The sequence below is a fragment of the Streptomyces sp. NPDC050759 genome (assembly GCF_044456945.1).
Classification (GTDB): domain Bacteria; phylum Actinomycetota; class Actinomycetes; order Streptomycetales; family Streptomycetaceae; genus Streptomyces.
Genome location: NZ_JBITGI010000004.1, coordinates 112,929 through 226,554, shown reverse-complemented (window position 1 = coordinate 226,554; position 113,626 = coordinate 112,929). Strand labels below are relative to the sequence as shown.

At 71.0% G+C, this 113,626-nt stretch carries 106 protein-coding genes and 1 riboswitch (2 of these 107 only partly in view); of the genes, 68 read left to right on the top strand and 38 right to left on the bottom strand.

Annotation, left to right across the window (positions count from 1 at the left end):
* The 7 genes in view from ACIBJB_RS14545 to ACIBJB_RS14515 are tightly spaced (at most 25 nt apart) and all read left to right on the top strand, a layout consistent with a single transcriptional unit that may run on beyond the window.
* A protein-coding gene (locus ACIBJB_RS14545) for an NAD-dependent epimerase/dehydratase family protein (RefSeq protein ID WP_398930248.1) crosses the window boundary here: on the top strand, positions 1-825 show its 3' portion. The gene continues 201 nt to the left of window position 1, outside the view; 825 of the gene's 1,026 nt are visible here — the last part of the coding sequence; the start codon falls outside the window, past its left edge; the stop codon is at positions 823-825.
* Entirely contained in the window at positions 813-2,096 is a 1,284-nt protein-coding gene (locus ACIBJB_RS14540) for a DUF4910 domain-containing protein (protein ID WP_398930246.1), read from the top strand. The genes ACIBJB_RS14545 and ACIBJB_RS14540 overlap by 13 nt, the downstream gene beginning before the upstream one ends.
* A gap of 5 nt (positions 2,097-2,101) precedes the next feature.
* Entirely contained in the window at positions 2,102-3,412 is a 1,311-nt protein-coding gene (locus tag ACIBJB_RS14535; RefSeq protein ID WP_398930244.1) for a hypothetical protein, read from the top strand.
* Positions 3,409-4,356 (top strand): glycosyltransferase family 2 protein, encoded by a 948-nt coding sequence (locus tag ACIBJB_RS14530; protein WP_398930242.1) that lies wholly within the window; start codon positions 3,409-3,411, stop codon positions 4,354-4,356. Before ACIBJB_RS14535 ends, ACIBJB_RS14530 begins: the two co-directional genes overlap by 4 nt.
* On the top strand, positions 4,353-5,585 hold the full coding sequence (locus ACIBJB_RS14525; protein ID WP_398930240.1) for a polysaccharide pyruvyl transferase family protein: 1,233 nt from the start codon (positions 4,353-4,355) through the stop codon (positions 5,583-5,585). Before ACIBJB_RS14530 ends, ACIBJB_RS14525 begins: the two co-directional genes overlap by 4 nt.
* Positions 5,582-6,133 (top strand): dTDP-4-dehydrorhamnose 3,5-epimerase, encoded by a 552-nt coding sequence (rfbC, locus tag ACIBJB_RS14520; RefSeq protein WP_398930238.1) that lies wholly within the window; start codon positions 5,582-5,584, stop codon positions 6,131-6,133. The genes ACIBJB_RS14525 and rfbC overlap by 4 nt, the downstream gene beginning before the upstream one ends.
* 25 nt (positions 6,134-6,158) lie before the next feature.
* Positions 6,159-7,484 (top strand): glutamate-1-semialdehyde 2,1-aminomutase, encoded by a 1,326-nt coding sequence (locus ACIBJB_RS14515; protein ID WP_398930994.1) that lies wholly within the window; start codon positions 6,159-6,161, stop codon positions 7,482-7,484.
* A 19-nt stretch (positions 7,485-7,503) separates the two neighbouring features.
* On the opposite strand, the gene ACIBJB_RS14510 is transcribed toward ACIBJB_RS14515, so the two are convergent.
* The gene (locus ACIBJB_RS14510; protein ID WP_398930236.1) at positions 7,504-8,178 is read right to left on the bottom strand and encodes a phosphatase PAP2 family protein; all 675 of its coding nucleotides are present in this window, start codon (positions 8,176-8,178) and stop codon (positions 7,504-7,506) included.
* Between the two features lie 169 nt (positions 8,179-8,347).
* Entirely contained in the window at positions 8,348-8,947 is a 600-nt protein-coding gene (locus ACIBJB_RS14505) for an acyltransferase (protein ID WP_398930234.1), read from the bottom strand.
* A gap of 3 nt (positions 8,948-8,950) precedes the next feature.
* On the opposite strand from ACIBJB_RS14505, the gene ACIBJB_RS14500 reads away from it, so the two are divergent.
* The 10 genes from ACIBJB_RS14500 to ACIBJB_RS14455 all read left to right on the top strand — a co-directional run bounded on the left by ACIBJB_RS14500 (position 8,951) and on the right by ACIBJB_RS14455 (position 17,363).
* Complete coding sequence (locus ACIBJB_RS14500) at positions 8,951-9,157, top strand: hypothetical protein (RefSeq protein WP_398930232.1); 207 nt, start codon at positions 8,951-8,953, stop codon at positions 9,155-9,157.
* Positions 9,158-9,267: 110 nt separating this feature from the next.
* The gene (locus ACIBJB_RS14495) at positions 9,268-9,381 is read left to right on the top strand and encodes a putative leader peptide (RefSeq protein ID WP_398930229.1); all 114 of its coding nucleotides are present in this window, start codon (positions 9,268-9,270) and stop codon (positions 9,379-9,381) included.
* A 161-nt stretch (positions 9,382-9,542) separates the two neighbouring features.
* Positions 9,543-10,406, top strand: coding sequence for a glutathione S-transferase family protein (locus ACIBJB_RS14490; RefSeq protein WP_398930227.1), 864 nt, complete (start codon positions 9,543-9,545; stop codon positions 10,404-10,406).
* A gap of 65 nt (positions 10,407-10,471) precedes the next feature.
* Positions 10,472-10,581: riboswitch (SAM riboswitch) on the top strand.
* Between the two features lie 336 nt (positions 10,582-10,917).
* Positions 10,918-11,901, top strand: a complete 984-nt coding sequence (locus tag ACIBJB_RS14485; protein WP_398930225.1) for an amino acid ABC transporter permease — start codon at positions 10,918-10,920, stop codon at positions 11,899-11,901.
* Positions 11,898-12,665, top strand: coding sequence for an amino acid ABC transporter ATP-binding protein (locus tag ACIBJB_RS14480; protein WP_398930223.1), 768 nt, complete (start codon positions 11,898-11,900; stop codon positions 12,663-12,665). The genes ACIBJB_RS14485 and ACIBJB_RS14480 overlap by 4 nt, the downstream gene beginning before the upstream one ends.
* Positions 12,666-12,712: 47 nt before the next feature.
* Entirely contained in the window at positions 12,713-13,735 is a 1,023-nt protein-coding gene (locus ACIBJB_RS14475) for a transporter substrate-binding domain-containing protein (RefSeq protein WP_398930221.1), read from the top strand.
* Positions 13,736-13,775: 40 nt separating this feature from the next.
* Positions 13,776-14,582 carry a GNAT family N-acetyltransferase gene (locus ACIBJB_RS14470; RefSeq protein ID WP_398930219.1) on the top strand — a complete coding sequence of 269 codons (807 nt, stop codon included), beginning with the start codon at positions 13,776-13,778 and terminating at the stop codon, positions 14,580-14,582.
* Positions 14,528-14,674, top strand: a complete 147-nt coding sequence (locus tag ACIBJB_RS14465) for a putative leader peptide (RefSeq protein WP_398930217.1) — start codon at positions 14,528-14,530, stop codon at positions 14,672-14,674. The genes ACIBJB_RS14470 and ACIBJB_RS14465 overlap by 55 nt, the downstream gene beginning before the upstream one ends.
* Before the next feature lie 80 nt (positions 14,675-14,754).
* On the top strand, positions 14,755-15,951 hold the full coding sequence (locus ACIBJB_RS14460) for an LLM class flavin-dependent oxidoreductase (protein ID WP_398930215.1): 1,197 nt from the start codon (positions 14,755-14,757) through the stop codon (positions 15,949-15,951).
* A 35-nt stretch (positions 15,952-15,986) separates the two neighbouring features.
* Positions 15,987-17,363, top strand: a complete 1,377-nt coding sequence (locus ACIBJB_RS14455) for an NtaA/DmoA family FMN-dependent monooxygenase (RefSeq protein WP_398930213.1) — start codon at positions 15,987-15,989, stop codon at positions 17,361-17,363.
* A gap of 7 nt (positions 17,364-17,370) precedes the next feature.
* On the opposite strand, the gene ACIBJB_RS14450 is transcribed toward ACIBJB_RS14455, so the two are convergent.
* Positions 17,371-17,739, bottom strand: a complete 369-nt coding sequence (locus tag ACIBJB_RS14450; protein ID WP_398930211.1) for a hypothetical protein — start codon at positions 17,737-17,739, stop codon at positions 17,371-17,373.
* Between the two features lie 126 nt (positions 17,740-17,865).
* On the opposite strand from ACIBJB_RS14450, the gene ACIBJB_RS14445 reads away from it, so the two are divergent.
* Both ACIBJB_RS14445 and ACIBJB_RS14440 read left to right on the top strand, forming a co-directional pair.
* Entirely contained in the window at positions 17,866-18,843 is a 978-nt protein-coding gene (locus ACIBJB_RS14445) for a helix-turn-helix transcriptional regulator (RefSeq protein ID WP_398930209.1), read from the top strand.
* 8 nt (positions 18,844-18,851) lie between these two features.
* A complete protein-coding gene (locus ACIBJB_RS14440) occupies positions 18,852-19,295 on the top strand; it encodes a GNAT family N-acetyltransferase (protein WP_398930207.1) in 444 nt (147 codons plus the stop codon).
* Here ACIBJB_RS14440 and ACIBJB_RS14435 read toward each other — a convergent pair.
* Together ACIBJB_RS14435 and ACIBJB_RS14430 are read right to left on the bottom strand one after the other, a co-directional pair.
* Complete coding sequence (locus tag ACIBJB_RS14435) at positions 19,276-19,788, bottom strand: AAA family ATPase (RefSeq protein WP_398930205.1); 513 nt, start codon at positions 19,786-19,788, stop codon at positions 19,276-19,278. The two genes, ACIBJB_RS14440 and ACIBJB_RS14435, sit on opposite strands and share 20 nt — an antisense overlap.
* Before the next feature lie 139 nt (positions 19,789-19,927).
* Complete coding sequence (locus tag ACIBJB_RS14430; protein ID WP_398930203.1) at positions 19,928-21,013, bottom strand: M12 family metallopeptidase; 1,086 nt, start codon at positions 21,011-21,013, stop codon at positions 19,928-19,930.
* 98 nt (positions 21,014-21,111) lie between these two features.
* Between ACIBJB_RS14430 and ACIBJB_RS14425 the strand changes: the two genes are divergently transcribed.
* On the top strand, positions 21,112-23,394 hold the full coding sequence (locus tag ACIBJB_RS14425) for a LuxR C-terminal-related transcriptional regulator (RefSeq protein ID WP_398930201.1): 2,283 nt from the start codon (positions 21,112-21,114) through the stop codon (positions 23,392-23,394).
* A gap of 84 nt (positions 23,395-23,478) precedes the next feature.
* On the opposite strand, the gene ACIBJB_RS14420 is transcribed toward ACIBJB_RS14425, so the two are convergent.
* Positions 23,479-26,046, bottom strand: a complete 2,568-nt coding sequence (locus ACIBJB_RS14420; protein ID WP_398930992.1) for a CHAT domain-containing protein — start codon at positions 26,044-26,046, stop codon at positions 23,479-23,481.
* A gap of 148 nt (positions 26,047-26,194) precedes the next feature.
* Between ACIBJB_RS14420 and ACIBJB_RS14415 the strand changes: the two genes are divergently transcribed.
* Genes ACIBJB_RS14415 through ACIBJB_RS14405 form a run of 3 tightly spaced genes read left to right on the top strand, consistent with a single transcriptional unit; the run spans position 26,195 to position 28,766 of the window.
* A complete protein-coding gene (locus tag ACIBJB_RS14415) occupies positions 26,195-27,622 on the top strand; it encodes a S8/S53 family peptidase (RefSeq protein WP_398930199.1) in 1,428 nt (475 codons plus the stop codon).
* 59 nt (positions 27,623-27,681) lie between these two features.
* Complete coding sequence (locus ACIBJB_RS14410; RefSeq protein WP_057617915.1) at positions 27,682-28,257, top strand: RNA polymerase sigma factor; 576 nt, start codon at positions 27,682-27,684, stop codon at positions 28,255-28,257.
* A complete protein-coding gene (locus ACIBJB_RS14405) occupies positions 28,254-28,766 on the top strand; it encodes a hypothetical protein (protein ID WP_398930196.1) in 513 nt (170 codons plus the stop codon). Before ACIBJB_RS14410 ends, ACIBJB_RS14405 begins: the two co-directional genes overlap by 4 nt.
* Here ACIBJB_RS14405 and ACIBJB_RS14400 read toward each other — a convergent pair.
* Both ACIBJB_RS14400 and ACIBJB_RS14395 read right to left on the bottom strand, forming a co-directional pair.
* Complete coding sequence (locus tag ACIBJB_RS14400) at positions 28,756-29,553, bottom strand: N-formylglutamate amidohydrolase (RefSeq protein WP_398930194.1); 798 nt, start codon at positions 29,551-29,553, stop codon at positions 28,756-28,758. The two genes, ACIBJB_RS14405 and ACIBJB_RS14400, sit on opposite strands and share 11 nt — an antisense overlap.
* A gap of 281 nt (positions 29,554-29,834) precedes the next feature.
* Positions 29,835-32,054, bottom strand: coding sequence for an NADP-dependent isocitrate dehydrogenase (locus ACIBJB_RS14395; RefSeq protein ID WP_398930192.1), 2,220 nt, complete (start codon positions 32,052-32,054; stop codon positions 29,835-29,837).
* Positions 32,055-32,260: 206 nt separating this feature from the next.
* Between ACIBJB_RS14395 and ACIBJB_RS14390 the strand changes: the two genes are divergently transcribed.
* Positions 32,261-33,796, top strand: a complete 1,536-nt coding sequence (locus ACIBJB_RS14390; protein WP_398930190.1) for a M1 family metallopeptidase — start codon at positions 32,261-32,263, stop codon at positions 33,794-33,796.
* A 5-nt stretch (positions 33,797-33,801) separates the two neighbouring features.
* Here the strand turns inward: ACIBJB_RS14390 and ACIBJB_RS14385 are convergent, their stop codons facing one another.
* Entirely contained in the window at positions 33,802-34,887 is a 1,086-nt protein-coding gene (locus tag ACIBJB_RS14385; protein WP_398930989.1) for a mechanosensitive ion channel family protein, read from the bottom strand.
* Positions 34,888-35,070: 183 nt separating this feature from the next.
* Positions 35,071-36,045, bottom strand: coding sequence for a YbhN family protein (locus tag ACIBJB_RS14380; protein ID WP_398930188.1), 975 nt, complete (start codon positions 36,043-36,045; stop codon positions 35,071-35,073).
* A 150-nt stretch (positions 36,046-36,195) separates the two neighbouring features.
* Between ACIBJB_RS14380 and ACIBJB_RS14375 the strand changes: the two genes are divergently transcribed.
* Positions 36,196-38,082, top strand: coding sequence for an ABC transporter ATP-binding protein (locus ACIBJB_RS14375; RefSeq protein ID WP_398930987.1), 1,887 nt, complete (start codon positions 36,196-36,198; stop codon positions 38,080-38,082).
* A 21-nt stretch (positions 38,083-38,103) separates the two neighbouring features.
* On the opposite strand, the gene ACIBJB_RS14370 is transcribed toward ACIBJB_RS14375, so the two are convergent.
* From ACIBJB_RS14370 to ACIBJB_RS14315, 12 genes are all read right to left on the bottom strand, one after another.
* Positions 38,104-38,301: a hypothetical protein gene (locus tag ACIBJB_RS14370; protein ID WP_398930186.1), complete on the bottom strand. Its 198-nt coding sequence runs from the start codon at positions 38,299-38,301 to the stop codon at positions 38,104-38,106.
* A gap of 14 nt (positions 38,302-38,315) precedes the next feature.
* Positions 38,316-38,885, bottom strand: coding sequence for a hemerythrin domain-containing protein (locus ACIBJB_RS14365; RefSeq protein WP_398930184.1), 570 nt, complete (start codon positions 38,883-38,885; stop codon positions 38,316-38,318).
* A 1-nt stretch (position 38,886) separates the two neighbouring features.
* Entirely contained in the window at positions 38,887-40,089 is a 1,203-nt protein-coding gene (locus ACIBJB_RS14360) for a hypothetical protein (protein WP_398930182.1), read from the bottom strand.
* Between the two features lie 116 nt (positions 40,090-40,205).
* Complete coding sequence (locus ACIBJB_RS14355) at positions 40,206-40,523, bottom strand: hypothetical protein (protein ID WP_398930180.1); 318 nt, start codon at positions 40,521-40,523, stop codon at positions 40,206-40,208.
* Between the two features lie 196 nt (positions 40,524-40,719).
* On the bottom strand, positions 40,720-41,622 hold the full coding sequence (locus tag ACIBJB_RS14350; RefSeq protein WP_398930179.1) for a cytochrome c oxidase assembly protein: 903 nt from the start codon (positions 41,620-41,622) through the stop codon (positions 40,720-40,722).
* Positions 41,619-42,113 carry a DUF2243 domain-containing protein gene (locus ACIBJB_RS14345; RefSeq protein ID WP_398930177.1) on the bottom strand — a complete coding sequence of 165 codons (495 nt, stop codon included), beginning with the start codon at positions 42,111-42,113 and terminating at the stop codon, positions 41,619-41,621. The genes ACIBJB_RS14350 and ACIBJB_RS14345 overlap by 4 nt, the downstream gene beginning before the upstream one ends.
* Positions 42,114-42,123: 10 nt before the next feature.
* Entirely contained in the window at positions 42,124-43,773 is a 1,650-nt protein-coding gene (gene ctaD / locus ACIBJB_RS14340; RefSeq protein ID WP_398930175.1) for a cytochrome c oxidase subunit I, read from the bottom strand.
* Positions 43,774-43,954: 181 nt separating this feature from the next.
* Positions 43,955-44,143 (bottom strand): hypothetical protein, encoded by a 189-nt coding sequence (locus tag ACIBJB_RS14335; RefSeq protein ID WP_398930173.1) that lies wholly within the window; start codon positions 44,141-44,143, stop codon positions 43,955-43,957.
* A complete protein-coding gene (locus ACIBJB_RS14330) occupies positions 44,140-44,523 on the bottom strand; it encodes a hypothetical protein (RefSeq protein WP_398930171.1) in 384 nt (127 codons plus the stop codon). Before ACIBJB_RS14330 ends, ACIBJB_RS14335 begins: the two co-directional genes overlap by 4 nt.
* Before the next feature lie 47 nt (positions 44,524-44,570).
* On the bottom strand, positions 44,571-45,209 hold the full coding sequence (locus ACIBJB_RS14325; protein WP_398930169.1) for a hypothetical protein: 639 nt from the start codon (positions 45,207-45,209) through the stop codon (positions 44,571-44,573).
* Positions 45,206-45,916 (bottom strand): YqjF family protein, encoded by a 711-nt coding sequence (locus ACIBJB_RS14320; RefSeq protein WP_398930167.1) that lies wholly within the window; start codon positions 45,914-45,916, stop codon positions 45,206-45,208. Before ACIBJB_RS14320 ends, ACIBJB_RS14325 begins: the two co-directional genes overlap by 4 nt.
* Positions 45,917-46,041: 125 nt before the next feature.
* The gene (locus ACIBJB_RS14315) at positions 46,042-46,245 is read right to left on the bottom strand and encodes a cold-shock protein (protein WP_007379522.1); all 204 of its coding nucleotides are present in this window, start codon (positions 46,243-46,245) and stop codon (positions 46,042-46,044) included.
* A gap of 310 nt (positions 46,246-46,555) precedes the next feature.
* Between ACIBJB_RS14315 and ACIBJB_RS14310 the strand changes: the two genes are divergently transcribed.
* The 3 genes from ACIBJB_RS14310 to ACIBJB_RS14300 all read left to right on the top strand — a co-directional run bounded on the left by ACIBJB_RS14310 (position 46,556) and on the right by ACIBJB_RS14300 (position 49,087).
* Positions 46,556-47,785: a PP2C family protein-serine/threonine phosphatase gene (locus ACIBJB_RS14310; protein ID WP_398930165.1), complete on the top strand. Its 1,230-nt coding sequence runs from the start codon at positions 46,556-46,558 to the stop codon at positions 47,783-47,785.
* A gap of 70 nt (positions 47,786-47,855) precedes the next feature.
* Positions 47,856-48,161, top strand: coding sequence for an STAS domain-containing protein (locus ACIBJB_RS14305; RefSeq protein WP_398930163.1), 306 nt, complete (start codon positions 47,856-47,858; stop codon positions 48,159-48,161).
* Positions 48,158-49,087: an anti-sigma factor RsbA family regulatory protein gene (locus ACIBJB_RS14300; protein WP_398930161.1), complete on the top strand. Its 930-nt coding sequence runs from the start codon at positions 48,158-48,160 to the stop codon at positions 49,085-49,087. The genes ACIBJB_RS14305 and ACIBJB_RS14300 overlap by 4 nt, the downstream gene beginning before the upstream one ends.
* Before the next feature lie 204 nt (positions 49,088-49,291).
* Here the strand turns inward: ACIBJB_RS14300 and ACIBJB_RS14295 are convergent, their stop codons facing one another.
* Genes ACIBJB_RS14295 through ACIBJB_RS14275 form a run of 5 tightly spaced genes read right to left on the bottom strand, consistent with a single transcriptional unit; the run spans position 49,292 to position 54,534 of the window.
* Positions 49,292-50,131 carry an alpha/beta fold hydrolase gene (locus ACIBJB_RS14295; RefSeq protein WP_398930159.1) on the bottom strand — a complete coding sequence of 280 codons (840 nt, stop codon included), beginning with the start codon at positions 50,129-50,131 and terminating at the stop codon, positions 49,292-49,294.
* The gene (locus ACIBJB_RS14290; protein ID WP_398930157.1) at positions 50,128-50,451 is read right to left on the bottom strand and encodes a DUF4387 domain-containing protein; all 324 of its coding nucleotides are present in this window, start codon (positions 50,449-50,451) and stop codon (positions 50,128-50,130) included. The genes ACIBJB_RS14295 and ACIBJB_RS14290 overlap by 4 nt, the downstream gene beginning before the upstream one ends.
* Positions 50,452-50,454: 3 nt before the next feature.
* Positions 50,455-51,816, bottom strand: coding sequence for an acyclic terpene utilization AtuA family protein (locus ACIBJB_RS14285; protein WP_398930155.1), 1,362 nt, complete (start codon positions 51,814-51,816; stop codon positions 50,455-50,457).
* A 56-nt stretch (positions 51,817-51,872) separates the two neighbouring features.
* The gene (locus tag ACIBJB_RS14280) at positions 51,873-53,102 is read right to left on the bottom strand and encodes an MFS transporter (RefSeq protein ID WP_398930153.1); all 1,230 of its coding nucleotides are present in this window, start codon (positions 53,100-53,102) and stop codon (positions 51,873-51,875) included.
* A gap of 55 nt (positions 53,103-53,157) precedes the next feature.
* Complete coding sequence (locus ACIBJB_RS14275) at positions 53,158-54,534, bottom strand: MmgE/PrpD family protein (RefSeq protein WP_398930151.1); 1,377 nt, start codon at positions 54,532-54,534, stop codon at positions 53,158-53,160.
* 256 nt (positions 54,535-54,790) lie between these two features.
* On the opposite strand from ACIBJB_RS14275, the gene ACIBJB_RS14270 reads away from it, so the two are divergent.
* The 3 genes from ACIBJB_RS14270 to ACIBJB_RS14260 are packed head-to-tail and all read left to right on the top strand — an operon-like array spanning position 54,791 to position 59,181.
* Positions 54,791-56,986 carry an MMPL family transporter gene (locus tag ACIBJB_RS14270; protein ID WP_398930149.1) on the top strand — a complete coding sequence of 732 codons (2,196 nt, stop codon included), beginning with the start codon at positions 54,791-54,793 and terminating at the stop codon, positions 56,984-56,986.
* Positions 56,987-57,031: 45 nt separating this feature from the next.
* Positions 57,032-57,754: a response regulator transcription factor gene (locus ACIBJB_RS14265; protein ID WP_398930147.1), complete on the top strand. Its 723-nt coding sequence runs from the start codon at positions 57,032-57,034 to the stop codon at positions 57,752-57,754.
* On the top strand, positions 57,751-59,181 hold the full coding sequence (locus ACIBJB_RS14260; RefSeq protein WP_398930145.1) for a sensor histidine kinase: 1,431 nt from the start codon (positions 57,751-57,753) through the stop codon (positions 59,179-59,181). Before ACIBJB_RS14265 ends, ACIBJB_RS14260 begins: the two co-directional genes overlap by 4 nt.
* Before the next feature lie 36 nt (positions 59,182-59,217).
* Here the strand turns inward: ACIBJB_RS14260 and ACIBJB_RS14255 are convergent, their stop codons facing one another.
* The gene (locus ACIBJB_RS14255) at positions 59,218-59,937 is read right to left on the bottom strand and encodes a GntR family transcriptional regulator (protein ID WP_398930143.1); all 720 of its coding nucleotides are present in this window, start codon (positions 59,935-59,937) and stop codon (positions 59,218-59,220) included.
* Between the two features lie 74 nt (positions 59,938-60,011).
* Between ACIBJB_RS14255 and ACIBJB_RS14250 the strand changes: the two genes are divergently transcribed.
* The 12 genes from ACIBJB_RS14250 (at position 60,012) to ACIBJB_RS14195 (ending at position 72,846) form a co-directional block, all read left to right on the top strand.
* Positions 60,012-60,920 carry a LysR substrate-binding domain-containing protein gene (locus ACIBJB_RS14250; RefSeq protein ID WP_398930141.1) on the top strand — a complete coding sequence of 303 codons (909 nt, stop codon included), beginning with the start codon at positions 60,012-60,014 and terminating at the stop codon, positions 60,918-60,920.
* 227 nt (positions 60,921-61,147) lie between these two features.
* Positions 61,148-62,299, top strand: a complete 1,152-nt coding sequence (locus ACIBJB_RS14245; protein ID WP_398930139.1) for a tartrate dehydrogenase — start codon at positions 61,148-61,150, stop codon at positions 62,297-62,299.
* Positions 62,296-63,963, top strand: coding sequence for a hydantoinase B/oxoprolinase family protein (locus ACIBJB_RS14240; RefSeq protein ID WP_398930137.1), 1,668 nt, complete (start codon positions 62,296-62,298; stop codon positions 63,961-63,963). Before ACIBJB_RS14245 ends, ACIBJB_RS14240 begins: the two co-directional genes overlap by 4 nt.
* Positions 63,960-66,041 (top strand): hydantoinase/oxoprolinase family protein, encoded by a 2,082-nt coding sequence (locus tag ACIBJB_RS14235; protein WP_398930135.1) that lies wholly within the window; start codon positions 63,960-63,962, stop codon positions 66,039-66,041. The genes ACIBJB_RS14240 and ACIBJB_RS14235 overlap by 4 nt, the downstream gene beginning before the upstream one ends.
* Entirely contained in the window at positions 66,038-67,312 is a 1,275-nt protein-coding gene (locus ACIBJB_RS14230; RefSeq protein ID WP_398930133.1) for an MFS transporter, read from the top strand. The genes ACIBJB_RS14235 and ACIBJB_RS14230 overlap by 4 nt, the downstream gene beginning before the upstream one ends.
* A gap of 49 nt (positions 67,313-67,361) precedes the next feature.
* Positions 67,362-68,348: a phosphoglycerate dehydrogenase gene (locus ACIBJB_RS14225; RefSeq protein WP_398930131.1), complete on the top strand. Its 987-nt coding sequence runs from the start codon at positions 67,362-67,364 to the stop codon at positions 68,346-68,348.
* 44 nt (positions 68,349-68,392) lie between these two features.
* Complete coding sequence (locus tag ACIBJB_RS14220) at positions 68,393-69,778, top strand: acyclic terpene utilization AtuA family protein (protein WP_398930129.1); 1,386 nt, start codon at positions 68,393-68,395, stop codon at positions 69,776-69,778.
* Entirely contained in the window at positions 69,771-70,103 is a 333-nt protein-coding gene (locus ACIBJB_RS14215; protein ID WP_398930127.1) for a DUF4387 domain-containing protein, read from the top strand. Before ACIBJB_RS14220 ends, ACIBJB_RS14215 begins: the two co-directional genes overlap by 8 nt.
* Before the next feature lie 6 nt (positions 70,104-70,109).
* Positions 70,110-71,135, top strand: coding sequence for an alpha/beta hydrolase (locus ACIBJB_RS14210; RefSeq protein WP_398930125.1), 1,026 nt, complete (start codon positions 70,110-70,112; stop codon positions 71,133-71,135).
* A gap of 63 nt (positions 71,136-71,198) precedes the next feature.
* On the top strand, positions 71,199-71,852 hold the full coding sequence (locus ACIBJB_RS14205; protein ID WP_398930123.1) for an NAD(P)-binding oxidoreductase: 654 nt from the start codon (positions 71,199-71,201) through the stop codon (positions 71,850-71,852).
* 188 nt (positions 71,853-72,040) lie between these two features.
* A complete protein-coding gene (panD, locus tag ACIBJB_RS14200) occupies positions 72,041-72,460 on the top strand; it encodes an aspartate 1-decarboxylase (RefSeq protein ID WP_326661438.1) in 420 nt (139 codons plus the stop codon).
* 35 nt (positions 72,461-72,495) lie between these two features.
* The gene (locus tag ACIBJB_RS14195) at positions 72,496-72,846 is read left to right on the top strand and encodes a GNAT family N-acetyltransferase (protein ID WP_398930121.1); all 351 of its coding nucleotides are present in this window, start codon (positions 72,496-72,498) and stop codon (positions 72,844-72,846) included.
* A 536-nt stretch (positions 72,847-73,382) separates the two neighbouring features.
* Here ACIBJB_RS14195 and gndA read toward each other — a convergent pair.
* Positions 73,383-74,822, bottom strand: coding sequence for an NADP-dependent phosphogluconate dehydrogenase (gndA, locus tag ACIBJB_RS14190; RefSeq protein WP_398930119.1), 1,440 nt, complete (start codon positions 74,820-74,822; stop codon positions 73,383-73,385).
* A 263-nt stretch (positions 74,823-75,085) separates the two neighbouring features.
* Here gndA and ACIBJB_RS14185 point away from each other — a divergent pair, with 263 nt between their 5' ends.
* Positions 75,086-76,207: a transglycosylase family protein gene (locus ACIBJB_RS14185; RefSeq protein WP_398930117.1), complete on the top strand. Its 1,122-nt coding sequence runs from the start codon at positions 75,086-75,088 to the stop codon at positions 76,205-76,207.
* On the opposite strand, the gene ACIBJB_RS14180 is transcribed toward ACIBJB_RS14185, so the two are convergent.
* Positions 76,197-77,330, bottom strand: coding sequence for a DMT family transporter (locus ACIBJB_RS14180; RefSeq protein ID WP_398930115.1), 1,134 nt, complete (start codon positions 77,328-77,330; stop codon positions 76,197-76,199). The genes ACIBJB_RS14185 and ACIBJB_RS14180 overlap by 11 nt on opposite strands.
* Positions 77,331-77,540: 210 nt before the next feature.
* Between ACIBJB_RS14180 and ACIBJB_RS14175 the strand changes: the two genes are divergently transcribed.
* The 3 genes from ACIBJB_RS14175 to glgC are packed head-to-tail and all read left to right on the top strand — an operon-like array spanning position 77,541 to position 80,760.
* Positions 77,541-78,284, top strand: a complete 744-nt coding sequence (locus ACIBJB_RS14175; RefSeq protein WP_398930985.1) for an IucA/IucC family C-terminal-domain containing protein — start codon at positions 77,541-77,543, stop codon at positions 78,282-78,284.
* Positions 78,285-78,323: 39 nt separating this feature from the next.
* Positions 78,324-79,487, top strand: coding sequence for a glycogen synthase (gene glgA, locus ACIBJB_RS14170; RefSeq protein WP_398930113.1), 1,164 nt, complete (start codon positions 78,324-78,326; stop codon positions 79,485-79,487).
* A 52-nt stretch (positions 79,488-79,539) separates the two neighbouring features.
* On the top strand, positions 79,540-80,760 hold the full coding sequence (gene glgC, locus ACIBJB_RS14165) for a glucose-1-phosphate adenylyltransferase (protein ID WP_398930111.1): 1,221 nt from the start codon (positions 79,540-79,542) through the stop codon (positions 80,758-80,760).
* A gap of 20 nt (positions 80,761-80,780) precedes the next feature.
* On the opposite strand, the gene ACIBJB_RS14160 is transcribed toward glgC, so the two are convergent.
* Positions 80,781-81,284 carry a hypothetical protein gene (locus tag ACIBJB_RS14160; RefSeq protein WP_398930109.1) on the bottom strand — a complete coding sequence of 168 codons (504 nt, stop codon included), beginning with the start codon at positions 81,282-81,284 and terminating at the stop codon, positions 80,781-80,783.
* Between the two features lie 40 nt (positions 81,285-81,324).
* Here ACIBJB_RS14160 and ACIBJB_RS14155 point away from each other — a divergent pair, with 40 nt between their 5' ends.
* The 4 genes from ACIBJB_RS14155 (at position 81,325) to ACIBJB_RS14140 (ending at position 87,345) form a co-directional block, all read left to right on the top strand.
* Positions 81,325-83,943: a PA14 domain-containing protein gene (locus tag ACIBJB_RS14155; RefSeq protein WP_398930107.1), complete on the top strand. Its 2,619-nt coding sequence runs from the start codon at positions 81,325-81,327 to the stop codon at positions 83,941-83,943.
* Positions 83,944-84,089: 146 nt separating this feature from the next.
* Positions 84,090-85,418, top strand: a complete 1,329-nt coding sequence (locus tag ACIBJB_RS14150) for a wax ester/triacylglycerol synthase family O-acyltransferase (RefSeq protein ID WP_398930105.1) — start codon at positions 84,090-84,092, stop codon at positions 85,416-85,418.
* A gap of 104 nt (positions 85,419-85,522) precedes the next feature.
* Complete coding sequence (locus tag ACIBJB_RS14145) at positions 85,523-87,040, top strand: SDR family NAD(P)-dependent oxidoreductase (RefSeq protein ID WP_398930103.1); 1,518 nt, start codon at positions 85,523-85,525, stop codon at positions 87,038-87,040.
* A gap of 74 nt (positions 87,041-87,114) precedes the next feature.
* Positions 87,115-87,345, top strand: coding sequence for a hypothetical protein (locus ACIBJB_RS14140; RefSeq protein WP_398930101.1), 231 nt, complete (start codon positions 87,115-87,117; stop codon positions 87,343-87,345).
* A gap of 5 nt (positions 87,346-87,350) precedes the next feature.
* On the opposite strand, the gene ACIBJB_RS14135 is transcribed toward ACIBJB_RS14140, so the two are convergent.
* Both ACIBJB_RS14135 and ACIBJB_RS14130 read right to left on the bottom strand, forming a co-directional pair.
* Positions 87,351-88,136, bottom strand: coding sequence for an SDR family oxidoreductase (locus ACIBJB_RS14135; RefSeq protein ID WP_398930099.1), 786 nt, complete (start codon positions 88,134-88,136; stop codon positions 87,351-87,353).
* A 25-nt stretch (positions 88,137-88,161) separates the two neighbouring features.
* Positions 88,162-88,557, bottom strand: coding sequence for a hypothetical protein (locus ACIBJB_RS14130; RefSeq protein ID WP_398930097.1), 396 nt, complete (start codon positions 88,555-88,557; stop codon positions 88,162-88,164).
* A gap of 479 nt (positions 88,558-89,036) precedes the next feature.
* Between ACIBJB_RS14130 and ACIBJB_RS14125 the strand changes: the two genes are divergently transcribed.
* On the top strand, positions 89,037-89,210 hold the full coding sequence (locus ACIBJB_RS14125; protein ID WP_356266732.1) for a hypothetical protein: 174 nt from the start codon (positions 89,037-89,039) through the stop codon (positions 89,208-89,210).
* A 51-nt stretch (positions 89,211-89,261) separates the two neighbouring features.
* Positions 89,262-89,744: a GNAT family N-acetyltransferase gene (locus tag ACIBJB_RS14120; protein WP_398930095.1), complete on the top strand. Its 483-nt coding sequence runs from the start codon at positions 89,262-89,264 to the stop codon at positions 89,742-89,744.
* 9 nt (positions 89,745-89,753) lie between these two features.
* Here the strand turns inward: ACIBJB_RS14120 and ACIBJB_RS14115 are convergent, their stop codons facing one another.
* Positions 89,754-91,097: an amidase gene (locus ACIBJB_RS14115; protein ID WP_398930093.1), complete on the bottom strand. Its 1,344-nt coding sequence runs from the start codon at positions 91,095-91,097 to the stop codon at positions 89,754-89,756.
* A gap of 249 nt (positions 91,098-91,346) precedes the next feature.
* Here ACIBJB_RS14115 and ACIBJB_RS14110 point away from each other — a divergent pair, with 249 nt between their 5' ends.
* From ACIBJB_RS14110 to ACIBJB_RS14095, 4 genes are read left to right on the top strand one after another with little or no spacing between them, the layout of a single operon-like run.
* A complete protein-coding gene (locus tag ACIBJB_RS14110) occupies positions 91,347-93,167 on the top strand; it encodes a family 20 glycosylhydrolase (RefSeq protein ID WP_398930091.1) in 1,821 nt (606 codons plus the stop codon).
* A gap of 12 nt (positions 93,168-93,179) precedes the next feature.
* Positions 93,180-94,712: an alpha-L-fucosidase gene (locus ACIBJB_RS14105; RefSeq protein WP_398930089.1), complete on the top strand. Its 1,533-nt coding sequence runs from the start codon at positions 93,180-93,182 to the stop codon at positions 94,710-94,712.
* Positions 94,713-94,719: 7 nt separating this feature from the next.
* Complete coding sequence (locus tag ACIBJB_RS14100) at positions 94,720-94,902, top strand: hypothetical protein (RefSeq protein WP_398931034.1); 183 nt, start codon at positions 94,720-94,722, stop codon at positions 94,900-94,902.
* A 24-nt stretch (positions 94,903-94,926) separates the two neighbouring features.
* Positions 94,927-97,941, top strand: coding sequence for an alpha-mannosidase (locus ACIBJB_RS14095; RefSeq protein WP_398930087.1), 3,015 nt, complete (start codon positions 94,927-94,929; stop codon positions 97,939-97,941).
* A gap of 58 nt (positions 97,942-97,999) precedes the next feature.
* Here the strand turns inward: ACIBJB_RS14095 and ACIBJB_RS14090 are convergent, their stop codons facing one another.
* Complete coding sequence (locus ACIBJB_RS14090; RefSeq protein ID WP_398930085.1) at positions 98,000-98,701, bottom strand: FadR/GntR family transcriptional regulator; 702 nt, start codon at positions 98,699-98,701, stop codon at positions 98,000-98,002.
* A 190-nt stretch (positions 98,702-98,891) separates the two neighbouring features.
* On the opposite strand from ACIBJB_RS14090, the gene ACIBJB_RS14085 reads away from it, so the two are divergent.
* The 8 genes from ACIBJB_RS14085 to ACIBJB_RS14050 are packed head-to-tail and all read left to right on the top strand — an operon-like array spanning position 98,892 to position 106,737.
* Positions 98,892-99,965, top strand: coding sequence for a sugar ABC transporter substrate-binding protein (locus ACIBJB_RS14085; RefSeq protein ID WP_398930083.1), 1,074 nt, complete (start codon positions 98,892-98,894; stop codon positions 99,963-99,965).
* On the top strand, positions 99,962-101,455 hold the full coding sequence (locus ACIBJB_RS14080) for a sugar ABC transporter ATP-binding protein (RefSeq protein WP_398930081.1): 1,494 nt from the start codon (positions 99,962-99,964) through the stop codon (positions 101,453-101,455). Before ACIBJB_RS14085 ends, ACIBJB_RS14080 begins: the two co-directional genes overlap by 4 nt.
* The gene (locus ACIBJB_RS14075; RefSeq protein ID WP_057617970.1) at positions 101,448-102,473 is read left to right on the top strand and encodes an ABC transporter permease; all 1,026 of its coding nucleotides are present in this window, start codon (positions 101,448-101,450) and stop codon (positions 102,471-102,473) included. The genes ACIBJB_RS14080 and ACIBJB_RS14075 overlap by 8 nt, the downstream gene beginning before the upstream one ends.
* A gap of 35 nt (positions 102,474-102,508) precedes the next feature.
* Positions 102,509-103,858: an L-fuconate dehydratase gene (locus ACIBJB_RS14070; RefSeq protein ID WP_398930078.1), complete on the top strand. Its 1,350-nt coding sequence runs from the start codon at positions 102,509-102,511 to the stop codon at positions 103,856-103,858.
* Positions 103,855-104,610 carry an SDR family NAD(P)-dependent oxidoreductase gene (locus ACIBJB_RS14065; RefSeq protein ID WP_398930076.1) on the top strand — a complete coding sequence of 252 codons (756 nt, stop codon included), beginning with the start codon at positions 103,855-103,857 and terminating at the stop codon, positions 104,608-104,610. The genes ACIBJB_RS14070 and ACIBJB_RS14065 overlap by 4 nt, the downstream gene beginning before the upstream one ends.
* Positions 104,607-105,593 carry an aldo/keto reductase gene (locus ACIBJB_RS14060; protein ID WP_398930074.1) on the top strand — a complete coding sequence of 329 codons (987 nt, stop codon included), beginning with the start codon at positions 104,607-104,609 and terminating at the stop codon, positions 105,591-105,593. The genes ACIBJB_RS14065 and ACIBJB_RS14060 overlap by 4 nt, the downstream gene beginning before the upstream one ends.
* On the top strand, positions 105,590-105,904 hold the full coding sequence (locus tag ACIBJB_RS14055; RefSeq protein WP_398930073.1) for an L-rhamnose mutarotase: 315 nt from the start codon (positions 105,590-105,592) through the stop codon (positions 105,902-105,904). Before ACIBJB_RS14060 ends, ACIBJB_RS14055 begins: the two co-directional genes overlap by 4 nt.
* Entirely contained in the window at positions 105,901-106,737 is an 837-nt protein-coding gene (locus tag ACIBJB_RS14050) for an amidohydrolase family protein (RefSeq protein WP_398930071.1), read from the top strand. Before ACIBJB_RS14055 ends, ACIBJB_RS14050 begins: the two co-directional genes overlap by 4 nt.
* Here ACIBJB_RS14050 and ACIBJB_RS14045 read toward each other — a convergent pair.
* Positions 106,725-108,155, bottom strand: a complete 1,431-nt coding sequence (locus ACIBJB_RS14045; protein WP_398930069.1) for a lipase maturation factor family protein — start codon at positions 108,153-108,155, stop codon at positions 106,725-106,727. The genes ACIBJB_RS14050 and ACIBJB_RS14045 overlap by 13 nt on opposite strands.
* 130 nt (positions 108,156-108,285) lie before the next feature.
* On the opposite strand from ACIBJB_RS14045, the gene ACIBJB_RS14040 reads away from it, so the two are divergent.
* From ACIBJB_RS14040 to ACIBJB_RS14030, 3 genes are all read left to right on the top strand, one after another.
* On the top strand, positions 108,286-109,416 hold the full coding sequence (locus ACIBJB_RS14040; protein WP_398930067.1) for a DUF6777 domain-containing protein: 1,131 nt from the start codon (positions 108,286-108,288) through the stop codon (positions 109,414-109,416).
* A gap of 61 nt (positions 109,417-109,477) precedes the next feature.
* Positions 109,478-111,565 (top strand): SpoIIE family protein phosphatase, encoded by a 2,088-nt coding sequence (locus ACIBJB_RS14035; RefSeq protein WP_398930065.1) that lies wholly within the window; start codon positions 109,478-109,480, stop codon positions 111,563-111,565.
* A gap of 41 nt (positions 111,566-111,606) precedes the next feature.
* Complete coding sequence (locus ACIBJB_RS14030) at positions 111,607-112,470, top strand: Fpg/Nei family DNA glycosylase (RefSeq protein ID WP_398930063.1); 864 nt, start codon at positions 111,607-111,609, stop codon at positions 112,468-112,470.
* 10 nt (positions 112,471-112,480) lie between these two features.
* Here the strand turns inward: ACIBJB_RS14030 and ACIBJB_RS14025 are convergent, their stop codons facing one another.
* The gene (locus ACIBJB_RS14025) at positions 112,481-113,134 is read right to left on the bottom strand and encodes a zf-HC2 domain-containing protein (protein ID WP_398930061.1); all 654 of its coding nucleotides are present in this window, start codon (positions 113,132-113,134) and stop codon (positions 112,481-112,483) included.
* A 151-nt stretch (positions 113,135-113,285) separates the two neighbouring features.
* Positions 113,286-113,626, bottom strand: the 3' portion of a protein-coding gene (locus ACIBJB_RS14020; protein ID WP_398930059.1) for a hypothetical protein. 175 nt of this gene lie beyond the right edge of the window; 341 of the gene's 516 nt are visible here — the last part of the coding sequence; its start codon lies beyond the right edge, outside the window; its stop codon occupies positions 113,286-113,288.

Sequence of the window (113,626 nt, the reverse complement as noted above, 5' to 3'; positions counted from 1 at the left end):
GTGATCCACCTGGCCGCGCTGTCCAACGACCCTCTGGGATCGCTGGCGCCGGAACTCACCTACGACATCAACCACCACGCGTCCGTACGCCTGGCCCGGCTGGCCCGCGACGCCGGAGTGCGGCGCTTCCTGTACGCGTCGACCTGCTCGGTGTACGGCGCCGCAGGCGGAGACGACCTGGTGGGCGAGGACGCCCCGCTGCGCCCGGTGACCCCGTACGCGGAGTCGAAGGTGCGGGTCGAGGACGACCTGCACGCGCTGGCCGACGGCGACTTCACCCCGGTGTTCATGCGCAACGCCACCGCTTTCGGCTACTCGCCCCGGCTGCGCGCCGACATCGTGCTGAACAACCTGGTGGGCCACGCGCTCCTGTCCGGCGAGGTCCTGGTGCTCTCCGACGGCACCCCGTGGCGCCCACTGGTGCACGCAGCGGACATCGCACGGGCCTTCACGGCCGCGCTGACCGCGCCGCGTGAAGCGGTGCACGACCGGGCGTTCAACATCGGCAGCGAGACCAACAACGTCACGGTCGCCGAGATCGCCGAGCAGGTCGCCGAGGCGGTGCCCGGCTCCAAGGTGAGGATCACCGGGGAGAACGGCGCCGACCCGCGCTCCTACCGGGTGGACTTCTCCCGGTTCCGCGCCGCGATCCCCGGCTTCGACATCGAGTGGACGGTCAAGCGCGGCGCACTCGAACTCGCCGACGCCTACCAGAAGTTCGGGCTGACCAAGGAGGACTTCGACCAGCGCTTCACCCGGCTCGCCGTGCTGCGCGCGGCGTCCGAGGCCGGCACCGTCGACGACACCCTGCGGTGGCGCCCGTGACCCAGATCGGCGAGGAGATGTACGCGCTGGTGGAGCGGCTGTACCCGCTCTGCCGGAGCATCACCGGCGACGGCGTGCGCGCCACCCTGGACATCGTCGGCGAGTACATCCCGCTGCAGGTGCACGAGGTGCCGACCGGGACGCAGGTGCTCGACTGGACGGTGCCGCAGGAGTGGAACATCCGGGACGCGTACGTCGCCGACGCCTCGGGCAACCGGGTCGTCGACTTCGCCGCGTCCAGCCTGCACGTGCTCGGCTACAGCGTGCCGGTGTCGGCGACCATGCCGCTGGCCGAACTGCGCGCACACCTGCACACCCTGCCGGACCGCCCGGCCTGGGTGCCGTACCGCACCAGCTACTACAAGCCGGACTGGGGGTTCTGCCTGGCCCAGGACACCCTGGACGCCATGCCGGACGGCGAGTACGAGGTGCGCATCGACTCCACCCTCGCCGACGGCCACCTCACCTACGCCGAGCATGTCGTCCCCGGGCAGGTCGCCGACGAGGTGATCGTCTCCTGCCACGTCTGCCACCCGTCGCTGGCCAACGACAACATGGCCGGCGTCGCGGTGGCGACGTTCCTGGCCCGGGAGCTGGCGGAGCAAACGCCGTACTACACCTACCGGTTCATCTTCGCGCCCGGCACCATCGGCGCGATCACCTGGCTCGCCCGCAACGCGGAACGGGTGGAACGCGTCAAGCACGGCCTGGTGCTGGCCTGCGCCGGAGACCCGGGCGGGCTGACGTACAAACAGAGCAGGCGCGGCGACGCGGAGATCGACCGGGTGATGCGGCATGTGCTGGCCGCCTCCGAACGCCCGCACCACATCACCGAGTTCACTCCGTACGGCTACGACGAGCGGCAGTACTGCTCGCCCGGGTTCAACCTCGGCGTGGGCTCGCTCACCCGGACCCCGTACGCCGGCTACCCCGAGTACCACACCTCCGCGGACAACCTGGACTTCGTCTCCCCGGAGGCGATGGCGGACACCCTTGCCGTCTGCCGCGAGGCGTCCGCCGTCCTCGACCGCAACCGGCGGTACCTCAACCTCAGCCCCTACGGCGAACCACAGCTGGGCCGGCGCGGTCTGTACGACGCGCTCGGTGGCCGCAGCGACACCAAGCAGGCCCAGATGGCCATGCTCTGGGTGCTCAACCTGTCCGACGGCGAGCACAGTCTGCTGGACGTCGCCGAGCGGTCCGGGCTGCCGTTCGACACCGTGGCCGCCGCTGCCGACGCCCTGCAGGGCGCCGGGCTGATCAAGGCATGACGCCGATGACCATCGAGGGAGAGAAGACGACGGCAGGAGCGGCCCGGCGCCGGCACGCCCGGCCGAACGGCAGGCGGGCCCTGGCCGGCCGACTGTCCTGGGGGCTGGCCGACCAGGCGGCCTCCAGCGCGTCCAACTTCCTGGTGGGAATGTACGTGGCACGTTCGCTGGGGCTGGAGGCGTTCGGCGTGTTCACCCTGGCCTGGGTGACCTACGGCGTGGTGCTCAACGTCTCCCGCGGGCTGGCCTCCGATCCACTGGTGGTGCGCTTCAGCGGTGTGTCGGACGCGTCCTGGCGCGCGGCGGCGGCCCGGGCGTCGGGTACCGCGCTCGGCGTGGGCGGTGTCATCGGCGTGGTGAGCCTGGTGGTCGGACTGGGTCTCGGCGGCCAGGTGGGAGCCGCGTTCGCCGGCCTCGGCGTGGTTCTGCCGGGGCTGCTGCTGCAGGACACCTGGCGGTTCGCGTTCTTCGCCGCGGGGGCCGGGCGGAAGGCGTTCGTCAACGACGTCGTGTGGGGCATCGCCCTCATCCCGGCCCTGGTGGTGGCGGCACGCGTGGGCAGCGTGGAAGGCTTCGTGCTCGCCTGGGGCGGAACCGCCGCGGTGGCCGCGGGGTATGGCTGCATCCAGTGCGGCATCCTGCCCCGGCCGGCCCGGGCGCGCGCGTGGCTGCGCGAGCAGCGCGACCTCGGCTACCGGTATCTGGCCGAGAACGTCAGCCTCAGCGGGGCGAGCCAGCTGCGTGCGTACGGGCTCGGCGCGATCGCCGGGGTCAGCGCGGTGGGTGCGGTCCGCGGCGCCGAACTCCTGCTCGGCCCCTTCCTCGCCGTGCTGATGGGTCTTTCGCTGGTCACCGTCCCGGAGGCGGCACGGGTGCTGCGAGAGGCCCCGCACCGGCTGGGCAGATTCTGCCTCCTGCTCGCCGGCGGGCTGGCCGGCGCCGCGCTGCTCTGGGGCGCCGCACTGCTCCTGGTGCCGGACCGGGCCGGCGAGCACGTGCTCGGCGAAGTCTGGCCCTCCGCCTCCCAGCTCATCATGCCGGTCACGGTCGGCGTCGCGGGCGCCGGCGTCGGAGTCGGCGCAGCGGCCGGGCTGCGCGCGCTCGCGGCGGCTCGCCGCAGCCTGCGCTGCCAGCTGTTCGCCTCCGTGGGTTACGCCGGCGGCGGGCTCGGCGGGGCGGCCCTGGCCGGCACCGTCGGCTCGGCCTGGGGCGTCGCCGCCGCGAATGTCGCCGCCTCGGCGTTGTGGTGGCTGCAGTTGCGGGCCGCCCTGCGCGAGCACCACCAGAACACCATCAGCGAAGTGAGGATGCCATGACCGCCCATCCCCGATTGAGCATCGGGCTGCCCGTGTACAACGGCGAGCAGTACCTCGCCGAGTCGCTCGACGCCTTGCTCGGCCAGACCTACGAGGACTTCGAGCTGGTCATCTCCGACAACGCCTCGACCGACGGGACCCAGGCCATCTGCCAGGAGTACGCCGCGCGGGACACACGCATCCGGTACATACGGCTTCCCCGGAACATCGGTGCATCGCCGAACCACAACTATGTGTTCACCGAATGCCACGGCGAACTGTTCAAGTGGGCCTCGCACGACGACCTTTACGCCCGGGACCTGCTGCGGCGCTGTGTGGAGGCGCTGGACGAGCGGCCGGACGTGATCCTCGCGCACGCCGAGCAGGCGGTCATCGACGGCGACGGCCAGATCAAGGTTCCGTACGAGTACCAGCTCGCCACCGACTCGCCGCACCCGCCGGAGCGCTTCCGCAGTCTGCTGATGGAGCCGGGCGGCGACGACTTCTACGGGGTGATGCGCGCCGACATGCTGCGCCGGGTGAAGCCGCTCGACAGCTACCACCACGCGGACCGCACGTTCGTTGCCGAGATCACCCTGCACGGGCCCTTCCACCAGGTGCCGGAACTGATGTACTTCCGGCGGGACCACCCCACCCGCGCCGAGCGGGCGAACCCCTCCAAGCGCTCCCGGTGCGTCAACCTGGATCCGCGCCGCGCGGGCCCGCTGCACCCGACGCCCCGGCTGCTCGCCGAGTACCTGTGGGGCTTCGGCGCGGCGATCCGGCGGGCCCCGTTGTCCCCGGCCGACCGGCGTGCGTGCTATCGCCATCTGGCCGCGTGGATGGCCAGCCGGACCCGGCCGGGTGCCGGCGAGCGGGTCGAGGACCGGACCTCGGTCGACCCGGGCGGGCTCACGATCTCCGTCGACGCTCTCGTCGCCGGCCGCGAGGGAAGGCAGGCATGACCGCCACGCGAAAAACCCCGGTACGTGTCGGCCTGTTCGGCCTCTTCGGTGCCGGCAACTCCGGCAATGACGCGTCACTCGAGGCCATCCTCGGATACCTGCGCACCGCGCACCCGGAAGCGGTCGTGGACGCGCTGTGCGGCGGGCCCGAGGTCATCACGGCCCGGTACGGGATCCCCGCGGCGCGGATGAACTGGAACCGTGGTGAGTACCGGACCGCCTCGAGTGTCGCCGCCATCGCGACGAAGGGTCTGGGCAAGCTCGTCGACGCCCTCCGCACCGCCGCCTGGGTGCGCCGGCACGACGTGGTGATCGTGCCGGGCACGGGCGTCCTGGAGACCACGCTGCCGCTGAGGCCATGGGGCTTCCCGTACTCGCTGTTCCTGCTCTGCACGAGCGGCCGGCTGCTGCGCACGCGGGTCGCGCTGGTCAGCGTCGGCGCCTCCGAGATCGGCCACCGCGCGACCCGGACCCTGGTGCGCTGGTCGGCGCGGCTGGCCGCGTACCGGTCGTTCCGGGGCGCCTACTCCCGCGACGCGATGAAGGCGATGGGCGTGGCCACCGCGCGCGACGAGGTCTATCCGGACCTCGCCTTTTCGCTGCCCGCGCCGCGGGCGAGCACGCCCTCGGGGCCGCCGGGCCCGGTCTGCGTCGGCGTCATGGCCTGGCACGGCAGCAACGACGAGCGCACCCTGGCCGAGGAGATCCACCGGCGCTACCTCGACGGGACGATCCGCTTCGTCCGCGCCCTGGTCGAGGACGGCAGGCCGGTCCGGCTGCTCACCGGGGACGAGCTCGACCGGCCGGTGGCCACCGCGATCCTCGACGCGGTGGACTCGCCGCTGGTCACCGCCGCCGAGGCGGCCTCGGTCGCCGACCTGATGAAGGAGGCGGCGGCCGCCGACACCGTGGTGGCGGCCCGGTACCACAACCTGGTCTGCGCGCTGAAGGTCGGCACGCCGACACTCGCCGTCAGCTATTCGGAGAAGAGCGACGATCTCATGGCCCTGATGGGACTGGGCGCGTACTGCCATTCCGCTCGCGAGGTCGACGCCGACCGGCTGCTCGAGCAGTTCCGGGAACTTGAGCAGCGATCGGCGGAGCTGCGACGGACCCTCCCCGAGCGGAACCGGGACGCCGCCCGGCGGGTCGAGGACCAGTTCACCGCCTTGACCGCGGCCCTCTTCCCGCCGACCGGTCGCACCCGCACCACGAGGGAGCCCTCATGAAGGTGACCGAAGTCCCGGAGATCGCCGGCGCGTACCTCTTCGAGCCGACGCCGTACGCCGACGAACGCGGCTTCTTCTGCCGCACCTTCGACGCCGACGTGGTCCGCTCGGTGGGCCTCGATCCGCACGCCTTCGTCCAGGACAGCCTGTCCCGCTCGGTCCGGGGCGTGCTGCGCGGCCTGCACCTGCGCTCCGGCGCCGGCGAGGCCAAGCTGGTGCGGTGCTCGTACGGGAGGATCTTCGACGTCGTCGTGGACCTGCGGCCGGAGTCGCCCACGTACCTGGGCCGGGCCTTCTTCGAGCTGTCCGGCGAGACGCAGGTGACCCTGTACATCCCGGCTGGATGCGCGCACGGCTTCCAGGCGCTTACCGAAACCGCCGACACCTCGTACCGTATCGACCGTCCGCACGATCCGGCCGAGGACGTGACGATCGCCTTCGACGATCCGGAGCTCGCCATTCCGTGGCCGCTGCCGGCCACCTCCGTGTCCAAGCGGGACCGGGAGGCGCCCAGCCTCGCCGAGGTCCTGACCAAGAAAGAGAGTTGACGTCGACGTGGGCACCGAAGACTGTGTGGAAACCGACGACTTACAATTGCCCCGCTCGCGGATGGCGAACGAACGGCTGCACGCCCTGATCCCCGGCGGAGCGCACACCTACGCCAAGGGCGACGACCAGTACCCCGAGAACCTGGCCCCGGTCATCAGCCACGGCCGCGGTGCCCACGTGTGGGACATCGACGACAACCGCTACATCGAGTACGGGTCCGGCCTGCGGTCGGTCAGCCTGGGCCACGCCCACCCGCGCGTGATCGAGGCGGTGCGGCGGGAACTCGACCGCGGCAGCAACTTCGTCCGCCCCTCCATCGTGGAGGTCGATGCCGCGGAACGCTTCCTGGCCACGGTACCGACCGCCGACATGGTGAAGTTCGCGAAGAACGGCTCCGACGCCACCACCGCCGCGGTGCGCCTCGCCCGCGCCGCCACCGGGCGCCCACGGGTGGCCATCTGCGGCGACCATCCGTTCTTCTCCGTCGACGACTGGTTCATCGGCACCACGCCGATGTCCGCCGGCATTCCGGCGGCGGTCACCGAGCTCACCGTGGCGTTCCCCTACGGGGACCTGGCCGCCACGGAGGAGCTGCTGACCCGGTATCAGGACGAGGTCGCCTGCCTGATCCTCGAACCCGCCGGCCACAGCGAGCCGCCGCCCGGATACCTCGCCGGCCTGCGCGAGCTGGCCGACCGGCACGGCTGCGTACTGATCTTCGACGAGATGATCACCGGCTTCCGCTGGTCCGAGGCGGGCGCCCAGGGCCTGTACGGGGTGGTCCCCGACCTTTCCACCTTCGGCAAGGCGCTGGGCAACGGGTTCGCCGTCTCGGCGCTGGCCGGGCGGCGCGATCTGATAGAGCAGGGCGGGCTGCGTCACTCTCGCGACCGGGTGTTCCTGCTGTCCACCACGCACGGTGCGGAGACGCACTCCCTGGCAGCCGCGATGGCCGTGCAGGCCACGTACGTCGAGGAGGGCGTCACCGCGCGGTTGCACGCCCTCGGCGAGCGGTTGGCCGCCGGTGTCCGTGACGCGGCGGCCGGCATGGGCGTCGGCGATCACGTCGTCGTCCGGGGCCGGGCCAGCAACCTGGTCTTCGCCACCCTCGACGAGAACCTGCGGCCTTCGCAGGAGTACCGCACGCTGTTCCTGCGCCGACTCCTCGCGGGCGGCGTGCTGGCTCCGTCGTTCGTGGTGAGCAGCGCGCTCAGCGACGACGACATCGACCGCACCGTCGAGGTGGTGGCGGAGGCATGCGCGGTGTACCGGAAGGCGCTGGACGCCGCCGACCCCACCCCCTGGCTGGCCGGGCGACCGGTGAAGCCCGTGTTCCGCCGCTTGGCGTGACACGTGATGTGACGTGACGTCAGCGGCGCTTCTGCCGGCGGGCGTCGGCCAACCGGTCGGCGATCCGGTCGGTCAGCCAGGCGGTCGCCGGTACCACCGCCAGCGCGGTGCACCAGCCGCCGAGGGCGTCGGTCGGGTAGTGCGCGCCCAGGGCGACCTCCGCCCATCCCATCGCGGCGCCGGCGACCAGCGCCGCGGCGAGCACGAGTGACGTGCCTGCCGTACGGCCGAGGCGGAGCCGGTCGGTCGCGAGCAGTGCGGCGACGATGGCGAGCGCGGTGAGGAAGGCGGTGTGTCCGCTCGGGTAGGACAGGTTGTCGGCGCCGTGGATGGTGCGTCCCACCAGGTGCTTGAGCAGCGTCGCCGTTCCCACGGCGAATCCGGCGCCGGCAGCCATGAGTACGGCCGCGCGAGGACGCCGAAGCAGCAGACAGCCCGTCACGGCGGCCGCGACCACCATCGCCGATCCCGCGGGTTCCCCCAGCGAGTCCAGGGCCAGAGCGACGTACCGCCACGGCGGCCGCACACTGTCCTCCGTCGGCTTGATGAGCCACCTGTCCACCCTGCCTGGTTGGCTGTGGCCGGCGTACATGACCGCGATGACGACGACCACCAGCGCGGCGAGGGCCGCGATCAGTCCGAGCCGCGCGCGCAGCGACGGGGGCAACACGGCGGGCGCCGGCCGGCCGCTCACACGCCCACCCGACCGGCTCGTCGGAGCGAGTGACCGCGCGCTCGCTGCCGACGCGGTCCCCGCCAGTCCTCGCCCGTGATCACGAGCGCCACGCTATCGGAAGCCGCAGGCGGCCGTGGCCGGTGGGTTGCATCGGCGGCACCGCCACCGCGGAGGCCGTCGTCAGGCGTCATACGCGCTCGACGAGGTGGCCGTCCTTCTCGTCGTACAGCGCACCGGACTCCGGGCACACCCAGCCGCCCGGCTCGCCGTCCCGCCCGACCAGGCGGACGCCGGCCCGGCCGACCCAGCCGATCCGGCGCGCGGGAACGCCGGCCACCAACGCGAAGTCCGGTACGTCCTCGGTCACCACGGCGCCCGCCGCGACCAGCGCCCACCGTCCGACGCGCACCGGCGCCACACACACCGAACGGGCCCCCAGCGACGCCCCCTCGGCCACCTCCACCGCCACGGCCTCCCAGTCGCCGCCGCGCTTCAGCCGGCCCTTCGGGTCCACCGCACGAGGGAAGCAGTCGTTGGTGAGAACGGCCGCCGGGCCCACGAACACCCCGTCACCGAGGACCGCGGGTTCATAGACCAGCGCGTAGTTCTGGAGCTTCACGTTGTCGCCGATCCGCACCCCCGGGCCGACATAGGCCCCCCGGCCCACGATGCACCCGCTGCCCAGCCGGGCGTCCTCCCGGATCTGGGCCAGATCCCAGACCGTCGTCCCGTCACCGATGGTGGCCGTCTCATCGACCTGGGAGGTCGGCTGCATCCTGAAGTTCACGAGTTGAACCCTTCTCGCAGTGTCAGTGACGGACAGGAATGGATAAATGGGATCGCGAGCAACGGCAAGCCGGCCTACTGGAGTTCCGAAAAGCTGCCCACCGGCGCCGACTGCCGCCGGACGGTGGCCGAACATCCCGTCCACCAGACCGTGGCCGGCGCCCAGTACCTCACCTGCTCCGTGACCGTCGACACCGCTCATCTCCGCTGACTCACCGGAAAGGTCCGTCGGGGCGTCCGCGATGCGGGACGGCCCTCTTGACGTGGTTCCCGGCCGGATCGACACTCACTGAGGGAATCCTAGTGAACAGGTAGGGAAACATGAGGCGCCTTGAACCGGTCACCGTCCGAGTGGTCCGTTCGCCTCTTCTGACCTCCCGGCGCCACATCGATCTGCTGCGTGTCTGCAGCGCGATCGGACGGCCCCAGGGCTGAGCAGCCGCCCTTCCCGCGCCCACAGCGCCCCTCGGCCCTCGGGCCACCCCGCCCGGCGCACACGGGTGAGCCCTGATCCCAGAGCCCTGCCGCCCCCCATTCCCGCCTGCTCGACGTCGCTTCCGCCGCGCGCACGTCCGCGCCCGCTCCCGGGGAGAGTCATGACCGTCACACCGCTGGCCGCCCACCCGACCGACCGTCACGCGCCCGCCTTCCGGGGCCGGATCGGCAGGGACGCGCGCAGCGGCCACTACGCCGTTCCGGGCCGCTACCGCCTCCATCTGTCGACCGCCTGTCCCAACGGTCTGCGCATCGCCGTCACCCACAGTCTGCTCGGCCTCGGCACCGTCTGTCCGGCGACCTACCTGCCCGCCGTGCCCGACTGCCCAGGAGGCGGCCACTCGGCCCTGCGCCCGCTGTACGACGCCAGCGCCCACCGCTATCCCGGCCCGGCCACCGCGCCGGTGCTCAGCGACGACTGGTCCGGACGGATCGTGAGCACGTACGCCCCGGACATCATGCGCGACCTCGCCCGCCGCTTCGCCACCGGCGGTCCGACCCTCCACCCGTGCGGGGCGGAGTCGGAGATCGAGGCCGTGGAGCGGATGTGCGCGGACGGGATCGAGGAGGCGGCGCAGCGGGCGGGGTCGGCCGGCCAGGAGCCGGCGGAATGTGAGAGCGCGCTGACCACGCTGCTGGACAACCTCGGCGCCCTCGACCGCTGGCTGGTCGGCCGCGCCTACCTGATCCGCGACGAAGTCACCGCCGCCGACGTCGAGTTGTGGGCCGCCCTGGTCCAGCTCGACACCGTGCACCGCAACCATCTGGACGCCGCCGCCGTCCAGCGCATCGCCGACCATCCCACCCTTTGGGCCTACGCCCGCCGGCTCGCCGCCCACCCGGCCTTCGGCAGGCACCTCGACCTCGACGGCATCGAACGCCGCCACCACGCCCACTGCCAGGGCCTGGAGGCCGCCGGAGCGGCCGTCCAGATCCTCGACTGGGCGGCCCACGCCACCCGTTAGCCGTTCCATCAGGTGGACCGGCGTTGACATACGTTCGAGCCATTGTCTTGACTACTGCCCAGAACGGTCATGAGCGTCAGCGACAAGCCCTGGCTTGCTGACCGGCAACCCTCGCACCGCGGTGGGGTGCCCCAGGTGACGACCGGACCGGATGACGTTTCGGTAAGCGCGAGGCCCACAGGGCCGGAACAGTGACGGTGACGCCATGTACGCAGCTCCCAGGACGGCCACGCGCCGCCCGCAGGGCTGCGTACGGCCGTACCCGAACCCTCTCGTCGCCGATCGCGCCGTCGATCTGCTCCGCGTGAACAGCGCACTGTGTACCGCACCGGGCCGTGCCCGCTGTCGAGGCTGACCCTCCGCCTCCGCAGCCCCCGCGTTCCTGACGAACACCGCGCCCGCGGTGTGCCGTCGTCCGCCCAGCCCCCGGTGCCCGAGCGTCCCGTACTGCCGAAGTAGTACGCGTGTTCGCCGTGCCCCAGGGGACACCCGACTCCGCCGGAGCCCCCTCATGAGTGAACTCCCAGGTGCCGCAGTGTCCGTCACCGAGGCACCGCCCCAGCCCGACACCCCGTCAAAGCCCTTGGCAGCGCAGCGAGTTCTGCCGCTGAGGCGACCGGGCCGCTGGATCGCCAGCGCCGTCGTCCTGGTCCTGATGGCCCAGTTCGTCCACGGCCTGGTGACCAACCCGTTCTACCAGTGGGACCGGTTCGGCTACTGGTTCCTGCGGCCGACCGTCCTCGACGGGCTTGTGATCACCCTGGAAGTCACCGCCTACAGCGCGGTCCTCGGCCTCCTCGGCGGCATTCTGCTCGCCCTGGCCCGGCTCTCGAAGAGCCCGGTGCTGCGGGCGGTGAGCTGGACCTATGTGTGGGCTCTGCGCTCCATTCCCCTGATCGTCCTTCTGCTGTTCCTCTACAACTTCAGCGCCCTGTACAAGACGCTGAGCGTCGGCGTCCCCTTCGGGCCGGCCTTCTTCTCCTTCGACGAGTCTCGGCTCGCCACCGACATGGTCATCGCGGTGATCGGCCTCAGCCTCAATGAGGCCGCCTACGCCGCGGAGGTCGTCCGTGGCGGCATCCTCTCCGTCGACCAGGGCCAGCACGAAGCGGCCTCGGCACTCGGGCTGCCCAAGGGCTACCAGTTCCGGAAGATCGTCTTCCCGCAGGCATTGCGCTCGATCACCCCCAACTACGTCAACCAGCTCATCGGCCTCGTCAAGAGCACCTCGCTGGTCTTCTACGTCTCGCTGCTCGACCTGTTCGGCACCGTGCAGTCCATGGGCTCCACCTACCCCGGCGACATCGTGCCGCTGCTCCTGGTCGCCACCGTCTGGTACCTGATCCTCACCAGCGCGGTGTCCGTCGTTCAGTTCTATGTCGAGCGGTACTACGCCCGGGGCGCCACCCGCTCCCTGCCGCCGACCCCGCTCCAGAAACTGCGCGCCGGTCTCACCGACCTGCGGGCCCGCATGCGCAGGGAGGCCGCCGTATGACCGCCGCGACAGCCGTCGAGGTGCACGGTGTGCACAAGTGGTACGGCGCCCACCGGGTCCTGGACGGTGTCGACCTGACCGTGCGCCCCGGCGAGGTCACCGTCATCCTCGGCCCGTCGGGGTCCGGGAAGTCCACGCTCCTCAGGGTCATCAACCACCTGGAGAAGCCGGAGATCGGCCACGTCAGCGTCAACGGCGAACCGATCGGTGTCCGCCGGCAGGGCGACCGGCTGAAGGAGCTCAGCGAACGCGCCATCCTGACCCAGCGCAGCCGCATCGGGTTCGTCTTCCAGAACTTCAACCTCTTCCCGCACCTGACCGTCCTCGACAACGTGGCCGCCGCCCCGGTGGCGACCGGGAAGCTCACCAGGACGGAGGCCAAGGAGCTCGCCCGTGAACTCCTCGGCCGGGTCGGCCTGGCCGACAGGACCGGTGCCTACCCACGGCAGTTGTCGGGTGGCCAGCAGCAGCGCGTGGCCATCGCCCGCGCCCTCGCCCTGCGCCCGGGCGTCATCCTCTTCGACGAGCCGACCTCCGCCCTCGACCCCGAGCTCGTCGGTGAAGTACTGGCCGTCATCAAGGACTTGGCGACCAGCGGCACCACGCTCGTCATCGTCACCCACGAGATCGGCTTCGCCCGCGAGATCGCCGACCGGGTCGTCTTCATCGACGGCGGACGCATCGTCGAGCAGGGCCCGCCCTCCGAGGTCCTCGACCGGCCGCGGCACGAGCGGACCCGGGACTTCCTGAGCAAGGTCCTCTGAACCCCCTAACTCCCCACCCCTGTTTCTCCCGACTCCCAAGGACAGCCATGCCCGTTCACCCCTCCCGACGCAGCCTGATCCGCGGCATCACCGCGGCGACCGCCGTCGCCGGCCTCGCCGGCGGGCTCGCGGCCTGCGGCGGTGACAGCGACGCCGCCACCAGGACGACCGACAGCGCCGGCACGGTCACCGTGGGCCGGTTGTCCAACGGCGCCGCCAAGGAGACCGCGCTCAAAGTCGCCGAGGTGAAGTCCATCAGCGCCGAACTGCCCGCCGCCGTCAAGAAGAGCGGCAAGCTCGTCATCGGCTCCGGCACGCTCCCCTCCGGCTCCCCGCCGCTGGGCTTCGTGGGCAGCGACCAGAAGACACTCACCGGCTCCGAGACCGACCTGGCCCGCCTGGTCGCCGCCGTCCTCGGTCTGCAACCCGAGGTCAAGCGGTTCACGTGGGAGAACCTCTTCGTCGGTATCGACAGCGGCAAGGTGAACGTCGGCTTCTCCAACATCACCGACACCGAGGAGCGCAAGCAGAAGTACGAGTTCGCCTCCTACCGCAAGGACGACCTCGCCTTCGAGACGCTCAAGACCTCGAAGTGGACCTTCGACGGCGACTACGAGGCCCTCGCGGGCAAGACCGTCTCGGTCGGCGCCGGCACCAACCAGGAGCGGATCCTGCTGGAGTGGCAGGCCAAGCTGAAGAAGGAGGGCAAGAAGCTCACCATCAAGTACTTCCAGGACAGCCCGAGCATCTACCTGGCCCTCGCCAGCGGCAAGATCGACGCCTACCTGGGCCCCAGCCCCAACTCCTCCTACCACGTCACCCAGACCGCGAGCACGCCCAACGCGACCCGCATCGCGGGCCAGTACTCCGGTGCCGGCGAATCGCTCCAGGGCCTGATCGCCGCGACCGCCAAGAAGGGCAGCGGCCTCGCCAAGCCCCTCGCCGACGCGATCAACTACCTGATCGACAACGGCCAGTACGCCAAGTGGCTCGCCGCGTGGAACCTCTCCCACGACGCTGTCTCCAAGGCGGAGGTCAACCCGCCCGGTCTGCCGCTCGACAACTCCTGACCCGTCCTCGGCGAACCCGGTAGGAAAGGACTCCGCCTCCGTGGCCCAGCAGACCGACATCCGCGCAGGCGGAGCCTCCTCGAGACCCCGCGCGCACGACACCTCCGTCCTCGACAACGCCGTGTGGGCCGCCCTCGACGGCCCGCACGCCCACCTCGCCGAACGCGTCGGCCGCGCCGCCCGCTACCCGGCGGACGTCTACGCCTTCGCCGCCCTCGCCGATCCGGGCGACCCCGCCGCGTGGGCCGACCTGCTCACGCTCGTCGGCCCCGGAACCACCGTACGGATCAAGCCCGTTGACACGGTCCCGGACGGCTGGGAGGTCGTCGGTGGGGGAGTAGGCGTCCAGCTCGTCGACACCGCGCTGCGCGCCGAACCGGCCCCCGAGTCGGTACGGCTGGGTCCCGACGACGTGCCCGAGATCCTGGACCTGGTCGCCCGCACCAAGCCGGGCCCCTTCCTCAAGCGGACCATCGAACTCGGCACCTACCTTGGAATCCGTGACCGGGGACAGTTGATCGCCCTGGCCGGCGAGCGGCCCCGCCCGCCCGGCTGGACCGAGATCAGCGCGGTCTGCACCGACCCCGCGTACCGGGGCCGGGGCCTGGCCACCCGGCTGGTCCGCGCGGTCGCCGCCGGCATCCGGGAGCGCGGCGACACCCCGTTCCTGCACGCGGCCGCGGACAACACCACCGCGATCCGGCTCTACGAGTCGATCGGGTTCACCCTGCGCCGCCGTTCGCCCGTCCTCCTGGTCCGCAGTCCGGGAACATCCCGCGAGGCCACGGCGTTGTGGCCGATGACGAGATCCGCCGGGCGCCGTGGTGCGTCCAGAAGCAGGAGGTGACGGGCGTGATCAGCACACTCCGCTCCGCCCACCTCCACTCCCGGCCTCACATCGATCTCCTGCGCGTGTCCACCGCGCTCTGTTGTTCCTGACCCGTCAGCCGCCCCAGCCGCCGTGCCCTGCCATCCGCGGGCCGGCGCTCCCGTACGGATCCCCAGGAAGGCACCCACCTGTGTCCCCCTCGTCTTCGTCACCCTCCTTGCTGCATCTCGCCGTCGCTCTGGACGGCACCGGCTGGCACCCCGCCTCCTGGCGCGAGCCGGTGGCCCGGCCCCGCGAGCTGTTCACCGCCGGATACTGGGCCGACCTGGTCGTCGAGGCCGAGCGCGGCCTGCTCGACTTCGTCACCATCGAGGACGGCCTCGGCCCGCAGTCCTCCCACTTCCTCGACCCCGACGAGCGCACCGACCAGGTCCGCGGCCGGCTCGACGCCGTGCTGATCGCCTCGCGGATCGCGCCGCTCACCCGGCACGTAGGCCTGGTCCCGACCGCGGTGGTCACCCACACGGAGCCGTTCCACCTCTCCAAGGCCATCGCGACCCTCGACTACGTCAGCACCGGCCGGGCAGGCCTGCGCGTCCAGATCACCGCGCGCCCGGGCGAGGCAGCGCACTTCGGCCGCCGTACGATCCCCCCGATCGAGGGATACGACAGCCCGGTGGTGACCGACCTCTTCGACGAGGCCGCCGACTACGTGGAGGCCGTGCGCCGGCTCTGGGACAGCTGGGAGGACGACGCCGAGATCCGCGACGCCGCCACCGGCCGCTTCATCGACCGGGACAAGCTGCACTACATCGACTTCGAGGGAAAGCACTTCAGCGTCAAGGGCCCCTCCATCACGCCCCGACCGCCGCAGGGTCAACCGCTCGTCACCGCCCTCGGGCACCAGACCGTCCCCTACCGGCTCATCGCCCGCCAGGCCGACGTCGGCTATGTCACCCCGCACGACACCGGCCAGGCCCGCGCGATCGTCGCCGAGATCCGCGCCGAGCAGGAGACCGCCGGACGGAGCGACGAACTCCTCCATGTCTTCGGTGACTTGGTCGTCTTCCTCGACGACGACCCCGCCGAGGCCGCCGCCCGCCGGGACCGTCTCGACACGCTCGCGGGAGAGCCGTACCAGAGCGACGCCCGCATCTTCACCGGCACACCCTCCCAACTCGCGGACCTCCTCGGGGAGTTCCAGGCAACCGGCCTCACCGGCTTCCGGCTGCGGCCCGCCGTCCTCGGCCACGATCTCCCGGCGATCACCCGCGGTCTGGTCCCCGAACTCCAGCGCAGGGGCGCCTTCCGCACCGACTACGAGGCCGACAGCCTGCGTGGCCTGCTGGGCCTCGACCGCCCCGCCAACCGCTACGCCGCCGCCTGAGCCTTTGAGCCTTTGAGCCGGAAGGACCGCACATCATGAGCAAGCCGCTGAAGCAGATCCACCTGGCCGCGCATTTCCCGGGCGTCAACAACACCACCGTGTGGAGCGACCCCGAGGCCGGCAGCCATATCGAGTTCAGCTCCTTCGCGCACTTCGCGAAGACCGCCGAACGCGCCAAGTTCGACTTCCTGTTCCTCGCCGAGGGCCTGCGTCTGCGGGAACAGGGCGGGAAGATCTACGACTTGGACGTCGTCGGCCGCCCCGACACCTTCACCGTCCTCGCCGCGCTGGCCGCCGTCACCGAGCACCTCGGCCTGACCGGCACCATCAACTCCACGTTCAACGAGCCCTACGAGGTGGCCCGCCAGTTCGCCAGCCTCGACCACCTCTCCGGCGGCCGCTCCGCGTGGAACGTCGTCACCTCCTGGGACGCCTTCACCGGCGAGAACTTCCGCCGCGGCGGCTTCCTGCCCCAGGAGGAGCGCTACTCCCGCGCCAGGGAGTTCCTCGCCACCACCCAGGAGCTCTTCGACTCCTGGCACGGCGACGAGATCCTCGCCGACCAGGAGTCGGGCGTGTTCCTGCGGGACGCGAAGGCCGGCTCCTTCGTGCACACCGGTCAGCACTTCGACATCCACGGCCAGTTCAACGTCCCCCGCTCCCCGCAGGGCCGCCCGGTCATCTTCCAGGCCGGCGACTCCGAGGAGGGCCGCGAGTTCGCAGCCTCCTCCGCCGACGCGATCTTCAGCCGGTACGCCACCCTCAAGGAGGGCCAGGCCTTCTACACCGACGTCAAGAACCGCCTCGCCAAGTACGGCCGCCGTCACGACCAGTTGCTGATTCTGCCCGCCGCCTCCTTCGCCCTCGCGGACACCGACGCCGAGGCCGAGGAACTGGCGCGGACCGTCCGACGCCAGCAGGTCAGCGGCGCCACCGCGCTGAAGCACCTGGAGTTCGTCTGGAACCGGGACCTGTCGTCGTACGACCCCGAAGGACCGCTCCCCGACATCGACCCGGATGTCAGCGACAACCACATCTCCAAGGGGCGTGCGCAGGTCCGCATGTACCGGGACCCGCTGGCCACCGCCCGCGAATGGCGCGAACTGGCCGCCGCCAACAACTGGTCCATCCGCGACCTGGTCATCAACACCGGCAACCGGCAGAACTTCGTCGGCTCGCCGGAGACGATCGCCCGCACGATCAACGAGTTTGTGCAGGCCGACGCGAGCGACGGCTTCATCCTCGTCCCGCACATCACCCCGACCGGCCTCGACGCCTTCGCCGACAAGGTCGTCCCGCTCCTCCAGGAACAGGGCGTCTTCCGCACCGAGTACGAGGGTCCGACCCTCCGCCACCACCTCGGCCTCGCCCACCCGGACGACGTCCAGGACGAGCAGCGGGTCGCGTCGTGAAGCGAGGTCACTCCTCCCAGTCGAGCTGATGCCCGGGCGTCCCCACCGACCGCCCGTACGCCACCGCTTCGGCGCGGCCCGCCTCGTCGCCGCGCCGATAGCGGAAGACCTTCCCCGCGAAGACGACCACGCGCTCGTCCCCAGCGATGAAATCGGCGTACCAGCCGAGCTCCGGCTCCAACACCTCGGCGAGCGCCTCCGCCAGGGCACCGACGTCCTCGCCGTCGGTCTCCCACTCCACGAGGGTCCACACCGGCGGTTGCGCGTCGCTCGCCCCGCCGATCTCGACCCTGCTGACCTTCCGCAACCGCAGTCCGCGCGGCTCGAACACCGCGCCGGGCCGAAGGCTCTCGCCGATGACGTATCCGGTGATCATGTGCTGTCTCCCTGCTGATCGGGGGCTTCGCGGATGACGCTACGGCCGTATGGCTGACACCCTTTGTCAGTGATACGGCCGTCAGTGATACGGCCGTCAGTCATACGTCGACGAGGTGATCGCCCGATGCGTGCGGACCGGCTGCTGTCCCTCCTGCTCTGCCTCCAGTCCCGTGGGCAGATGACGGCCCGTCACCTCGCGGCGGAGCTGGAGGTCTCGGTCCGTACCGTCTACCGGGACCTGGAGGCGCTGAGCGCGGCGGGCGTACCGGTGGTGGCGAGCGGCGGCCCCGGCGGCGGCTGCCGTCTCATGGAGGGCTGGCGCAGTCCGTTGCTCGGTATCAGCGCGGAGGAGGCGACGGCCCTGCTGGCGGTGGCGTCCGGGGGCGGCCCGCTGGAACGGATCGCGCTGGGCGACGCGCTGGCCCAGGCGCGCCTGAAACTGCTGTCCGCCCTGCCGGCGGCGGGCCGCGAGCAGGTGAGCCTGACGGCGAGCCGCTTCCACATCGACACCCAGGCCTGGTTCAGGCCACCGGAACCGGTCGCGCACCTCGCCGTGCTGGTCGATGCCGTACGACGGGACAGGCGGCTGCGTCTGCGGCACGGGCAGCGCGATGCCCGGTCCGACGTGGACCCGCTGGGTCTGGTCGCGAAGGCGGGCGTCTGGTACCTCGTCGTGCGGTCCGACCGGGGCATCCGCGCGCACCGGGCGTCGAGAATCGTGGAGGCGGAACTCCTGCCCGAGACCTTCGCCCGCCCCGCCGACTTCGACCTGCCGGCCCATTGGGCGCGCTGGACGGCCGAGTTCGAGGCGAGCCTGGACCAACTCCCGGTCACGGTAAGCCTGTCTGCGGCAGGGCTCGCCGCACTGCCGCAGGTACTCGGCGACACGGAGTCGGCGGCACGGGCGATCCCCGATCCCGGGGAACCCGGCCGGTACCGCCTCATCCTCCACTTCGACGACCGGCGCACCGCCTGCCGCCGTCTGCTCGGCTTCGGTCCCGACGCCGAGGTCCTCGAGCCGGCCGACGTCCGCAGGGAGTTGGCGGAGACCGCGCGCCGCACGGCCGCCCGTTACCCGGACGCGTCCGACGCCATGCCATGATCGACGCCATGGCCGTCCGAATCGACCTCGCCGAGGTCAGCGACCTCCACCAGGTCCTGGCGGACCACGCCCGCTACTGGGGCGAGCGCGACCTGCGCGCGCTCCATCTCACGGCGCTGGTGCGGGAGTTCGGCGCCACCTGTCTGGTCGCACGGGCCGAGGACGGCATCCGCGGCTACCTCTTCGGGTTCGTCACCCCCGACCACACCGGCTACGTCCATCTGATCGCCACCCGCGACGACACCCGCGGCACCGGCCTCGGCCGTACCCTCTACGAGGCGTTCACCGAGGCCGCCCGCGGGCAGGGAGCGGTCCGCCTCAAGGCGATCACCTCGGTCACCAACGAGGGCTCGATCGCCTTCCACCGCAGCCTCGGCTTCGACGACCGGGTGGTGGAGGACTACGACGGCCCCGGCCGCCCCCGTGTCGTCTTCACCCGGGACCTGCGGTGAGGATCGCCTCGAGCAGCGGGCCCAGCGAGTCCTCGGGCTCCTGTCCCGCGGTGTCGACCACGAGGCGGTCCCGATGCCACGGCTCGTACTCCCGGTCGACGATCTGCTGCCAGGTGGGCAGCGGCAGGTCGGGGATGTCCACCGCGCGCGAGTCCACGCGGCGCCGGTGCTCGTCCGGATCGGAGCAGACGACCTCCACCTCGACCACGGGCACCCCGGCCCGCGTCGCGGCGCCGCACCAGGCATCGCGCGTGATCGCCAGCGGGTTGACGGACTCCGCGATCACCGTGAGCCCCTGCCGCAGCTGTTCCTCGGCGAGGGCGTACCCCACGACATAGCCCACCGGCCCCACGGGATGCCGGGCCAGTCCGGACCGGACGACCGCCTGCTCGATGGTGTCGACCCGCAGATGGACCGCGCCCGTCCGGGAGGCCAGGAGCCGCGCGAGGGTGGTCTTGCCGGTGGCGGGCAGGCCGCCGATGACGATCAGCATGCCCCCACTGTTTCACCCGGAACTCCCGCTGAACGCCGGTGGCCGGCGCACGTCTCCCTCCCCCGAAGGTGACGTGCGCCGGCCATTCCCCCGGCGCCGGACAGCGGTCCAGCCTCGCCCGTGCGGCCCGTCTGTGCTGTCACCAGCACATGACCGCGGTTTCCCCCGAACCCCACGCGGAGTACAGGCGCACACGGACGAAGTAGCGGCGGCCCTTCACGAGACGGGCCCTGATCGTGGCGTTGCGCGGAGTGCCTCCGTCGTCCCGGCCGGTGAGATAGCGGGGTTCCCCGTCCCGCTCCTCGAAGACCACGACGACGGTGTCGCTGTCGCCGAAGGTGCCCACGGTGTACTCGCGGGTCTCCGGCGGTTCCACGGTGAAGTCGGCCTGCTCACCCGGTCCGAGCCCGAGCGGCGCGGACCGGAAGGGCACCAGCGCCGGCGGCCGGACCTGCTCGGTCGGCGGATACCAGCGCAGGACGTACTCCTTGTCGGCGGCCGACAGGGTGCCGGGCGGGTCGAGGCCCGCACGGAACTGCTCCGGCTCCAGGATCAGCCCCGCCTCGAAGGCGTACTCCATGATCGACTGCGGGTCCCAGACGGAGCCGTTCACCTCGTCCGGGTCGAGCTTGCGCAGGATGTTGAAGAACGTCCGGTCCCGGCTCCAGAAGTTCGGCGGGCCCGCCAGATCGGCGTAGACGGCCTCGTCGTCCCAGTGGATCCCGGCGAACGGACTCTGGTGCTCGTGCAGCATGCCGAGCGCGTGCCCGATCTCGTGCAGGGCCGTCCCGCGCTCCCCGGGCGCGGTCAGGTCCCAGCCGAAGTTCATGGTGCGTTCGTTCACGCCGACCTGGAGCGCGTCCTTGCCCACGGTCGACCAGGAGCCGTCGCCGAGCTGGAACCCGATGCGCAGTTCGGCCTCCGAGCGGTCGCCGACCTCGGTGACCGTGACGCCGATCCCGAGGTCCTGCCACTCCTGGAAGCACTCGCGCACCACATCCCGCTGCTCCTTGGCGCCGACCCACGACACCCGACGGGACTGCCCCGTCCCCGGAACCGGAATGACCGACCCGTCGGTGTCGCCGTCGAAGAAGCAGTAGTGCAGGACCGTGCTGTTGACCCACATCCGGCTGCCGCCGATGAGCGCGCTCAGCCGCTCGGCGGCCAGCCCCGGGGCGAACGCCGGAGCCGACTGCTGCGCGAGTGAGCAGTAGCGTGCGGTCATGGGGTTCAGCGTGCCGTGCGGCGTCCCGGGACGCCTGAGTCGGGGGCTACTCAAGTCCCCCTGTATCAGGACTGAGTAGCGGTGCTCTTGCTTCCGTGATGACTTACGCACGGGACGCGAAGACCCTGGAGCTGCCCTGGCCGTTCACCGGGCGGGAGGACGAACTCGAGCTGGTCCGCAGGTCCGTCGCCGGGGGGCGGCACGGCATCGTGGTCACCGGTCCCGCGGGCCGGGGCAAGACCCGGCTCGTCACGGAGGCCGTGCACGGCACCGACTGTGCCAGGGTGGCCGGCACGCCCGAGACCCGCGGGCTCCCGTTCGCCGCCTTCGCACACCTCGTTCCGGAGACCGCGTCCCTGCACCGCGCGGTCCACCTTCTGTCAGGCGTACGGCTGTTGCTCGTCGACGACGCCCATCTGCTGGACGACGCCTCGGCGGCCCTGATCCACCAGCTCGCCGTGCACGGCCGCACCCGTCTCCTGGTCGTCGCCACGGAGGGCGCCCGCACGCCGGGCGCGATCTCCCGCCTGTGGACCGGAGAGCTCCTGCCGCGCCTCGCCCTGGAGCCGTTGCCCCGCGAGGAGACCGCGCAACTGCTCACGTCCGGCGCCGGCGGCCTCGAAGCCCTCACCGTCAACCGGCTGTACCGCATGTGCCGGGGCGACCTGCGACTGCTGCGCGAGCTGGTGGACGCGGTGCGCGAGCAGGGGTTGCTGGAGAGGGCCCCGGACTCGACCGAATGGGAGTGGCGCGGCCCGGTGCCGGTCACCGCGACCGTGCGCGAGCGCACCGCGCACCTCCTCGACCGCACGGGTCCCGGCGAGCGCGAGACCCTGGACCGCCTGGCCTTCGGCGAGCCGCTCCCCGTGGACGCCGGCACCCTCGACCTGGACGCCCTGGAACGCCTGGAGACCGACGGTCTGGTCCACGTCGACGAGCAGGGCACCGCCCGTCTCGTCCACCCGCTCCACGCCCCGGTGCTGCGAGCCGCCGCCGGACGCCTGAAGACGCTGCGCCTGGCCCGGACTCCGGCCGACCGCGCGGCGGCCCTGGAGACCGAGACGGCCGCGCTGGCCCGGGCGATCGGCGAGAGGGACGTACGGGCCGTCTCCGCGCCGGTGGGGGAGTGGCTCCGGGACGAGGGCGTGGGCGTACCGGCCCGGCACGCCGCGGTACGGGCACGGTTCGCACGCCTGCGGGGGGAACTGCGGGAGGCCGCGGCCTGGGCGAGGGAGGGACTGCGGGCCGCTGCCGATGACCCGGCCTGCCGTCTCGAACTCGCCCTGGCCGCGGCACAGTCGGGCCACCCGGAGCTCGCGGCACCTGCGGCCGCCTCGGGCGCCGACCGATCCCCTGAGCTGCCCTCGACCTGGTCCGACCACGACGGTCCCGCCGTCGTCCCGGCCGGGTCCCCGGCACCGGAATCCGCCGATTCCCGGTACCGACCCGCTGACAGCGGACTCACTGGCTCCGTCGAGCCGCCTGCGCCTGTCGTCGGCTTGGGCTCCGTCGAGCCGCCTGCGCCTGTCGTCGGCTCCGGTTCGGTCCGGTCGTCCGCGCCCGTGGTCGGCTTGGGCTCCGTCCAGTCGCCTGTGCCTGTTGTCGACTCCGGTTCGGTCCGGTCGTCCGCGCCCGTGGTCGGCTTGGGCTCCGTCCAGTCGCCTGCGCCTGTCATCGGCTCGGGCCCCGTCCAGCCGCCCGCGCCCGTCGTCGACTCCGGCTCCCTCCAACCTCCCGCGGCCCTCGGCGACTCCAGCACCCCCCGACTCACCGCCACCCCAACCGGGTCAAGCGGCGCAGCCGACTCGCGGGAGGTCGCGGGGGGTTCGGCGGTCACCTGGTGGGCCGCCGCCCGCGGTGATCTCGGCGCGGCGCTCGGCACAGCAGGCGAGGATCCGTACGACGCCGTCCGGCTCGGCGCGCCCGAGCGGGCCGTCGGCCGGCTGACCGGTGTCTTCGCCGAACACGCCGAGGCGCTCGCCCACGACGACGGTCCTGCCCTCGACCGGGCGGCACAGGCGCTGGAGGAGCGCGGTTTCCTGCTCTTCGCCGCCGAGGCGTACGCCCAGGCCGTACGAGCGCACCGCGACCCCAGTGCCGCCCGCACCTCACGCACCCGGGCCGTCGCCCTGGCCCGGCGCTGCCAGGGCGCCCGCACCCCGGCCCTGTCCGGCCTGGTCCTCGGTGAACTCACCGCCCGTCAGCGGCAGATCGTCACCCTCGCGGCCGCCGGCCTGAGCAACCGCCAGATCGCGGAGAAGCTCACCCTGTCGATCCGCACGGTCGGCAACCACCTCTACGGCGCGTACGCCCGCCTCGGTGCGAGCGACCGCGACGCGCTGCCGTGCCTGGTCGAGCTGCCGGAGGCACAGCCGGCCTGAGCCGCACCCCGGACCGGGGCGGTCTGACCCCCAGTATTCGGGGGAGGGGTCAGGCCGCCCCACACCTCACGCACCCCTGGGGCATCACGCCGCCCCGAACGCCGAGAACGCCCACCCCGTCGCCTGATGCACCGAGTCGCCCGGCAGCGAGGCCCGCGCGTCGCGCAACGCCTCCGCCATCGACGCCCCCGCACCGAGCCCCTTGTGCAGCGTGAGCATCAACGGCACCACCGCCTCGTCGTTGACCGGCGCACTGCACGCCACCACTCCCGCCGTGCCCAGCGGCAGCAGCGCGGTGACCAGTCCGAGCAGCTCGTCCGCGCCCACCGAGGCGAACCGGGCGGTGTCGCAGCAGGACAGGATGATCCGGTACGGGCTGCGCTCCAGGCGCTCGAAGTCGTGCACGATGAGCGGCCCGTCGGCCATCCCCAACGACGAGAACAGCGGGCTGTCCGCCCGGAACGTGCCGTGCGCGGCGATATGCGCCAGCGCCGCCCCGTCCAGTTCCTTCAACACCCGCGGCACGCGCGCGTCGTCGTATTCCAGGACGGTCGCGGAGCCGTGGCGCCCGGCCAGTTCGGGCACCTCGGCGCCGCCGGTCGCGAGGCCCGGCCCGCGAACGAGCACCTGACGCCCGCCCGGGGGCGGCACGGTCTCCCTGGCCCGCAGCCAGCTGCTCGCCGACGGCGACACGCTGAACACCCGTTCCCGCAGCGAGGGCAGCAGCGCCCACGGCACCCGGTGCAGCCGCCCCGGCGGCACCACCACGACCGGTCCGGAGCCGAGCTGCGCCGCGGCCGGCCCGAGCAGCAGCTCCTCCAGCCGTCGCCCGGCCGCCGCCACCACCGCAAGCCGCGCCTCCGCTCCCGGATGGGCCAGCCGCCTGAGCCCCGCCTGGACGTGCTCCGCCTCGCGCTCCGCGTCGGCGAGCAACCCGCCCTCGAACCGCCGTACCCGCCCCTGCGCGCACAGCAGCACCTGAACCCGCCCGTCGAGCACGGCCAGTTCGACCAGCCGTACGTCGTCACCGAGCCGTTCCAGCAACCTGCGCGGGTCGAACCGGTAGCCGTCACCGGGCGCGTCTCCCCGCATGTGCAGGGTCCGGGAGCGGATCTCCCGTTCCAGGCGCCGCTGTTCACGCTCCAGCGTCGGCACCGGCCGGCCCTCCATCCGGGCCGCCTCCGCCCGGGCCGCGATCTCCCGGAACGCGGTCAGGCCACTGAGCAGTTCGGGATCGGCCGGCGGGCGGGTCGGCGGCGCGGACAACACCGTGGCCCGCCAGCGCTCGCTCCACACCAGCAGCCGCCGCGGCCCGCCCGAGGCGAGCGAGGCCCGCGCGGCGAGCCCGGCCAGCTCAGCGCCCTGAGCGGTGGCCCGCGCCCGGAGTTCGGAGGCGCCGAGCGTCGTACGGTGGGCGTCGAGCACGTCCAGACCCCGGCGACAGGCCTCGAGCACCCGCCGGTCGGAGCCCACGGCCCGCGCCCACAGCGCCTGCGCCGCCCACCCCGTCATCCGCGCCAGCGGCGGCCCGCTGCGCCGGCTGCGGGCCGCCACCTCCAGATGCCGCTGGGCGTCCTCCCGCCACCCCAGGCCGATCGCGATCCGGCCCGCGAGCAGCGAGGCCTCCGGAGCGGCCGGCGCGCCGAAGGAGGCCAGCCGGTCGGCGACCGCGGCCGCGTCCGCGACCAGCCGGCCCGAGCCGCGCCCGGCGGCGACCCGCGCCTCGATCAACACCAGCCGCGCATGCGTCTCCCACCAGGTGCGCCGCTGCCCCGCGAACAGTCGTACGGCCATGTCGGCGCGCGCGATCGCGGTGTGGGCGTCACCCGCGAGCCGGGCCGCCCGCGCCGCGGCGAGCAGCAGTTCCGCCTTGCGGGTGGACTGTCCGCCGATCCCGTCCAGCACCCCGATCGCCGCGTCCGCCTCCGCTAGCGCCTCCGGGGCGAGTCCCGCCGCCATCAGGACCTCGCAGCGCCTGATGTTGAGCATGAACATCGGCGTGCCGAGCTTGGCGTACCGCTCCTGCGCCTCGTCGAGCAGCCGCAGCGCGGCGGGTATGTTCCCCGACCGGTACGCGGCAAGGCCCCGGCTCTCCACCGCGTCGGCCTTGTCGTGCTCCTGGCCCGTGGTGTCCCACAGCGCCTCCGCCGCCGTGAAGTCGGCGTCCGCCCGCTCCACCGCCCCGAGCGCCAGATGCACGGTGGCCCGCAGGGTCAGCGCCCGCGCCGTCCAGATCACGTCGTCGGCCTGCCGCAGCACCGGAACCGCCCGCCGTACGTCCTCCAGCGCCGCCCGGTGATGCCCGAGGACCCAGGACGCGTAGGCACGCCGGAACAGCACACGCGCGCGCGTGTGCCCGCTGCCGACCTCGACCCCCCGCTCCAGCGCCGCCAGACCCTGCCGGGTCCGGCCCGCGTGGACCAGCGCCACTCCGAGCGCGGCCAGCACGTCCGCCTCCCGGTCGGTCGACTCCGCGCGCGCCGCGAGATCGCGGGCCCGGCGCAGATGGTCCAGGGCGATCCGCAGGTCGCCCCAGTCCCGCTGCCAGATACCGATCACCTGATGGGCGACGGAGGCGTGCAGCGGTGAGGGATCCGAGCCGAGTACTTCCTCTGCCCTCGCCAGCGCCTGGTTGGGCGCGGCGAACACCATCGGCAGCAATTCGAGAACCGAGTCGCTTCCCGCTGTCACTCCATGGATGGTAGTGGCCCAGGTGGCAGGCCACACCGGTTTGGCGCTGTATCAATCACCGGCCCCGCGGCTCTGACTGACGACCGCCGCCTCAGTGGGAGGAAACGCCATGGCACCTCAGCGATTCCACGAGCAGTTCGACCAGATCCAGCGCTCCATGCCCGACGTCCCGCTGGCACTGGGACCCGACGACGCCTCGGAGTTCATCTACGAGAAGGGTGTGGTCCTCGCCCGGGACGGCCGCGACGCGGCGCTCGTCGAGGAGGCCGTCCGCACCCACTTCACCGAGGCGACCGGTCTGACCGGCGACCATGTGCGCCGGGACAGCCCCGAGACCAACCGCTCGGGCATCACCCGGATCAAGGTCGGCGACCCGGGCCACGGCGACCGGCGCGGCGACCGTGCCGTCACCCACGCCCTGCGCGCCATGAGCGAACGTGAGGGACGCGCCGGACACCGGCTGGTCAGCCGCAACCACGTGGTGTCGATCGCGGTCAACTCCTGCCCCGGCGACGAGCCCGTGCCCGCCGCGCTCAGCCAGGGCACCAACCCGGCCCCCGCGGAAGCCGGTCACGACCCCGACACCGCCGTCGGCGTCCTCGTCGTCGACAACGGCCTCACCCACGACCACGGCCTCGTCCCGCTGCTCGCCCATGTCGAGGGCGACCTGCACGGCACCGAGACCGACGGGGCCGGCAACCTCCTCCAGTACGTCGGCCACGGCACCTTCATCGCGGGCGTTCTCGCGGCCGTCGCGCCCAACACCGACATCACCGTCCGCAGCACCCTCAACGACGCGGGCGCCATCCTGGAGTCCGAGCTCGGCGAGAAGCTCTTCGAGGCCGTCGCCGACGGCTGGCCCGACCTCATCAGCCTCTCCGCGGGCACCTCCAACGGCCGCAGCGACGGACTGCTCGGCATGGACGCCTTCATGCAGGAACTGCGCGCCCACGGCACCCTGTTGGTCGCCGCGGCCGGCAACAACGCCAGCGCCAGCCCCTTCTGGCCCGCCGCCTACGCCGACCTGCCCGAGTACCAGGACGTCGTCCTGTCGGTCGGCGCGCTGCGCGGCGACGGCGAGTTCGGCGCCTGCTTCAGCAACCACGGCCCCTGGGTGAAGGTCTACGCCCCCGGCGAGCGCCTCACCAGCGCCCTCACCGGCTTCGACGCGCCCGTGCCGTACCTCTACCAGCACTCCACGTACGAGGCCTGCAGGTTCGGCTTCACCTACCTGTGCACCTGCCAGTCCCCTTCTCACGTCGGCGTGTTGAGTGAGGACGGCACGACGGCCAAGTCGGACCAGGTGATGTTCGAGGGATACGCGCACTGGAGCGGCACCTCCTTCGCGACCCCGGTCGTGGCAGGCCTGGTCGCCGCCCACATGACCGCGAACAAGGAGACCGACCCGCGCGCCGCCCGGCAGCAACTGCTTGCCACGAACACGCAGTTCGCCGAAGTGCGCGGGGCGCACGTACCGGCGCTGAGGCCGGCCGGCTGGCGCCCGGTGCCGGTCGTGCAGCGCCCTGTCGGCGCATGACGGCCGGAGTGGTCCCTTCCACGGCGTACGATGACTTGCCGTACACGAGGGGTGGGACCGTGGACCGAGCAGATGTCGGTGCGCTGGTCCAGTCCGCCGTCGACGGTGACGCGGCGGCCTGGAAAGCGCTCGTGGAAGGGCTGAGCCCACTGGTGTGGTCCGTCGTGCGCGCGCACCGGCTCTCCGACGCCGACGCGCACGAGGTCTACCAGACCGTGTGGTTCCGCTTCGCCCAGCACCTCGGGCGGATCCGCGAACCCGACAAGGCCAAGTCCTGGCTGGCGAGCACCGCGCGCCACGAGTGCCTGAAGGTGCTCAAGAGCTTAAGGCGGCTGACCGTCACGGACGATCCGCAGCTCCTGGACCGGATCAGCGAGGACCGTACGCCCGAGCAGTCGTTCATCGACTCCGAGGAGGCCGCCGCCCAGAGCGAGCGCGTCCGGTACCTGTGGCAGGAGTTCGAGGAACTCGGCGAGCGCTGCCGGCAGTTGCTGCGCATCCTGATGGCCTCGCCGAAGCCCGGCTACCAGGAGGTGTCCGCCGCCCTGGGGATCGCGGTGGGCAGCATCGGACCACTGCGCCAGCGCTGCCTGAGGCGGTTGCGGGCGCGGCTCGAGGCCCGGGGGGCGGTATGAGCGACATGAACGACATGAACGACGATCGGGACGATCAGGACGCAGCCTTCGACGAAGAGGCGTCGCCGGACGAGGAGTTCGCCCTCGACCTGCTGGAGGAGGAGCTCCGGCAGGCAACGGCCATCCTGGACCCCGTACCGCCCGCCCTGCGGCAGATCGCCGTCGAGGCCTTCGCGCTGCACGACCTGGACAGCCGGATCGCCGAACTCTCCTTCGACTCGGTGGTGGACGCCCTTCCGGTGAGGGGAGCGACGGGGGCGCCGCGGATGCTGACCTTCCACGCGGGCGAGGTGACAGTCGACGTCGAACTCACCCCGCAGGGCCTCATGGGGCAGGTGCTGCCGCCCCAGTCGGCCCGGATCGAGGTGCTCAGCGGTCCGCAGGCGGGCTCGCCGCTCACGACCGACGACATGGGGCGCTTCCTCTACGAGCCGTCGCCGGCCGGTCCCTTCGCCCTGCGGCTGCGGACCGGCGAAGGAGTGATCGTCACCGACTGGATCACCGTCTGAACCAGGCGTCAGGAGACTCCAGAGCATCCACGAGAGCGGCGAGTGCCTGCGCGAGCCGGTGGAGCCCCGGCCCGGGGGGTCCACCCGGTTCCGTCATGTACGTGTCCCGCCGGATCTCCACCATCAGGGCGCTCACCCGGGGCTCGCGACCGTAGAACTCCAGCGGCACGTACGTCCCACCGAACGGACTGTCCAGCCCGACCTCCCCGAACGCCTCCCGCGCCGCGGCGAGCAGCTCGGGCGGGGTGTGGAAGGGATCGGTACCGAGGCAGACGGGCGGCCGTGGCCCGTCGCCGTGCAGCTCGTAGGGCAGCGGCGCGCTGGGATAGGAGTGCACGTCGATGACGACGGCCCGCCCGGTGACGGCCAGCCGCTCGGCCACGGCGTCGGTCATCGCCCGGGCGTACGGCCGGAAGTAGCGCGAGAGGAGCGGCTCGGGGTCGGTGTCCGCGGGCCGCAGCTCCTTCCCGTGCGTGGTCCGCGTGTACACGGCCCCCATCCCCACGGCAAGCATCTCCTCCCGCCCGTCCGGGAACCGCTCGGGGTCGACGACCAGCCGCGAGAGCCGGTTCACGAACCGCCACGGCGTTGTCCGGACCAGTCCGGCCGCCATCTCGGCGAGCTCAGCCGTGTGCGCGTCGACGATGTGATCGAGCTCCCGCTCCAGCGCGACGTCGTCCAGCACGATCCCGGCCCGCACGTCGGCCGGTATCTCCCGCCCCGAGTGCGGCACATGGAGGATCACCGGCGACCGCTCGGCACCGGGCAACAGGTCGAAAGAGGTCATACGGCTGCTCCCGGGGCGTTGTCGGTGGAGTGGTGCACCATCTCAGCAGAGATCCTGCTGCGGCTGTGCGAGCGGATCGCGGCGGACCGGCCCGCCGACCTGGCCGGTTCGGGGCCGACGCCTACGGCTTCGCGGGCGCCGACGTCGAGGAGCTCATCGCGACCCGGGACTGGTGAGCGCGAGAGATCCTCGCCGCAGACCCGCGGCCTCTCCACGGCGGAGACGACCCCGCCCCGGCCGGGCAGCTGCCGGTCGGGGCGGGGTCACGCGGCGGGTGCGGGTCAGCTCAGGGACGCCAGCGTCTCGTTCCACGTCGTCGACGGGCGCATGATCTTCGCGGCCTTGGCCGGGTCGGGCTGGTAGTAGCCGCCGATGTCGGCCGGCTTGCCCTGGACGGCGTTCAGCTCCTCGACGATCTTCTGCTCGTTCGCGGCGAGCGTCTCGGCGAGCGGGGCGAAGGCCTTCGCCAGGTCCGCGTCGTCGGTCTGCGAGGCCAGCTCCTGGGCCCAGTACAGGGACAGGTAGAAGTGGCTGCCGCGGTTGTCGATGCCGCCGACGCGACGGGTCGGGGACTTGTCCTCGTTGAGGAAGGTCGCCGTGGCCCGGTCGAGGGTGTCGGCGAGGACCTTCGCGCGGGCGTTGCCCGTGAAGTCGGCGTACTGCTCCAGGGACGGGACCAGTGCGAAGAACTCGCCGAGGGAGTCCCAGCGCAGGTAGTTCTCCTTGACCAGCTGCTGGACGTGCTTCGGCGCGGAGCCGCCGGCGCCCGTCTCGAACAGGCCGCCGCCCGCCATCAGCGGGACGACCGACAGCATCTTGGCGCTGGTGCCCAGCTCCAGGATCGGGAACAGGTCGGTGAGGTAGTCGCGCAGCACGTTGCCGGTCACGGAGATGGTGTCCTCGCCGCGGCGGATGCGCTCCACCGACAGCTTGGTCGCCTCGACCGGGTTCAGGACGCGGATGTCCAGGCCCTCGGTGTCGTGCTCGGTCAGGTACTGCTCGACCTTGGCGATCAGGTTGGCGTCGTGGGCGCGGGTCTCGTCCAGCCAGAACACCGCCGGGTTGCCGGTCGCGCGGGCGCGGGTGACGGCCAGCTTCACCCAGTCGCGGATCGGGGCGTCCTTGGTCTGGCAGGCGCGGAAGATGTCGCCGGCGGAGACCGTCTGCTCGATCACCGCGTTGCCCGCCTGGTCGACGAGGCGGACCGTGCCGGTGGTCGGGATCTCGAAGGTCTTGTCGTGGGAGCCGTACTCCTCGGCCTTCTGCGCCATAAGGCCGACGTTCGGGACGGAGCCCATGGTCGACGGGTCGTAGGCGCCGTTGGCACGGCAGTCGTCGATCACGGCCTGGTAGACACCGGCGTACGACGAGTCCGGCAGCACCGCCAGGGTGTCGGCCTCCTGGCCGTCCGGGCCCCACATGTGGCCGGAGGTGCGGATCATGGCCGGCATCGAGGCGTCCACGATCACGTCGGACGGCACGTGCAGGTTGGTGATGCCCTTGTCGGAGTCGACCATCGCCAGGGCCGGGCCCTCGGCGAGCTCGGCGTCGAAGGACGCCTTGATCTCGGCGCCCTCGGGCAGGGACTCCAGGCCCTTGTAGATGCCGCCCAGACCGTCGTTCGGGGTCAGGCCGGCCGCGGCGAGCGTCTGGCCGTACTGCGCGAAGGTCTTCGGGAAGAACGCGCGCACCACGTGACCGAAGATGATCGGGTCGGAGACCTTCATCATCGTGGCCTTCAGGTGCACGGAGAACAGCACGTCCTCGGCCTTGGCGCGGGCGATCTGCGCGGTGAGGAACTCCCGCAGCGGGGCCACGTGCAGCACCGAGGCGTCGACGACCTCGTCCTTGAGGACCGGTACGGACTCGCGCAGCACGGTGGTGGAGCCGTCGTCGCCGACCAGCTCGATCCGCAGCGAGCCGGCCTCGGAGATCACGACGGACTTCTCGGTGGAGCGGAAGTCGTCCACGCCCATCGTCGCCACGTTGGTCTTGGACTCCGACGACCAGGCGCCCATACGGTGCGGGTGGTTCTTGGCGTAGTTCTTGACCGAGGCGGGGGCGCGGCGGTCGGAGTTGCCCTCACGCAGGACCGGGTTCACGGCGGAACCCTTGATCTTGTCGTAGCGGGCCTGGATGTCCCGCTCCTCGTCGGTCTTCGGGTCGTCCGGGTAGTCCGGCAGCGCGTAGCCCTGGGCCTGCAGCTCGGCGACGGCGGCCTTGAGCTGCGGGATCGACGCCGAGATGTTCGGCAGCTTGATGATGTTGGCCTCGGGCGTCTTCGCCAGTTCGCCCAGCTCGTGCAGGGCGTCCGGGATCCGCTGGTCCTCGGTCAGGTACTCCGGGAACACGGCGATGATGCGCCCGGCCAGCGAGATGTCCCGCGTCTCCACGGAGACACCCGCCTGCGAGGCGTACGCCTGGACCACCGGCAGGAAGGAATACGTCGCCAGGGCCGGGGCCTCGTCAGTGTGCGTATAGATGATGGTCGAGTCAGTCACCGGGTGCTCCGCTCCACGTCTGCAACATTGCTCGACATCAAGATATCTCGTGATCCCGCCGGCCTCGACAGCGGTCCTCGCCGACTTCCGGAGAACCTGCACATCCCCCGGGGCAACCGAAGCCTCTGATCTTGTGGTCATGCACGTTGATCGCACTCATCCGACGGCCGGACCCGACCACCCGGCCGCCCGAGGGAAAGCAGACCATGAGATATCGCACCAGAGTGACGGCCCCGGCAGCCCTGCTCGGCACCGTGGCGGCCCTGTCCGTGGCCGCCCCGGCGCACGCGGACCCGGAGACCGGCACCCCTGGCCCGGAGACCCTCGGGGATCCCGTCTTCCCGGGCCTCGGCAATGACGGCTACCGCGTCTCGGCCTATCACCTCGACCTCGCGTACGACGCCACGACCCGGCTCGTCGACGCGACGGCGACCCTGACGCTGACCACCACCCAGGAGCTGAGCCGCCTCTCCCTGGACGCGCTCGGCCTCGACGTGCACGAGGTGCTGCTCGACGGCGTCCCGGCCGCCCGGGAGCAGGCCGGCGAGAAGCTGCGGATCACCCCGGCCGCCGCGCTGGCCGCGCGGACCACGGCGACCGTGACCGTGACGTACACCGCGGACCCGCGTGCCGCCCTCGCCCCCACCGCCTGGGTGCCCACCCCCGACGGCTTCGCGGTCTGCCCCCAGCCCAACGCGGCGCACACCGTCTTCCCGTGCAACGACCACCCCTCGGACAAGGCGGAATTCACCTTCCGCATCACCGTCCCGGCCGGTCTCAAGGGCGTCGCGAGCGGCCACCTGGTGAGCACCGAGGACCTCGGCGACGGCCGGACCGCGTACTGCTACCGGTCCCGGGAGCCGATGGCCACCGAGCTCGTGCAGATCACGGTCGGCGACTACGTGATCAAGGACCGGCAGGGGCCGCACGGACTCCCGCTCAGGGACGTCGTCCCGGCCGCCCGGGCCACCGCCCTGGAGCCCGCGCTCGCCCTCACCCCGAACCTGGTGAGCTGGATCGAACAGCGGCTCGGGGCCTTCCCGTTCGAGACGTACGGCCTGCTGCCGTGCAACAACGACGCCTCGGACGCCTTCGACTTCACGGGTCTGGAGACCCAGACCCTCACCCTGTACAAGCCGAACTTCCTGCTCCAGGCGGAGAAGAGCATCGGCTCGCACATGATGCACGAGCTGGTCCACTCCTACTTCGGCAACAGCGTGAGCCCGGCGACCTGGTCCGACCTGTGGCTCAACGAGGGCCACGCCGACTTCTACGGACTGCTCTACCGCTACGAGCGCGGCTGGGCCGACTCCCTCGGTCTCACCACGATGGAAGCCCGCATGAAGGACACCTACGCGCGCGGCGACCAGTGGCGCAAGACCTCGGGCCCGGTCGCCGCCCCGAACGAGGCGAACCTCTTCGACAGCCAGCGCTACCTCGGCGGCGTCCTCGTCCTGTACGCGCTGCGCCAGCAGGTCGGCGAGAGCGTCTTCAGCGCGATCGAGTCCACCTTCCTGGAGCGCTTCCGCAACGCCTCGGCGTCGACCGGCGACTACATCTCCGTCGCCTCGGAGGTCTCCGGCACCGACCAGTCCGGCTTCCTGCGGGACTGGCTCTACGGCACGAAGACGCCGCGCATGCCGGGCCATCCGGACTGGACGGTGACGCCGGTCAGTTCCGCGCTGCGGCAGCCGCAGAACCGTACGGACGGCCACTGGCACGACAACTCGGCGACGCTCTAGGGGACTCAGTCGAGCCGGGCGGAGGACGTCTCGCCCGGCTCGATCACGACCTGGGCCCCGCGCTGCTGCGGAATCGACACCGACCCCTGCTGGAGGGCGACGGTCCGCGCGGGCGCCGGAATCCGGATGCCCTCCTCGCGGTAGCGCTTGTGCAGCTGCTTGATGAACTCGTGCTTGATCCGGAACTGGTCGCTGAACTCGCCGACACCCAGGATGACCGTGAAGCCGATGCGGGAGTCGCCGAAGGTGTGGAAGCGCACCAGGGGTTCGTGCTCCGGGACCGCGCCCTCGATCTCCGTCATGACCTGGGTGACGACCTCGCAGGTGACCCGCTCGACGTGGTCGAGATCGCTGTCGTAGGCCACCCCGACCTGCACCAGGATCGTCAACTGCTGCTCGGGACGCATGAAGTTGGTCATGTTCGTCTTGGCGAGCTCGCCGTTGGGCACGACGATCAGGTTGTTGGAGAGCGCGCGCACGGTCGTCTGACGCCAGTTGATGTCCTCGACGTAACCCTCCTCGCCGCTGGCCAGCCGGATGTAGTCGCCGGGCTGGACGGTCTTGGAGGCGAGGATGTGGATGCCCGCGAAGAGGTTGGCCAGGGTGTCCTGGAGCGCGAGCGCGACCGCGAGACCGCCGACGCCGAGGGCCGTGAGCATCGGCGCTATGGAGATGCCGAGGGTCTGCAGGACGACCAGGAAACCGATCGCCAGGACCAGCACCCTCGTGATGTTGACGAAGATCGTGGCCGAACCGGCGACCCCGGACCGGGACGTGGTGACCGTCCGCACGAGCCCTGCGACCAGCCGGGCCGCCGCCACCGTGACGACGAAGATCAGCAGCACGGTCAGCACCTGGTTGACGGTGTGCTGGACCGCCTTGGTCAGCGGCAGCGCCGCCGCGGCGACGGCGATGCCGCCCGCGACCGCCGCCGAGGGCACCACCGTCCGCAGGGCGGCCACGAGGACGTCGTCGCCGCCCCACTTGGTGCGGTCCGCGTGCTTGCCCAGCCACTTCAGCAGCATGCGCAGCAGGAAAGCCGCCACCAGGCCCGCCACCACGGCGATGCCGGCGCCGACCATGTCGTCCATGCTGAGATCCCGTTGAAATGCCGTCACGTTGCCACCTGTTCGAAAATTGCGGGATGTGCGATCGCGTCGGCCGTGTGAAGATTCCGTGGCCGACGCGACCGCTCATCCTGCCGTATCAGGCACGGGAGTTCGTACCTGGCCTCGTGCCGGACGGTGCGGTTTCGGACGATGTTCTCGGTGAGGTCAGATCACCTTCAGCCGCACCAGCGCACCCAGCGTCAGCGCCCCCGGCACCAGCGGTACCCAGACCGTGATGATCCGGTAGGCGAGCACCACCGCCGTGGCCACGGCCACCGGGCCGCCGGCCGCCACCAGCGCCACCACCAGAGCCGCTTCCACCGAGCCGACCCCGCCCGGTGTGGGCACCAGCGCCACCGCGCAGGTCGCCGCCAGATACGCCACGGCCATGTGCAAGGGCGGCACCGACAACCCCAGCGCCTGCCCGACCGCGGCCAGCCCGGCCGCCTGCAGCGCCGGGAAGGCGAGCGAACCGCCCCACAGCGCGAGCGCCCGCGACGGGCGGGTGTGCACCGAGCGGGCCTCGCCCAGCGCGGTCCGCAGGAAGGAACCCACGGCCGTCCGCACCCGGCGGACACCCGCGAGCACGCCCACGGCCACCACGAGCACCACGCCCAGGCCCAGCAGCAGCGGACCCACCGCCGTGTCGGGCAGCAGCCCGCCGAGGCGCAGCGCGTCCGGGAAGGCGACGAACAGCACGGCCAGCAGGGTGAGCCGGCCGATCGACTCCGCCAGCAGATACAGGGCGAGTGCGGCCGAGGAGCGGGCGAGGGAGACACCGCACACGGTCATGAAGCGCAGATTGACCGCCCCCGCGCCGAGGCCCGTAGGCAACAGGTGGTTCGCCGCACCCGCAGCGAACTGTGTCGCCAGCAGGCGCCGCCGGGGCAGCCGCTCCACCACCGCGCCCTGCCGGGTGAAGGAGGCGGCCACCCAGGTCAGACAGGTGGCACCGGCCGCGGCGAGGAGCCACGGCCACTCGGCCTGCCGCAGATGGCCGAAGCCCTCGGCGAGCACGGACCGGTGCCGCACCGCGACGACGGTGACCAGCAGGAGCGGGACCAGACACAGGATCTGGCGGATACGGCGGACGGGGAGGCGCTGGGGAGGGCGTCCCTGGGGGAGTTCTACCGCTGTCACATCGGGAGAGGTTCTCCTCGCCGCGCCAACGGCGGGTTGCGGAAGCGGGGCCAGGGTCTTACGTACGGTCATCGAGTCCTTCGGTCGGGCGGTTGTTGTGCGGACGTTGACCTCAATAACGCTCGAGGTTCTAAGTTCTCTCCCATGAGCATGGAGACCACAGCCTGGACACAGCTGCACAGTGTCATGACCGCCGAGCAGGAGCGCCGCCCGTTCGCCCGCGCGACGCTGCGCCGCATCGGCTCGTTCGCCCGCCCGCACCGTACCCGTATCGCCCGCTTCGTCGTACTCGGGGTGGTGACCGCGCTGCTCGCCGTCGCGACGCCCGTACTGGCCGGACACATCGTCGACGCGATCGTGTCGGGCGACGACGAGGGCAAGGTCGTACGCCTGGCCCTGCTCATCGCCCTCATAGCGGTCGCGGAGGCCGCCCTCGGCGTCCTCGGCAGACGGCTGTCGGCCGCGCTGGGGGAGGGACTCATCCTCGATCTGCGGACGGCTGTGTTCGATCATGTGCAGCGCATGCCGGTCGCGTTCTTCACACGCACTCGTACGGGAGCGCTGGTCTCCCGTCTCAACAACGACGTCATCGGCGCGCAGCGCGCCTTCAGCAACACCCTGTCGGGCGTGGTCAGCAACCTGGTCACGCTGCTGCTGACCCTTGTGGTGATGCTCACGCTGTCCTGGCAGATCACCCTGCTCGCGCTCGCGCTCCTGCCGGTGTTCGTGATCCCGGCCCGCCGCATGGGCAGCCGGATGGCCCGGATGCAGCGGGAGGCGGCCGCGCTGAACGCGGCCATGGGCACGAGGATGACCGAGCGGTTCTCCGCGCCCGGCGCCACCCTGGTCAAGCTCTTCGGCCGTCCCGAGCAGGAGTCCGAGGAGTTCGCGGCCCGGGCCCGCCGCGTGGCCGACATCGGCGTGCGGACCGCCACCGCCCAGTCGGTGTTCATCACCGCCCTGACCCTGGTCTCCGCGCTGGCTCTCGCCCTGGTCTACGGCCTCGGCGGCTGGTTCGCCCTGCGCGGCAGCCTGGAACCGGGCGCCGTGGTCTCCCTCGCGCTGCTCCTGACCCGCATGTACGCCCCGCTCACCGCCCTCGCCGGCGCCCGCGTCGAGGTCATGAGCGCGCTGGTCAGCTTCGAGCGGGTCTTCGAGGTCCTCGATCTGAAGCCGCTGATCGAGGACAAGCCGGACGCCCGCGAGGTCCCCGAGGGACCGGTCGCCGTCGAGTTCTCCGACGTCCGCTTCGGCTACCCCTCCGCCGACAAGGTCTCCCTGGCCTCCCTGGAGGAGGTCGCCTCCCTCGACACCCGCGGCGGCGCCGAGGTCCTGCACGGCATCTCCTTCCGCGCCGACCCCGGCCAGACCGTCGCCCTCGTCGGCTCCTCCGGAGCCGGGAAGTCGACCGTCGCGCAACTGCTCCCGCGGCTCTACGACGTGGACGAGGGCGCCGTACGCATCGGCGGCGTCGACGTCCGCGACGTGACCGCCGGGTCCCTGCGGGCCACCCTCGGCATGGTCACCCAGGACGGCCATCTCTTCCACGACACGGTCCGCGCGAACCTGCTGCTGGCCCGCCCGGAGGCGACCGAGGCCGAGCTGTGGGACGCCCTGCGCCGCTCCCGCCTGGACGATCTCGTACGGTCCCTGCCTGACGGGCTCGACACCGTGGTCGGCGAGCGCGGCTACCGGCTCTCCGGCGGCGAGCGTCAGCGCATGACCATCGCCCGTCTCCTGCTGGCCCGCCAGCGTGTGGTTATCCTCGACGAGGCCACCGCCCACCTGGACAACACCTCCGAGGCCGCCGTCCAGGAAGCGCTCGCCGAGGCGCTGGAGGGCAGGACGGCGATCGTGATCGCCCACCGGCTGTCCACGGTCCGCGCGGCCGACCAGATCCTGGTGGTCGAGGACGGGCGGATCGTGGAACGGGGGACGCACGAGGAACTGCTCGTGCTCGACGGCCGGTACGCGGAGCTGTACCGGACCCAGTTCGCGTCCCACGACGGCGAGGTGACCGAGACCGCTGTGGCGTAACCCGTCAGGCGATCTCAGGAGTCAGGGGACGAGCCGGTGCTGGTGGCCGGCGCGCCATTCGGCCGGCAGGACGGTGGCGTCGTCGTCCAGGCGGCCGGAGTGGTGGCGGACGACGAAGTCGAGCTCGGAGGCCGACCGCGTACCCGCAGCCGGACACCTGACTCCTGAGCCGCGGCCGTCACTGCCGAAGCCACAGCCCAGGATCGTGTTGCCGGACAAGGATGCGGGAGTGGTCAGCCGTCCTTGCCCATGGCCTTGCGTACGGCGTCCCGCGTGCGGTCGACCAGGGCGGCGACCGGCCCCAGGGTCATGTTCTTGGCCGCCGACTCGGTCCCGGGGTGCGGGTGGGTCGGTGCCATCGCTTCCGCCGCCTTCAGGGCGGACGCCATGGAGGCCAGACGGGCCTTGTCCGCGTGCCGGCGGATGTGGTTGAACTCGTACCGCTCCTCGGCGCGGGCGTGTTTCATCACGTCGAGGCGCAGCGTCAGGAGTTCGGGCAGGAACTTGGCGTCGTCGGTGTCCATCCCGTCGAGCCGCGACAGCAGTTCCTTCGCCTCCCGCTCCTCGGCCAGCCGCTCGTCGGCCACCTTCGCGCCGTCCGGCACGGAGGTGCGGGTGAAGGGACGGACGACCTCCTCCTCGGCCGTCTCGTGCACGGCGAGAAGCCGGACCAGGTTCCGGAACGCCGCCCGGCGCTCGTCCCCGGCGGTCCGCTCCACCTCGTCGAAGAGGTTGCGGATGTCACCGTGCCGGCGCATCAGCAGGGCCACGACATCGGCGTCGCTCGCCGCGATCCCCGCCATGTCAGCTCCTCTCCCGGGAAGCGACGTCGGGGTGCTCGCCCTCCGACTCGATGCGGTATTCGCGGCCGAACAGCTCCCGGTGCTGAGCCATCACCCGCTCACTGGGCGGCTCCTCGCCACCGTGGATCTGCTCCTGCATCTTCTCGAACCGCTCGTGGGCGTCCCGGACATACCCGGTGCCCAGGGTGGTCAGATCCATCTGGGTGTCCAGCAGGCCCCGTACGAACTGCTTGTTCTCCTCGAAGGTCAGCACGTTCGGCAGCTCCGGCGCGAGGATCTCCTGCGGCTCCCGGCCGTCGTGCCGGCGCATCAGCTCGCAGGCGATCCGCAGGTGTTCGAGCTCCATGTTCAGGTGGAGCTCCCAGATCGCCTTCACCTTGGGGTCGGGCTCCTGCTCCATGAAGGAGTGGTAGACGTAGCACTCGTTGTACTCGTGGGTGACGAGCTGCTCCCACCACGACTCTCCCGGGTCGACCAGGGACTCGTAGTGGGTGACGTGCTCCTCCTCGATCAGCCCGATCTCCTGGTAGAGCGGGCGGGCGATCGGCTCCATGTACTGGGGGCCGACGTTCATGTAGAAGTTCATGGTCTGCTGCTCGGCCGACATGATGGTCAGCGCGTGCAGCCGGGAGAGCGGGTTGACCGTCGAACGGTCGTAGGGCTCGCGCACGTTGTCGGCCGGATGCCGGTGGTGGAACTTGGTCGGCCGTCCCGGCATCACCTCCGTGAGCCCCTCGACGATCGACTCCGCCTTGCGGTGCTCGATCATCTCGTAGAGGTTGGCGTACCGGTACAGATGGTCGAAGTCCTCCAGAACGCCGAACTCGTACGCCTGCTTCAGATACGGGTCGGGCTCGTGGCGGGCGATCCAGCCGGTGAGATCGACCGCGACCTGCTCGTAGGAGATGGTCGTCTCCAGGACCGAGGCGAGACCGGGCAGCAGCCAGTTGACGGCCTTCTGCTGCTGTTGCTCGATGTACCGGACCTCCGCCAGCTGCCGCTTGACGTCGAGGTCGGGACAGTGGCGGGCGAACTGGTGGCTGAAGAGGATCGCCTCGACCTCGATGCCGTTCATCGCGATGATGCGGCACTTCGTGTACGGGTCACCGTGGTCGGGATCCACGGGCTCGACGTCGAGCTCCCGCCAGTTGCGCAACTGGCGGTCCAGGGGGATGCCCCGGTGTTCCAGTGGGTTGAAGCCCATGTGCGTCTCCTAGGCTGATGGGCCCGAAACAGAGCCGCGCGAGTACCCGTGCCCGTGTCCTGTAACCGAAACGTGAAGGGCGTGGTGGGACCGAATCGGCCACCCGGCGAGGACCGTCACCTCGAGGAGCTCGTGCCCGCCGTGGCCGTCGACGCGGGTTCCTGCCCGGTCACGGGGAAAAGCAGTGCTGTGGCGATCCTCGCGTGCAGGGCGTCCATGGTCCTGATCTGCTGCTCCGCCCTGCGCAGCAACGCCTCCAGCCGGTCGGCGTCCAGGCGCGAGTCCTGTGCCGACGCGGCGAGCAGACCGCGCCACAGCGAGGCCTTGCCCTGCGCCCCCAGCCGCAGAGCCTCGACTCGACCAGCAGCGCGAGCCCGGAGCGGCGCAGCAGACGGCCGTTGGGCTTCATCCGTGCGGCCTTCTCGCCCAGCCACGCTCCGTACGTCTTGTAGTGCCTGACGGGGACGTCGAGGTCGGCAAGGAGACGTACCAGTGCCTGCCGGTCCTGCGAGATCTCCTTCCGCAGGCTCTCCAGGGTCTCGCCGTAGGCCGACCCGCGGTGCTCCTGAGCCGTCCGGCGGGCGAGCTCGACACCCGCCGTCGCACCGGCCAGGTGGTCGTTGAGATAGATCACCAGCCGTTTCTGCCGCGTCGGATCGTCGTGCGAGGTCCGTACCGTCCTGTCCATGACTCCCCTCCGGCCGCCGGAGTCCTGTGATGGCCTACGAGTTCCCCGGCCGGGCCGGTCAACCGCTCTGTCCGGAAACCCCCGGCGCCGGCGTACCAGCTCACCCCCATCACCACGGCCAGGCCCGCTTCCATGAGGTCGCCGCCGTAGTACATCCACTGGGCGCCCTGATGAAGGTCGGCGGCGGTGAAGCCGGTGCCGGGCGGCGGCCGGGAGTAGAGCGTGCGGGCCAGCACGGCGTGCGCGGTACCGGCGGTCAGTACGGTCGCGCCGCGCACGGCGAGACTCCAGCGGCGACGCACGGGATCGAGCCCGCACACGGCGAAGGTGAACAGCAGCCCCGCCGCCACCATGTGCACCTGTACCGCGCCGTGCCCCGGCGGCCGGTGCGCCGTGGCCGCGAACAGCTCCGTGCGGTACAGCAGCCAGAGCCCGCCGATGTCCAGGACGGCCGCCAGGGGCGGAAAGAGCAGCAGCCCGACGGGAGCGGAGTGCGCGAGGGTCACCAGGAGTCGCCGTGCCCGGCCGGGCGTCAGGGCGCGCAGGGCGAGGGTGAGGGGGCGTGCCGCGACGAACAGCAGCGGGGCCGCCATGCCGACGACCAGGTGCCGCACCACATGCTGGGTGAACGGCCCGCCCCACGGCTCGGCCAGGATCGCCCAGGCCGTTCCCAGACCTCCCGCGGCGAACGAGGCGTCCCGGACGCGGGGCCAGACGTCCCCGCGCCGCCGCAGCCGCCCCGCCGCCAGGTAGCCGACGGTCACCAGCAGCGCGGCCCCGGCGACGACCAGCTCGGACGGTCCCGGTCCCACGGCGGGGCCCGGATGGACATGCCCGGGTTTCACGCCGGCGGTCCGCCGTCACCGTGCCGCCGCGCCGCGCGCACGGCGAGACCGGCGCCGGTGAGCAGCAGGAGCAGGCCGGCGAGGTTCCAGGCCACGTCATAGGAGGTGACGTCCACCCCGTAGCGGATCTGGTGCAGGCGCAGCAGCTTGTGGTCCACGACGCCGTCGAACAGCTGGAAGGCGCCCATGCCGAGGAGGAGGCCCGCCCAGGCGTGGGGCGCCGACAGGGATCCACGGCGGCGCAGATCGGCGTAGAGGAAGAAACCGGCGCACAGGGCGAGCAGTTCGGCGGTGTGCAGGAGCCCGTCGGAGAGCAGGCCCGCACTGGTGGTGGCGCGGTCGTAGAAGTGGTGCCAGCCCAGGATCTGGTGGAAGACGATCTCGTCGACCGCGGCCGTCACCGCGCCCCCGATCAGCGCGCACACGGCCATCGACCTGCGTGGTTCGGTGCGCGTGCCCGGGCTGGCGTCCGGCCGGACCGATGGGCTCATGGCTCCCCCCTCAGGATCGTTGGCCTTCGTGCCCCTCGGCGTCGATCGCGTCACGCCTGCCGGAGTGCTCCTTCTGGTCCAGCTCGGCCGTCTTCGGGTGGTGCAGGTCGAAGGCGGGGGATTCGGAACGGATGCGGGGGAGTTCGGCGAAGTTGTGGCGCGGGGGCGGGCAGGAGGTGGCCCATTCCAGGGAACGGCCGTATCCCCAGGGGTCGTCGCCCTCGATCCGCTCGCCCTTCTTGGCGGTCTTCCACACGTTGTAGAGGAAGGGCAGGGTGGACAGGCCCAGCAGGAAGGCGCCGACGGAGGAGACGGTGTTGAGGCCGGTGAAGCCGTCGGCGGCCAGGTAGTCGGCGTAGCGGCGGGGCATGCCCTCGGCGCCGAGCCAGTGCTGGACCAGGAACGTGGTGTGGAAGCCGACGAACAGGGTCCAGAAGTGGATCTTCTCCAGGCGGTGGTTGAGCATGGTGCCGGTCATCTTCGGCCACCAGAAGCTGAATCCGCCGAACATCGCGAAGACGATGGTGCCGAACAGGACGTAGTGGAAGTGCGCCACCACGAAGTAGCTGTCGGTGACGTGGAAGTCCATCGGCGGCGAGGCGAGGATGACGCCGGTCAGCCCGCCGAAGAGGAACGTGACGAGGAAGCCCGCCGCCCACAGCATCGGCGGTTCGAAGGAGATCGAGCCCTTCCACATCGTGCCGATCCAGTTGAAGAACTTCACTCCGGTCGGGACGGCGATCAGGAAGCTCATGAACGAGAAGAACGGCAGCAGCACGGCCCCGGTGGCGAACATGTGGTGCGCCCACACGGTGACCGACAGGCCGGTGATGGCGATGGTGGCGCCGATCAGACCGACGTACCCGAAGATCGGCTTGCGCGAGAACACCGGGATGATCTCGCTGATCACCCCGAAGAACGGCAGGGCCAGGATGTAGACCTCGGGATGCCCGAAGAACCAGAACAGGTGCTGCCACAGCAGCGGTCCGCCGTACTGGGCGTCGAAGACGTGGGAGCCGAAGCGCCGGTCCGCCTCCAGGGCGAGCAGGGCGGCGGCCAGAACCGGGAAGGCCAGCAGGACCAGTACCGAGGTGAGCAGCACGGTCCAGGTGAAGATCGGCATCCGGAACATGGTCATGCCGGGGGCGCGCATGCAGATGATGGTGGTGATGAAGTTGACCGCGCCGAGGATGGTGCCGAAGCCGGCCAGCGCCAGCCCCATGATCCACAGGTCGGCTCCGACATAGCCGCTGCGGATGGGGCCGCTGAGCGGGGTATAGGCGGTCCAGCCGTAGTCGGCGGCACCTTGCGGGGTGAGGAAGCTGCCCAGGACGATCAGGCCGCCGAAGAGAAACAGCCAGTAGGAGAACATGTTCAGCCGCGGGAAGGCGACGTCCGGGGAGCCGATCTGCAGCGGCATGACCGCGTTGGCGAACCCGGCGAACGTCGGCGTCGCGAAGAGCAGCAGCATGATCGTGCCGTGCATCGTGAACGCCTGGTTGTACTGCTCGGTGGACAGCAGCTGAAGTCCCGGCCGGGCCAGCTCCGCCCTGAGCGCCATCGCCAGCGCGCCGCCGATCAGGAAGAAGCAGAACGAGGTGATCAGGTAGAGGTGCCCGATCTTCTTGTGGTCGGTCGTGGTCAGCCAGGACACGACCACGCGGCCTCTGCTGCGCCGCCGGGACCGGAGCGACCGGTTCGGTGTATGTGGCCATCAGCCGCCCTCCGGTGCAACGCCAGGTCTTTCTTCCGGGCAGCGTGTAACCAGCCTGCCGAAAGTCATTCCTACCGGTTTGGGGGCTTTGGTGCACCGGTTCGGAGGCTCCGGACCCCGTCGCGCCTCACGGACCGGACCAGCCGCTCTCCCACTCCGCGCGCTCTTCCCGCTGCTCGGTGTCCTCGTCCTCGGTGTTCTCGCCCTCCGCCTGCGAAGGGGTCGTTCGGTGCACGTCACGACGGCCGGACGTCTCCTCCTCCGGACTGTCCTCCGGGCGTTCGCCCTCCGCCTGGGACGGGGTCTGTTCACTCATCGTCGGCCTCCTGCGGGGTGTCCGGTGTCTGCGCTGGGTCGGTTGCTCAACCTGTCCCCCTCCTCACTCGTGCGGTTTCCCTTCCGGGGACGGACCGCAGCCAGGTGCTGATCCACGGCCAGCAGTGTCAGGGCCGTGCCCAGTCCGATACGGCGGGCCTGGACGGGCCCCTGCGGACCGGGAGCCGCCGCGAGTTGGGCGAGACCGGCGGAGACCAGGAGCCCGCCGGTCGTCCTCTGGAGCCACACGTCGGTCTTCGGTCCGAAGATCCATTCGAAGCTGCGCAGATGCACCAACGGCCACAGTCCACCCACGACGTTGAAGACCCCGCGCGCGACCGCGACACCCTGTCCGGGATCCCGAGCGCTCGTCCTGCCCATGCGTCACTCCTTCGTCCGGCCTGCCGGGTACCCCTGGCCGTGTGTCCTCAGTCCGGCTCGAGGGCCACCGTGGTCGTGACCCGGGTCAGCGCGGGTCGCCTCGGCACGGACCCGAATCCGAAGCGCACGGGCGGAACGACGGGTGCCATCGCACCGAGGTCGTCTCCGTCGTAGGCCGCCGACACCGCGTGGATGGGCCGCAGGTCCCGGGCGCCGTACCACTCCCGGCGGCCCGCCCGCGCACTGCCACGGGTGCGTACGCCGGGCAGCAGCAAACGGGCGGGAAGGGACGTGAGCGTGCACCAGCCCGGCCGTCCGGCGAGCACGCCGGGCACCGCGCACAGCAGCAGCCCGAGGAGCCGTCTGCGACCCGTCACGAAACGCAGGTCGAGCGGCCCCGCGGTGACGCTCCAGGTCCCGTCCGCGACGCGCACGCGGACCGGGACGACGCGTACGGTGTCGAAGACGTAGGTACCGGCGACGAATTCCGCCGTCTGCCGGGTGGGGGCGAGCAGCAGCCGTTCTCGGTCGGGCCGTTCCAGCATCACGTCGCTGAACGGCCCGAACGGCGACCGTGACCAGTGCCCCAGCACGATGCGGGTCCCGGACGCCGTGCCCAGGCCGGCGATCCAGCCGTCGAAGCGCAGCCGTCCGCCGCGCAGGGCCCCGCCGGTCGGCGCGCTCACGTGGGAAAGGGCCGGGAGGGTCCCAGCCGGACGTGCTCGACCCCCGGGGAGAAGTGCACGACGGGCTCGTCGAGCGGGGCGGGCAGGCCCACCGCGGGGGTCAGCGTCTCCTCCAGCACGTCGACGGCCGCGTACGTCAGCGGCCAGGGTTCGTGCTCCACGGGCGTCTCCCAGAGACGGCCCAGCCGACGGGTGTACGCACGCCGGCGCGAGGTCAGCCACACGTCCCGTTCCGACGGCTGGACGGGATCACCGGGACGGACGTCCAGGCGGTACGAGACGTTGCCCGCCCCGCGCGAGCCGGCGTACGACACGGTGTCGCCGTCCGTGGCGACGCTCAGGGCTCCCAGGGTGTACGGCGCCCCGACGGCACGAGCGGCCGGCATCAGGGGGCAGGCCACGTCGATGGACAGAAACCAGATGCCGTCCCGGCCGTTCTCGCGTCGCACATAGGTCCGCAGGTTGGTCTCCGCGAACGACGGCAGCCCGGGGACGCCGGCGGGAACGCCCGCGGGGCGCACGTCCGCCATCACGAACGGCGTGAGACCCACCCACGCCACCCCGTCGTACTCGTCCACGGCCGGCTCCCGGGGCAGGAGGGCCTGCACCGCCTCCGGCGGAAAGGGCCAGTGCACGAAGGCCTGTCTGCGCCAGCGGGCCCGGAGAGCCGGGACCCGCACCCGCTGTTCCGCTCCGTACGCCACCACGACCACCGGGTCCCCACCCGGGGACCGCGGAAACGCCCAGGTCGTGGGGGCGGCGGAGCTGCCCCCGGCATGCGACGAGGCCCGGCGAACCCACTGGGTTCGCCGGGCCTCGCCTCACAGCGCGATCAGGCGGGGCGGATGTTCTCCGCCTGCGGGCCCTTCTGGCCCTGGGTGACGTCGAACTCGACCTTCTGGCCCTCCTGCAGCTCGCGGAAGCCCTGGGCGGCGATGTTGGAGTAGTGGGCGAAGACGTCGGGGCCTCCACCCTCCTGCTCGATGAAGCCGAAGCCCTTCTCGCTGTTGAACCACTTGACGGTGCCCTTGGCCACGACAGTCTCCTTCGAGGGAAACCGGGCCCGCACCTTGCGTGCCCGGAGGTGATCGCCCTGGTCCGGAGAGGCGTTGAACGCAAGAACGCCCGTGATGGCGATCACGGGCGAACGGGACTTCGGAACCACGACTGCTAGGTCACGACGCTACACCCGGGAAGCGGCAGCCGCCATCAGGACGGGGCCGGTGTCGCGTACTTCCTGGACCTCTCTCTGCCCGGGCAGGTCGGCCACCTCGGCCACCTCGGCCACGTCGGGTGACGTCGCGGAGATGCGGGGAAGAAGGTGCGACAGCCGATGGGAGGTTGCTGTGGAGGGTGGAGATCTGGAACTGGGCGAGCTGCTGGCCGCTGCGGAAGCGGCCCCGCCCGGTGAGTCCGTCGACGTGGTGGCCCGCGACCTGCAGAAGCGGTTCGGTGCGCAGCGGGTGTCCTTCCTGTTCGTCGACCTCATCGGTCAGCGGCTGGTACGGCTCGCCGCGGCCGACGACGAGGTCGCGCACCAGGCGGAGCCGATCAACCTGCAGGGCAGCGTCTACGACAGCGTGCTGCGGAGCCAGCGCCAGCACGTGGAGCCGGACGGCCAGGACGGACAACGCGTCATCACGCCGGTCACCAACCGCGGCGACTGCATCGGCGTCCTGGAGGTGACCCTGCAGTCCGTGGACGACACCGTGCTGCGGCAGGTCCGCGACGCGGCACACACGCTGGCCTACATCATCGTCACGGACGGGCGTTTCACCGACCTCTACCACCTGGGCCGGCGCACCACCGAGACCAGTCTGGCCGCGGAGATCCAGCACCAGCTGCTTCCCTCGGCCCCCTGCTGCGAGGCGGCCCAGTTCACCCTCGCCGCCGGGCTGGTCCCGGCCGACGACATCGGTGGCGACACCTACGACTACACCCTCGACCGCGACACCCTGCACCTGTCCATCACCGACGCGATGGGCCACGACACGAACTCCGCACTGCTGGCCACCTTGTTGGTCGGCGCGCTGCGGCGGGCTCGCCGCAGTGGCTGCGACGCCCTCAAGCAGGCCCACCACGCCCACCAGGCCCTGCTGAGTCACAGCCGCGGGCTGGCCACCGGACAGTTGCTGTGCGTCGACCTCGAAACCGGCCTGTGCGAACTGGTCAACGCCGGCCACCCCTGGCCGCTGCGGCTGCGTGACGGCACCGTCGAAGAGGTCAAGCTCGCCGTCAACCTGCCGTTCGGTGTGGCGGCACCCGCCTCCTACCGCGTCCAGGAACTGCAACTGCGCCCCCGGGACCGCCTGATCCTTCTCACCGACGGCATGCAGGAGCGCGGTGCCGCGGCCGCCGACCTGACCTCGGTCATTCACGACACCCGCGCGCTGCACCCGCGAGAAGCCGTCCGGGCCCTGACGGGCGCGGTCCTCGATGCCTGCCACGGCAGCCTCAAGGACGACGCCACGGTGCTGATCCTGGACTGGCACGGTGATCGCCCCCGACCGGTCGGGACCGGCCCCGGGGAGACAACGGGGATACTGGGGATCAAGGCAGCAGGCGACCAGGGGTGACTGCGTGGACAGTTCGAGGCAGGCGGACGCGCCGGCGGCATCGTCGGGCCCGCCGGGGAGCGTTCTCCGCATGCTCCCGCTGACGGACCGGCCCGGCTGGCGGGCGGCGGGCGAGATCAGTCTGCTCACCCGCCCGGCCTGGGAACAGACGCTGGACCGACTTGCCCGGAGCGACGAAGAGACCTGCCACTTGGAGCTTTCAGCGGTCACCTTCGTCGATGTCGCCGGCGTCTCCGCCCTGGCCATGACCGCCCAGGGCCTTCCGCAAGGGCGACGCATCGTGCTCGAAGAGCCGCCCGCCACCCTGCGGCGCGTTCTGGACATGTTCTGGCCGGACCTGCTTTCTGCCGAGGTGGTCGAGATGATGGGGCGATGACGGCTCCCGGCGTAGAACCGTTCGTTCACCCCGCCTTGTTCTACCGAGGCGAGGAGGAGTACCTGCGCGGCACGGTGCCCTTCGTCCGCGACGGCCTGAAGACCCGGGAGCCGGTGGCGGTGGCCGTGCCGGGGCCGAACCTCGCCCTGCTCAAGGCGGCTCTGGGCGAGGACGTCGCACACGTGACGTTCCTCGACATGACCGAGGCGGGGCGCAACCCGGGGCGGATCATTCCCAGGGTGCTGCGCGCCTTCGCGGACACCCATCGCCAGACGCGGGTGCGGATCATCGGCGAGCCGATCTGGGCCGGCCGCAGCACCGTGGAGTACCCGGCGTGCGTGCAGCACGAGGCACTGATCAACCCGGCTTTCCAAGGCCGGGACGTCACCATTCTGTGCCCGTACGACGCCGACCGCCTCGACGAACAGGTACTCAGCGACGCGTACGCGACGCATCCCCTGATCCTCTCCGGCGGCAGCGAACGGCCCAGCACCGCCTACGCCCCCGAGTATGTGGTCGCACGCTATAACCAGCCCCTGGAGCAGCCGGCGGCGGCCGAGGAACTCGCCTTCCACGCCGACCAGTTGCCGAGCGCCCGGCACTTCGCGGTCGAACAGGCCGAGCGGTTCGGTCTTTCCGGTAGCCGCCTGGAGGACGTGGCCCTGATCGTGGCCGAGCTGACCACCAACAGCGTGGTGCACGGCGGGGGTTCCGGCATCGTGCGGGTGTGGGCCGACGGAGGCCACGTGGTGTGCGAGGTGCGCGACCACGGGGACCTGGATGATCCGCTCGCCGGTCGTCGCCCACCCGCACGGGACAAGCTCGGCGGCCGCGGTCTGCTGCTCGTGCACTCCCTCGCCGACCTCGTACGCATCCACACCGGCCCCGACGGAACGGCCATTCGCTGCTACATCCGCCGGCGCTGACCCCTTCCCCGCAGGCACCCGGCACCGCTCACCGCGGACAGGCCGGTCCTCCGTTTGCGGGCAGCCGCCCGCCGCGGCGCGGACGGGTACGACGAGCGGAGGCCACCACCCTGGACGGGACAGTGACCGCTATGTCGGACGATGTCCTGCGCTGGGGCTGAACCGCGGGTGCCCAAGCGTGGGGAGGCACCGGCGGCGCCCTCCTCATGGAGTGATGTGCGAGGCGAGGAACTGCTGGACTGCCGGTAGGCACGCGAACTGGTCGTGGGCCACGCCGGGGACGACGTCCAGGCGTGCGTCGATCCCGTGGGCGTGCCAGTTGGCCCGCAGTGCGGTGATGCGTTCGATACGGCTGCTGCCCGCGGGCGCGGCTCCCGGTGCGTCGAGGGGTGGCAGATCGGCGGTGCCGGTGTCGTTCCCGCCGATGACCAGTTGGACGGGCAGGTCCCGCAGGGCGGCCGGGTCGATGTCGGTCGCGAACTGCTCATGCAGGTCGGCTGTGCCGTATGGCCAGGGCCTGGTGGCGTCCAGGAGGGTGACGCGTCCGGGTGCGCCAACGGACAGGGAGGCCAGCCGGCCGGGGTGGAGGTACGCGAAGCGGTGGGCGAACTGGCCGCCGCCGGAGAAACCGTGCAGGTGGAAGCGGTCGGTGCGGACATGCCAGCGGGCGGCGGCCTCCTCGGCCATGGCCAGCAGCAGCTCGTCGGGGCGGAACCCGGTCGGGGACAGGAGCTTGTAGCTGTCCACGTCGTTGGGGCCGGTGATCCCGGCGGGGAAGAGCGGAACGAGGACGACGCAGTCGTGAGCTTCGGCGAAGTCCGCGAAGGCGTTGCGGACCGTTTCGCTACGGCGCCTTGTTCCGTGGACGGCGATCACCAGCGGTCGGGGCGGACCGTCGGGGCCGTGGTGCCGGGGGACGTAGAGGCAGTAGGAGAACCGGGGGTCGCGGGCGAGGGCGAACTGCGCCGTGGGGCCGGTGAGGAAGGTGACGCCGGGGTGGCCGGCGGGCAGGTCCCAGGGCGCGAGCGGGCGTTCGGTGGTCATGCGGGGTGCTCCTCGGTCACGGAGAGGTCCATCAGCGGGGCGTACTGCTGGCCCGCGTAACAGTCGTTGTCGCGCAGGTCGCCCTGGACCGTCGGGCGGGGCAGGGACACCTTGACGGCCAGGGCCAGAGGGTGGTTGACGAGCAGGATGTCGGCGGGATCGGTGCCGTAGAGGTCGGAGAACAGCTCCTTGCACAGGAAGCCGCTGGCGACGAGGGCGTCGTAGGCCGCCTGGTCGTGGCACATGAAGTCGAAGGTGAGGGTGAAGGGCCCGGCGTTCTTGGAGCGCACCAGGGAGCAGTGGTCGAGCAGGGTGGCCATGGTTTAGAGCTCCTCGGTGACGGTGCGGAACAGTTCGGTCGGGGTGACGCCGGTGACGACGTGGTGGAGGGTGAACCGGTACAGCGGTCCGCGGTCCGTCTCGGGAGGGGAGTACGGGTAGGCGAGGGTGGAGACCAGGCCGTCGTACTCGGGGACGGGCAGGTGGCTGCTCGCGTGGGCGACGAAGGTGGCGACGGCATGCGCGGTCGCCTGGTCGGGGGCGGTGACGGTGATGAGGACGCCGAGTTCGCGGGGCCGCAGCGGTTCCGGCTCCGCGGTGGCCAGCACGGCTCCTTCGCCGTAGAGGCGGAAGTCGATGTCCACGTCGTCGGGGTCCACGGTGCCGCCGAAGACGTCGAGGATCTTGTCGGCGAAGTACTTCTTGGCGAAGGGCACCAACTCGGGCAGGCGCCGGATGACGACCCGGTCGCGCACGCCGCCGACGATGACGGTCTGGTAGCCCACGAGCTCGGCTCCCTCCAGTTTGTTCGTGTAGCCGTCCGCGGGGACGAAACGCGCCCCACGCACCCGGACCGTGCGGTCGTCGACGCTTTCGTACGTGGCGTCGGTGGTGTCGAGGGTGCCGGACGGTTCGGTGATGTGGTACGGATCCGCGTTCTCGTACAGCGTGTGGGCGGCGACCGAGCGGGGGGTGAGGCGGCTGCCGTCGGCGAGCGCGGTGACATCGAAGTGGTCATCGCGCAGGCGGACGAGCAGGCCGTTGGCGGACGGGGGGATCGCGCAGGCGGCACCGCACTCGATCGTCTTGGCCATGTGCCAGGTCAGTCCGGGGTCGGCACCCCGCATGTGGGGGAGCGCGGCGAACAGCGCGGAGTCGCTGGCCCGTCCGGTGAGGACGACGTCGCAGCCGGAGCGCAATGCCTCCTCGATGGGCTCGACGCCCATCATGGCGACCGTGTGACCGCGCCGGAACACCTCCCGGTCGAGGGCGGGGGCATGCGGCAGGGGCTGGAGACGGCCGGCGTCGAAGAGGGCCTCGAGACGCTCGGCCGGCTGGTCGGAGTAGATCAGGCCCAGCGTGAAGTGCAGGTTCTCGGTAGCGGCGATGTCGCGTACCAGAGCGGCGACCTGGTCGACCCCTACGTCCCGGCCGCTGGTGCCGCACGAGCCGATGATCAGCGGGACCTCGAGGCTGTCGCGGGCGGTGAGCAGCAGGCGCAGGTCGCGGGTGACGGCCTGGTCGGACAGTTTGGGGGTGCCGGATCCGAGGGCGGAGGGTCCGGAGTCGGTGGATCCCGCGTCGCAGGCGATGACATGGGGGCGGGCCGCGACGCCGCGGTGGAACGCCTCGGCGTCGAAGCCGGCGCCGAGCGCTCCGGTCGGGGCGAGGATGCGCAACTCCATGGGGGCTTCCGTTTCTGTGGCGTGGTGGATCGGTGAGTCGGTTGGTCGGTGGATGGTCAGGCCGGTGCGGAGGTGGTTCGACGGGCCAGGCGGGTGAAGACGGCGAAGGTGATCGCGGCGAACACCGCGCCGTTCAGGAGCATGAAGCGCCAGCCGGTCGCGTCGACGGTGAGGCCGAGCAGGGCGGGGCCGAGCGCCGCGCCGGTGGAGGAGGCCACGGTGTACAGCCCGGTGTAGGTGCCCAGGACGTGTCTGCTGGGAGCGAGACCCCACAACGCCACCAGGGCGTTGACGGCGAAAGCCGCGTAGCCGACGGAGGTGACCACCATCGCGGCGACCGTGCCGGGCGTGGTGGGGACGGCGAAGCCGATGAGCAGACCGATGACGAACAGGCCGACGCCGTAGCGCATGGCGCGGACCTGTCCCAGCCGGGACGAGGCGTAGGCGAGGGGCACCACGCACACCAGGAAGGCGATGGCGCCGGGCAGCGCGAGCCCGCCGGCCGCCCCGCGGGACAGGCCCAGGGCCTCGGTGCCGTACGGGGTCAGCAGTGCGCGTACGGCGGACCACATGCCGGCGAAGCAGAAGATGCCGAGCATGAGCAGGGCTCGCGCGCCGGACGGCTCGCGGACCAGGTCTCTCACGACCGCCCAGGGCGAGGTGAAGTCGGTGTCCGTTGCCGGGTCACGGTCACTGTCATCAGGGCGTGGCAGTGCGGCGGAGGTGGGCCGGCGTCCCAGGAAGGTCCAGGACACGGTGAGGATCAGCAGCATCAGGACGGGCGAGATGGCGAAGGCGAGGGTGACGCTGCGGTCGACGACCAAGAGGCTGATCAGGGAGGACACGACGATGGTGAGACTGACCCCGGCCTTCACGAAGCCCTGGGCCCTGCCGCGGTGGCCGGGGTCGACGTAGTCGGAGACCAGGGTCTCCGTGATCCCTTTGAAGGCGTTGGCCGTGGCCGCGAAGGCGACGACGCACACCATGAGGGTGGGCAGGTTGTGCGTCCACGGGATCAGGGCGAAGGGTACGGAGGCCATGGCGGCCCCGGTGAGGATGATCGCCCATCGGCCTTTGCCGGCGCGGGCGCGGCGGTCGGAGAGGAAGCCCATCCACGGCTGGATCAGCACGCCCAGCACGTTGTCCATGCCCATGATCAGCCCGACCAGGCCGGCGGAGGTGATGTAATGCCGCAGCTCGGTGGGGACTTGGGCGTCGTAGAAGTTCCACACCGACTCCTGTGCGAAGACGGCGAGCGTCACCCACAGGACGGTTCCGGCGCTCATCCGTCGCGGGGTGATGATCGGCGTCGACGAAACGGGCCTGGAGGTGGCGCTGCTGTCAGCCATGCGGGGCGTCAAGTGCCGTGGCCCGAAGCAGCGGTGACAGGTCTGCCAGCCTCTCGACGCCCCAGAGGAGGGCGAGGATCTCGGCGCGCTGGGGTTCGGGTGCGAGCGGCCGCAGCAGTCCGTGGAACTTCTCCTCGAACTGCTCGTCCGTCATCGCCACCCGCCCTCCGCCCGGGGCGTCGTGAACCTCTTCCGTCAGCACTTCACCGGAGGCGAGCCTGACGGTGACCCGGTTGGGGATGTACTCGGGAAAGAGGGCGGTCAGCGCGGGATCCTCCCGGACCGAGACGCGTTGAGTGAGCGCCAGGACCGCTGGATCCGCGATCGCCTCGTCGCTGTAGGACGCGATGGTGATCGCGCCGTCCGTCAGCGCCCGGGCCACGGTGTAGGGGAGGCTGTGGTCAGCCGTCTCCCGCGTGGTCGGCTTCCACTTCTCGGGGTCCTTGCCGAGGAAGTGGTGGCCGACGTAGGTCGTGTCGACCTGTACCGAGTCGATCGCCTCGACATCCGAGATCCGCTCCCGTATCGAGAGTGCGGCCCAGACGGCCGTCTGCATCTCCCCGTTCGTCGGCAGCATCTTGGTCAGGGTCCGCGAGACGGCGTAGGACTGGTTGTCCCGGTTCCCGAACCCGCCGACGTCGACGGAGAAGGTGCCGGTGATCTGGTTCATGAAGCCCATCTCCCCCTCGAAGATGGGTGACGGCCCGGTGAAGCCGTGGCTGGCGAGCTCCGCCGCGATGATGCCGTTGCGCGCGGCGTTGGGAGCAGAGCAGCCCTTCCACTGGGAGAGGGTCCCGGAGCGTGCCTGCCGAAGTGCGATGTGGCCGTTCATGGCGATGTTGATCGCCTCGGTCAGCTGCCCTGGCGACAGACCCATCAGCCGGCCCGCCGCGACGACCGAGGACAGAAGCACGTAGTTGACGTGGTCCCATCCTCCGCGGTGCAGGTTGGCGGCGTCCTGGAACCCGCACTGGATCTCGTAGGCGAGGACGATCGCGAGGAGCAGGTCCTCGCCGGAGGCGGCCTCGGACTCGGCGACCGCCAGACAGGCCGGGATGTTGTCGCTGGGATGCCCGACCTCCTTGCCGATGTAGCCGTCGTTGAAGTCGAAGTAACGCACCATCGTGCCGCTGACGAACGCGGCGATGTCCGGCGTGGTCGTCTGCCGCGTGCCCAGAACGGTGGCCGCCCCTGAGGAATGCGCCTCGGCGAACGCCCGGCCGTTGCGCGAGGGCGGCGCGTCGAAGGCGCCGAGTCCGCAGCCGACGCTGTCCACGAGACGCTGCTTGGCCGTGTGGACGGCGTGGGCGCTGAGGTCGGAGTAGCGCAACGACGTGGCGTAGGAACCGAGTTCGTCCGCGAGAGGCATGGGGGTCCCCCTTCGTGAGGTGGCGGTCGAGTCCTGGCCCCGTTCTCCGACCGGCAGTGCTGCTTGCTATAGCGATATGAAGTAGCGTATTTGCTACAGCATCATTGTCAACCAGTGGGACCGGACAGACAGGGGGGCGTCGTTTGAGGACACCGCGGTACGACCGTCAAGAAACCCTCAGGGTCACCGGAGGGCGCCCGTCAAGTTCGCCGAGAAGAGTCAGAGCCTCAGTCCACTACCGATGAGGGATGAAGGCATGGCTACGCTCTTGTACCGGCTGGGCGCGCTCGGCGCTCGACGGTGGCGAACGATGGTGGTCGCATGGCTCCTGGTCCTGGGGGCGGTGATCGGCCTCGGATTCTCGTTCGCCGGATCCTTCCAGGACAGCGGTTCCATCCCCGGGTCACCGGCACAGACGGCGCTGACCCGGATGGACCGTCACTTCCCGGCCCCGGACGTGCAGTCCGCGCAGATCGTCTTCCAGGCCCCGGCCGGCCGGACGGTGACCGATCCCGGCCTGGAGCGGTCGCTGGCGTCAGCCCTCGCCGCGACGAGCGACGTGAGCGGGGTGAGCGAGGTCGGCGACCCGGCCGAGGACGGCACCGTCTCCGAGGACGGACGTACCGCGGTGGCGGAGGTCGAGTTCACCACCAGGGCGGACGAGGACGTACCCGCCGCCACCCTTGACGCGGTGAAGGCCGCGGGCCGCCAGGCCGAGCAGGCGGGTCTGAAGATCATCTACGGCGGGGACGCCTACGAGGAGTCGCACCCTCCCGTCGGGCCCACCGAGCTGATCGGTATGGGCGTGGCGCTGGTCATCCTCGTCATCACCTTCGGATCGCTCGCCGCCGCGGGACTGCCGCTGCTCACGGCCGTCCTCGGCGTCGTCGGCGCCATGGCGGCCATGATGGGCCTGGCGACGGTGTGCGGCGTGAGCGACAACGCGCCCACCCTGGCCATCATGCTGGGGCTCGCCGTCGGCATCGACTACGCCCTGTTCATCGTCTCGCGGCACCGTGCCCAGCTCGCCTCGGGCGTACCCGTCGCGGAGTCCATCGCCAGGGCCAACGCCACCGCGGGCAGCGCGGTCGTCTTCGCCGGCGCCACCGTGATCATCGCCCTCGCCGGTCTCTCGGTCGCCGGCGTCCCCATGCTGACCTCCATGGGCCTCGCCTCCGCGGGAGCCGTCGCCGCTGCCGTCCTGCTGGCCCTGGGCCTGCTGCCGGCGCTGCTGGGCATGCTCGGCCGCAGGCTCGTCCCCAAGCCCGGCGCCCGCGCGGGCCGCCGGAAGGCACGCGGTGGCCGGACCCCGCTGGGGGTGCGCTGGACCGAGGACGTGCTGCGTCGGCCGGTACGCACCCTGATCCTCGGATCGGTCGGCATCGTCGCCCTCGCCCTCCCGGCGCTGCAGCTCAAGGTCGCGGTCACCGACGAAGGCAACAGTCCCACCACCTCGTCGAGCCGTCAGGCCTACGACGCCGTCGGCGACGCCTTCGGCCCCGGAGCGAACGGTCCTCTCGTCATCCTCGTCGAGGACGACGACCCGGCCGTCATCACCGCCACGGCCACCGCCGTCGAGGACACGCTGGATGGCGTCCAGGGCATCGCGGACGTCAGCGGCGTCGATGTGGCCGACGACAAGACCGCAGCCCGCATCCGGATCATCCCCACCACCGGGCCCCGGACGACGCAGACCAGCGACCTGGTCTCCCGCCTGCGCACCGAGATGCGGCCCCTCGCCCAGTCCACCGGCAGCTCCATCGCCGTCACCGGGATGACCGCCGTCAGCATCGACGTCGCCGACAAACTCAGCGGTGCGTTGGCCCCCTTCGCGATCGTCGTCGTCGGATTCTCCCTGCTCCTGCTGATGATCGCCTTCCGGTCCGTCGCCATCCCCCTCAAGGCCACCATCGGATTCCTGCTCTCGGTGGGCGCCGCCTTCGGAGCCACAGTCGCGGTCTTCCAATGGGGCTGGCTGGCCGGCCCGTTGGGGGTGAGCAGCGAGGGCCCGGTGGCGAGCTTCATGCCCATCATCGTCATGGCCGTCCTCTTCGGTCTCGCCATGGACTACGAGGTCTTCCTCGTGTCCGCCATGCGGGAGGACTACGTCCACCACCGCAACGCCCGCGTCGCCATCGTCGCCGGCGCCCGCAACGCGGCCCGCGTCGTCACCGCTGCCGCCCTCATCATGATCTCGGTGTTCGTCAGCTTCCTGTTCTCGTACGACGCCGACATCATGCCGATCGCCTTCGCCCTGGCCTTCGGGGTCCTGGTGGACGCCTTCCTGGTCCGCATGACCCTCGTACCCGCGGTCATGGCTCTTCTCGGTGACCGGGCCTGGTGGCTGCCCCGCCGACTGGACCGCTTCCTGCCCCGTCTCGACGTCGAGGGCGGCGACTTCCAGACCCCGCCTCAGGTTCCCGTCCGGCCCTCCACCCCGGTGGGCACCTGACCGATGACCAGCCACGCCGTTACCGGGACCGCTCAAGGAGCACGCATGAACACCGTCGACACACCGCCAGGCACCACCGAACGCGTGCTGGTGATCGATGACGATCCCGGTATCCGGCGGCTGTTGATCTCGGCTCTCGGCTTCGCGGGCTTCGAGGTCGACGTGGCGGGTGATCTGACGGAAGCGCTGGAACAGATCGGCCGTCGGCCCCCCGACGTCATCGTCCTGGACGTCATGCTCCCCAACGCCGACGGATTCGAGATCCTCCAACTCCTCAGGGATCGCGCGGTGGACGTGCCGGTCCTCTTCCTCACCGCCCGCGACGCCGTCGAGGACCGCGTACGGGGCCTGCGCCTGGGCGGCGACGACTACGTCACCAAGCCTTTCAGCGTCGTCGAGGTCGGCGCCCGGCTGCAGGCCCTCCTGCGCCGCGCACGCAGCGGAGCCGCCACCCCCGAGGAGGCCCCGCTGGGCTGCGCGGACCTGGTCATGGACGATCGCCGCCACGAGGTCCGGCGCGCGGGCCGGGCCGTCGAGCTCTCGCCCACCGAATACCGCCTCCTGCACCACCTGTTGAGCCATCAGGGACAGGTCCTGTCCCGGGCCCAGATCCTGGAGGCCGTCTGGCAGTACGACTTCGGCGGAGACTCCGTCGTCGTCGAACGCTTCGTCTCCAACCTCCGCCGCAAGATCGACCAGGGGCACACTCCTCTGCTGCACACCGTCCGAGGCGTCGGCTACACGCTCCGAGAACAGGCGCAGAAGTGAATCTCCGCAGCCGCGTCACCCGGTCCCGCTCCAGCGTCCGCGTGCGCCTGCTGGCCGGCCTGGCCGTCCTGCTCGTGTTCGGCCTGACGGCCGCCGCGGTCATCAGCGCCTCCCTCCTGGAGGACTTCCTCGACAAGCGGGACGAGAGAACCCTTCAGGCCAGCGCCGACCGGCTCGCCGAGGTGATCGAGCGCGGGCCTCAGACGGCGGACGCGGACCAACTCGCCGCGCTTCTGGGGGCACCGCTCGGGATCATCGTCGTCGACACGGACAACACGGTCCTGGAAAGCACCGGCTCCGCCTCGACGTCAGCCGACGAACTCGTCGCACTCTGCGCCACCGCACCGGCCGGCACCCTCGTCACCCGCGACGGAGACGAAGGCGAGCACGGCCTCGCGGCGGTCCGCATCCCCAGCCCCGGACTCACCATCGACCGCGGACGCGCCGAGGACCCCGTCCAGCCGGCCGCCCTCATCCTCACCATCGACACCTCCGTCGACGACAGCACCGTCGACTCGGTCATCAGGCGTCAACTCGCCCTCGTCGCAGCCGCCCTGCTGGTGCTGCTGGCACTCGCCGTCATCGTCCTGCGCCTCGGAATGAGGCCCCTGGCCCGCATGGCCCGCACCGCCGACGCCATCGCCGAGGGTCACCTCACGGAACGCCTGCCGTCCAGACGCGACGGCAGCGAGGTCGACCGGCTCGCCGAAGCAGTCAACCGGGCCTTCGACGCCCAGGCCCGAGCGGAGGCGACCGTGCGCTCCCTGGCCGCCGACACCTCCCACGAACTGCGCACCCCGCTCTCCACCATCTCCGGATGGCTCGACCTGCACCGCCAGGGCGGCGTCTCGGGGCCGGGCCTCGAAACAGCCCTGGAGCACATCGAGAACGAGGTCGGACGGATGCGTCTGCTCGTCGAAGACCTCGCTCTGCTGGCCCGCCTGGACGCCGGCCGCCCGGTCGAGCTGGACGACGTCGACCTCACCGCCCTGGCCGCGAGCGTCGTCGAGGACGCCCAGATCATCTACCCGCAGCGCAGCATCACCCTGGCAACCGCACCGCCCGCCCCCGTCCTCGGGGACGCCGACCGCCTGCAACAGGTCCTGCGCAACCTCGTCGGCAACGCCGTCCAGCACACCCCTGCCCGGACCGCCGTACGTGTGGCCATCGCCCAGTGGCGTGACGAGGTCCGACTGACCGTCACCGACGACGGTCCGGGCATCTCCCCGCAGGATCTGCCGCGCGTCTTCGAGCGCTTCTGGCGCGCCGAGGCGAGCCGTAGCCGTGCCTACGGCGGCTCGGGTCTCGGCCTGGCCATCGTGGAGGCCATCGTGCACGCCCACCAGGGCCAGGTGCGTGTGGAGTCGGAGGTGGGAGTCGGGACCGAGGTCACTCTCTGTCTTCCCCGCAGGCGGTCCGGGAGCTGACGCTCCCCGTGCCTCTCAGTCCGAGACCGGTGCCTCTCAGTCCGGGAAACGTGCCGCCACGCGCGACGTGTTGGAGTCCCGGCTGTGCACACGCATCAGCTCTTCCGCGCGGTCCCCGTCTCCCGCGGCGATGGCATCGTAGATGGCGCGGTGCTGACGGTAACGCTCCCGCACGGCATCGCGCCGTTCGCCGCTGACCTCGTCGAGAAGGCTGTCGCGGCGCTCGTCCGCGCCGAAGGCATCGACCATGTGCAGCATCTGGAGCAGTGTGGAGTTACCGCTGGCCTGGTCGATCGCCGCATGGAACCGGCGCATGCAGCCCAGCAGTTCCACGATCAGCTCGCGCTCACTCGGACCGTCCGCACCGGCCGCTTCGATCCGGCCGACCAGTTCGTCGGCCCTGTCGAGCAGGGCGCACATCGCCCGACGCTGTGCCGCGGTCGACTTCTCCGCCGCGAGTCGCGCGGACAGGGCCCGCAGCGAGTCCTCGATCATGGTGAACTCGCGCAGTTCGCTCTCCTCGAACTTGGCGATCCGCACCGAGCGGGGGCCGACCCTCTCGACGAGCCGGTCCTGTTCGAGGCGCCGCAGTGCTTCACGGACCGGTGTCGCACTGATGTCGAGCGATTCGGCCAGCCCGCGCTCCGTCACCTTCTCGCCGCGCTGGAGCGAGCCGGAGATGATCGCTTCACGAATCGCCGTGTAGGCCTGGTCTCCCAGGGTCACGGGCGTCATGAGCTGCGGCAACTGTCCCATATTACGGATGTTATTTGCTGTAGCGTGTTGCGTCAACGGGCTGAGTGGCTGCGTGGGATCCCCGGGGGTGTCGCATGAAGATGTCCATCGACGATCTGCAGTTCTTCCAGGTCGTCGCCGCCAGCGAGACGCTCACGGCAGCGGCACACCACCTCGGATGTTCACTGCCCGTCGTCAGCAAGCGGCTGAAGGCACTGGAGGAGCGCCTCGACGTACGTCTCGCCCAGCGGGGCACACGCCGGCTGGTCCTCACCTCGGAGGGTGCCCTGTACGCGCGCAGGCTGGACGCGATCCTCGACCAGCTCCACGAACTCGAGGACCTCGTGACCGACCGCTCCGGGGAACTGCGTGGTTCCCTGATCGTCCAGGCGACTCTCGGCCTCGGCCGAGCGCACGTGGCGCCGCTGCTGGCGGAGTTCGCGGCGGCGCATCCCAAGGTGCAGGTGCAGCTGAACACGTCGGCGCTGCCTCTGCGACCTCATCAACGCGAGTTCGACGTCGCCGTCCACGTCGGAAGTCCCCCCGACTCCTCACTGCGGATGCGCCGCCTGGCGGAGAACCGCCGTGTGCCGTGTGCCGCACCGTCCTACCTGGACCGGCGCGGCGCTCCGACGCGGGTGGAGGACCTCGCGCGGCACGACTGCATCGTGCTGCGCGAGAACGAGAGCGACTACGCGCTCTGGCGGTTCGGTGACGTCGGGGACCCGCGGTACGTGCGGGTGCGCGGTTCACTGTCGAGCAACGACGGCGACGTGGTGACCAACTGGGCCCTGGAGGGCCGCGGCGTGATCATGCGCTCCGAGTGGCATGTCGGTCCGCACATCGAGCGGGGTGAACTCGTTCGCGTACTCCCTCACATGCCGACGCCCGCGGCGGACATCTATGCCCTCCTGGAGGACGACGGCCACGTCCCGCGCCGCGTGTCCGACCTCATCGACCATCTGGCGGCCGGCCTGCCCGGCCGTCTGGGGAGTTCCAGGTGACACAGCCGCCTCGAGCGCATCCCCGCTGAACGGCGACCGCCTCCGACGCGCCCGCGACGACGAGGCTTTCCGTCGCGGAAAGCCCACCTTGCCTGTTACGGGCTTGTAACGGCGGTCGCCGCTGACCAAGGTGGGCTCACACCGCGCGCCGGTCGAGATGCCCTGGCCGGACAGGGCGTTCACCGCCGAGCCGGGTGTATCCATCACGCGGGCTGAGGAGTGCATTCGTGCCCAAGACTTATCGCATCGCAGCGATCCCGGGCGACGGGATCGGCCAAGAGGTCGTCCCCGAGGGCCTGAGGTCCCTGCGGGCCGCCGCCGAACTCCACGGGTTCGCACTCGATGTGACGGAATTCGACTTCGCCAGTGCCGACTACTGGCTGCGGCACGGCACCATGCTGCCCGAGAACTGGCGGGACGTACTCGGCGCCTTCGACGCGATCTTCTTCGGTGCGGTCGGCTGGCCCGAGGTGGTCCCCGACCATGTGTCGCTGTGGGGCAGCCTCCTGCAGCTGCGGCGAGGGTTCGACCAGTACGTCAATCTGCGTCCGGTCCGGCTCCTGCGCGGAGTGCGCAGCCCCCTGCGCGACCACCGGCCCGGTGACATCGACTTCTACGTCGTCCGCGAGAACACCGAGGGCGAGTACTCCAGCATCGGCGGCCGGATCTTCGAGGGCACCGACCGCGAGACGGTGCTGCAGGAGACCGTGATGACACGGACCGGCGTCGACCGCGTGCTGCGCTACGCCTTCGATCTGGCGTCCACCCGCCCCCGCAGGCACCTGACCTGGGCGACGAAGAGCAACGGAATCTCGATCTCCATGCCGTACTGGGACGAGCGCGCCACCGAGATGGCGGCGCGGTACCCCGAAGTGACCGCGGACAAGGATCACATCGACATCCTCACCGCCAAGTTCGTCCTGCATCCCGACCGTTACGACGTCGTCGTCGCCAGCAACCTCTTCGGCGACATCCTCTCGGACCTCGGACCCGCCTGCACCGGCACGATCGGCATCGCCCCGAGCGCCAACATCAACCCCGACCGCAGTCATCCCAGTCTGTTCGAGCCGGTCCACGGGTCGGCCCCCGACATCGCAGGCCTCGGCATCGCCAACCCCGTCGGGCAGATCTGGAGCGGCGCGATGATGCTCACGCACCTCGGCGAACACGAGGCGGCCGCCCGGGTGCTGGACGCGATCGAGACCGTTCTCGAGGCCCGGCCCGGCGTCCTCACTCCCGACCTCGGAGGCACCGGCACCACGGTGGAACTCGGGAAGGCCATCGCCGACCGGATCGCGGCGGATGTGCCCCTGGTCAGCGGTGGGGGAGCGGCAGCGGCGGGTCACCCGGCCGCCGAAGAGGAGGTCGCGGCGTCATGACCAGGCCCGTCTCCGACCCGATCGGTCTCGAAGTGCGCTGGGACCGGCTCGCCGCCGCCACGGACGAGGCGGCCTCCACCATGCTCCGTACGGCCTTCTCGACGATCATCCGGGAGTCCAACGACTACACGGTCGTCCTGATGGACCGTGAGGGCCGCACGATGGCGGAGTCGCGGGCCGGGATCCCGGCCTTCGCGGCTCTGATGAGTTCGCTGACCGCCCTGGTCCTCGAACGGTTCCCGGCCGAGGAGTGGCAGGACGGCGACTGCGTCATCACCAACGACCCCTGGATCGCCACGGGTCACCTGCCCGACATCGCCATGATCACCCCGGTCTTCCACCGAGGCCGGCTCGTCGCGTACGCCGGCACCGTGGCGCACTCCCCGGACATCGGCGGAACACCTTCCCTGCGCGCCACCGAGCTGATCTCCGAGGGCATCTTGATCCCCCCGCTGCGCCTGTTCCGCGCCGGCCGGGTCGACGAGGGAGTCAAGGGCCTGCTTCTGGCCAACGTGCGGCTGGCCGACCAGGTGTGGGGCGACCTCGAAGCCCAGGCAGCGGCCCACGCGGTGTGCCGCCGACGTGCTCAGGAGTTCCTCGCCGACTTCGACGAGCCGGACTTCGAGGAGTTCGCCGCCCAGGTCCACGCGGTGACCGACGCCGCGATGCGCGCGGCCGTGCGGGAACTGCCCGACGGCGTCCACCGCTCCACCGTGGACGCGGACGGCGTCGAGGAACGTCCCACGCACATCGCGTGCGCGGTGACGGTGAGCGGCGACGAGGTCGAGATCGACTACACCGGCAGTTCGCCGCAGGTGCCCTTCTCGGTCAACTCGACCCTCAATTACACGCGCGCCTACTCCATGTACCCGCTGAAGATCCTGCTGGACCCGTCGACGCGCACCAACTGGGGCTCCTACCGGGCCGTCCGGGTCACCGCACCGCAGGGCACGATCGTCAACCCCACGTTCCCCGCGCCCGTCGTGGCACGGCACCTGACTGGACACCTCCTGTCGTGCGCGGTGTACCAGGCACTGGCGCCCGTCCTGCCCGACCGCGTCATCGCCGACAGCGGGGGCGCACCCGCGCTGCGGGTCCGCTTCGACGGAGTCGACGACACCGGCAGGCCCTTCAGTCTGATGCTCTTCGCCAACGCGGGCATGGGCGCCTCGATGGAGAGGGACGGGCTCTCCACGACCGCCTTCCCCACCAACTCGGGCAGCGGCAGCATCGAGGCTCTGGAAACCGCCTCCCCCCTGCGGTTCCGGCGCAAGGAACTGCGCGCAGGTTCGGGCGGACGGGGGCGCCGGCGTGGCGGCCTGGGCCAGGACATCGAGGTGCACAACCCGACGAGCCGGCCGGTCCGGATGGTCCTGCTCGGAGACCGTGAGCAGCACCCGGCGCTCGGCCTGGCGGGCGGCGAGCCGGGCGCCCCCGCACAGGTCGTCCTGGACTCCGGCGAACGCGTCCCGCTGAAGTCGATCTCTCAACTGGCTCCCGGTGCCTCGGTGGTGATCTCGTTCCCCGGCGGTGGCGGGTTCGGCAAGCCCGAGGAACGTGAGCCCGAGCTCCTCCTCGCCGACGAGATGGCCGGCTACACCCTCAGGAGCCCGGTCACCGCCCGACCGGCCCGCGGGAACGGACTCGAGGAGGCGGAGCGATGAGCCGCACGGTGCGCATCGGTGTCGACGTCGGCGGGACCTTCACCGACCTGCTGCTGCACGACCCGCGTCGGGGAGTGTCCTGGCCAGGGAAGCTGCCCACCACCCCCCACGCCCCCAACGAGGCCATCACCGCCGGGATAACCCGCCTCCTGGCGGAGACCTCCACGGCACCCGGCGATGTCGCGGGCATCGTGCACGGCACCACCCTGGTGACGAACACCTTGCTGGAACGCACCGGAGCCGTCGTCGGTCTGCTGACCACCGACGGGTTCAGCGACGTCCTGGAGATGGGACGGGAGACGAGGTTCGACACCACGGACCTGCTCGCCCGGCCCGCGCAGCCCCTCGTACCGCGTCCTCTGCGGCGCGGTGTGCCCGGCCGGATCGCCGCGGACGGCCGCGAACTGGAACCGCTCGACGAGACAGCCGTCCGTACGGCCGTCGAGGACCTGGTCGGCCAGGGCATCGAGGCCCTGGCCGTGGCCCTGATGCACTCCTACCGCAACGCCGGGCACGAGCACCGTGTGCGGGACCTGGTCACCCGGATGTGCCCGGACCTGCCGGTCACGCTCTCCAGCGCGGTCGCCCCGGTCATCGGCGAGTACGAGCGCGCCGGCACCGCCTGCCTGAACGCCTACGTGCAGCCGTTGATGTCGCGCTACCTCGACGACCTGCGCGCCGACCTGGCCGCCCTGGGGATCGACGCGCCCCTGCGGATCATGCTCTCCGGCGGCGGTGTCACCACCCTCGAGGACGCCAAGCGGTTCCCCGTGCGGCTGCTCGAATCGGGTCCCGCTGCCGGTGCCATCGCCGCGGCCGCGGCGGCCCGGACGCTGGGGGAGCGGGATGTCGTCTCGTTCGACATGGGTGGCACGACGGCGAAGATCGCTGTCGTCCAAGGGGGCCGGCCGCGACTCAAGCACGACTTCGAGGCGGGGCGGGTCGACAGGTTCAAGCCAGGCTCCGGGCTGCCGGTCCGCCTGACCGTCGTCGACATGATCGAGATCGGTTCGGGAGGGGGGTCGATCGCGGCACCCGACGCTCTCGGCCTGCTCAAAGTGGGCCCGCGCAGCGCCGGTTCCGTTCCCGGGCCGGTCGCCTACGGCCGTGGCGGCGAGCGCCCGACCGTCACGGACGCCGACCTGGTGCTCGGCTATCTCGACGCGGAAAGCTTCCTGGGCGGCGAGATGCGACTGCGGACGGCCGAGGTGCACAAGGCGTTGACCCGCGACGTGGCGGGTCCGCTGGGACTCGACCTCACCGACGCCGCCGCGGGAATCGTCGAGGTGGTCACCGGCAGCATGGCCGCCGCCGCCCGCATGCACCTGTCCGAACAGGGCAAGGACCCCGCCGACTTCGCCCTGATGGCGTTCGGCGGTGCCGGACCCGCGCACGCCTACGGGCTGGCGAAAGCGCTGAAGATGCCGCGGGTGATCGTGCCGATGAGAGCGGGAGTCATGTCCGCCTGCGGGCTGCTGGCGGCGGCTCCCACGGTCGACGAGGTCCGGAGTCTGCCGTCGCCTCTCGCCGACGTCGACTGGGACCAGGTCGCCGCGCTCTACGACGAGATGATCACCCGCGCTACCGCCACCCTCCAGCCGGAGGACCCGGCACTGGTGCGGATCCGCCGTTCGGCGGAGATGCGTTACCTCGGCCAGGGCTTCGAGATCGAGGTCGATCTGCCCGAGGGAGACCTGGGCCCGGACGACCTCCAGCGCATACGAACAGCTTTCGAGTCCACGTACCGCAGCGTGTTCGGCAGGTCCCTCGACGGGGCCGCGGAGGTCGTGAACTGGCGGCTCTCGATGCACCTGCCCGACCACGCCATGCCGACGGGGAGCAGCTACGCGCGCGGAGAGGACAAGTGCCGTGGCGTCCGCTCGGTCCACTTCCCCGGACACGGGCGGCTCGAAGCCACGGTCTGGAACCGCTACGAGCTGGTGCCCGGGACCGAGATGGCCGGCCCCGCCGTCTTCGAGGAACGCGAGGCGTCCTGCGCTTTCGGGCCGGAATGCCGGATCAGGGTCACTGACGACCTGAGCCTCGTCATCGAAGTCGGCCAGGGACAGCCCTCATGACGACGATGTCGGCAGGGCAGCGCTCAGGGACCCGGCGCATCACGTTCCTGGTCGCTCTCGCGGTCTTCGCACAGGAGTCGACCTGGAACTTCTATGAAGCCCAGGTCCCCCCGCTGCTGCGGGAGCACCTCAGCAGCGCCGCCCTGGTCGGTCTGCTGATGGGCATGGACAACCTGCTGGGCATCTTCGTCCAGCCGTGGATCGGCAACCGGTCGGACCGCACCAGGACCTCCTGGGGTCGGCGCATGCCGTACCTGGTGGTGGGGATGCCGATCGCCGCCGCACTGTTCGTCGTCATCCCGCACGCCGCGGCGTCACTGCCGTTCCTGATCGCGATCATGTTCGCGTACGCGCTGGTGGCCAACACCTTCAAGCCGATCGCCGAGGCACTCGTCCCGGACTTCATCGCGCCCGAGCGACGCAGCCGTGCCAACGCCGCGGTCAAGATCGCCTCGAGTCTGACGGCCATCGTCGCCGCGGTCATCAGCATCTTCCTGGTCGACCACCATCTGAGTCTCGCGTTCGCGATCCCCGCGATCATCATGGTCGTCTCCGTCGGGGTGCTCGCGGCCACCGTGCGTGACAGCCGGTCGCCGGCCTACCAGGCCGCGGTGGCGGAAGGCCGCGAGCTCGGGCACGGCGAGGGCAAGGAGCCACGGGTCCGGGACACCTTCGTCGAGATCCTCAAGGACACCGACCGCAGCCGCCTCCTGCTCCTCGTGGCGATCCTCCTCTTCGGCAGCGCGTGGGCCGCGTCCCGGTCACTGATCACGCCGTACGGGATGGAAGCGCTCGACATGCCACGGGGAGCCGCCGGCGGTCTGACACTGCCGAGCGGTATCGCCTTCATCCTGGCGGCCTACCCGGCAGCGGTCCTCGCCGAGCGCCATGGACGGCTTCGGGTCATGACCGTGGGCATGTCGATCTTCGCCGCCGCCATGGTGCTGGGGACGCTCCTGCAGACCTCGACCGGGGCCACCGTGGCCCTGTGCCTCGCGGCCGCCGGTGCCACCTGCTTCCTCGTCAACGCGGTGGTCGTCCTGTGGAACCTCGCCCCCTCCGCCCGGGTCTTCGGGACCTACGCCGGCCTGTACACCGTCGGCTGGGCCGGCGGCGGCTTCCTCGGCCCCGCACTGGTGGGCGCGATGGTCGACGTCACCGGCTGGCCCCTGATGCTCCTCGACATCGCCGTCGTCGCCTCGCTGTCGATCGTCGCCGTCGCCAGGATCAGCGCCCTGCAGCGCCGAACCGCCCCCGCGATCGCCAAGTAGCGAGCACGGCCCGACACGAGCCGAACGATGAGCGGGAAAGGAGAGACACGTGTCCCGCATCCTGATCACCACCGACTACCTGCGTCCCGGTGACGAGGTCGACCGGTACCTGCGCGCGCAGGGCCACACGACGGTCCACGCGCCGCTGGTCGGCCGCCGCGACCCGGAGCACCTCGCAGCCGCCCTCGACGGGATCGACGCGGCGCTCGTCGCCAACGAGCCCCTGACCGCCGAGGTCCTGTCCCGCGCACACCGCCTGCGCGTCATCGTGCGCACCGGAGTGGGCTACGACTCGATCGACATCGCCGCCGCGGGCAAGCTCGGCATCACGGTGAGCAATCTGCCGGGGATCAACGCCAACGCCGTGGCCGAGTACACCGTCGGTCTGCTGCTGGCCGCCGCCCGGGGACTGGTGCACAGCGCGCTCGGAGTCCGGGCCGGTGCCTGGCCGAGGCATGACGGTCATGAACTGCGCGGGTCGACTCTCGGCCTGCTGGGGTACGGGGCGGCCGCGCGCGCCGTCGTGCCGCTGGCGCAGGCGTTCGGCATGCGGGTGCTGTGCACGACCGGTGTGCCGGAGACCATGCGGACCGATCCGTCGGTGCGGTTCGTCGAGTTCCCCGAGCTCCTGGCCACAGCCGACCACCTGTCGGTGCACACAGCGCTCACCGAACGGACGCGAGGTCTCCTGGATGCCGCCGCCTTCCGCCTGATGAAACCCACAGCGGTCCTGGTCAACACCGCGCGGGGAGCGATCGTCGACGAGCAGGCCCTCGCCGACGCCGTGCGCCGGGGCCAGATCGCCGCAGCGGCTCTCGACGTGGTGAGCGACGAACCGCTCGCGGCCGACAGCCCGTTGCGGGACGTGGACGGGATCGTCGTCTACTCCCATCTCGCGGGGCAGACCGCCGAAGCCCGGACGAACACCGGCCTCAAGGGCGCGGCGGAGCTGGTGGCCGCCCTCGCCGGACGCCCCCGGTTCCCCGTGAACGCTCACCTGCTGCCGGAGACCCCCACCGCCGAAGGAACCGGATGACACCTGCCCGCCGACCATCCCACACCGACCAGGAAGCAGAACCCATGCACCACGACCCGGACGACTCCATCAAGGTCATGGCACCGACCGGCATGCTCGGGGCCGGATTTTCCGAGGCCACGATCGACCGCGGCCTGGAACTCGGTGCCGACGTGATCTCCGTCGACGGGGGGAGCACCGACTCCGGCCCCTACTACCTCGGCGCGTCACAGCCCAAGACCACGCGCGCGGCGGTCGCCCGTGACCTGCGGGTGCTGCTGCGGGCCGCGGCACGTGCCGGCATCCCGCTGATCGTGGGTTCGTGCGGCACCAGCGGTACCGACGACGGTGTCGACTGGGTCGCCGGCATCGTCGCCGAGATTCTGGCGGACGAGGGACTGGACCTGCGGGTCGCCCGCATCTACAGCGAGCAGGATGCCGACGCGCTCAAGAAGCGTCTGGAGTCCGGCCACATCCACGCACTGCCTCCCCTGGGCGCCCTTCAGCCCGAGACGCTCGACAGCTGCACGCACATCGTGGGCATGATGGGCCACGAGCCGATCGTCGCCGCGCTCGAAGCGGGCGCCCAGGTCGTGCTGGCCGGTCGCGCCACCGACACCGCCGTAGCGGCCGCCTACCCCCTCATGAAGGGGATGCCGGCCGGACCGACCTGGCACGCTTCCAAGATCGTCGAATGCGGCGGACAGTGCACCAGCAACCCACGTGCCGGCGGGGTACTGGCCACGATCGACGCCGGTGGCTTCACCATCGAGCCGCTCGACGCATCCGTAGCCTGCACCCCGATTCTGGTCGCCGCGCACATGCTCTACGAGACCGCGAACCCCTTCGAGATGCGCGAACCCGACGGCACCCTGGACGTCCGAGAAGCCACCTACACGGCACTCGACGACCGCACCGTGCGCGTCGAGGGCTCGCGGTTCCATGTCGCCGACCAGCACACCGTCAAGCTGGAGGGCGCGAGGATCACCGGCTACGAGACGATGTCGTTCAGCGCCGTCCGAGACCCCCACATCCTGGCGAACATCGAGGAGTGGGCCGACCTGCTGCGGGAGTTGATCGGCCGGCGGGTGGAGCAGACACTGGGCCTCGCTGACGACAAGTACGCCTTCGACGTACGCCTGTACGGCTACAACGCGGTCTTGAAGGACCGCGACCCGGCCCAGGGCCCGCCCCGCGAGGTGGGAGTCATGCTGCTGGTCAACGCGCCGGACCAGGAGACGGCCACGGCGGTGGCGAAGGTCGCCAACCCGTTGATGCTGCATCTGCCGACGGCCGACATGAACTACCTGCCCAGCCTCGCCTTCGCCACGTCTCCGGCGGAAGTCGAGCGGGGGCCCGCGTACGAGTTCGTCCTCAACCATGTCGTCGACAGCGTCACTCCCACCGACATGTTCCGCATCGAGATCGAGGAGACCGAGCACCATGGCTGATACGGGCCCCACCACCCTCGGAGATCTGGCCCTCGAGGTCCGGTCCAAGAACGCCGGGCCCTTCTGGGTCACCATGGAGTTGTTCCTGCGCGACGCGGACGGTTACGGCATCACGGCCGACGAGTCGTACCTCAACGAGCGTACGGTCGCCGCACTCTACGGAGTCGACGAGACCGAGGTCCAGATGTTCCGTATCCCGTCGCTGAACGTCGTCAAGATCTCCTTCCCGCGCCCCGTCGGCCAGGCGTCACTGCATGACCGTGACGTCCACTCCGGGCAACAGCACGTGCCGCTGGCGATGCTGCCCCTACCCACGGGCCGATGAGCGCACGTGGACGCCGAAGACCGTATGGACCCGCAGGTACGGGCCCGCCTTGACCAGTACGTCAGCATCGTCGGTCCGCAGGGGCTCAGTGGCATCGGCAGCATCACGGCCCGCCGCCGGAAACAGGCCGAACTCGCCGCACTCCGCCCAGGGACGGCCGCACACCACGACATGGAAATCCGTGACGTGTCGATCCGATCAACTGCGCCCCCGCACGCGGCCGTTCCGGCACGGGTCTATCGTCCGGCGGGAAGCACCGCGGGCGCACCGTGTATTTGCTATGTCCACGGTGGCGGGATGGTCACCGGGAGCGTCGACGGCGACGACGCGAAAGCGGCTGAGCTCGCCCGGGCAACCGGCTGCGTCGTCGTCTCGGTCGCCTACCGTCTGGCGCCCGAAAACCCGTACCCCGCCGCAGTCGACGACTGCTTCGCGGCTCTCTCCTGGATCGCCGAAGGCCGGCAGGAGCTGGGCATCGATCCCGGCCGCATCGCTCTGTACGGACCGAGCGCAGGCGGCTGTCTGGCCACGGCCACCGCCTTGCTCGCGCGTGACCGCGGCGGCCCCGAGATCGCCTACCTGACACTCGTCTCTCCCATGCTGGACGACCGCTCATCGACGCCCTCCACCTACGTCAACACCGGCTTCGGCGCATGGAGTCGCGAGGCGAACCTCCAGGCATGGGAGGCGTATCTCGGGGAGGACTTCGGAACCGACCACGTGTCGCCCTACGCGGCGCCGGCGCGTGCCGACGATCTGACGAGGTTGCCGCCGACGTACGTCGACGTCGGCGACCTGGATCTGCTCCGCGACGAGGCGACCGACTTCGCTCAACGACTCATGCGGGCCGGCGTACCGGTCGAACTCCACGTCTATCCGGGCGGCATCCACGGCGGCGAGAGTCTCGCCCCCCGAGCCGATCTGACGGTGCGCGTCCGTGCACGTCGCCACAGCGCACTGCGCAGGGCCCTGCGGGTTCAGGACCGACGGCCCCTGGAAGCTCGGAATAGCCGCGCGGACCGGAGCCGTTGATCGTTCCGCCGTCGCTCCGACGACGGAGCCGACGAGCCGGATCGAGAGAATGGAGCATGCAAGGTGGACGTCTTCATCATCGGCATCACCGGCGGTATCGGTGGTCTGCTCGCGCAGAAACTGCGCGCGCGGGGAGACGCCGTCCACGGGCTCGTACGCCGGGACGAGCAGCAGGCCGAACTGGCGACGCGAGGAGTGGACGCACGAGTCGGCGATCTCTCGAGCATGACGGTGGAGCACCTGGCGGCAGCATTCGGTGACGCCGACGTGATCGTCTTCAGCGCCGGGTCGAACGGCGGCAGCAAGGAGGTCACGACGGCCATCGACGGCGACGGGGTCGTCAAAGCGATCAAGGCGGCGGGCCTCGCCGGTGTGGAGCGCCTCGCGCTCGTGTCGGTGCTTCCGGAGTCATGGCGGGAGCGCGACCTCGGCGAGGAGGTCGAGTACTACTTCGCCGTGAAGAAGGGCGCCGACATCGCCCTCAGCCGCAGTGACCTGAACTGGCTGATCCTGCGCCCCGCACTGCTCCTCGACGGTCCGGGAACCGGCACCGTGTCCCTCGGCCCTGCGGAGTTCCACGGTGAGATCACGCGTGACGACGTCGCCGCCACCCTGGCCGAACTGCTCCACGAGCCACGGATCGGCCGGCAGATCCTCGAACTCAACACTGGGCCGACACCCATCGAAGAGGCGGTCCGCGCGAACGTCCGCAGCTGATCTGCCCCGCTGTGGCGATCGTCACGAGAGTCTTCGCCGGCCGTTGCGTACGCTGAATGCCGCCGTTCGTGAGGGCCACAGCCGGGGACGTGAGGACGAACCCGGCGGCCCCTCCCGGCACCTGATGCATCGAAAACAGCCCTTGACCTGGGAAAACAGGCAGGGAGCCTACTCGTGGGAGTGCCCGGATGCTGCGTACCATGTTCAAATCCAAGATCCACCGAGCCACCGTCACCCAGGCCGACCTGCACTACGTGGGATCGGTGACCATCGACGCGGATCTCCTCGACGCCGCTGATCTGCTGCCCGGTGAGCTCGTCCACATCGTCGACATCACCAACGGTGCCCGGCTCGAGACGTACGTCATCGAGGGTGAGCGCGGCTCCGGCGTGATCGGTATCAACGGTGCCGCCGCCCATCTCGTCCACCCCGGAGATCTGGTGATCATCATCAGTTACGCTCAGGTGACCGACGCCGAGGCGCGGGCGCTCGTACCCCGGGTCGTGCACGTGGACCACGACAACCGCATCGTGGCGCTGGGGGCCGACCCGTCCGAGCCGGTGCCGGGTTCGGACCAGGAGCGCAGCCCGCAGGCGGTGTCGGCCTGACCCCGCTCGACGACCTTCGGACCAGGAGCGTGCCCATGAGCGACATAGAGATCCGCGACGACCGGCCGGCCGGCCGGCTGGAGGCCCTCGGTAGCGGGGGAGGCGAGGTCGTCGGTCACATCCAGTACTTCGTCCTCGAATCCCCGGCGCGTGCCCTGGTCCCGGTCCACACCATCGTGGAACCGGCCCACGAGGGACAGGGCATCGCGGGCTCCCTGGCCCGCGAGCTCTACACCATCGCGGCCCGCGAGGGCCTCACCGTCGCCCCGCTCTGCCCGTACGTCGTCAAGTGGGCCGAGCGCCACCCCGACGAGGCCCCGGCCGCCGACCCGGAACTGCTCCGCGCGGCGCGGGCGTGGCTCGCGGCCCACCCCGAGGGCTTCTGAGCGGGCGGGCCCGAAAGAAAGCCGCGGTCACGGGCGGGCCAAAAGAAAGCCGCGGTCACGCCCGGTGTCGCGCACCGCACCGCACGTCGAGACACCACACCGCACGTCGAGACCCCCCGCCCGCGCCCCGAGCGCACCCACGCGGGCCACGCCCGTCACGCGGGTGGGTGACTGGCGGGAGGGCTCACGGGTACGCGGGGAGTAGTCCAGAGCCGACGTCGACCGACTGGCTGGAGGACCCCATGACCAACCCGTACCCCGACCCCGTCCCCCCGGGTCCCACTCCGGGCCCCGGCCCGGTTCCCACGCCGCCGGGCCCCACCCCGGAGCCCCCTTCACCCCCGGACCCGGACCCGACTCCGGGACCGGGCCCAGGTCCGGGCCCGGTCCCCGACCCGTCGCCGTCCCCTGTCCCGCCCGGCCCCGAACCGGTACCGAACCCGGAGCCGGGGCCGCCGCTCAGCTGACGGCGACCCACGTGAACACAGTGGAGGAGGGCCACCGAACGGTGGCCCTCCGCCACGTCAGGGCGACGCTCAGCCGGTCACCTCGGACCGGTCCCCGCCCCACAGCGTGTGGAAGGAACCGTCGCGGTCCGTGCGCCGGTAGGTGTGCGCCCCGAAGAAGTCCCGCTGCCCCTGCGTGAGCGCCGCGGGCAGCCGCTCGGCGCGCAGCGCGTCGTAGTAGGCCAGCGCCGCCGCGAAGCCGGGCGTCGGAACACCCTGGCGGGTGGCGGCGATGATGACCTCGCGCCAGTCGTCCTGGGCGTCGGCGATCTCCTGGGCGAAGGTGTCGTCGGAGAGCAGGCTGGGCAGGTCCGCGCGGGTGTCGTAGGCGGACCGGATGCGGTCGAGGAAGGCCGCGCGGATGATGCAGCCGCCGCGCCAGATCGCCGAGACGGCGCCCAGGTCGATGTCCCAGTCGTACTCCTCACGGGCGGCCGCGATCTCGTGGAAGCCCTGCGTGTACGACACGATCTTCGAGGCGTACAGCGCCTGCTCGACACGGTCGGCGAAGGCACCCGCCTCCGACTCGCTCAGCGGCGACGCCTTGGGCCCGGCGAGACCGCGGGACGCCTCCCGCAGCTCCGCGTGACCCGACAGGGACCGCGCGAAGACCGCCTCCGCGATGCCCGACACCGGGACACCCAGGTCCAGTGCGATCTGCACGGTCCAGCGGCCCGTGCCCTTCTGCTCCGCCTGGTCCACCACGACGTCCACGAACGGCTTGCCCGTCGCCGCGTCCACGTGGGAGAGCACCTCGGCCGTGATCTCGATCAGGTACGAGTCCAGGCGGCCCGTGTTCCAGGTGCGGAAGATGTCGGCGATCTGGCTGGGGGAATACCCGGCCACGTCCCGCAGCAACTGGTAGGCCTCACCGATCAGTTGCATGTCGGCGTACTCGATGCCGTTGTGGACCATCTTCACGAAGTGCCCGGCGCCGTCAGGACCGACGTGCGTCACACAGGGCGCCCCGTCCGCCGCCTTCGCGGAGATCTTCTCCAGCATCGGGCCGAGAGAGTCGTACGACTCCTTCGGGCCGCCCGGCATGATGCTCGGGCCGTTCAGCGCGCCCTCCTCGCCGCCGGAGACGCCCATGCCGACGAAGTGGATGCCCTGCTCGCGCAGTTCGCGCTCCCGGCGCCGGGTGTCCGCGAAGTGCGCGTTGCCCCCGTCGATGATCATGTCGCCGGGCTCGAGCAGCGGCGCGAACTCCTGGATCACCGCGTCGGTCGGCTCACCGGCCTTCACCATGATGACCAGCCGGCGCGGCCGCTCCAGCGCCGCCACGAACTCCTTGGCGGTCTCGGCAGCGATGAAGTCGCCCTCGCCGCCGAACTCCTCGACCAGGGCGTGCGTGCGCGACGCGGTCCGGTTGTGCAGGGCGACCGTATAGCCGTTGCGGGCGAAGTTGCGGGCCAGGTTGCGGCCCATGACCGCGAGGCCCGTGACGCCGATCTGCGCTGTTGTGCTCATACCGCCTGCTCCCAAAAGATCCTGTGGATCGCGTAGGTCATGTATCGCTGCTGCAAGTCGTGCTTGTCAGTATCGTCCACCGGTCATCCTGGCCTGTCGGAGGACTGTCCGCACACCAGGGATACGGTTCGGGCGCCTCGTTGCGTTCAGCGGGAGACGCCGGTCCGACGCGCGCCCCTACGCGGCTGGTTGCCGTCTTGTCATGGCCTGTTCGCGGCGCTTACTTTTGCCCCTCCTGACGCATGTTGTAGGGGGAGGCCTCCATGGCCGTACGCGGCCGGCACCGCCGGTATCAGCCGAACAGGATCAACCGCGCCTCGCTCACCGTCACCGCGGGCGGCGTCGGCATCGCGGTCCCGCTCATCGGCACCGGCACCGCCCACGCGGCCGACGTGGACACGTGGAACAAGGTCGCCGCGTGCGAGTCCAGCAGCAACTGGAGCATCAACACCGGCAACGGCTACTACGGCGGGCTCCAGTTCACCCGGTCCACCTGGGAGGCCTACGGCGGCACCCGGTACGCGGCACGGGCGGATCTGGCCACCAGGGACCAGCAGATCGCCGTGGCGGAGAAGGTGCTGGACGGACAGGGACCGGGCGCCTGGCCGGCGTGCTCGGTGCGGGCCGGGCTCACCCGCGAGGGCTCCGCCCCGGACGACCGGCCCCGCACCGGGAAGACGGTCTCCGTAGCGGACGTACAGCCGCAGACCACCCCGCAGTCGCGGGCCGGGTCCGCCGAGATGTACACCGTGGTCCGCGGCGACTCGCTCTCCCGGATCGCCGACGCCCGGAAGGTCCGGGGCGGCTGGCGGGGGCTGTACGCCGCCAACCGGAGGACCATCGGTGACGACCCCGACCTGATCCTGCCCGGGCAGCGGCTCAAGGTGCGCGCCACCGCCGGAACGACCACCACCGCCGACCGGACCTCGACGAGGAAGACCTCCTCCGACACCGCGGAGAAGACCGAGAAGGCCGCGGACACCGGCCTGGTCGCCCCCGTGAACGCCTCCCTCGGCACGCCCTACCGCAAGGCGGGCTCCGCCTGGTCGAAGGGCTACCACACCGGCGTCGACTTCGCGGTGCCCACGGGGACGTCCGTGAAGGCGGTCGCGGCCGGGAAGGTCGTCACCTCGGGGTGGGGAGGCTCCTTCGGCTACCAGGTGGTGATCCGGCACGCCGACGGCCGTTACACGCAGTACGCCCACCTGTCCGCGATCTCCGTGAAGTCCGGGCAGAGCGTGGGCGGCGGGCAGCGCATCGGCCGTTCGGGCTCCACGGGCAACAGCTCGGGCCCGCATCTGCACTTCGAGGTGCGGACGGGGCCCGGCTTCGGTTCCGACATCGACCCGGTGGCGTATCTCAGGGCCGGCGGCATCAGGATTTGACGCGGGTGCGGTGCCGGTCCAGGACCGGCACCGGGATGTACGCGGCGCCGTAGAACGGGCCGTAGTACGCCGGGGGCTCGCCGCCCGGGTCCGGGAGCTGTTCGGACGAGCCGTCCCTCGGCGCAGGCGTCTCGGGCGCCGCGGGGGCCGGCACCAGCAACTCCTCGCGCAGGGCGGCGACCTGCTCGACGAGCACGCCCTCGCGCACGAGAGCATCGGCCGGTTCCTCGGCGGGTGCCGGGACGAACACGTCCCCGCGGTCGGGGGCCGGGGTCGCCGACGGCTCCACGTGGCTGCGCTGGATCCGCTCCGTCGTCAGCAGGATCAGGCCGCCGGCCGCCACCACACCGCAGCTCAGGGCGAGCGCGGTGCCCGTGGTGCCGTAGCGGAAGGTTTCTCCGAACATTGTGATGCCGACCGCCGCCGCCACCACCGGGTTCACGACCGTCAGCGTCGCCAGCGGGGCCGCGAGACCGGCGCCGCGGTAGGAGGCCTGCGACAGCATCAGCCCGGTCGTCGCCAGGACGCCGATCGCGGCCAGCGAGGGCAGGTCCGCCGCCGACACGCCACCGCTCCAGTCGACGGCGACCGTCTTGGTGAACACCGAGGACATACCGAACGCTATGCCGGACGCGGTCGCGAGCAGCACGCTGCGCACCACCGGGTGCCGGTGCGCGGCCCGTCCCGCGATCATCAGCGCGACCACCGCGGCGGCCGTCACCAGACCGGCGAACACCCGCTGGGCGGTGCTGAGGGACTGTGCGTCGGACGCGCCGACCAGGGAGAGCAGACCGGCCAGACCCACCGTCGCCATGATCGCGCCCCGCCAGGCGGTGGCCCCGGCCCTGCGGCCGACGAACAGCGCGGCCATCGGCAGCGCGAACACGATCGTCAGGGCGCCCAGCGGCTGGACCAGGCTGAGGGGGCCGTAGGCGAGCGCCACCACGTGCAGCAGTCCACCGAGGCCGTTCAGCGCGACCGCCGCCCACCAGCTCGGCCGGCGCAGCGGCGCGTACTGCTCGTCCGGGTGCGACACCGCGACCTGCTCCTGCACGATCGCTCCGCCCGCGTAGGCGACGGCGGAGACGAGGGAGAGGAGCACGGACAACGCGAGGGCACTCATGAGCTGCTCCTCTGCGTGAGGCGGGGGCTGGCTGCCCGGCGCGACGAACGATCGTCTTCCATGACCAACACGATGCCGGGAAAAGTTCTTCCCGTCGTCGTACCTGAGCAGGCAATGGGTCCTACTGCCGATGGAGTACAAAACGGTCCGTGTCCTCCCCAAGGCGGGTGACACGGGGTGGAGGCCCCCTGCGGGGTACCCCTACGGGCCCTGGTACTACTGCTGGTCGTGGACCTGGACCCAGATCTCGCGGCGCTCCGACCGCTCGGCGCCTTCTTCGTACTACGGACGATCGGCGGCACTCCCGGGACAGCGCACCCGGCCCTGCCGACCCTCGCACAAGTCTACGAGCACCAGGCGTCGGAAGTTTACGGAAATACCCTGACTTTTCGTGTCCGTAAGGTGGCCGGGGCCCTGCGCGCCCCCGAACCCCGGATCGCGGCCTCCATCGCCCAGCAGGGCCTCGCGGCCCGGCTGTGGTCGGTCGCGCTCGGCTGCGCGGCCCTGTACGGCCGGATCCCCGACCTGTCGCCGCGGCGGCTGCACTGGGACCCCGACGCGAGCGCCCCCGACGACCTGTGGCTGGATGCCGTCGAGCCGCTGCCGGGCGATGCCGGGACCCTCGTCGACGTCGTCCTGCACGGCCACCTCGAACCGCTCACGGCGGCACTGCACGCCGAGTACCGGCTCGCCACCGGACTGCTGTGGGGCAACGCCGCCTCGGCCCTCGCGGGCGCCGCCCGTCAGCTGGGCCACCGTCCGGACCTCTCCGCCCGCGCCCGCGACCTCGCTACCGAACTCCTCGCCCGTCCGCCGCTGGCCGGCACGCTCGAAAGGACCACCCTCCGGCGTCGCAGCTGCTGCCTGTACTACCGGTTGCCGGAGGGTGGCGTATGTGGTGACTGTTGCTTCACACGAGCCCCGCGCCCTTCCCCGCGCGGCGCATCTGGGTGACCATGAAAGCCAAGCCGTCGCTGAGACAGGGGGTTCCGGGTGCGTGTGGGCCTGCTGACCCGGGAGTACCCGCCGGATGTGTACGGCGGTGCCGGTGTCCATGTCGAGTTCCTCGCCCGGGAGTTGAGGTCCCTCGTCGACCTGGACGTGCACTGCTGGGGCGAGGTGTCCGTCAAGGAGAGAGCGGCGGGCGTGATCCGGCACCGGCCCTGGTCCGCGCTCGACACCGCCAACGACGCGCTGCGCACCTTCTCCGTGGACCTGTCCATGGCCGCGGGTCTCGAAGGCCGTGAGCTGGTGCACTCGCACACCTGGTACGCCAACCTCGCCGGCCACCTCGGCAAGCTGCTGTACGGCGTCCCGCACGTGATGACCGCCCACTCCCTGGAACCGCTGCGCCCCTGGAAGGCCGAGCAGCTCGGTGGCGGATACGCCCTCTCCAGCTGGGCCGAGCGCACCGCGATCGAGACCGCCGACGCGGTGATCGCCGTGTCGGGAGCCATGCGCGAGGACATCCTCGGCTGCTACCCGGCGCTGGATCCGGCCAAGGTCCACATCGTGCACAACGGCATCGACACCGCCCTGTACCGGCCCGACCACGGCACCGACGTGCTGGACCGGATCGGACTGGACCGTGATCGCCCGTTCGTGCTGTTCGTCGGCCGTATCACCCGCCAGAAGGGCGTGCCGCATCTGATGCGCGCGGTCCGGGACATCGATCCGGCCGCGCAGGTCGTGCTGTGCGCGGGCGCGCCGGACACCCCCGAGATCGACCGGGAGTTCCGCGAGCTCTTCGAGGAGCTGAGCCGGGTCCGCGAGGGCGTCCACTGGATCCCGCAGATGCTGCCGCGCCCCGAGGTGATCCAGCTCCTGACCCACGCTGCCGTCTTCGTCTGCCCCTCGGTGTACGAACCCCTCGGCATCGTCAACCTGGAGGCGATGGCCTGCGGGACCCCGGTGGTGGCCTCACGGGTCGGCGGTATCCCGGAGGTCGTGGACGACGGCAGGACCGGCCTGCTCGTCACCGTGGACGACGAGTTCGAAACGGCCCTCGCCAGGGCACTCGACTCCGTGATCGGCGATCCGGAGGCCGCGCGGCGGATGGGCGAGGCGGGACGTGAGCGCGCGGTGGGCGAGTTCGGCTGGGACGCCGTCGCGCGGCGCACGGTCCGGCTCTACGAGGAGATCCTCAAACAGGCGTAGTAGGCCCCTCGCAAGGGCAGTGATGGGTCAAACCAGGGTGAGGAGAGCGGCCATGCGTCGTGGCGGACCTTCGGTGCTCGGCATCGTACTCGCGGGTGGAGAAGGCAAACGCCTGATGCCCTTGACCACGGACCGCGCCAAACCGGCGGTCACCTTCGGAGGGACGTACCGTCTGGTCGACTTCGTCCTGTCCAACCTCGTCAACGGCGACATCCTGCGCATCTGCGTGCTCACGCAGTACAAGTCGCACTCGCTGGACCGGCACATCACGACCACCTGGCGGATGTCGAGCCTGCTCGGCAACTACATCACGCCGGTGCCGGCCCAGCAGCGCCTCGGACCGCGCTGGTACCTGGGCAGCGCGGACGCGATCCTGCAGTCCCTGAACCTGCTCTACGACGAGCGCCCCGAGTACGTCGCGGTCTTCGGTGCCGACCACGTGTACCGCATGGACCCGCGCCAGATGCTCGCCCAGCACATCGAGTCCGGCGCGGGCGTCACGGTGGCCGGGATCCGCGTCCCGCGCTCCGAGTCCCCCTCGTTCGGGGTGATCGCCCCGGGCTCGGACGGCCTCACGGTGGACAGCTTCCTGGAGAAGCCCGCCGACCCGCCGGGGCTGGCGGACGACCCGGAGAGCGTGTTCGCCTCGATGGGCAACTACATCTTCACCACCAAGGCCCTGATCGAGGCGCTCCAGCGGGACTCCGAGGACGAGCACTCCGTGCACGACATGGGCGGCTCGATCCTGCCGCAGCTCACCGAGCGCGGCGAGGCCCAGCTCTACGACTTCAGCGCCAACCACGTACCGGGTGAGACCACCCGTGACCAGGGCTACTGGCGGGACGTCGGCACCCTGGACGCCTACTACGACGCCCACATGGACCTGATCGCCGAGCGCCCCGCGTTCAACCTCTACAACCGGCAGTGGCCCATCTACACCCACTCCGGCCAGCTCTCCCCGGCCCGCTTCAACGCCGGCGGCATCGCCAGCGAGTCCATCATCAGCGCGGGCTGCCTGATCCGGGGCCAGGTCACCCGGTCCGTGCTCTCGCCCGGTGTCCTGGTCGATCCGGGGGCCGTGGTCCAGGGCTCGGTGCTGCACGACAACGTCAAGATCGGGCGGGGCGCGGTGGTCCGCGGCGCCGTCCTCGACAAGAACGTCGAGGTTCCGCCGGGCGCGACGATCGGCGTGAACCCTGAGCGGGACGCAGAGTTGTACACCGTGTCCAAGGGCGGGGTGATCGCGCTGGGGAAGGGACAGCTGGTGTCCTGACCGGCGGTGGGGTCAGTCCTTCAGTCGTCGGGCCGCTGGGCGGCGAAGTTCTTCATGATCACCTCGCTGGTTCGGCGCAGCTCGTCCGAGGGGCTGATCTGGAGGTACTCGCTGCCCGGCTCGGTGTGGACGGGCACGTGCCCCGCGGGGGCGTAGAACGCGTCGCCCTCGTGGTACACCTCGTCGTGGTCGGCGTAGTGGAAGGTGAGTTCGCCCCTGAAGACGTAGCCCCAGTGCGGGCACTGGCAGCGGTCGTCGGGGAGTCCCTTGAGCAGCGGCCGGTGGTCGACGTCCTCGCGGAACGTCAGGAAGTCGACCGTGTATTCGCCGAACTCCTCGGAGCGGTCGACGACCGCCCCGTAGTCGCCGCCCTGGGTGGCCGTGTCGCGGGAGACCTTCGGCATCTCCATCGCCTTCTTCCGGCAGGGGAGGATCCTTCTGCCATTGTCCGCGCGCATCGCGTCGACGGCATGCGCGGCAGACTTGTCATGTCCCTGGACGGAAGCCGGAATCCGTGTTGTCATGCCACTTCCTGCCCATGACAACGTTGTTATGGAGGCTTCCGTGCACAGCAGGCACCTCACACGTCTCAGAGCCCGGCTGGCGTTACTGTTCGCCGCCCTTCTCGGTCTCGCCGGTCTGACCGCGGCCCCCGCCCTGGCCGACGATCCCGTCGAGGCCCGTGGTCTCAAGGGCGAGTACTACACGCAGTCCGCCCCCGGCGCCTTCGACTTCCACGAGCTCAAGGCGACCACCTTCGACCCGAACCTCGACTTCGACAACCTGGAGCCCCGGCTGGCCGCCGCGACCGGCCGTTCGGACGACGTCAGCGTCCGCTGGACCGGCAGGCTGGTGCCGACGGCCTCCGGACCGCACACCTTCTCGGTCATCGGCGACAACGGCTTCCGCCTCTGGATCGGCGGGCAGCTCCTCATCGACCACTGGGTCGACGACTGGGACCGCGAACAGACCGCGCAGCCCGTCGAGTTGACCGCCGGCGAGTCCTACGACGTCAAGGTCGAGTACTTCGAGCACTACGGCGGCTCCAACCTCCACCTGCGCTGGGTCCAGCCCGGCGGGACCAAGGAGGCCGTCCCGCAGTCGGCGTTCCGGCTGCCCGCGGGCTACGACTACGACGGTCCGGTCGCGACCACCGTCCTCGGCACCGGCCGCACCCTGAAGCTCGACTTCGCCCAGCCCCTCGCCGCCCCTCCGGCCGCACTCACCGACCACCTTCAGGCGGTGATCGGCGGCGCCAAGTGGCCCTTGGGCACCACGAAGTTGGACACTGCAGACCCTCGTGTCCTGCTCGTCACCCTCGCCGAACCCGTCGTGGGCAACAGGACCGGTACCGCGCGCGGCACCGCCGACCTCCGCTACGACGGTGAAGGCGGGCTCACCAGTGCCGACGGCAACGTTGTCGGCGCGTTCTGGAGCAGCGGGCCCAACCGCTCGACGTACGAACTGCGCACGAAGTGGGCCGACGAGGTGGGCCCGGACAACGCCCATCCCGAGTACCCGCGGCCGCAGTTGACCCGCGAGGCGTGGCAAAACCTCAACGGCCGCTGGCAGTTCGCCGCCGCCGAGGCGGGTGAACAGCCGCCGGTGGGCAGGAACCTGGCCGAGCGCATCCTCGTCCCGTACCCCGTGGAGTCACAGCTCTCCGGCCTGGAACGGCACGAGGACCGCATGTGGTACCGCCGTACCTTCACCGTCCCGGCCGACTGGCACATCGGCTCCGGCAAGCGTCTCCAGCTCAACTTCGGGGCGGTCGACTGGCGGTCCGAGGTGTACGTCAACGGGACCAGGGTCGCCGAACACACCGGCGGCTACGACAAGTTCGGCGCCGACATCACGGACGCGCTGAAGCCCGGCCGCACCCAGGAACTGATCGTCGGCGTGTACGACCCCACCGACGCGGTCGACGGCGAGAACCCGCCCCTCGGCAAGCAGCGCCTCGACCCGAGCGGCATCTGGTACACCCCGTCCTCCGGGATCTGGCAGACCGTCTGGATGGAACCGGTCGCCCGCGACCACATCGGCTCCCTCAAACTGACCCCCGACGTCTCCGCCGACCGGCTGACGGTCGACGCACAGGGTGTCCGGGACGGCGTACCGATCACGGCGACGGCGTACGACGGAAAGCGGAAGGTCGCGACGGCCCGCGGGCGCACCGGGGGACCGCTGACACTGACCATCGAGAACCCGCGCCTGTGGTCGCCGGACGATCCGTTCCTCTACGGCCTGAAGGTGACCGTCGGCGACGACCGCGTCGGCAGCTACTTCGGGATGCGCTCCATCGCCGTCGAGAACGTGAACGGCACCCCGCGCACGGTCCTCAACGGCGAGCCCGTCTTCATGATGGCCACCCTCGACCAGGGCTTCTGGCCCGACGGCCTGCACACCGCGCCCACCGATGAAGCCCTGGCATACGACCTGAAGACGCACAAGAAGCTCGGCTTCAACGCCGTGCGCAAGCACATCAAGGTCGAGCCCGACCGCTGGTTCTACTGGGCCGACCGGCTGGGTCTGATGGTGTGGCAGGACATGCCCGCGATGACCGCGGGGGTGAATCCCGCTCCCGCCGCCCGCGCGGAGTACGAGCGCGAGATGAAGCAGATGATCGACGAGCACATCAGCAGTCCGTCGGTCGTCATGTGGGTGACCTTCAACGAGGGCTGGGGGCAGTACGACATCGGCCGGATCGCCGAACAGGCCAAGGCCTGGGACCCGACCCGCCTGGTCAACAACCAGTCGGGTCTCAACCTCGGCGCCGACGGCAACGCCGGCGACATCATGGACGAGCACGGATATCCCAGTCCCGCCCTGCCACCCCACCCGGACGGCAGGCGCGCCCTGGTCAGCGGTGAGTACGGTGGCCTGGGCCTCGCGGTTCCCGGGCACGCCTGGTCCGTCCAGCAGTCGTACGTCGACGTCGATCCGGCGACCTACACCGACGACTATCTGGCCAGGCTCGACGAGGTGCGGGCCCTGGCCTGCAGGGGCGGCAACGGAGCCGTCTACACCCAGATCTCGGACGTCGAGGGTGAGCTGAACGGGCTGCTCACCTACGACCGCAAGATCCTCAAACCGGACGTCGAGCGGGTCAGGGCCGCGCACCAGGCCCTGATCCGGGACGCGTCCCGGGCGAGTCCGGCAGGGTGTGTGTCAACCGGCGGATGATTACATTCGCCCCATGTGTCCCGCCCCTTTCACTGGGGGCGGGACTTAATCTGTTGTTAACTGTGCGTAGCTTGATCGTACTTGACCGTAATCGCCGGAGGGCGATTGACTGCTGGCCCACCCGTTGTCGGACGCGAGGCAAGCCATTGACTTCTGACCTGCTCGCCCCTCTCGACCTGGCGTTCTGGAACATGGAATCCGCCGAGCATCCGATGCACCTGGGAGCGCTCGGCGTCTTCGCGGCACACTCGCCCACCGCCGGGGCGCACGCGGCCGATCTGCTCGCCGGCCGGGCCGCCGCCGTGCCCGGACTCAGGATGCGGATCCGGGACGTGTGGCCGCTCGGCTTCCCGTACGCCTTCGGGGGCGCCGCCCGCGTGCCCGACCCGGACTTCGACCCGCTCCGCCACGTCCTGCTGCACGCCCCGACCGCGGACTTCCACACCGAGGCCGGCCGGCTCATGCAGCGGCCGCTCGACCGTGAACGGCCGCCATGGGAGGCGCATGTGCTGCCCGGGGAGGACGGTGTCTCCTTCGCCGTGCTCTTCAAGTTCCACCACGCCCTGGCCGACGGACTGCGGGCCCTGACGCTCGCCGCCGCCGTCCTGGACCCGATGGACCTGCCCGTGCGCAAGCCGCGCCCGGCGGAGCCCGCGAAGCCCTTGCTCCCGGATGTGCGCAAGCTGCCCGGGCTCCTCCGGTCCGCCGCCTCCGACCTGGGCCGCGCCCTCGACATCGGCGCATCCGTCGCCCTGTCCCGCGTGGGCGTGCGCTCCTCGGCCGCCCTCGTCTCCGAGCCGAGCGGCACCCGCCGCACCGCCGGAGTCGTCGTCGACCTCGACGACGTGCACCACGTCCGCAAGACCCGGGGCGGCACCGTCAACGACGTCCTGATCGCCGTCGTCGCGGGCGCGCTGCGCCGCTGGCTGGACGAGCGGGGGGACGGCAGCGCGGGCGTGGCGCCCCGCGCCCTGATCCCCGTCTCCAAGCGCCGTCCGCGCACCGCGCACCCGCAGGGCAACCGGCTCTCCGGGTACCTGATGCGGCTTCCGGTCGACGACCCCGACCCGCTGGGCCGCCTGGACACGGTCCGTACGGCCATGGACCGCAACAAGGACGCCGGCCCCAACCGCGGCGCGGGCGCCGTCGCCCTGCTCGCCGACCACGTCCCGGCCCTCGGCCACCGCCTCGGCGGGCCCCTGGCCGGCCAGAGCGCCCGGCTCTGGTTCGACATCCTCGTCACCAGCGTCCCGCTGCCCGGCATCGGCCTGAAGCTCGGCGGCAACCTGGTCACCGAGGTCTACCCCTTCGCCCCGCTCGCCCGCGGCCAGTCCCTCGCGGTCGCGATCTCGACGTACCGGGGACAGGTCCACTACGGCCTCGTGGCGGACGCCGAAGCCGTGCCTGACCTGGACGTCCTCGCCCGGGCGCTGTCCGAGGAGGTGAAGGAACTGCTGGCCGCCTGCGGTCCTTGATCGTTCCGGATTGCGGGTCAGGCCCGGGGCTGAAGTAAAATTCCGCGTTCGGCAAGCGGACGCGACCCACGCGCCGCTCGGGTGACCAGGGAAACGGCAGCGCGATGACGGTGACAGAGGACGGCTCGGCGACCATGGACGAGGTCGTGCGCGAGCCCGGTGACGAGGTCGTGCACGGCCCCGGCATCGACCCGGAGCGGCTGGCCGTCTGCCTCGGCGTGCTCGACGAGCTCGACAAGCTGGAGGTCGACCACCCCGACGCGATCGCCGTGCGCCGGGCCACCGCCGGGATCTACCGCACCGTGAAGCAGCGCCGCCGGCAGGAGCGCCGGGCCGCCAAGACCGCCCACGACAAGGCGGTCACGGAGGCCACGGCGACCGGCTCCGCCCAGCGCATCGACGACGAGACCGAGGGCATCCTGCCGTCGTCGGTCACCGAGGAGGGCCGGGTCGCGGGGATACTCCAGCGCCCGCGCTCCTGCTACACCTGCAAGACCCGGTACGTCGAGGTCGACTACTTCTACCACCAGCTCTGTCCGGACTGCGCCGCCCTGAACCGCGCCAAGCGCGACGTCCGCGCCGACCTCACCGGCAAGCGCGCCCTGCTCACCGGCGGCCGCGCCAAGATCGGCATGTACATCGCGCTGCGGCTGCTGCGCGACGGCGCGCACACCACCATCACCACGCGCTTCCCCAAGGACGCCATCCGCCGTTTCAAGGCCATGGACGACTCCGGGGACTGGATCCACCGCCTGGAGGTCGTCGGCATCGACCTGCGCGACCCGGCCCAGGCCGTGGCCCTCGCCGAGCAGGTCACCGAGGCGGGCCCGCTCGACATCCTCGTCAACAACGCGACACAGACCGTACGGCGGCTGCCCTCCGCCTACGCCGCCCTGGTCGACGGCGAGAGCGCCCCGCTGCCCGCCGGTGAGCTCCCCGCCCACCACGTCATCGGTGCCTTCGGCTCCGGCGCGGTCGACGGACTCGCCTCCCTGCCCGCGGGGATCTCCGGCCTCGACGCGCAGCAGATCGCCGACCTCGCCCTGGTCGCCGGCAACGCCAGCGTGGCCCGGCACCTGGACGGCACCGCCATCGACGCGGGCGGCCTCGTCCCCGACGTCGTCGACAGCAACACCTGGGTCCAGACGATCGAGCAGATCTCCCCGGTGGAGCTGCTCGAAACCCAGCTGTGCAACTACACGGCACCGTTCATCCTGATCAGCGCGCTGCGCCCGGCCATGGCCGACGCCGCGAAGAAGGCCGGGAGCGGACGCGCCTACGTGGTGAACGTCTCGGCGATGGAGGGCGTCTTCGGCCGCGGTTACAAGGGCGCGGGCCACCCCAACACCAACGCCGCCAAGGCCGCGATGAACATGGTCACGCGGACCAGCGCCCAGGAGATGTTCCAGACCGACGGCATCCTCATGACCTCGGTCGACACCGGCTGGATCACCGACGAACGCCCCCACTACGACAAGCTCCGCCTCGCCGAGGAGGGCTTCCACGCCCCCCTCGACCTGGTCGACGGCGCGGCCCGCGTCTACGACCCGATCGTGCGCGGCGAGGACGGCCAGGACGTGTACGGGGTCTTCCTGAAGGACTACGCGCCCGGCAAGTGGTGAGCCCGCGGCCCTGACGTGTGGGCCGCCGACGACGGGGAACCCGGAGCCCGGAAGGTTCCCTGCCAGGAGTTGTCATGGCACGTCCACACAGCATCGATCCGCGCGCCTTCAATGATCCGCGCAACCGCTACCCGACGGACGAGGAGTTCTACGCGAGCGACCGTCCGGCCCAGCACGAGCTCCCGGAGGACCGGCCCCGCGGCGGCCCCTCCGACCCGATGAGGCACCCCTGGAGCTGGGGCATGATCGCGTTCGTCGTCTTCGCGGGCCTGATCGTCCTCATGGGCATCGCCCTGTTCCCGTGACGCCGTCATGAGGGCGGCGGGGCATGCGACCGCAGCCGGTCATGGACGGCGTACCCGCCCGGGTGCGCCGCCCGCACCCGTGTACCCCCGTCCACCAGCAGATCCGCCCCGGTGACCCACTCGGCCGCGTCGGACGCGAGCCACACCACCGCCCGCGCGATGTCCTCGGGCTCACCGATCCGCCCCAACGGCAGCTCGACGGGGCCCTTCTCCCACACGAACCGCGCCATCTCCGTCCGTACGAGACCGGGGGAGACGGAGTTGACCCGCACCCGGGGAGCCAGCTCGCCCGCCAGCTGCCGGGTGAGATGGAGCAGCGCCGCCTTGCTGGTGCCGTACGCGCCGACGTTCGGGCCCACGTGTCCGGCGCCCTCCGTGCAGACGTTGACCACCGACCCGCCGTGCTCCCGCATCCACCCCCGCCACGCGGCCTGCACCAGCCGCAGCGGTGCCTCGACATTGACGGTGAAGGCCTCCCGCCACTCCTGGGGATCCACCTCCATGAGGGGGCCGTACGGCTGATTCGTCGCCGCGTTGTTGACGAGGATGTCGATCCGGCCGAACGCGCCGAGAACAAGATCCACGGCCGCCCGTGCGTGCTCCGGGTCAGCGACGCTCCCCGCAAGGCCGATACCGCCGAGCTGTTCGGCGATCCGCCGGACCTCTTCCGCGTCCCTGGCCGTCACACACACCCGCGCCCCGGCGTCGGCCAGCTGGCGGGCTACGGCCGCTCCGATGCCGCGCGTGGCCCCGGTGACCAGGGCGGCCCTGCCGTGCAGTCCAGGCGTCATCGTCGTACCGTCTCATGACGGGTCGTCAGTCGACAGCCCCGAGACGGGAGTTGCGTGCCGCGACCAGCTCCAGCAGGGTGCGCCAGTCCTCCAGGACGCCGGCGTCGAAGACGACGGCCCGGCTCTCCTCGTCCGCCTCACGCAGGCGCGCCAGGTCGTCGTCGGACGTCGGGCCGTGGTGGCGGACCAGGTGGGCGACGCGCTCGCCGAGCAGGGGGCGTACCGCCGCCGCCGCGCGTTCGGCCCGGGCGCTGCCGTCGGCGGGGGACAGCAGCTGCCCGATGTCCCGCACCAGCCCCGCCACCTGGAGTTCCTTGTCGGCGGGGCGGCTGCGGCGCAGCAGGGCGGCGGTCCGCAACGCCTGCTGGTGCCGACAGGCGTACAGCAGATCCATCAGCTCCTCGACACTGCGCAGCTCCATGCGTCAGTCCTCCCGAGTCCACCCGCGGGACAAGCCGTTGCCGCACGTCAGCAGATCATGGGTGGTTTGCGATTCGGCCAACGGGACCTGAACTGCGTGGCTCCGGACCGTCGAAGGCGCGCGCGGTCGTGTAGGCCGGTCGAGTGACTCCCAAACCGTGCATGGAGTGACAAACATGCCCAGAACATGGCCGAAAGACCTTAGGTGACTCGTAATGGTTACGCCTTGTTTTCAGCCCCTATCGAGCGGACCTCTGCTCATCTGGTTAATCTGTAGCCGACGGACGGCAGTACGGGGTCCCACCCACACCCACAGTCCGTCCCGGGACAAGCCGGTCACCACGGCCTGCTCTCACCCGAGTTGCCGGCGCCACCGCGTCCGAACCCGATCTCGACCCAGACCCGAGCGGACGTCCAGGCACCGACCGTAGGTTGCGCAGGTACGTCCCGAGGGTGAGCCCGACACATAAGGAGTGCGCGGTGACACCGGAGAAGACGAATCGCGAACAGCGCCCCAAGGAACGCCCGGAGCGCGCGGGCCGACGGCCCGCAGACATCGGCAGTCTCGACGTGTGGGCGCGCTCCGCCCCCATCCGTCTCGCGGGCTACGAGGACGACCTCGCCGAGCCCCACATCCTGCCCAGCGTGGACTGACCGCAGGACCTTCGCGATCGCCGACGGCATGGGCGTGCGAGACTCACGCCCATGCTGATCAGAGAAGCCGCGGCCGACGACTGGCCGCGGATCTGGCCTTTCTGGCACCGGATCGTGGCCGCGGGCGAGACCTACGCCTGGGACCCCGACACTCCCGAAGAAGCAGCGCGCGCCCTGTGGACGCACCCGGCCAAGCGCGTCTACGTCGTCGAGGACGAGAGCGGCGCTGTCGTCGCCTCGGCCTACGTCACCCCCAACTACGGCGGTCCCGCCGCCCACATCGCCAACGCCGGTTTCATGGTCGACCCCGACCAGGGCGGCCGCGGTTACGGCCGCGCCCTGGCCGAGCACATCCTGGCCGCCGCCGCGGCCGAGGGCTACCGGGGGATGGTGTTCAACGCCGTCGTCGAGACCAACCCGGCCGTGCGGCTGTGGACCTCACTCGGCTTCACGATCCTCGGCACCGTGCCGGACGCCTTCGCACACCCCCGGCACGGACGGGTCGGACTGCACATCATGTACAGGGCGCTCTAGGACCGGTGTTCAGTCGAGCGGCGCCGTCCGCGTCCACGGCTGCCGCCGCTCCAGCTCCTCCGCGACCTCCAGCAGCACCGTCTCCGACCCGGGCCGGGCCACCAGTTGTACGGCGGTGGGGGCGCCCGAGGGCAGCGTGCCGAGCGGAACCGACATCGCCGGCCAGCCGGTGAGGTTCCACGGTGGGGTGAGCGGCGAGTAGTTGGTGTTGACGAGGACGTTGCGCAGCCAGCCCCGCTCGTGCCAGGCCTCGGCCTTGGGGGAGCGGCGGGCCAGCGCCGGAAGCAGCAGCACGTCGTGCTCGGCGAAGAACGGCTCCAGACGCTCGCGCAGTTCCTGCCGGGCCCTGCCCGTCCGTACGGTCTTGACGAAGCGCCGGCCGATCGCCGCGTGCACCCGGGTGCGCCGGGCCAGCAGCCGCGGATCAAGCCCCGCCGCGTCCACCGAGGTGCCCGCCGTCCAGGTGGCCAGCGAGGTGACGCCCAGCGAGAGCGGGTACGGCGGGTCGGCGCGCCGCACCTGATGCCCCGCCTTGATCAGCAGCCCGGCCGCCTCCCGGACGGCGTTCGTATACGGCGCGCTGACCGTGACCCCGGCGAGCGGGCTGCGCAGGGACACGGCGACATCGAGCGTGGCGGGCGTGTCCCGTCGTACGAACTCGGTGCCGGCGATGACCGAAAGAAGCAGGCGGGCATCCTCGACCGTGGTCGCCAGCGGACCGTTTTCGGACATGCCGAACCAGTCGCCGTCGCTGATGCCGGCCGGGACCACCCCCGAACCGGGCTTCAGCGTGACGAGCCCGCAGTTGGCCGCCGGGATGCGCAGGGAGCCCATGCCGTCGTTGCCGAGGGCGATCGGGACCAGGCCCGCGGCGACCGCGGCCGCGCTGCCGCCGGACGAGCCGCCCGCCGTACGCGTGGTGTCCCAGGGGTTGCGGGAGGTGCCGTGGACGCCCTCCGTGGTGCCGAAGACGCACAGCTCCGGCACGTTCGTCAGTCCCACGACCACCGCGCCCGCGGCCCGCAGCCGGGCCACGACCTCATGGTCGGCCTCGGCGGGGGTGTCAGGAGTCGCGGCGGTGCCGACGCGGTTGGTCTCGCCGCGCACGGCGAGGTTGTCCTTGACGGCCACCGGCACCCCGGCCAGCGGCAGTTCGCCGAGGTCGCCCCGGGAGCCCACCTCGTCGGCCTCCGCCAGTGCCGCTTCGGCGCGCACCAGCCGGAACGCCCCGATCCGCCCGTCGAGCTTCTCGATCCGGGCGAGGTGCTCGGCCACCACCTCCCGGGGCGTGGCCCGCTTCTCGCGGACGGCGGCGGCGATCTCGGCGGCGGTACGGCCGACCCAGCTGGTCACGTGCGCTCCTCGGGGGCTACTCGCGAGTACGTAGGGAGAACTCTGCCCGGAGGCGAGCGGCGCGTCGAGAGCGCTCGCGCTTGGACATTCGGACCGGTCTTCTTGGACTTTTCATGACGGGCGAGGTCTTACGGTGTCGCCGACCCGCAGGTCATCCGATCTCTTGCTCAACTCTCGGTTGATCGAGCCCCGTTGACAGCCCTACCGGTGCCCTCGATTATCAGCCATCCGATGAATAGGGAGTCGCTCATGAGGAAACGGCTGAGATTCGCCGCCGTCGTGGCGCTGCTGACGCTGCTCCTGGCGCCCGCCCCGGCGCTCGCGCGCTCGGACCAGGGCCCGCCGGTCACGGTGCCCGCCCTGACCCGGTGGACTCCGGAGCCGGGCGCCTACGTCTACCGGCCCGGGGCCCGGCTCGTCGCCGACGACCCGGCCGAACGCCGGGTGGCCGACACGCTCGCCGGCGATCTGCGGGCGGCGGGCCACGGCTCGGTGCCCATGGTACGCGGCGGAGCCCGGCCCGGTGACATCGTTGTCGACGTCGAGCCGTCCCGAAGCTCCCTCGGCGCCGAGGGCTACGAACTCCACGCCGGCACAGGCCTGTCGATCACCGGAGCCACCGAGACCGGCGCCTTCTACGGCACCCGGACCCTCCTCCAGCTCCTCGCGCAGGGCGACCGGATCCCCGCCGGGCGCACCATCGACGTGCCGCGCTACAAGGAGCGGGGCGTCGGCGTGTGCGCCTGCTACATCCACGTCTCGCTGCCCTGGCTGGAGAACCTCGTCCGCGAGATGGCCTACAACAAGCTCAACCAGCTGCTCGTGGAGCTGAAGGTCAAGAGCGACGCCCACCCCGAGGCCAACACGTGGGGCTACTACACCAAGGACGAGATACGGCAGCTCGTCGCGCTCGGCGACAAGTACCACGTCGAGATCATCCCCGAGATCAACTCCCCGGGACACATCGACCCGTGGATCGAGAACCGCCCGGACCTCCAGCTGACCGACTCCGACGGCACCAAGCAGCCCTCCCGGCTCGACATCACCCAACAGCCGGCCTTCGACTACTACACGAGCCTGATGGACGAGTACGCCCAGGTCTTCACGGCGAAGTCCTGGCACATGGGAGCCGACGAGTACATGCTCGGCTCCGACTTCGCGAAGTACCCGCAGATCCTCAAGTACGCCCAGGAGAAGTACGGTTCGGGCGCCACCCCGCAGGACGCCTTCGTCGACTTCGTCAACCGCGTCCACGACTACGCGGCGAGCAAGGGCGTGAAGCTGCGGATCTGGAACGACGGACTCACAGGAGCCAACACCGTGCCCGTGAAGACCGACACCACGGTCGAGCACTGGCTGAACGTGGCGGTCACACCCAGTCAACTCATCGCACAGGGCTACTCCGTGATGAACGCCTCCTATTCGCTCTACCTCATCCGCGGCGGCTTCCACAGCGACACCGAGTCGCTCTACGACCAGAGCTGGGACCCGCGCAGCTTCGAGGGCGAGAAGCTCACCTCCTCCCGGGGCGTCACCGGCGCGAAGATCAGCCTGTGGCCGGACAACGGACGCGGCGAGACCGAGAACGAGGTCGCCGTCCGGCTCTGGCCCGCGCTGCGGCATGTCGCCCAGGCCACCTGGGGGGATCCGCATCCCGACGCCACGTACGCGGAGTTCGTGGCGCGCGGTGCGGCGGTGGGGCACGCGCCGGGTTGGCGGGACCTGACCCGGGTGCCGGTGGCGGACGGCACGTACACCTTCGGGCGGTCGTTCACGGCCTCCGTGCAGCGCACGGCGGACGGCTATGTGACCCTGCGGTCTCCGGCCGGCTGCCTCGCCATCAGCGGCGGCAAGCTCACGCTCAACGTGCCGCTGCAGCCCGGCGTCGAGGCGACCTGGGACACCTGTGACGCGACCAGCACCTTGCAGCGCTGGGAGCTGGAGCCAGTGACGGGCGGATACCGGCTCGTCAACGCGATCACCCAGATGGCGCTCACCGTCACGGACGACGGCCGGATCGTGCAGTACCCGGCCGATCAACGCACCCCCGCCGTCTGGCACTTGAGCTGAGGAGCCCCCCCCATGACCGTCTCCAGACGCCTCTTCGTCACCGCGGCCACCGCACTCGCCGTGACCGGCATCCCCACGATGGCCGTCGCGGCCTCCGACGACCGCTCCTACCGCATCCCCGTCTCCCCGGACGACACCGAGGCCGACCTCGTCCGCAAGGCGTCCCAGGTCAGGCCCACCGCGCGGCAGATCGCCTGGCAGAGCCTGGAGCAAACCGCTTTCCTGCACTTCGGCGTGAACACCTTCACCGGCCTGGAGTGGGGCACCGGCGACGAGGACCCGGATGTCTTCCAGCCGACCGGCCTCGACACCGACCAGTGGGCGGCGGCCCTGAAGGACGGCGGCTTCCGGCTCGCCATCCTCACCGTCAAGCACCACGACGGCTTCGTCCTCTACCCCTCCCGCTACACCGACCACTCGGTGGCATCGAGTAGTTGGCGCGACGGTCAGGGCGATGTGCTGCGCTCCTTCGCCGACTCCATGCGCCGCCACGGCCTCAAGGTAGGCGTCTACATCTCACCCGCCGACGAGAACCAGTACCTGCACGGCGTGTACGCCAACGGCAGCGCCCGCACGCCGCGCACGATCCCGACCCTCGTGCCGGGCGACGACCGCACACCGGACCGCTCCTACACCCTGGACGCCACCGACTACGGCGCCCACATGCTCAACACGCTGTACGAGGTGCTCACCGAGTACGGCCCCGTCGACGAGGTGTGGTTCGACGGCGCGCAGGGGCACATCCCGCCCGAGAAGGTGGAGAGCTACGACTGGGACAGCTGGTACACCCTGGTGCGGGCCCTCGCCCCGGACGCGGCGATCGCCGTCACCGGTCCCGACCTGCGCTGGGTCGGCAACGAGAGCGGCATCGCGCGCGAGGACGAGTGGAGCGTCATCCCGGTCAAGGAGAACCAGTACGGCCGCACCGACTGGGCCCTGTCCTACGACACCCCCGACGAGGGCAGCCGCGCCGCACTGGTGAAGGCGCAGCCCGCGACGGACTATCTCCAGTGGTGGCCCGCCGAGTGCGACGTCTCCATCCGCGACGGCTGGTTCTACCACGCCGACCAACAGCCCAAGTCCGTGGACTACCTGACGGAGATCTTCTTCGGGTCGGTGGGGCGCAACGCGGTGCTGCTGCTCAACGTCCCACCGGACACGGAGGGCCTGCTGCACGGCACGGACGTCGTACGGCTGCGGGAGTTCAGGGAACGGATCGAACGGGAGCTGCCGCAGGACCTGGCCGCGCGCGCTCGCACCACGTCGGCACCGGGCCGCGTCACCGTCGACCTCGGCACGGAGCACGAGGTGGACCGCATCCGCCTCGCCGAGGACATCCGGCACGGCCAGCAGGTGGAGAGCTTCGTCGTCGAGGCGTTCCGCGACGGCACCTGGACGGAGGTCACGGGTGCCGGAACCATCGGCGCGAGCCGCATCCTGCTGCTGCCGTCTCCGGTCCGGGCCCGGAGGTGGCGGGTGCGGGTGACACGGGCCCGAAGTGCCGTACGGGTAGCGGAGTTCGGGCTGTACCGGTCCGAGGTCTGAGAAGCGGGTGGCCGCCAGGACGTCGGCGACCTGGTGGCCATTCCCCACAAGGACCGGCACCTGCCGGCGGGCCTACTTCGTCGGCGGCCTCAAGGCCGAACAGGGCGAGCGACAGGCGCGGTTGGAGCTGCGTGCCGTGGGGGAGCTGTACACGTCGTCGGACCCCGTGACCGTGACCCACCCCTGGTAACACCGGACCCTTGGAGCACCCCGCATGCATGACGACCGCAGCCTGGTCGAAGCCCGCCTCAGGCGCGTCCTCGACGAGCGACTCCGCCCCGCCGTGTACCCCGAGTCCGTGCCGCTGGACGTAGCGGTGTGGCACGCGCCCGACGAGCCGGTGCCCGTCGCCGAGGGCCTGGCGGCCGAGCCGGAGCCCATCGCCGTGGGCGCCCGCTGGGGTGCTCCCTGGGGCACCAGCTGGTTCCGCGTCACCGGGACCGTCCCCGAGGCGTGGGCCGGGAAGACCGTCGAGGCCCTCCTCGACCTCGGCTTCGACGAGCACATGCCCGGCTTCCAGTGCGAGGGCCTGGTCTACCGGCCCGACGGCACCCCGGTGAAGGGCCTCAACCCGCGCAACCAGTGGGTGCGGATCGGCGCACCCGTCGAGGGCGGCGAGGAGGTGCGCCTGCACATCGAGGCCGCCTCCAACCCCGTCATCCTCGACTACCACCCCTTCCTGCCCACATGGTTGGGCGACAAGGAGACCGCCGGGGCCGAGCCGCAGTACCGGCTGGCCCGCATGGACCTCGCCGTCCTCGACGAGACGGTGTGGCAGCTGGTGATCGACCTGGAGGTGCTCGGGGAGCTGATGGCCGAGCTGCCGGTGGAGTCGGCGCGGCGCTGGGAGATCCTGCGGGCGGTGGAGAAGGCGCTGGACGCGCTGGACCTCCAGGACGTGGGCGGCACGGCGGCGCAGGCCCGTTCGCGGCTGGACAGCGCCTTCGAGGCGCCCGCCGTTCCTTCCGCCCACCGCATCAGCGCCGTGGGACACGCCCACATCGACTCGGCGTGGCTGTGGCCGCTGCGCGAGACCGTGCGCAAGGTCGCCCGGACGACCTCCAACATGACCGCCCTGCTCGACGACGAGCCGGAGTTCGTGTTCGCCATGTCCCAGGCCCAGCAGTGGGCCTGGGTCCGCGACCACCGGCCCGAGGTGTGGGCGCGGGTGAAGAAGGCGGTGGCGGACGGGCGGTTCGTGCCGGCCGGCGGAATGTGGGTGGAGTCGGACACCAACATGCCGGGCTCGGAGGCGATGGCCCGTCAGTTCGTGCACGGCAAGCGGTTCTTCCTCGACGAGTTCGGGGTCGAGAACCAGGAGGCATGGCTGCCCGACACGTTCGGCTTCGCCGCCGGACTCCCGCAGATCATCAAGGCGGCGGGCTCCAAGTGGCTGCTCACCCAGAAGATCTCGTGGTCGCAGACGAACAAGTTCCCCCACCACACCTTCCAGTGGGAGGGCATCGACGGCACCCGGATCTTCACGCACTTCCCGCCCGTCGACACCTACAACTGCTCCATGAAGGGCAGCGAAATCGCCCACGCGGCACGGAACTTCAAGGACAAGGGGGTCGCCCGGCACTCCCTCGCCCCCACCGGCTGGGGCGACGGAGGCGGCGGTACGACCCGCGAGATGGTCGCCAAGGCGGCCCGCCTCCGCGACCTCGAAGGCTCGGCTACCGTGGCCTGGGAGACCCCGAAGGAGTTCTTCACCAAGGCAGAGGCCGAATACCCCGAACCGCCCGTCTGGGTCGGCGAGCTCTACCTCGAACTCCACCGCGCGACCCTCACCAGCCAGGCCAGGACCAAGCAGGGCAACCGCCGCAGCGAACACCTCCTGCGCGAGGCCGAGCTGTGGGCGGCGACGGCGGCCGTACGGACCGGATCGCCTTACCCCTACGAGGAGTTGGACCGCATCTGGAAGACGGTCCTGCTCCACCAGTTCCACGACATCCTGCCCGGGTCGTCGATCGCCTGGGTGCACCGGGAGGCGCGGCGCACGTACGAGCGGCTCGCGGACGAGCTGAACGGCATCATCGACGTGGCCCAGTGCGCTCTGGCGGGGGAGGGGAGCCGGGAACTGCTCTTCAACCCGGCACCCCATGGCCGTAACGGAATCGCCGCGGGTGGCGCCGGAACCGCGGTCGTCGAGGGACGGACGACGGTGACCGAGCGGCCCGGCGGCGGGCACGTGCTGGACAACGGCATCCTGCGGGTCGAGGTCGACGGGCGGGGCCTGGCCGTCTCCGTGTACGACATCGAGGCCGACCGCGAGACGATCGCACCGGGCCGGGCCGGCAACCTCCTCCAACTCCACCCGGACTTCCCGAACAAGTGGGACGCGTGGGACGTGGACGAGTTCTACCGCAACACGGTCACGGATCTCACCGAGGTGGACGAGCTCGCCCCCGAGGGGCACGGTGTGCGGATCGTGCGGACCTTCGGCGGCTCCCGCGTCACCCAGGTGCTGTCCCTCGCGCCGGGTGAGCGGCGGCTTCTCGTGGACACGGAGGTGGACTGGCACGAGACGGAGAAGTTCCTGAAGCTCGCCTTCCCGCTCGACGTGCACGCCGAACGGTACGCGTCGGAGACGCAGTTCGGGCATTTCCACCGGCCCACGCACACCAACACCTCATGGGAGGCGGCCAAGTTCGAGGCCTGCAACCACCGCTTCGTGCACCTGGAGGAACCGGGCTGGGGCGTGGCGATCGTCAACGACTCGACGTACGGGCACGACGTGACCCGTACGGTCCGGGCCGACGGCGACCACGGCACGACCACCACGGTCCGGGTGTCGCTGCTCCGGGCCCCGCGATTCCCCGACCCCGAGACCGACCAGGGCGTCCACCGGTTCCGGCACGCGCTGGTGCCGGGGGCGGGCATCGGGGACGCGGTACGGGAGGGGTGGCGGATCAATCTGCCGGAGCGGATCGTGCGGGGTTCCCAGGAGGTCGCTCCCTTGGTGAGCGTCGACCAGGAGGCGGTGGTGATCACCGCGGTCAAACTCGCCGACGACGGAAGCGGGGACGTGGTGGTCCGCCTCCACGAGGCCCACGGCGGGCGGGCCCGGGCCACCCTCACGGCGGGGTTCGAGGTCGCCGGGGTCACGGCGACGGACCTGCTGGAGCGCCCGTCGGCGGATGCGCCCTCGCTGCGGTGTGAGGGGAACGAGGTGTCCTTGCGGCTGCGGCCGTTCGAGCTGGTCACGCTGCGGTTCAGCAGGGCCTGAGCAAGGGGGCGGGGAGACCCGCCCCCTTCACCTCGTGAACCGATCCTCGCCGCACCTCTCACCCCCCGAGCTGCGTCCGCAGCCACTCCTCCACCTCGCCCACATGCGCGGCCGCCGCCGCCCGGGCCGCCTCCGGGTCGTGGGCTATCAGGGCCCGGTGGATCGCGGCATGCTCGCGCCGCGTGCGTTCGAACGCGCCCTCCTCCTGGTAGCCGCGCCACACCCGCGCCCGGAAGGTGCGCGACGACAGGCCCTCCAGGATCGCCGCCATCGTGTCGTTGCCGGCCGCCACCGCGATCTCGCGGTGGAACGCCAGGTCGTGGGCGAGGATCTCCTCGGGGTCGTCGGTGGCGTTCATCGCCGCGAGGTGTTTCTCGACCTCGGCCAGCTGGTCGGGCGTGATGCGGGCGGCGGCCAGCGCGGTCGCCGTCGACTCGAGGACGCGGCGCACCTCGAGCAGCTCCACCAGACGCGGGCCCCGGGACAGGTCGGCGACCACGCCGAAGGTCTCCAGCAGGTCACCCGCCTCCAGCTGGGTCACGTAGATGCCCGAGCCGTGCCGGGCCTCCAGCACGCCCATCACCGTCAGCGCCCGGATCGCCTCCCGCATCGAACTGCGGGAGAGGCCCAGCTGGACGGCCAGATCACGCTCGGTCGGCAGCCGCTGGCCGGGCTCCAGCCGGCCCTCGCCGATCATCGCCTTGATCTGCTCGATGGCGCGCTGCGTCACGGTGCCCTTCTGCGGGGCTGTCTCGTCCACGCCATTCCTCCACATCACTGGGTGCGCCGCAGTCTAACCGGCAAGGTGGTCGGACCACTATGGCCGAAAGACGGGAAAATCTGCCGCCGAAGGCTATTGCAAGGGGCGAGTGGTCTGATAAGTATGCGGTCATCTGCTCGAACACGCTCATGCTCGATCACGCTCGACACGCTCAACGAGGAGCCTCCAGATGCCCGGCAGAACAGTGGGGAAGCGGAACAGGTTTCGCATCATCGGCGCGGTGGCCGCGGCAGCGAGCGCCTCGCTCGTGCTCGCCGCGTGCGGCAGCACCAAGGACACCGGCAGCTCCGGCGCCGAGGGAGGCGACGGGTCCGGCAAGGTCGGCGTGATCCTGCCGCTGCTGACCTCGCCGTTCTGGCAGTCGTACAACGACTACGTGCCCAAGATGGCCAAGTCCGAGGGGGTGGACACGCTGAAGACGGTCAACTCCAACAGCGACCCCTCCCAGCAGATCACCGACATCAACAACGAGCTCAACCAGGGCGTGAAGGGACTGGTCGTCGCCCCGCTCGACAGCGCCGCCATCGAGGCCGGCCTCGACCAGGCCGAACGCAAGGGCGTCCCGGTCGTCGCGGTCGACGTGGCCCCCGACAAGGGCAAGGTCGCCATGGTCGTACGGGCGAACAACGTCTCGTACGGCGAGAAGGCCTGCCAGTACCTCGGGGAGCAGATCCCCTCCGGCAAGGTCGTGCAGATCATGGGCGACCTGGCCTCCGTCAACGGCCGCGACCGCTCCGAGGCCTTCCGGGCCTGCGTGAAGAAGAACTTCCCCAAGCTGAAGGTGCTGGAGATCCCCGCCAAGTGGGAGTCCGACGCGGCCGCCTCGCAGCTGGGCACCCTCCTGAACGCCAACCCCGACATCAAGGGCATCTACATGCAGGCCGGCGGCGTCTACCTCGCGCCGACCCTGCAGACCCTCAAGTCCAAGGGTTTGCTGAAGAAGGCCGGGCAGGCGGGCCACATCACCATCGTCTCCAACGACGGCATCCCGCAGGAGTTCGACGCCATCCGCAAGGGCGAGATCGACGCCACCGTCTCCCAGCCCGCCGACCTGTACGCCAAGTACGGCATGTACTACATCAAGGCGGCGATGCAGGGGAAGACCTTCAAGCCCGGCCCGACCGACCACGACTCCACGATCGTCAAGCTGCCCAGCGGCATCCTGGAGGACCAGCTGCCCGCGCCCCTGGTCACCAAGGACAACGTCGACGACCCCAAGCTGTGGGGCAACACGGTCAAATGAGCACCCCACTCGTTGAAGCCCAGGGGGTCGTCAAACGGTACGGCCCCACGACCGCCCTCGCGGACGGCCGCCTGACCGTCCTGCCCGGCGAGTCCCACGCCCTCGTCGGCCGCAACGGCGCGGGCAAGTCCACCCTCGTCACGATCCTCACCGGCCTCCAGGCCCCCGACGAGGGCACCGTCCGCTTCGACGGCGAGCCCGCGCCACCCCTCGCCGACCGGGACGCCTGGCGGAGCAAGGTCGCCTGCGTCTACCAGAAGCCCACCGTCGTACCCGAGTTGACGGTCGCCGAGAACCTCTTCATCAACCGGCAGCCGCTGCGGCGCGGGTTCATCAGCTGGCGCAGTCTGCAGAAGGAGGCCGCCGAGCTCCTCGACACCTGGGACGTGCGCGTCGACCCGGAGGCGCGCACCGCCGACCTCAAGGTCGAGGACCGCCAAATGGTGGAGATCGCCAGGGCGTTGAGCTTCGGCGCCCGCTTCATCGTCCTCGACGAACCGACCGCACAGCTCGACAAGCGGGAGATCGAGCGGCTCTTCGGCCGGATGCGGGCACTGCAGGACTCCGGCGTCACCTTCCTGTTCATCTCGCACCACCTCCAGGAGGTGTACGAGGTGTGCCAGACGGTGACGGTCCTCAGGGACGCCCGCTGGATCACCACCGCCCCGGTCGCGGACATGCCCCGGGCCGCCCTGATCGAGGCCATGGCGGGCGAGACCATCGCCGAACAGGCCGTACAGGTCAGGCAGGTCGAGGACACCGCCCCGGTCCTCCTCGACGTCCGCGACCTCACCTCCGACGCCTACGAGAACGTCGACCTCACCGTGCGCCGCGGTGAGGTCGTCGGACTCGCCGGCATCAGCGGCAGCGGCAAGATCGAGCTGGCCGAGTCGTTCACGGGACTGCACACCCCGACGAGCGGAACGGCCCGGCTCGACGGCAGGCCGCTGCCGTTCGGCGACGTACAGGCCTCCTTGAAAGCGGGCGTCGGCTTCGTACCGCGTGACCGGCACGCGCAGGGCCTGGTCTTCGGCATGACCATCGGTGACAACGCCACGCTCAGTGTCCTGGACCGGCTCGGCCGCTACGGCTTCGTCGGCACCGACCGCAAGCGCGGCTTCGCCACCGAGCTGATCGACCGGCTCGACATCCACACCGAGGGCCCCGACCAGCCCGTCTCCGACCTCTCCGGCGGCAACGCGCAGAAGGTCGTCATGGCCCGCGCCCTCGCCTCCGACCCCCGTTTGCTGGTCCTCATCAACCCCACCGCGGGCGTCGACGTGAAGTCCAAGGAATCCCTGCTCTCCCGCGTGGACACCGCCCGCGAGGACGGCACCGCGGTCCTCGTCGTCTCCGACGAACTCGACGACCTGCGCCGCTGCGACCGGGTCCTCGTCCTCTTCCACGGCCGCGTGGTCGCCGAGCACCCGGCCGGCTGGCGCGACCACGAGCTGATCGCCTCCATCGAAGGAGTGGACCACCATGGCTGACACCCAGGCTCCGCCGGTGAAGCACGTGCGGGTGCCCGAGGCGCGGGCAGCCCGGACGGTCCTGCTGCGCCGCGCCCGCGAACTCGCCCTCGTCCCCGCCCTGTTGCTGCTCATGGTGCTCGGCGCGTTCGTCAACGACTCGTTCCTCACCGAGCGCAACCTGATCTCGATCCTCGGCGCCTCGGCCGCCCTCGCCATGGTGGTGCTCGCCGAGTCCCTCGTCCTGATCACCGGCAAGTTCGACCTCTCCCTGGAGTCGGTCGTCGGCATCGCGCCCGCCGTGGGAGCCCTCCTCGTCCTGCCCGCGGCCCAGTCCGGCTGGGGCACCGAGTTCCCGGCCGTCCTCGCCCTGCTCGCGGTCCTCGTCGTCGGCGCGGCGGTCGGCGCCTTCAACGGCATCCTGGTCGTGAAGTTCAAGCTCAACGCGTTCATCGTGACGCTCGCGATGCTGATCGTCCTGCGCGGACTGCTCGTCGGCGCCACCAAGGGCAAGACCCTCTTCGGCATGCCGGACAGCTTCTACTCCCTGGCCACCACGACCTTCCTGAACGTCCCCATGTCCGTGTGGCTCGCCGCGGTCGCCTTCGCCGTCACCGGCTTCGTCCTGAAGTACCACCGGATCGGCCGATCCCTGTACGCCATCGGCGGCAACGCCGACGCGGCCCGCGCCGCCGGCATCCGCGTCGAGCGGGTGATGCTCGGCGTGTTCGTCGTGGCCGGCGTCCTCGCCTCCGTCGGCGGCATCATGCAGACCGGCTACGTCGGCGCGATCAGCGCCAACCAGGGCCAGAACATGATCTTCACGGTGTTCGCGGCGGCGGTGATCGGCGGCATCAGCCTCGACGGCGGCAAGGGCACCATGTTCGGCGCCCTGACCGGCGTACTCCTGTTGGGTGTCGTACAGAACCTGCTGACACTCGCCCAGGTGCCGTCCTTCTGGATCCAGGCCATCTACGGCGGAATCATCCTGGTCGCCCTCATGATCGCCCGTGTGACGACGGGGCGCGCCCAGGACTGAGCCCCATCCGCCCGTCATCTACCGAAAGGCCTTCCGTGTCCTCGTCCCCCGCCCGCGTCACCGCGGTAGACACCTACGACATCCGCTTCCCCACCTCGCGCGAGCTCGACGGCTCCGACGCGATGAACCCGGACCCCGACTACTCGGCGGCCTACGTCGTGCTGCGCACGGACGCGGCCGACGGGCACGAGGGGCACGGATTCACCTTCACCATCGGGCGGGGCAACGAGGTCCAGGTCGCCGCGATCGAGGCGCTGCGCGGGCATGTGGTCGGACGGTCCGTCGACGAGCTGTGCGCGGACCCGGGGACGTTGAACCGCGACCTGATCGGCGACAGCCAGTTGCGCTGGCTCGGACCCGAGAAGGGCGTGATGCACATGGCGATCGGCGCGGTCGTCAACGCCGTGTGGGACCTGGCCGCCAAACGCGCGGACAAGCCGCTGTGGCGGCTGCTGGCCGAGGGCGAGCCCGAGTGGCTGGTCGGCCAGATCGACTTCCGCTACCTCACGGACGCGCTCACCCCGGAGGAGGCGCTGGAGATCCTGCGGCGGGGGCGGGAGGGTTCGCAGGAGCGCACCGAGAGGCTTCTGGAGCGCGGCTACCCCGCCTACACCACCTCCGCCGGCTGGCTCGGCTACGACGACGAGAAACTCACCCGGCTCGCCGCCGAGGCCGTCGCCGACGGCTTCCGGCAGATCAAGCTCAAGGTCGGCGCGGATCTGGAGGACGACGTACGGCGCTGCCGTGTCGCCCGCCAGGTCGTCGGCGCCGACATCCGCATGGCGATCGACGCCAACCAGCGCTGGGACGTCGACGAGGCGATCCGCTGGACCAGGGCCCTCGCCGAGTTCGACCCGTACTGGATCGAGGAGCCCACCAGCCCCGACGACATCCTCGGCCACGCGACGATCCGCAAGGCCGTCGCCCCGGTCAAGGTCGCCACCGGCGAGCACGTCCAGAACCGGGTCGTCTTCAAGCAACTCCTCCAGGCCGGCGCCCTCGACGTCGTCCAGATCGACGCGGCCCGCGTCGGCGGCGTCAACGAGAACCTCGCCATCCTGCTCCTCGCCGCCAAGTTCGGCGTGCCGGTCTGCCCGCACGCGGGCGGGGTCGGCCTGTGCGAACTCGTCCAGCACCTGTCGATGTTCGACTACGTGGCCGTCACCGGCACCACCGAGGACCGGGTCATCGAGTACGTCGACCATCTGCACGACCACTTCCTCGATCCCGTGGTGATCCGGGAAGGCCACTACACGGCACCCGTCGCGCCGGGCTTCTCGGCCGCCATGCGCCCCGAGTCCATCGCGCGGTACACGTTCCCCGGCGGAGGCTTCTGGGCAGAAGACCTCGCCGACGACACGCAGAAGAAGGGGCAGGCGGCATGAGTGACTTCGACGGTCTCAAGGCCCTGGTGACCGGCGGCGCCTCCGGCATCGGCCGGGCCACCGCGGAACTCCTCGTCGCACGCGGCGCCCAGGTCGCCGTCCTCGACCTGGACCCCTCCTCGGTCGAGAAGCCGCTGCTCGCCTTCCGCGCCGACGTCACCGACGACGCCTCCGTCCGCGAGGCCGTGGCCGCCGCCGTGGCCGACCTCGGCGGACTCGACGTCGTGGTCAACAACGCGGGCATCGGCGCCCAGGGCACCGTGGCGGACAACGACGACGACGAATGGCACCGTGTCCTCGACGTCAACGTCGTCGGCATGGTCAGGGTCGCCCGCGCCGCCCTGCCCCACCTGCGCGCGTCCGCGCACGCGGCGATCGTGAACACCTCCTCCATCGCGGCCACCGCGGGCCTCCCGCAACGGGCGCTGTACAGCGCGACCAAGGGGGCGGTGTACTCCCTGACCCTCGCCATGGCCGCCGACCACGTCCGCGAGGGCATCCGCGTGAACTGCGTCAACCCCGGCACGGCGGACACCCCGTGGATCGGGCGGCTGCTCGCCAAGGCCCCCGATCCGGCTGCCGAACGTGCCGCTCTGGAAGCCCGCCAGCCCACCGGCCGGCTCGTCTCGGCGGACGAGGTCGCGGGCGCCATCGCCTACCTGGCGAGCCCGCTCTCCGGCGCCACCACCGGTACCTCTCTCGCCGTCGACGGCGGCATGCAGGGCCTGCGGCTGCGCCCGGCGGGCCAGTGAACCGGCTGGGCCGCAGCGGCGTCGAGGTCAGCGAACTGTCCTTCGGCGCCGCCGCCATCGGCAACCTCTACGCCGCGATGAGCGAGGAACAGGCACGGGCGGCCGTCGACGCCGCCTGGGCCGCGGGCATGCGGTACTTCGACACCGCGCCGCACTACGGTCTCGGCCTGTCCGAACGTCGCCTCGGCAGCGCCCTGCGCGAGCGTCCGCGCTCGGCGTACACCATCTCCACCAAGGTGGGCCGCCTCCTGGAGCCCACCGACGACGGCGGCGACGATCTCGGACACGGCTTCGCGGTGCCCGCCACACACCGCCGCGTCTGGGACTTCAGTGCCGACGGCGTACGCCGCAGCCTGGACGCCAGCCTGGACAGGCTCGGCCTCGACCGTGTCGACGTCGTCTACCTCCACGACCCCGACGACCACGCCGAACAGGCCTTCCACGAGGGCTACCCAGCGCTGGAGAAGCTCCGCTCACAGGGCGTGGTCGGTGCGATCGGCGCGGGCATGAACCAGGCGGAGATGCTCACCCGCTTCGTCCGCGACACCGACGTCGACGTGGTGCTGTGCGCGGGCCGGTACACGCTCCTGGACCAGAGTGCCCTCTCCGAACTCCTGCCGGCCGCGCGGGAACACGGCACGTCCGTCGTCATCGGCGGCGCCTTCAACTCGGGCCTGCTGGCCGACCTCCAGTCGAACACGAGGTACGACTACGCCGAGGCGCCCCCCGACATCCTGCGGCGGGCTCTGCACCTGAACACCGTCGCCGAACGCCACGGCACCCGCCTACGGGCCGCCGCCCTGGCCTTCTGCGCCGCCCCTGCGGCGGTGGCGAGTGTCCTCGTCGGCGCCCGCAGCGCGGCGCAGGTGAACGACTGCGCGGAGCAGTACGCGGCACGGGTGCCCCCGTCGTTCTGGCAGGAGCTGCGCGGGGAAGGCCTCCTGCCGCCCGATGCCCCCGTCCCCGCCGAGGAGCCCTCATGAGAGTCGCCCTGCACACCACGGTCCGCGCGGACCGCGTCGAGGAGTACGAGGCCGCGCACCGCGAGGTCCCGGAGGAGCTGACGGCCGCCATCCGTGCCGCGGGCGTGAGCGAGTGGACGATCTGGCGCAGCGGCACCGATCTCTTCCACGTCCTGGAGGTCGAGGACTACCCGGCGATGATCGCCGAACTGGAGAAACTGCCGGTCAACATCGCCTGGCAGGCCCGTATGGCCGAACTCCTCGACGTGGCGCACGACTACTCCGACGAGGGCGCCGACGCCGGCCTGCCCGTCGTGTGGGAGCTGCCGTGACGGTGGTGGACGCGCACCACCATGTGTGGGACCTGTCGGTGCGGGACCAGGACTGGATCGCCTCGGACAGCCCGCTGCGACGGAACTTCACGATCGAGGACCTCGCCCCCGAGGCCCGCGCGGCAGGCGTCGAACGCACGGTCCTCGTCCAGACGGTCACCGTGCCCGAGGAGACTCCGGAGTTCCTGGCCCTCGCGGCCGGGCACGACATGATCGCGGGTGTCGTCGGCTGGACCGACCTGATCCGCCCCGATGTTGCCGACGAGTTGGCACGTCTGCGCGAACTCCCCGGCGGCGCCCACCTCAAGGGCATCCGCCACCAGGTCCAGGGCGAGCCGGATCCGGAGTGGCTGGTGCGGCCGGACGTACGCCGAGGCCTGACCGCGGTGGCCGCAGCGGGCCTGGTCTACGACCTGGTCGTCCTTCCCTACCAACTGCCCGCCTGCGCCGAGGCGGCCGCGTCGCTGCCCCACCTCACCTTCGTCCTCGACCACTTGGGCAAGCCGCCCATCGCCTCCGGCGCCCTGGAACCCTGGGCGGCCGACGTCCGCGCCCTCGCCGCCCTGCCCAACACCGTCTGCAAACTCTCCGGCATGGTCACCGAGGCGGACCCCGACTCCTGGACGATCGACGACCTGCGCCCGTACGCCGACACCGTCCTGGACGCCTTCGGCCCGGACCGCCTGATGTTCGGCTCGGACTGGCCGGTGTGCTCGCTCGCGGCGACCTACGGCGAGGTGGTGTCCGCGGCGCGGGAACTCACCGCCGGCCTCGGCACACCGGAACGCGACGACGTCTTCGGAGGGACGGCCACCCGCACCTACGGCCTGTGACCCTGCCCAGCCGGCTGCGCCAGCCGTGTGGGCGGCAGAAACTCCCGCACATACGTCCGCTCCCAGCACGCCCCCGTATCCCGCAGCTCCCGCCACGTCGTGTACCGGTACCGGAAGAGGCGGGCACGGACATGGCGGGGCGGCTCGTCCGGCGGGAACGGTGAGCGGCGCAACAGCCTCAGCGTGGCGGGGTCGTTCTCGAGGAGCCGTTCGACCATGGTGCCGAACCACGCCTGGGCGTACGCCGGGGACAGCGCGGCGAACCACATCATCCAGTCCAGGCGCAGATGGTAGGGCGCGAACTGGCGCGGCCAGCGCCGTGGATCTCCGGGCTTGCCCTTGAACTCGTACTCCTTCCAGTCGGAGTCCCGGCGCGGTACGTCGTCCGCCGTGCCCTCGACCACCACCTCGTGGCGGATGCGGCTGACGCTGCCGAACGCGCCGTAGGTGTTGACCAGATGGAGCGGGTCGAAGGAGCGGTTCATGATCTGGCTCCGGGAGATCATGTTGCGGACGGGGTGGTAGCTCAGGGCGAGGAGGAGCGCGGCGACGGCGAGGACCGTCACCTCGTACCAGAGCGGGGTGGCGGGCAGGTCGGGTGCCTCGCCCCCGAGGTCCAGCGCCGGCACCGCCAGCACGATCGTGATCCAGTTCAGCCAGGCGAAGTTGCCCGAGAGCACCAGCCACAGCTGGGTCGCGATCATCAGGGACGCGGCCGCCGTGGCGATCGGCTGCGGGGTGAACAGGAGGAAGGGAACCGCGAGCTGGGTGACGTGGTTCGCGGCCACCTCCACCCGGTGCAGCGGCCGGGGCAGATGGTGGAAGAACCAGCTCAGCGGCCCCGGCATCGGCTGTGTCTCGTGGTGGTGGTCGAGGCAGGTGAGTTTGCGCCAGCAGGCGTCGCCGCGCATCTTGATGAGCCCCGCGCCGAACTCGACCCGGAACAGGATCCAGCGCAGGAGGAACAGCACCAGGACCGGCGGGGCCACGTCGTCGTTGCCGAGGAACACCGCGAGGAAGCCGACCTCCAGCAGCAGGGACTCCCAGCCGAAGCCGTACCAGGTCTGGCCCACGTTGACGATCGACAGATACAGCAGCCACGGCACCAGCCACAGCAGCATCCCGCCCCACAGTGGCAGTCGGGAGTCGAGGCCCGCCGCCAGCGCGACCGCCACCGCGCAGCCCGTCCCCGCGCAGAGAGCGAAGAACCGGTCCGAGTAGTGGAGGTGGAAGAGACTCGGCGCCCTCCGGAAGTGCACGCGGGCGACGAAACGCGGGATCGGCAGCATCCCGCGCTCCCCGAGCAGCGCCCGGAACTGCAGGGCCGCCGCCAGGAACGCGACGAAGTACAGCCCGGCCAGAGCCCGCTGGAAGACCAGCCGGCTCAGCCAGTAGTCGGGTGCGGTGAACCAGTCCACGGCCGTGTTCTCCTGCCTCCATTGTCCCGCCGAACCCTGCGTGACTCTCCGTGTACCTTCTCTCCGCTTGCGTAACCCAAGCGAGCGAAGCAGACAATAGTGAAGAAATGCCCGGTATGGACGGGAGAACGTGGTGCGGACAGCCGCCAAAGCCCTCGTCACGGCCTGCGCGCTCGCGGCGGCACTCCTCGTCGCCGGATGCGGAGGAGACGGCGGAGACGGCGACGAGAACAACACCGAGGCGAACGGCGAAGTGCTTCTTCAACCGGCGGCGGCTCAGGGCCCGAGCCCCTTCACCCGCTCCACGGTGACCTCGGCGACTTCGGCGACCGCACCCTCGCCCCTCACCCGAACGCCCCAGCGGGCCCCGACCGCCCCGCGGATCGTCTCCGGCGCGATGCCCGGTCTCTACGGCGGCACGGCGCGGGTCGCCGGCTGTGACGTGGCACGGCAGATCGACGCCCTGGCCGCGGACCGGTCAAGGGAGCGCGCGTTCGCCCAGGTCGTGGGCGTCCCTGCGGCCGCGGTGCCGGACTTCCTGCGCGGGCTCGCTCCGGTCGTGCTGCGGGCCGACACCCTCGTCACCGACCACGGCTATCGCGCCGGCCGGGCGAGCGGCTTCCCGTCCGTCCTCCAGGCGGGCACCGCCGTCCTCGTCGACGACCGGGGCGTCCCGCGCGTCCGCTGCGCCTGCGGCAACCCCTTGACGCCGCCGGTGGCGATGCGGGGTGGCGCGGTCGTGGGCGGGCGGTCCTGGCCCGGATACCGGCCCGCCCGGGTGGTCGTGGTGGCCCCCAGCGAGCAGCCCGTCACCGACATCACGATCATCGATCTCGCCGACCACGCCTGGATCGAACGGCTGATCGGCCACGACTGCCGGGACGACCAGGTCCTCCCCGCGCCGCAGCCGGAACCGTCGGCTCCCGCGACGCCCCTCGGTCCGCGCCCGGACGAGACCGCGCTCCCGGAGCCCTCACCGAGCGCCGAGAGTGACTGCGCCACCCCCACCGGCACACCCGGCGTCGAGAACTGCCCCACGGCCCCAGCCACCTCGCCGCCCACCGGACCCGGGGTCCCCGCGATCCCGCCGGACGGCACCCGTACGACCGTCCCGGTGGACCCCGACAACGAGATCGGCCCCGAGACCGTCCCGGACACCCCCGACCTCCCCGACGGCGGCGGGCTGATCCCCGACGATCCGTCGGAGCCGGCCGGCACGGACACCGTCCTCGCCGGCCCCGCCCACGTCCTCGGTGTCTGACGGCCCCGAGCGCACCTGCCTCCCGGTCGAAGAATCGGACAAATCCTGGCAAGGTGGCCCCATGGTTGATCGGGGAGCGAGCGCCCTGTCACTCCCGGACGACTGGCCCGCCCACCCGGACCCGATCCTGGCGCTCAACCGTATGGGCAGCTTCGACTGGGACCTGGACAGCGGTCTGTTCCACATGGACGCCCAGGCCCACGAGGTCTTCGACCTGCGCCCCGACGAGTACGACGGAAACCCTGGGAGCCTCGCCGTCCGGGTGCCGAGGGCCGAGGCGCACCGGCTCGACGCCCTGGTCGCCCAGGCCATCAAGGACGGCAGCGAGAACTACGGGGCCTACTTCCGGCTGCGCTGCCGCGACGGCAGGCTGCGCTGGACCCACACCCAGGGCTACATCCGACGGGACGGGACGGGCCGCCCGCGCCGGATCATCGGCATCGTCCGCGACGCCACCCAGGAAGTGGGCGAGCTGGAGAACCACCGGGAGCAGGCTGCCCAGGACGAGGCCAGGCGCCGGCAGACCAACGTCGTCCAGCTCACCACGGCCGCTCTGGCCCACGCCCGGACCGTCCAGGACGTCATCGACGTCCTCAAGGACACCCACGGCCTCACCCACCTCGGCGCCACCAGCCTGGTCATGGGCCTGGTCGAGGCCGGCCGGATCCGGCTGATCGCCGAGGGCCCCGCGGGCAGTTTCGTGCCCGGCACCGACATCACCCGGATCGACGAGCCGTACCCGATGAGCGAGGCCGTGCGCACGCTCACCCCGCGCTTCATCGAGTCGCCGCAGGAGTTCGCCGACCGCTACCCGATCCTGTGGCCGCACATCACCGGCCTCAACATCACCTCCGCCGCCTACCTCCCGCTGATCGCGGAGGCCCGTCCGATCGGTGCGATGGGTCTGCTGTACAGCGACCGGTACGGCTTCACCCCCGAGGACCGCAACGTCCTGATCGCCCTCGGCAGCAGCATCGCCCAGAGCCTCCAGCGGGCCATGCTGTACGAGCAGGAGAAGGACCTCGCCACCGGGCTCCAGCAGGCGATGCTGCCGCGCACCATTCCGAGCGTCCCCGGCGCCGACGTGGCCGTCCGCTACCGGGCCGCCGGCACCGAAGGCTCGCTGGGCCGGGACATCGGCGGCGACTGGTACGACCTGATCCCGCTGCCCGGCGGCCGCGTCGGCGCCGTCATCGGAGACGTCCAGGGCCATGACACGCACGCCGCCGCCGTCATGGGCCAGCTGCGGATCGTCCTCAGGGCCTACGCGGCCGAGGGACACCCTCCGGCCACCGTCATGGCCCGCGCCTCCGTGTTCCTCCACGAGCTCGACACCGACCGCTTCGCGACCTGCCTGTACGCGGAGGCCGACCTGTCCACCGGAGTCGTCCAGGTGGTCCGGGCGGGCCACATCGACCCGCTGGTCCGGCACGCCGACGGCAGCTGCCGCCGGGTGACCGTGGAAGGAGGACTGCCGCTGGGGCTGTCCGCCGAGTTCGGCCGGCTCGACTATCCCGTCGCCACCCTCGAACTCGACCCCGGGGGCACCCTGCTGCTGTGCACGGACGGGCTGGTCGAAGAGCCCGGCGCCGACCTCGACGACGGCATGCGGACCCTCACGACCCTCATCGCGGACGGCCCCACCGACGTGTGGCAGTTGGCCGACCGGCTCATCGACGTGGCCGAGGAACGCGCCGGCGACGACGACGTGGCGCTGCTCCTGCTGCTCCGCCGCGGCCTGGACGCCCAGCAGCCCGGCGGCCGCCTCCAGCAGCACGTGGCGCCCGGGGACCCCGAGGCCCTCACCCAGGCCCGGCACATGATCCGGGCGGCGGTCGGCGCCTGGGGCGCGCGGGAGCGCTCCGACGAGATCGAACTGGTCGCCGACGAGCTGATCACCAACGCCCTGATGCACACCGAGGGCGCCGCGATCGTCACCCTGCGGGTCCTGACCGGCTCCGACCGGCGGATGCGTGTCGAGGTCGAGGACTCCTCCAGCGCCCTGCCGCGCCGCCGGGAGGCGGGCGAGTCGGGGGTCTCGGGCCGCGGCCTGCTCCTGGTCGACCTGCTGAGCGATGTCTGGGGCGTGGAGGCGCGGGGCGGCGGGAAGTGCGTGTGGTGCGAGTTCGTCGTACGGGAGCGGACCTGACTTGACCTGACCACAGCGGCCCCCGGTGGCACTCTGGACGTATGCCGGAACTCCCCGAGGTCGAAGCGCTCAAGGACTTCCTGACCGAGAACCTGGTCGGCCACGAGATCGTGCGCGTACTGCCGGTGGCCATCAGCGTCCTGAAGACGTACGACCCTCCGCTCACCGCCGTCGAGGGCCGCGAGGTGGTCGCCGTGCACCGCCACGGCAAGTTCCTCGACCTGGCGACGGACGGCGGCCCGCACTTCGTCACCCACCTGGCCCGCGCGGGCTGGCTGCACTGGAAGGACCGCCTCCCCGACGGCCCGCCCCGCCCCGGCAAGGGCCCGCTCGCCCTGCGCGTGGCCCTGGAGACCGGCGCGGGCTTCGACCTCACGGAGGCGGGCACCCAGAAGCGCCTGGCGGTGTACGTGGTGGCCGATCCGCACGAGGTCCCCGGCATCGCCCGCCTGGGCCCGGACCCGCTGGCCGAGGACTTCGACGGGGCGAGTTTCCGGGCCCTGCTGAACGGCGAACGCCGGCAGCTGAAGGGCGCCCTGCGCGACCAGACGCTCATCGCCGGCGTGGGCAACGCCTACAGCGACGAGATCCTGCACGCGGCGAGAATGTCCCCGTTCAAACTGGCCGCCTCTTTGACCCCCGAGGAGACGGACACCCTCTACCGGGCCCTGCGCGCGACCCTCACCGAAGCGGTGGAACGCTCAAGGGGTGTGGCGGCGGGCCGACTGAAGTCGGAGAAGAAGTCCGGCCTCCGCGTCCACGGCCGCACCGGTCAGCCCTGCCCGGTCTGCGGCGACACCATCCGGGAGGTCTCCTTCAGCGACTCCTCCCTCCAGTACTGCCCCACCTGCCAGACGGGCGGCAGGCCATTGGCGGACCGGAGGCTGTCGAGACTGCTCAAGTGATGCGACCTGCTCAGCCGGGATCCAGCGTCACCAGATGCTCCCCGGCCGACGTCCTGACCTCGTAGTGGTCGATCTGGTCGGCGTGGAAGGTGGAGCTGCCCATCATAGTGTTGTCGTCGGTGGCGTGCCCGGTGGCGTTCCAGCCGGTGACGGTCTCTTCCTTGCCGTCGCGGCTGATCGCGACGAGGTGGCAGGCGCGGGGGCCGGACTCGTCCTTGACCTTGAGCTCCACCTGGGTGCCCCAGTCCTCGTCCTCGGTGGTGACCTGGGCCCACACGCCGGACCGGCCGTCGGTGGCCTCGACGCTGGTGGTCCGGCCCGGGTCGCCGCCCGCCGTCAGCGCGAGGGTGGAGCCGCCCACCGCCAGGACCACCGAGGCGGCCACGGCGTACAACAGCCGCCTGCGGCGCGCCCGGTGCCGCGTCGCGACCTCACCGAGGAGGCGGCCCAGGAGCTGGGGGCCGGGCTGGGCCATCGGGTGCACGACGCGCGGAGTCGCCCGGCGGTAGAGCATCATCTGACGGGTCACCGGACCGAACTCGGTCACATGTGCCGCGCACTTGGGGCACTCCATGAGGTGATCCTCGAAGCGGAAGGCCTCCGCCTCATCCAGCACGCCGAGCGCGTACGCGCCGACGTCGCGATGCCTCTCCAAGGACCTCATGCGGAAACCTCGTGCCGTTGAGTGTGGGTGGGGTTACTGGTTGCTCCCACCGGTACGCACCAGCCCGCCGAATCACTCAAGGCATGCACAGAATCGTGACCAAGGGATTCGGAGCGGTCGGCCCCGCGGATTGGTCCGAATCGAAAGGAATCTAGAACAGGTGGATGGCGAGGTGACCGAGGGGCAGACCGAGCTGCCACGCCGGTGTCCACACCTTCGGACCCTCGTCCTCACCGACGCCCGACCCGCCGCCCGGCACGGCGTTCAGATCGGGCGCGAGCAGCTCCGTCTCCTCCAGCCAGCGCCAGGCCGCCGCCGCGAGGTCGAGGTCCGGCGAGGGCTCGCCGGTGGCCACCGCCTCGGCGGTCAGCGCGGCCATCCGCTCGCACACCCAGTCCTGCCACGGCTGGTCGTACGCCGTCAGGGACAGCCAGTTCTCCAGCTGGGAGACGACCTGGATGCCGGAGAGCTCTCCCTCGGTGTCGGCGAGGA

Bases quoted from the DNA above. Each gene is read 5' to 3' on its own strand.
- ACIBJB_RS14535 (WP_398930244.1), top strand. From the start codon at position 2,102: ATGACCATCGAGGGAGAGAAGACGACGGCAGGAGCGGCCCGGCGCCGG.
- ACIBJB_RS14530 (WP_398930242.1), top strand. From the start codon at position 3,409: ATGACCGCCCATCCCCGATTGAGCATCGGGCTGCCCGTGTACAACGGC.
- ACIBJB_RS14525 (WP_398930240.1), top strand. From the start codon at position 4,353: ATGACCGCCACGCGAAAAACCCCGGTACGTGTCGGCCTGTTCGGCCTC.
- rfbC (WP_398930238.1), top strand. From the start codon at position 5,582: ATGAAGGTGACCGAAGTCCCGGAGATCGCCGGCGCGTACCTCTTCGAG.
- ACIBJB_RS14495 (WP_398930229.1), top strand. From the start codon at position 9,268: ATGAGGCGCCTTGAACCGGTCACCGTCCGAGTGGTCCGTTCGCCTCTT.
- ACIBJB_RS14490 (WP_398930227.1), top strand. From the start codon at position 9,543: ATGACCGTCACACCGCTGGCCGCCCACCCGACCGACCGTCACGCGCCC.
- ACIBJB_RS14485 (WP_398930225.1), top strand. From the start codon at position 10,918: ATGAGTGAACTCCCAGGTGCCGCAGTGTCCGTCACCGAGGCACCGCCC.
- ACIBJB_RS14480 (WP_398930223.1), top strand. From the start codon at position 11,898: ATGACCGCCGCGACAGCCGTCGAGGTGCACGGTGTGCACAAGTGGTAC.
- ACIBJB_RS14475 (WP_398930221.1), top strand. From the start codon at position 12,713: ATGCCCGTTCACCCCTCCCGACGCAGCCTGATCCGCGGCATCACCGCG.
- ACIBJB_RS14455 (WP_398930213.1), top strand. From the start codon at position 15,987: ATGAGCAAGCCGCTGAAGCAGATCCACCTGGCCGCGCATTTCCCGGGC.
- ACIBJB_RS14450 (WP_398930211.1), bottom strand. From the start codon at position 17,739: ATGATCACCGGATACGTCATCGGCGAGAGCCTTCGGCCCGGCGCGGTG.
- ACIBJB_RS14445 (WP_398930209.1), top strand. From the start codon at position 17,866: ATGCGTGCGGACCGGCTGCTGTCCCTCCTGCTCTGCCTCCAGTCCCGT.
- ACIBJB_RS14440 (WP_398930207.1), top strand. From the start codon at position 18,852: ATGGCCGTCCGAATCGACCTCGCCGAGGTCAGCGACCTCCACCAGGTC.
- ACIBJB_RS14435 (WP_398930205.1), bottom strand. From the start codon at position 19,788: ATGCTGATCGTCATCGGCGGCCTGCCCGCCACCGGCAAGACCACCCTC.
- ACIBJB_RS14430 (WP_398930203.1), bottom strand. From the start codon at position 21,013: ATGACCGCACGCTACTGCTCACTCGCGCAGCAGTCGGCTCCGGCGTTC.
- ACIBJB_RS14425 (WP_398930201.1), top strand. From the start codon at position 21,112: ATGACTTACGCACGGGACGCGAAGACCCTGGAGCTGCCCTGGCCGTTC.
- ACIBJB_RS14420 (WP_398930992.1), bottom strand. From the start codon at position 26,046: ATGGTGTTCGCCGCGCCCAACCAGGCGCTGGCGAGGGCAGAGGAAGTA.
- ACIBJB_RS14415 (WP_398930199.1), top strand. From the start codon at position 26,195: ATGGCACCTCAGCGATTCCACGAGCAGTTCGACCAGATCCAGCGCTCC.
- ACIBJB_RS14405 (WP_398930196.1), top strand. From the start codon at position 28,254: ATGAGCGACATGAACGACATGAACGACGATCGGGACGATCAGGACGCA.
- ACIBJB_RS14400 (WP_398930194.1), bottom strand. From the start codon at position 29,553: ATGACCTCTTTCGACCTGTTGCCCGGTGCCGAGCGGTCGCCGGTGATC.
- ACIBJB_RS14390 (WP_398930190.1), top strand. From the start codon at position 32,261: ATGAGATATCGCACCAGAGTGACGGCCCCGGCAGCCCTGCTCGGCACC.
- ACIBJB_RS14385 (WP_398930989.1), bottom strand. From the start codon at position 34,887: ATGGACGACATGGTCGGCGCCGGCATCGCCGTGGTGGCGGGCCTGGTG.
- ACIBJB_RS14375 (WP_398930987.1), top strand. From the start codon at position 36,196: ATGGAGACCACAGCCTGGACACAGCTGCACAGTGTCATGACCGCCGAG.
- ACIBJB_RS14365 (WP_398930184.1), bottom strand. From the start codon at position 38,885: ATGGCGGGGATCGCGGCGAGCGACGCCGATGTCGTGGCCCTGCTGATG.
- ACIBJB_RS14360 (WP_398930182.1), bottom strand. From the start codon at position 40,089: ATGGGCTTCAACCCACTGGAACACCGGGGCATCCCCCTGGACCGCCAG.
- ACIBJB_RS14345 (WP_398930177.1), bottom strand. From the start codon at position 42,113: ATGAGCCCATCGGTCCGGCCGGACGCCAGCCCGGGCACGCGCACCGAA.
- ACIBJB_RS14335 (WP_398930173.1), bottom strand. From the start codon at position 44,143: ATGAGTGAACAGACCCCGTCCCAGGCGGAGGGCGAACGCCCGGAGGAC.
- ACIBJB_RS14330 (WP_398930171.1), bottom strand. From the start codon at position 44,523: ATGGGCAGGACGAGCGCTCGGGATCCCGGACAGGGTGTCGCGGTCGCG.
- ACIBJB_RS14305 (WP_398930163.1), top strand. From the start codon at position 47,856: ATGCTCCCGCTGACGGACCGGCCCGGCTGGCGGGCGGCGGGCGAGATC.
- ACIBJB_RS14300 (WP_398930161.1), top strand. From the start codon at position 48,158: ATGACGGCTCCCGGCGTAGAACCGTTCGTTCACCCCGCCTTGTTCTAC.
- ACIBJB_RS14295 (WP_398930159.1), bottom strand. From the start codon at position 50,131: ATGACCACCGAACGCCCGCTCGCGCCCTGGGACCTGCCCGCCGGCCAC.
- ACIBJB_RS14290 (WP_398930157.1), bottom strand. From the start codon at position 50,451: ATGGCCACCCTGCTCGACCACTGCTCCCTGGTGCGCTCCAAGAACGCC.
- ACIBJB_RS14285 (WP_398930155.1), bottom strand. From the start codon at position 51,816: ATGGAGTTGCGCATCCTCGCCCCGACCGGAGCGCTCGGCGCCGGCTTC.
- ACIBJB_RS14280 (WP_398930153.1), bottom strand. From the start codon at position 53,102: ATGAGCGCCGGAACCGTCCTGTGGGTGACGCTCGCCGTCTTCGCACAG.
- ACIBJB_RS14275 (WP_398930151.1), bottom strand. From the start codon at position 54,534: ATGCCTCTCGCGGACGAACTCGGTTCCTACGCCACGTCGTTGCGCTAC.
- ACIBJB_RS14270 (WP_398930149.1), top strand. From the start codon at position 54,791: ATGGCTACGCTCTTGTACCGGCTGGGCGCGCTCGGCGCTCGACGGTGG.
- ACIBJB_RS14265 (WP_398930147.1), top strand. From the start codon at position 57,032: ATGAACACCGTCGACACACCGCCAGGCACCACCGAACGCGTGCTGGTG.
- ACIBJB_RS14255 (WP_398930143.1), bottom strand. From the start codon at position 59,937: ATGGGACAGTTGCCGCAGCTCATGACGCCCGTGACCCTGGGAGACCAG.
- ACIBJB_RS14250 (WP_398930141.1), top strand. From the start codon at position 60,012: ATGAAGATGTCCATCGACGATCTGCAGTTCTTCCAGGTCGTCGCCGCC.
- ACIBJB_RS14240 (WP_398930137.1), top strand. From the start codon at position 62,296: ATGACCAGGCCCGTCTCCGACCCGATCGGTCTCGAAGTGCGCTGGGAC.
- ACIBJB_RS14235 (WP_398930135.1), top strand. From the start codon at position 63,960: ATGAGCCGCACGGTGCGCATCGGTGTCGACGTCGGCGGGACCTTCACC.
- ACIBJB_RS14230 (WP_398930133.1), top strand. From the start codon at position 66,038: ATGACGACGATGTCGGCAGGGCAGCGCTCAGGGACCCGGCGCATCACG.
- ACIBJB_RS14220 (WP_398930129.1), top strand. From the start codon at position 68,393: ATGCACCACGACCCGGACGACTCCATCAAGGTCATGGCACCGACCGGC.
- ACIBJB_RS14215 (WP_398930127.1), top strand. From the start codon at position 69,771: ATGGCTGATACGGGCCCCACCACCCTCGGAGATCTGGCCCTCGAGGTC.
- panD (WP_326661438.1), top strand. From the start codon at position 72,041: ATGCTGCGTACCATGTTCAAATCCAAGATCCACCGAGCCACCGTCACC.
- ACIBJB_RS14195 (WP_398930121.1), top strand. From the start codon at position 72,496: ATGAGCGACATAGAGATCCGCGACGACCGGCCGGCCGGCCGGCTGGAG.
- gndA (WP_398930119.1), bottom strand. From the start codon at position 74,822: ATGAGCACAACAGCGCAGATCGGCGTCACGGGCCTCGCGGTCATGGGC.
- ACIBJB_RS14185 (WP_398930117.1), top strand. From the start codon at position 75,086: ATGGCCGTACGCGGCCGGCACCGCCGGTATCAGCCGAACAGGATCAAC.
- ACIBJB_RS14180 (WP_398930115.1), bottom strand. From the start codon at position 77,330: ATGAGTGCCCTCGCGTTGTCCGTGCTCCTCTCCCTCGTCTCCGCCGTC.
- glgC (WP_398930111.1), top strand. From the start codon at position 79,540: ATGCGTCGTGGCGGACCTTCGGTGCTCGGCATCGTACTCGCGGGTGGA.
- ACIBJB_RS14160 (WP_398930109.1), bottom strand. From the start codon at position 81,284: ATGACAACACGGATTCCGGCTTCCGTCCAGGGACATGACAAGTCTGCC.
- ACIBJB_RS14145 (WP_398930103.1), top strand. From the start codon at position 85,523: ATGACGGTGACAGAGGACGGCTCGGCGACCATGGACGAGGTCGTGCGC.
- ACIBJB_RS14140 (WP_398930101.1), top strand. From the start codon at position 87,115: ATGGCACGTCCACACAGCATCGATCCGCGCGCCTTCAATGATCCGCGC.
- ACIBJB_RS14135 (WP_398930099.1), bottom strand. From the start codon at position 88,136: ATGACGCCTGGACTGCACGGCAGGGCCGCCCTGGTCACCGGGGCCACG.
- ACIBJB_RS14130 (WP_398930097.1), bottom strand. From the start codon at position 88,557: ATGGAGCTGCGCAGTGTCGAGGAGCTGATGGATCTGCTGTACGCCTGT.
- ACIBJB_RS14120 (WP_398930095.1), top strand. From the start codon at position 89,262: ATGCTGATCAGAGAAGCCGCGGCCGACGACTGGCCGCGGATCTGGCCT.
- ACIBJB_RS14110 (WP_398930091.1), top strand. From the start codon at position 91,347: ATGAGGAAACGGCTGAGATTCGCCGCCGTCGTGGCGCTGCTGACGCTG.
- ACIBJB_RS14105 (WP_398930089.1), top strand. From the start codon at position 93,180: ATGACCGTCTCCAGACGCCTCTTCGTCACCGCGGCCACCGCACTCGCC.
- ACIBJB_RS14095 (WP_398930087.1), top strand. From the start codon at position 94,927: ATGCATGACGACCGCAGCCTGGTCGAAGCCCGCCTCAGGCGCGTCCTC.
- ACIBJB_RS14085 (WP_398930083.1), top strand. From the start codon at position 98,892: ATGCCCGGCAGAACAGTGGGGAAGCGGAACAGGTTTCGCATCATCGGC.
- ACIBJB_RS14080 (WP_398930081.1), top strand. From the start codon at position 99,962: ATGAGCACCCCACTCGTTGAAGCCCAGGGGGTCGTCAAACGGTACGGC.
- ACIBJB_RS14075 (WP_057617970.1), top strand. From the start codon at position 101,448: ATGGCTGACACCCAGGCTCCGCCGGTGAAGCACGTGCGGGTGCCCGAG.
- ACIBJB_RS14065 (WP_398930076.1), top strand. From the start codon at position 103,855: ATGAGTGACTTCGACGGTCTCAAGGCCCTGGTGACCGGCGGCGCCTCC.
- ACIBJB_RS14055 (WP_398930073.1), top strand. From the start codon at position 105,590: ATGAGAGTCGCCCTGCACACCACGGTCCGCGCGGACCGCGTCGAGGAG.
- ACIBJB_RS14035 (WP_398930065.1), top strand. From the start codon at position 109,478: ATGGTTGATCGGGGAGCGAGCGCCCTGTCACTCCCGGACGACTGGCCC.
- ACIBJB_RS14030 (WP_398930063.1), top strand. From the start codon at position 111,607: ATGCCGGAACTCCCCGAGGTCGAAGCGCTCAAGGACTTCCTGACCGAG.
- ACIBJB_RS14025 (WP_398930061.1), bottom strand. From the start codon at position 113,134: ATGAGGTCCTTGGAGAGGCATCGCGACGTCGGCGCGTACGCGCTCGGC.